Source organism: Mycobacterium sp. MAA66, from assembly GCF_041261665.1.
Lineage (GTDB): Bacteria > Actinomycetota > Actinomycetes > Mycobacteriales > Mycobacteriaceae > Mycobacterium.
Map to the genome: position 1 here is coordinate 907,257 of NZ_JBGCCC010000001.1, position 113,414 is coordinate 1,020,670.

116 protein-coding genes and 3 pseudogenes (2 of these 119 cut by a window edge) are annotated in these 113,414 nt (G+C 64.1%); 54 read left to right on the plus strand and 65 right to left on the minus strand.

What is annotated here, in order from left to right; all coding sequences use genetic code 11:
* Positions 1-441: the 5' portion of a VC0807 family protein gene (locus ABIA30_RS04410; RefSeq protein ID WP_370062422.1), read on the minus strand. Its footprint begins 240 nt before the window's first position; the window shows 441 of its 681 coding nt (coding positions 1-441); its start codon is at positions 439-441; its stop codon lies beyond the left edge, outside the window.
* Positions 442-706: 265 nt separating this feature from the next.
* Between ABIA30_RS04410 and ABIA30_RS04415 the strand changes: the two genes are divergently transcribed.
* The 7 genes from ABIA30_RS04415 to ABIA30_RS04445 all read left to right on the plus strand — a co-directional run bounded on the left by ABIA30_RS04415 (position 707) and on the right by ABIA30_RS04445 (position 7,552).
* Positions 707-1,891 (plus strand): lipid-transfer protein, encoded by a 1,185-nt coding sequence (locus ABIA30_RS04415; RefSeq protein WP_370063329.1) that lies wholly within the window; start codon positions 707-709, stop codon positions 1,889-1,891.
* Position 1,892: 1 nt separating this feature from the next.
* Positions 1,893-2,312: a MaoC family dehydratase N-terminal domain-containing protein gene (locus ABIA30_RS04420; protein ID WP_370062424.1), complete on the plus strand. Its 420-nt coding sequence runs from the start codon at positions 1,893-1,895 to the stop codon at positions 2,310-2,312.
* A complete protein-coding gene (locus ABIA30_RS04425; protein ID WP_370062425.1) occupies positions 2,309-2,707 on the plus strand; it encodes a MaoC/PaaZ C-terminal domain-containing protein in 399 nt (132 codons plus the stop codon). The genes ABIA30_RS04420 and ABIA30_RS04425 overlap by 4 nt, the downstream gene beginning before the upstream one ends.
* 15 nt (positions 2,708-2,722) lie before the next feature.
* A complete protein-coding gene (locus tag ABIA30_RS04430) occupies positions 2,723-3,553 on the plus strand; it encodes an SDR family NAD(P)-dependent oxidoreductase (RefSeq protein WP_370062426.1) in 831 nt (276 codons plus the stop codon).
* A 13-nt stretch (positions 3,554-3,566) separates the two neighbouring features.
* Positions 3,567-4,724 carry an acyl-CoA dehydrogenase family protein gene (locus tag ABIA30_RS04435; protein ID WP_370062427.1) on the plus strand — a complete coding sequence of 386 codons (1,158 nt, stop codon included), beginning with the start codon at positions 3,567-3,569 and terminating at the stop codon, positions 4,722-4,724.
* Between the two features lie 97 nt (positions 4,725-4,821).
* Complete coding sequence (locus ABIA30_RS04440) at positions 4,822-6,369, plus strand: long-chain-fatty-acid--CoA ligase (RefSeq protein WP_370062429.1); 1,548 nt, start codon at positions 4,822-4,824, stop codon at positions 6,367-6,369.
* Between the two features lie 19 nt (positions 6,370-6,388).
* Complete coding sequence (locus ABIA30_RS04445) at positions 6,389-7,552, plus strand: TetR/AcrR family transcriptional regulator (protein ID WP_370062431.1); 1,164 nt, start codon at positions 6,389-6,391, stop codon at positions 7,550-7,552.
* Here ABIA30_RS04445 and ABIA30_RS04450 read toward each other — a convergent pair.
* The 7 genes from ABIA30_RS04450 to ABIA30_RS04480 all read right to left on the minus strand — a co-directional run bounded on the left by ABIA30_RS04450 (position 7,549) and on the right by ABIA30_RS04480 (position 17,526).
* Positions 7,549-8,727 (minus strand): glycosyltransferase 87 family protein, encoded by a 1,179-nt coding sequence (locus tag ABIA30_RS04450; protein ID WP_370062433.1) that lies wholly within the window; start codon positions 8,725-8,727, stop codon positions 7,549-7,551. The genes ABIA30_RS04445 and ABIA30_RS04450 overlap by 4 nt on opposite strands.
* A 176-nt stretch (positions 8,728-8,903) precedes the next feature.
* On the minus strand, positions 8,904-10,427 hold the full coding sequence (locus ABIA30_RS04455) for an amidohydrolase (RefSeq protein ID WP_370063331.1): 1,524 nt from the start codon (positions 10,425-10,427) through the stop codon (positions 8,904-8,906).
* Positions 10,428-10,571: 144 nt separating this feature from the next.
* Positions 10,572-12,101, minus strand: a complete 1,530-nt coding sequence (locus ABIA30_RS04460; RefSeq protein WP_370063332.1) for a GMC family oxidoreductase — start codon at positions 12,099-12,101, stop codon at positions 10,572-10,574.
* 1 nt (position 12,102) lies between these two features.
* On the minus strand, positions 12,103-13,497 hold the full coding sequence (locus ABIA30_RS04465; RefSeq protein ID WP_370062435.1) for a cytosine permease: 1,395 nt from the start codon (positions 13,495-13,497) through the stop codon (positions 12,103-12,105).
* A 19-nt stretch (positions 13,498-13,516) separates the two neighbouring features.
* Positions 13,517-14,998, minus strand: a complete 1,482-nt coding sequence (locus tag ABIA30_RS04470; RefSeq protein WP_370062437.1) for an aldehyde dehydrogenase — start codon at positions 14,996-14,998, stop codon at positions 13,517-13,519.
* A gap of 11 nt (positions 14,999-15,009) precedes the next feature.
* A complete protein-coding gene (locus ABIA30_RS04475) occupies positions 15,010-15,399 on the minus strand; it encodes a cupin domain-containing protein (RefSeq protein WP_370062439.1) in 390 nt (129 codons plus the stop codon).
* Between the two features lie 9 nt (positions 15,400-15,408).
* Positions 15,409-17,526: an FAD-dependent oxidoreductase gene (locus tag ABIA30_RS04480; RefSeq protein WP_370062441.1), complete on the minus strand. Its 2,118-nt coding sequence runs from the start codon at positions 17,524-17,526 to the stop codon at positions 15,409-15,411.
* A 287-nt stretch (positions 17,527-17,813) separates the two neighbouring features.
* Here ABIA30_RS04480 and ABIA30_RS04485 point away from each other — a divergent pair, with 287 nt between their 5' ends.
* On the plus strand, positions 17,814-19,367 hold the full coding sequence (locus ABIA30_RS04485; RefSeq protein WP_370062443.1) for an APC family permease: 1,554 nt from the start codon (positions 17,814-17,816) through the stop codon (positions 19,365-19,367).
* Positions 19,368-19,402: 35 nt separating this feature from the next.
* Positions 19,403-20,332, plus strand: a complete 930-nt coding sequence (locus ABIA30_RS04490; protein ID WP_370062445.1) for a LysR family transcriptional regulator — start codon at positions 19,403-19,405, stop codon at positions 20,330-20,332.
* Positions 20,333-20,352: 20 nt separating this feature from the next.
* Here the strand turns inward: ABIA30_RS04490 and ABIA30_RS04495 are convergent, their stop codons facing one another.
* Genes ABIA30_RS04495 through ABIA30_RS04515 form a run of 5 tightly spaced genes read right to left on the minus strand, consistent with a single transcriptional unit; the run spans position 20,353 to position 25,317 of the window.
* Positions 20,353-21,765 (minus strand): aspartate ammonia-lyase, encoded by a 1,413-nt coding sequence (locus tag ABIA30_RS04495; protein WP_370062447.1) that lies wholly within the window; start codon positions 21,763-21,765, stop codon positions 20,353-20,355.
* A 3-nt stretch (positions 21,766-21,768) separates the two neighbouring features.
* Positions 21,769-22,926 (minus strand): M20 family metallopeptidase, encoded by a 1,158-nt coding sequence (locus ABIA30_RS04500; RefSeq protein ID WP_370062449.1) that lies wholly within the window; start codon positions 22,924-22,926, stop codon positions 21,769-21,771.
* Positions 22,923-23,597, minus strand: coding sequence for a DUF1028 domain-containing protein (locus ABIA30_RS04505; protein WP_370062451.1), 675 nt, complete (start codon positions 23,595-23,597; stop codon positions 22,923-22,925). Before ABIA30_RS04505 ends, ABIA30_RS04500 begins: the two co-directional genes overlap by 4 nt.
* Positions 23,594-24,034, minus strand: coding sequence for a RidA family protein (locus tag ABIA30_RS04510; protein ID WP_370062453.1), 441 nt, complete (start codon positions 24,032-24,034; stop codon positions 23,594-23,596). Before ABIA30_RS04510 ends, ABIA30_RS04505 begins: the two co-directional genes overlap by 4 nt.
* Positions 24,035-24,066: 32 nt before the next feature.
* Positions 24,067-25,317, minus strand: coding sequence for a flavin-containing monooxygenase (locus ABIA30_RS04515; protein WP_370062455.1), 1,251 nt, complete (start codon positions 25,315-25,317; stop codon positions 24,067-24,069).
* Positions 25,318-25,909: 592 nt separating this feature from the next.
* Here ABIA30_RS04515 and ABIA30_RS04520 point away from each other — a divergent pair.
* Positions 25,910-26,623 (plus strand): cutinase family protein, encoded by a 714-nt coding sequence (locus ABIA30_RS04520; protein ID WP_370062457.1) that lies wholly within the window; start codon positions 25,910-25,912, stop codon positions 26,621-26,623.
* A gap of 638 nt (positions 26,624-27,261) precedes the next feature.
* On the opposite strand, the gene ABIA30_RS04525 is transcribed toward ABIA30_RS04520, so the two are convergent.
* The 4 genes from ABIA30_RS04525 to ABIA30_RS04540 all read right to left on the minus strand — a co-directional run bounded on the left by ABIA30_RS04525 (position 27,262) and on the right by ABIA30_RS04540 (position 29,680).
* On the minus strand, positions 27,262-28,011 hold the full coding sequence (locus ABIA30_RS04525) for an SDR family NAD(P)-dependent oxidoreductase (RefSeq protein WP_370062459.1): 750 nt from the start codon (positions 28,009-28,011) through the stop codon (positions 27,262-27,264).
* A gap of 103 nt (positions 28,012-28,114) precedes the next feature.
* Positions 28,115-28,519, minus strand: coding sequence for a nuclear transport factor 2 family protein (locus tag ABIA30_RS04530; RefSeq protein WP_370062461.1), 405 nt, complete (start codon positions 28,517-28,519; stop codon positions 28,115-28,117).
* 34 nt (positions 28,520-28,553) lie between these two features.
* Entirely contained in the window at positions 28,554-28,913 is a 360-nt protein-coding gene (locus ABIA30_RS04535; RefSeq protein ID WP_370062463.1) for a VOC family protein, read from the minus strand.
* Complete coding sequence (locus tag ABIA30_RS04540) at positions 28,910-29,680, minus strand: SDR family NAD(P)-dependent oxidoreductase (RefSeq protein ID WP_370062465.1); 771 nt, start codon at positions 29,678-29,680, stop codon at positions 28,910-28,912. The genes ABIA30_RS04535 and ABIA30_RS04540 overlap by 4 nt, the downstream gene beginning before the upstream one ends.
* A 286-nt stretch (positions 29,681-29,966) precedes the next feature.
* Between ABIA30_RS04540 and ABIA30_RS04545 the strand changes: the two genes are divergently transcribed.
* Positions 29,967-30,545, plus strand: a complete 579-nt coding sequence (locus tag ABIA30_RS04545) for a TetR/AcrR family transcriptional regulator (RefSeq protein ID WP_370062467.1) — start codon at positions 29,967-29,969, stop codon at positions 30,543-30,545.
* A 101-nt stretch (positions 30,546-30,646) separates the two neighbouring features.
* Positions 30,647-31,105, plus strand: coding sequence for a nitroreductase/quinone reductase family protein (locus ABIA30_RS04550; RefSeq protein WP_370062469.1), 459 nt, complete (start codon positions 30,647-30,649; stop codon positions 31,103-31,105).
* A 106-nt stretch (positions 31,106-31,211) separates the two neighbouring features.
* On the opposite strand, the gene ABIA30_RS04555 is transcribed toward ABIA30_RS04550, so the two are convergent.
* Positions 31,212-31,787 (minus strand): zeta toxin family protein, encoded by a 576-nt coding sequence (locus tag ABIA30_RS04555; RefSeq protein WP_370062471.1) that lies wholly within the window; start codon positions 31,785-31,787, stop codon positions 31,212-31,214.
* Positions 31,788-31,795: 8 nt separating this feature from the next.
* Complete coding sequence (locus ABIA30_RS04560; protein WP_370062473.1) at positions 31,796-32,185, minus strand: hypothetical protein; 390 nt, start codon at positions 32,183-32,185, stop codon at positions 31,796-31,798.
* Between the two features lie 102 nt (positions 32,186-32,287).
* On the opposite strand from ABIA30_RS04560, the gene ABIA30_RS04565 reads away from it, so the two are divergent.
* Complete coding sequence (locus ABIA30_RS04565; protein ID WP_370062475.1) at positions 32,288-32,959, plus strand: class I SAM-dependent methyltransferase; 672 nt, start codon at positions 32,288-32,290, stop codon at positions 32,957-32,959.
* 341 nt (positions 32,960-33,300) lie between these two features.
* Here ABIA30_RS04565 and ABIA30_RS04570 read toward each other — a convergent pair whose 3' ends face one another.
* The gene (locus ABIA30_RS04570; RefSeq protein WP_370062477.1) at positions 33,301-33,804 is read right to left on the minus strand and encodes a DinB family protein; all 504 of its coding nucleotides are present in this window, start codon (positions 33,802-33,804) and stop codon (positions 33,301-33,303) included.
* A 200-nt stretch (positions 33,805-34,004) separates the two neighbouring features.
* On the opposite strand from ABIA30_RS04570, the gene ABIA30_RS04575 reads away from it, so the two are divergent.
* A complete protein-coding gene (locus tag ABIA30_RS04575; protein ID WP_370062479.1) occupies positions 34,005-34,874 on the plus strand; it encodes a bifunctional 5,10-methylenetetrahydrofolate dehydrogenase/5,10-methenyltetrahydrofolate cyclohydrolase in 870 nt (289 codons plus the stop codon).
* A gap of 3 nt (positions 34,875-34,877) precedes the next feature.
* Here the strand turns inward: ABIA30_RS04575 and ABIA30_RS04580 are convergent, their stop codons facing one another.
* The 4 genes from ABIA30_RS04580 to ABIA30_RS04595 all read right to left on the minus strand — a co-directional run bounded on the left by ABIA30_RS04580 (position 34,878) and on the right by ABIA30_RS04595 (position 37,728).
* Positions 34,878-35,465, minus strand: coding sequence for an isoprenylcysteine carboxylmethyltransferase family protein (locus ABIA30_RS04580; RefSeq protein WP_370062481.1), 588 nt, complete (start codon positions 35,463-35,465; stop codon positions 34,878-34,880).
* A gap of 296 nt (positions 35,466-35,761) precedes the next feature.
* Positions 35,762-36,115, minus strand: a complete 354-nt coding sequence (locus ABIA30_RS04585; protein WP_370062483.1) for a VOC family protein — start codon at positions 36,113-36,115, stop codon at positions 35,762-35,764.
* A 151-nt stretch (positions 36,116-36,266) separates the two neighbouring features.
* Positions 36,267-36,794: a DinB family protein gene (locus tag ABIA30_RS04590; RefSeq protein WP_370062485.1), complete on the minus strand. Its 528-nt coding sequence runs from the start codon at positions 36,792-36,794 to the stop codon at positions 36,267-36,269.
* 64 nt (positions 36,795-36,858) lie between these two features.
* Positions 36,859-37,728 carry a class I SAM-dependent methyltransferase gene (locus ABIA30_RS04595; protein ID WP_370062487.1) on the minus strand — a complete coding sequence of 290 codons (870 nt, stop codon included), beginning with the start codon at positions 37,726-37,728 and terminating at the stop codon, positions 36,859-36,861.
* 196 nt (positions 37,729-37,924) lie between these two features.
* On the opposite strand from ABIA30_RS04595, the gene ABIA30_RS04600 reads away from it, so the two are divergent.
* On the plus strand, positions 37,925-38,632 hold the full coding sequence (locus ABIA30_RS04600) for a dienelactone hydrolase family protein (RefSeq protein ID WP_370062489.1): 708 nt from the start codon (positions 37,925-37,927) through the stop codon (positions 38,630-38,632).
* 47 nt (positions 38,633-38,679) lie between these two features.
* The gene (locus ABIA30_RS04605; protein WP_370062491.1) at positions 38,680-40,050 is read left to right on the plus strand and encodes a cytochrome P450; all 1,371 of its coding nucleotides are present in this window, start codon (positions 38,680-38,682) and stop codon (positions 40,048-40,050) included.
* 188 nt (positions 40,051-40,238) lie between these two features.
* Here the strand turns inward: ABIA30_RS04605 and ABIA30_RS04610 are convergent.
* A pseudogene (locus ABIA30_RS04610) lies at positions 40,239-40,514 on the minus strand (cytochrome P450); the annotation flags it as partial.
* 290 nt (positions 40,515-40,804) lie between these two features.
* Positions 40,805-41,437 (minus strand): TetR/AcrR family transcriptional regulator, encoded by a 633-nt coding sequence (locus ABIA30_RS04615; RefSeq protein ID WP_370062493.1) that lies wholly within the window; start codon positions 41,435-41,437, stop codon positions 40,805-40,807.
* Positions 41,438-41,919: 482 nt separating this feature from the next.
* Between ABIA30_RS04615 and ABIA30_RS04620 the strand changes: the two genes are divergently transcribed.
* Positions 41,920-44,400, plus strand: a complete 2,481-nt coding sequence (locus ABIA30_RS04620) for a glycogen/starch/alpha-glucan phosphorylase (RefSeq protein WP_370062495.1) — start codon at positions 41,920-41,922, stop codon at positions 44,398-44,400.
* A gap of 103 nt (positions 44,401-44,503) precedes the next feature.
* Here the strand turns inward: ABIA30_RS04620 and ABIA30_RS04625 are convergent, their stop codons facing one another.
* The gene (locus tag ABIA30_RS04625) at positions 44,504-45,364 is read right to left on the minus strand and encodes an LLM class F420-dependent oxidoreductase (protein ID WP_370062497.1); all 861 of its coding nucleotides are present in this window, start codon (positions 45,362-45,364) and stop codon (positions 44,504-44,506) included.
* Between the two features lie 1,166 nt (positions 45,365-46,530).
* Here ABIA30_RS04625 and ABIA30_RS04630 point away from each other — a divergent pair.
* The 7 genes and pseudogenes from ABIA30_RS04630 to ABIA30_RS04660 form a co-directional block, all read left to right on the plus strand.
* Positions 46,531-46,756: pseudogene (locus ABIA30_RS04630) on the plus strand (IS256 family transposase); the annotation flags it as partial.
* A gap of 250 nt (positions 46,757-47,006) precedes the next feature.
* Positions 47,007-47,303: a putative quinol monooxygenase gene (locus tag ABIA30_RS04635; protein WP_370062499.1), complete on the plus strand. Its 297-nt coding sequence runs from the start codon at positions 47,007-47,009 to the stop codon at positions 47,301-47,303.
* A 205-nt stretch (positions 47,304-47,508) separates the two neighbouring features.
* On the plus strand, positions 47,509-47,718 hold the full coding sequence (locus ABIA30_RS04640) for a hypothetical protein (protein WP_370062501.1): 210 nt from the start codon (positions 47,509-47,511) through the stop codon (positions 47,716-47,718).
* Between the two features lie 292 nt (positions 47,719-48,010).
* Complete coding sequence (locus ABIA30_RS04645; protein ID WP_370062503.1) at positions 48,011-48,562, plus strand: YaeQ family protein; 552 nt, start codon at positions 48,011-48,013, stop codon at positions 48,560-48,562.
* A gap of 39 nt (positions 48,563-48,601) precedes the next feature.
* Complete coding sequence (locus ABIA30_RS04650; protein ID WP_370062505.1) at positions 48,602-48,739, plus strand: hypothetical protein; 138 nt, start codon at positions 48,602-48,604, stop codon at positions 48,737-48,739.
* Positions 48,740-48,928: 189 nt separating this feature from the next.
* A complete protein-coding gene (locus tag ABIA30_RS04655) occupies positions 48,929-49,738 on the plus strand; it encodes an LLM class F420-dependent oxidoreductase (protein ID WP_370062507.1) in 810 nt (269 codons plus the stop codon).
* Positions 49,739-49,862: 124 nt separating this feature from the next.
* Positions 49,863-50,459 (plus strand): class I SAM-dependent methyltransferase, encoded by a 597-nt coding sequence (locus tag ABIA30_RS04660; protein ID WP_370062509.1) that lies wholly within the window; start codon positions 49,863-49,865, stop codon positions 50,457-50,459.
* Between the two features lie 7 nt (positions 50,460-50,466).
* Here the strand turns inward: ABIA30_RS04660 and ABIA30_RS04665 are convergent, their stop codons facing one another.
* Positions 50,467-51,063 carry a TetR/AcrR family transcriptional regulator gene (locus ABIA30_RS04665; RefSeq protein ID WP_370062511.1) on the minus strand — a complete coding sequence of 199 codons (597 nt, stop codon included), beginning with the start codon at positions 51,061-51,063 and terminating at the stop codon, positions 50,467-50,469.
* Positions 51,064-51,133: 70 nt separating this feature from the next.
* Here ABIA30_RS04665 and ABIA30_RS04670 point away from each other — a divergent pair, with 70 nt between their 5' ends.
* Positions 51,134-51,979, plus strand: a complete 846-nt coding sequence (locus tag ABIA30_RS04670; protein ID WP_370062513.1) for an alpha/beta hydrolase — start codon at positions 51,134-51,136, stop codon at positions 51,977-51,979.
* An 87-nt stretch (positions 51,980-52,066) separates the two neighbouring features.
* On the opposite strand, the gene ABIA30_RS04675 is transcribed toward ABIA30_RS04670, so the two are convergent.
* The 3 genes from ABIA30_RS04675 to ABIA30_RS04685 form a co-directional block, all read right to left on the minus strand.
* A complete protein-coding gene (locus ABIA30_RS04675) occupies positions 52,067-52,339 on the minus strand; it encodes a hypothetical protein (RefSeq protein WP_370062515.1) in 273 nt (90 codons plus the stop codon).
* A gap of 413 nt (positions 52,340-52,752) precedes the next feature.
* The gene (locus tag ABIA30_RS04680; protein ID WP_370062517.1) at positions 52,753-53,523 is read right to left on the minus strand and encodes a phytanoyl-CoA dioxygenase family protein; all 771 of its coding nucleotides are present in this window, start codon (positions 53,521-53,523) and stop codon (positions 52,753-52,755) included.
* Positions 53,520-54,455 (minus strand): hypothetical protein, encoded by a 936-nt coding sequence (locus ABIA30_RS04685; protein ID WP_370062519.1) that lies wholly within the window; start codon positions 54,453-54,455, stop codon positions 53,520-53,522. The genes ABIA30_RS04680 and ABIA30_RS04685 overlap by 4 nt, the downstream gene beginning before the upstream one ends.
* 108 nt (positions 54,456-54,563) lie before the next feature.
* Between ABIA30_RS04685 and ABIA30_RS04690 the strand changes: the two genes are divergently transcribed.
* Positions 54,564-55,157 carry a TetR/AcrR family transcriptional regulator gene (locus ABIA30_RS04690; RefSeq protein ID WP_370062521.1) on the plus strand — a complete coding sequence of 198 codons (594 nt, stop codon included), beginning with the start codon at positions 54,564-54,566 and terminating at the stop codon, positions 55,155-55,157.
* A gap of 150 nt (positions 55,158-55,307) precedes the next feature.
* Here ABIA30_RS04690 and ABIA30_RS04695 read toward each other — a convergent pair whose 3' ends face one another.
* Positions 55,308-56,054 (minus strand): SGNH/GDSL hydrolase family protein, encoded by a 747-nt coding sequence (locus tag ABIA30_RS04695; RefSeq protein ID WP_370062523.1) that lies wholly within the window; start codon positions 56,052-56,054, stop codon positions 55,308-55,310.
* Positions 56,051-56,167 carry a hypothetical protein gene (locus tag ABIA30_RS04700; RefSeq protein WP_370062524.1) on the minus strand — a complete coding sequence of 39 codons (117 nt, stop codon included), beginning with the start codon at positions 56,165-56,167 and terminating at the stop codon, positions 56,051-56,053. The genes ABIA30_RS04695 and ABIA30_RS04700 overlap by 4 nt, the downstream gene beginning before the upstream one ends.
* 441 nt (positions 56,168-56,608) lie before the next feature.
* Between ABIA30_RS04700 and ABIA30_RS04705 the strand changes: the two genes are divergently transcribed.
* From ABIA30_RS04705 to ABIA30_RS04715, 3 genes are all read left to right on the plus strand, one after another.
* Positions 56,609-57,262 carry a TetR/AcrR family transcriptional regulator gene (locus ABIA30_RS04705; RefSeq protein WP_370062526.1) on the plus strand — a complete coding sequence of 218 codons (654 nt, stop codon included), beginning with the start codon at positions 56,609-56,611 and terminating at the stop codon, positions 57,260-57,262.
* A complete protein-coding gene (locus tag ABIA30_RS04710; RefSeq protein WP_370062528.1) occupies positions 57,255-58,103 on the plus strand; it encodes a metal-dependent hydrolase in 849 nt (282 codons plus the stop codon). Before ABIA30_RS04705 ends, ABIA30_RS04710 begins: the two co-directional genes overlap by 8 nt.
* A 140-nt stretch (positions 58,104-58,243) precedes the next feature.
* Positions 58,244-58,888, plus strand: a complete 645-nt coding sequence (locus tag ABIA30_RS04715; protein WP_370063334.1) for a DJ-1/PfpI family protein — start codon at positions 58,244-58,246, stop codon at positions 58,886-58,888.
* A gap of 8 nt (positions 58,889-58,896) precedes the next feature.
* On the opposite strand, the gene ABIA30_RS04720 is transcribed toward ABIA30_RS04715, so the two are convergent.
* A complete protein-coding gene (locus tag ABIA30_RS04720) occupies positions 58,897-60,171 on the minus strand; it encodes a cytochrome P450 (protein WP_370062530.1) in 1,275 nt (424 codons plus the stop codon).
* Between the two features lie 222 nt (positions 60,172-60,393).
* On the opposite strand from ABIA30_RS04720, the gene ABIA30_RS04725 reads away from it, so the two are divergent.
* Positions 60,394-63,663, plus strand: a complete 3,270-nt coding sequence (locus ABIA30_RS04725) for a LuxR C-terminal-related transcriptional regulator (RefSeq protein ID WP_370063336.1) — start codon at positions 60,394-60,396, stop codon at positions 63,661-63,663.
* Positions 63,664-63,902: 239 nt separating this feature from the next.
* On the plus strand, positions 63,903-64,121 hold the full coding sequence (locus ABIA30_RS04730; protein ID WP_370062532.1) for a hypothetical protein: 219 nt from the start codon (positions 63,903-63,905) through the stop codon (positions 64,119-64,121).
* A 3-nt stretch (positions 64,122-64,124) separates the two neighbouring features.
* On the opposite strand, the gene ABIA30_RS04735 is transcribed toward ABIA30_RS04730, so the two are convergent.
* Positions 64,125-64,970 carry an SDR family oxidoreductase gene (locus ABIA30_RS04735; RefSeq protein WP_370062534.1) on the minus strand — a complete coding sequence of 282 codons (846 nt, stop codon included), beginning with the start codon at positions 64,968-64,970 and terminating at the stop codon, positions 64,125-64,127.
* A 230-nt stretch (positions 64,971-65,200) separates the two neighbouring features.
* On the minus strand, positions 65,201-65,629 hold the full coding sequence (locus tag ABIA30_RS04740; protein WP_370062536.1) for a cellulose-binding domain-containing protein: 429 nt from the start codon (positions 65,627-65,629) through the stop codon (positions 65,201-65,203).
* Positions 65,630-65,902: 273 nt separating this feature from the next.
* Here ABIA30_RS04740 and ABIA30_RS04745 point away from each other — a divergent pair, with 273 nt between their 5' ends.
* Positions 65,903-66,358, plus strand: coding sequence for a DUF1942 domain-containing protein (locus ABIA30_RS04745; RefSeq protein WP_370062538.1), 456 nt, complete (start codon positions 65,903-65,905; stop codon positions 66,356-66,358).
* Positions 66,359-66,404: 46 nt separating this feature from the next.
* Here the strand turns inward: ABIA30_RS04745 and ABIA30_RS04750 are convergent, their stop codons facing one another.
* A complete protein-coding gene (locus ABIA30_RS04750; RefSeq protein WP_370062540.1) occupies positions 66,405-66,734 on the minus strand; it encodes a hypothetical protein in 330 nt (109 codons plus the stop codon).
* A 329-nt stretch (positions 66,735-67,063) separates the two neighbouring features.
* Between ABIA30_RS04750 and ABIA30_RS04755 the strand changes: the two genes are divergently transcribed.
* Together ABIA30_RS04755 and ABIA30_RS04760 are read left to right on the plus strand one after the other, a co-directional pair.
* Positions 67,064-67,420, plus strand: coding sequence for a YciI family protein (locus ABIA30_RS04755; protein ID WP_370062542.1), 357 nt, complete (start codon positions 67,064-67,066; stop codon positions 67,418-67,420).
* A 17-nt stretch (positions 67,421-67,437) separates the two neighbouring features.
* A complete protein-coding gene (locus ABIA30_RS04760) occupies positions 67,438-68,664 on the plus strand; it encodes an RNA polymerase sigma factor (RefSeq protein ID WP_370062544.1) in 1,227 nt (408 codons plus the stop codon).
* A 29-nt stretch (positions 68,665-68,693) separates the two neighbouring features.
* Here ABIA30_RS04760 and ABIA30_RS04765 read toward each other — a convergent pair whose 3' ends face one another.
* Positions 68,694-69,428, minus strand: coding sequence for a cutinase family protein (locus tag ABIA30_RS04765; RefSeq protein WP_370062546.1), 735 nt, complete (start codon positions 69,426-69,428; stop codon positions 68,694-68,696).
* Between the two features lie 130 nt (positions 69,429-69,558).
* Entirely contained in the window at positions 69,559-70,830 is a 1,272-nt protein-coding gene (locus ABIA30_RS04770; RefSeq protein WP_370063338.1) for an MFS transporter, read from the minus strand.
* Between the two features lie 149 nt (positions 70,831-70,979).
* Between ABIA30_RS04770 and ABIA30_RS04775 the strand changes: the two genes are divergently transcribed.
* Positions 70,980-71,363: a hypothetical protein gene (locus ABIA30_RS04775; protein ID WP_370062548.1), complete on the plus strand. Its 384-nt coding sequence runs from the start codon at positions 70,980-70,982 to the stop codon at positions 71,361-71,363.
* 77 nt (positions 71,364-71,440) lie between these two features.
* Here the strand turns inward: ABIA30_RS04775 and ABIA30_RS04780 are convergent, their stop codons facing one another.
* Together ABIA30_RS04780 and ABIA30_RS04785 are read right to left on the minus strand one after the other, a co-directional pair.
* The gene (locus ABIA30_RS04780; protein WP_370062550.1) at positions 71,441-71,851 is read right to left on the minus strand and encodes a VOC family protein; all 411 of its coding nucleotides are present in this window, start codon (positions 71,849-71,851) and stop codon (positions 71,441-71,443) included.
* Positions 71,852-71,856: 5 nt separating this feature from the next.
* On the minus strand, positions 71,857-72,306 hold the full coding sequence (locus ABIA30_RS04785) for a helix-turn-helix transcriptional regulator (protein WP_370062552.1): 450 nt from the start codon (positions 72,304-72,306) through the stop codon (positions 71,857-71,859).
* 326 nt (positions 72,307-72,632) lie between these two features.
* Between ABIA30_RS04785 and ABIA30_RS04790 the strand changes: the two genes are divergently transcribed.
* Entirely contained in the window at positions 72,633-74,114 is a 1,482-nt protein-coding gene (locus ABIA30_RS04790; RefSeq protein WP_370062554.1) for an amino acid permease, read from the plus strand.
* Here ABIA30_RS04790 and ABIA30_RS04795 read toward each other — a convergent pair.
* Entirely contained in the window at positions 74,101-74,604 is a 504-nt protein-coding gene (locus ABIA30_RS04795; protein WP_370062556.1) for a lipoprotein LpqH, read from the minus strand. The two genes, ABIA30_RS04790 and ABIA30_RS04795, sit on opposite strands and share 14 nt — an antisense overlap.
* Before the next feature lie 113 nt (positions 74,605-74,717).
* Complete coding sequence (locus ABIA30_RS04800; RefSeq protein WP_370063340.1) at positions 74,718-75,473, minus strand: polysaccharide deacetylase family protein; 756 nt, start codon at positions 75,471-75,473, stop codon at positions 74,718-74,720.
* A gap of 391 nt (positions 75,474-75,864) precedes the next feature.
* Here ABIA30_RS04800 and ABIA30_RS04805 point away from each other — a divergent pair, with 391 nt between their 5' ends.
* Positions 75,865-76,695, plus strand: a complete 831-nt coding sequence (locus tag ABIA30_RS04805) for a DUF4436 domain-containing protein (RefSeq protein WP_370062558.1) — start codon at positions 75,865-75,867, stop codon at positions 76,693-76,695.
* A 25-nt stretch (positions 76,696-76,720) separates the two neighbouring features.
* On the opposite strand, the gene ABIA30_RS04810 is transcribed toward ABIA30_RS04805, so the two are convergent.
* The 5 genes and pseudogenes from ABIA30_RS04810 to ABIA30_RS04830 all read right to left on the minus strand — a co-directional run bounded on the left by ABIA30_RS04810 (position 76,721) and on the right by ABIA30_RS04830 (position 80,995).
* Complete coding sequence (locus tag ABIA30_RS04810; RefSeq protein WP_370062560.1) at positions 76,721-77,509, minus strand: maleylpyruvate isomerase N-terminal domain-containing protein; 789 nt, start codon at positions 77,507-77,509, stop codon at positions 76,721-76,723.
* Positions 77,510-77,559: 50 nt separating this feature from the next.
* Positions 77,560-78,546 carry an NAD-dependent epimerase/dehydratase family protein gene (locus ABIA30_RS04815; protein ID WP_370062561.1) on the minus strand — a complete coding sequence of 329 codons (987 nt, stop codon included), beginning with the start codon at positions 78,544-78,546 and terminating at the stop codon, positions 77,560-77,562.
* Between the two features lie 127 nt (positions 78,547-78,673).
* Positions 78,674-79,006 (minus strand): YnfA family protein, encoded by a 333-nt coding sequence (locus ABIA30_RS04820; protein WP_370062563.1) that lies wholly within the window; start codon positions 79,004-79,006, stop codon positions 78,674-78,676.
* Positions 79,007-79,030: 24 nt separating this feature from the next.
* Positions 79,031-80,537: pseudogene (gene arsB / locus ABIA30_RS04825) on the minus strand (ACR3 family arsenite efflux transporter).
* Complete coding sequence (locus ABIA30_RS04830) at positions 80,534-80,995, minus strand: ArsI/CadI family heavy metal resistance metalloenzyme (protein ID WP_370062565.1); 462 nt, start codon at positions 80,993-80,995, stop codon at positions 80,534-80,536. Before ABIA30_RS04830 ends, arsB begins: the two are co-directional and overlap by 4 nt.
* 103 nt (positions 80,996-81,098) lie before the next feature.
* Between ABIA30_RS04830 and ABIA30_RS04835 the strand changes: the two genes are divergently transcribed.
* On the plus strand, positions 81,099-81,458 hold the full coding sequence (locus ABIA30_RS04835; protein ID WP_370062567.1) for an Rv2640c family ArsR-like transcriptional regulator: 360 nt from the start codon (positions 81,099-81,101) through the stop codon (positions 81,456-81,458).
* Positions 81,459-81,466: 8 nt separating this feature from the next.
* Here ABIA30_RS04835 and ABIA30_RS04840 read toward each other — a convergent pair whose 3' ends face one another.
* Positions 81,467-82,876 carry an aldehyde dehydrogenase family protein gene (locus ABIA30_RS04840; protein ID WP_370062569.1) on the minus strand — a complete coding sequence of 470 codons (1,410 nt, stop codon included), beginning with the start codon at positions 82,874-82,876 and terminating at the stop codon, positions 81,467-81,469.
* Positions 82,877-82,979: 103 nt separating this feature from the next.
* Positions 82,980-83,816 (minus strand): MerR family transcriptional regulator, encoded by an 837-nt coding sequence (locus ABIA30_RS04845; protein WP_370062571.1) that lies wholly within the window; start codon positions 83,814-83,816, stop codon positions 82,980-82,982.
* Between the two features lie 310 nt (positions 83,817-84,126).
* On the opposite strand from ABIA30_RS04845, the gene ABIA30_RS04850 reads away from it, so the two are divergent.
* The 5 genes from ABIA30_RS04850 to ABIA30_RS04870 all read left to right on the plus strand — a co-directional run bounded on the left by ABIA30_RS04850 (position 84,127) and on the right by ABIA30_RS04870 (position 87,292).
* A complete protein-coding gene (locus tag ABIA30_RS04850; RefSeq protein WP_370062573.1) occupies positions 84,127-84,564 on the plus strand; it encodes an SDR family oxidoreductase in 438 nt (145 codons plus the stop codon).
* A 55-nt stretch (positions 84,565-84,619) separates the two neighbouring features.
* The gene (locus tag ABIA30_RS04855) at positions 84,620-85,045 is read left to right on the plus strand and encodes a nuclear transport factor 2 family protein (RefSeq protein WP_370062575.1); all 426 of its coding nucleotides are present in this window, start codon (positions 84,620-84,622) and stop codon (positions 85,043-85,045) included.
* 82 nt (positions 85,046-85,127) lie between these two features.
* Complete coding sequence (locus ABIA30_RS04860) at positions 85,128-85,745, plus strand: class I SAM-dependent methyltransferase (RefSeq protein WP_370062577.1); 618 nt, start codon at positions 85,128-85,130, stop codon at positions 85,743-85,745.
* Between the two features lie 37 nt (positions 85,746-85,782).
* Positions 85,783-86,403: an FKBP-type peptidyl-prolyl cis-trans isomerase gene (locus tag ABIA30_RS04865; RefSeq protein WP_370063341.1), complete on the plus strand. Its 621-nt coding sequence runs from the start codon at positions 85,783-85,785 to the stop codon at positions 86,401-86,403.
* A gap of 223 nt (positions 86,404-86,626) precedes the next feature.
* Positions 86,627-87,292 (plus strand): sensor domain-containing protein, encoded by a 666-nt coding sequence (locus tag ABIA30_RS04870; protein ID WP_370062579.1) that lies wholly within the window; start codon positions 86,627-86,629, stop codon positions 87,290-87,292.
* 181 nt (positions 87,293-87,473) lie between these two features.
* Here the strand turns inward: ABIA30_RS04870 and ABIA30_RS04875 are convergent, their stop codons facing one another.
* Together ABIA30_RS04875 and ABIA30_RS04880 are read right to left on the minus strand one after the other, a co-directional pair.
* On the minus strand, positions 87,474-87,935 hold the full coding sequence (locus tag ABIA30_RS04875; protein WP_370062581.1) for a DUF4334 domain-containing protein: 462 nt from the start codon (positions 87,933-87,935) through the stop codon (positions 87,474-87,476).
* Between the two features lie 33 nt (positions 87,936-87,968).
* The gene (locus ABIA30_RS04880; protein WP_370062583.1) at positions 87,969-89,843 is read right to left on the minus strand and encodes a long-chain fatty acid--CoA ligase; all 1,875 of its coding nucleotides are present in this window, start codon (positions 89,841-89,843) and stop codon (positions 87,969-87,971) included.
* A gap of 104 nt (positions 89,844-89,947) precedes the next feature.
* Between ABIA30_RS04880 and ABIA30_RS04885 the strand changes: the two genes are divergently transcribed.
* Complete coding sequence (locus ABIA30_RS04885) at positions 89,948-90,598, plus strand: TetR/AcrR family transcriptional regulator (protein ID WP_370062585.1); 651 nt, start codon at positions 89,948-89,950, stop codon at positions 90,596-90,598.
* A 9-nt stretch (positions 90,599-90,607) separates the two neighbouring features.
* Here ABIA30_RS04885 and ABIA30_RS04890 read toward each other — a convergent pair whose 3' ends face one another.
* The 3 genes from ABIA30_RS04890 to ABIA30_RS04900 all read right to left on the minus strand — a co-directional run bounded on the left by ABIA30_RS04890 (position 90,608) and on the right by ABIA30_RS04900 (position 92,880).
* Entirely contained in the window at positions 90,608-90,883 is a 276-nt protein-coding gene (locus ABIA30_RS04890) for a hypothetical protein (protein WP_370062587.1), read from the minus strand.
* 58 nt (positions 90,884-90,941) lie between these two features.
* A complete protein-coding gene (locus tag ABIA30_RS04895) occupies positions 90,942-91,601 on the minus strand; it encodes a hypothetical protein (RefSeq protein WP_370062589.1) in 660 nt (219 codons plus the stop codon).
* A 103-nt stretch (positions 91,602-91,704) separates the two neighbouring features.
* Positions 91,705-92,880 (minus strand): acyltransferase family protein, encoded by a 1,176-nt coding sequence (locus ABIA30_RS04900; RefSeq protein ID WP_370062591.1) that lies wholly within the window; start codon positions 92,878-92,880, stop codon positions 91,705-91,707.
* A gap of 161 nt (positions 92,881-93,041) precedes the next feature.
* Between ABIA30_RS04900 and ABIA30_RS04905 the strand changes: the two genes are divergently transcribed.
* Genes ABIA30_RS04905 through ABIA30_RS04915 form a run of 3 tightly spaced genes read left to right on the plus strand, consistent with a single transcriptional unit; the run spans position 93,042 to position 96,249 of the window.
* Positions 93,042-94,307, plus strand: coding sequence for an alanine racemase (locus tag ABIA30_RS04905; protein WP_370062593.1), 1,266 nt, complete (start codon positions 93,042-93,044; stop codon positions 94,305-94,307).
* Entirely contained in the window at positions 94,304-95,587 is a 1,284-nt protein-coding gene (locus tag ABIA30_RS04910) for a D-arabinono-1,4-lactone oxidase (RefSeq protein WP_370062595.1), read from the plus strand. The genes ABIA30_RS04905 and ABIA30_RS04910 overlap by 4 nt, the downstream gene beginning before the upstream one ends.
* Before the next feature lie 8 nt (positions 95,588-95,595).
* A complete protein-coding gene (locus ABIA30_RS04915) occupies positions 95,596-96,249 on the plus strand; it encodes a GAP family protein (protein WP_370062597.1) in 654 nt (217 codons plus the stop codon).
* Here ABIA30_RS04915 and ABIA30_RS04920 read toward each other — a convergent pair whose 3' ends face one another.
* On the minus strand, positions 96,250-97,224 hold the full coding sequence (locus ABIA30_RS04920) for a quinone oxidoreductase (protein ID WP_370062599.1): 975 nt from the start codon (positions 97,222-97,224) through the stop codon (positions 96,250-96,252).
* 117 nt (positions 97,225-97,341) lie between these two features.
* Between ABIA30_RS04920 and ABIA30_RS04925 the strand changes: the two genes are divergently transcribed.
* The 5 genes from ABIA30_RS04925 (at position 97,342) to ABIA30_RS04945 (ending at position 103,375) form a co-directional block, all read left to right on the plus strand.
* The gene (locus tag ABIA30_RS04925; protein WP_370062601.1) at positions 97,342-98,346 is read left to right on the plus strand and encodes an AraC family transcriptional regulator; all 1,005 of its coding nucleotides are present in this window, start codon (positions 97,342-97,344) and stop codon (positions 98,344-98,346) included.
* Between the two features lie 50 nt (positions 98,347-98,396).
* Positions 98,397-99,197, plus strand: coding sequence for a glutaminyl-peptide cyclotransferase (locus tag ABIA30_RS04930; RefSeq protein WP_370062603.1), 801 nt, complete (start codon positions 98,397-98,399; stop codon positions 99,195-99,197).
* Positions 99,198-99,253: 56 nt separating this feature from the next.
* Positions 99,254-99,649 carry a tautomerase family protein gene (locus ABIA30_RS04935; protein ID WP_370062605.1) on the plus strand — a complete coding sequence of 132 codons (396 nt, stop codon included), beginning with the start codon at positions 99,254-99,256 and terminating at the stop codon, positions 99,647-99,649.
* Between the two features lie 88 nt (positions 99,650-99,737).
* Positions 99,738-102,026, plus strand: a complete 2,289-nt coding sequence (gene aceA / locus ABIA30_RS04940) for an isocitrate lyase ICL2 (RefSeq protein ID WP_370062607.1) — start codon at positions 99,738-99,740, stop codon at positions 102,024-102,026.
* Between the two features lie 35 nt (positions 102,027-102,061).
* Positions 102,062-103,375, plus strand: a complete 1,314-nt coding sequence (locus ABIA30_RS04945; RefSeq protein ID WP_370062609.1) for an acyltransferase — start codon at positions 102,062-102,064, stop codon at positions 103,373-103,375.
* On the opposite strand, the gene ABIA30_RS04950 is transcribed toward ABIA30_RS04945, so the two are convergent.
* The gene (locus ABIA30_RS04950) at positions 103,335-104,384 is read right to left on the minus strand and encodes a ketopantoate reductase family protein (RefSeq protein WP_370062611.1); all 1,050 of its coding nucleotides are present in this window, start codon (positions 104,382-104,384) and stop codon (positions 103,335-103,337) included. The genes ABIA30_RS04945 and ABIA30_RS04950 overlap by 41 nt on opposite strands.
* Before the next feature lie 6 nt (positions 104,385-104,390).
* Positions 104,391-105,278, minus strand: a complete 888-nt coding sequence (locus tag ABIA30_RS04955; RefSeq protein ID WP_370062613.1) for a hypothetical protein — start codon at positions 105,276-105,278, stop codon at positions 104,391-104,393.
* Positions 105,279-105,547: 269 nt separating this feature from the next.
* Here ABIA30_RS04955 and ABIA30_RS04960 point away from each other — a divergent pair, with 269 nt between their 5' ends.
* The gene (locus tag ABIA30_RS04960; RefSeq protein WP_370062615.1) at positions 105,548-106,117 is read left to right on the plus strand and encodes a YdcF family protein; all 570 of its coding nucleotides are present in this window, start codon (positions 105,548-105,550) and stop codon (positions 106,115-106,117) included.
* 9 nt (positions 106,118-106,126) lie between these two features.
* Here the strand turns inward: ABIA30_RS04960 and ABIA30_RS04965 are convergent, their stop codons facing one another.
* The 4 genes from ABIA30_RS04965 to ripD form a co-directional block, all read right to left on the minus strand.
* On the minus strand, positions 106,127-107,464 hold the full coding sequence (locus tag ABIA30_RS04965; protein WP_370063343.1) for a sensor histidine kinase: 1,338 nt from the start codon (positions 107,462-107,464) through the stop codon (positions 106,127-106,129).
* A gap of 102 nt (positions 107,465-107,566) precedes the next feature.
* Complete coding sequence (gene tpx, locus ABIA30_RS04970) at positions 107,567-108,061, minus strand: thiol peroxidase (protein WP_370062617.1); 495 nt, start codon at positions 108,059-108,061, stop codon at positions 107,567-107,569.
* 57 nt (positions 108,062-108,118) lie between these two features.
* The gene (locus tag ABIA30_RS04975) at positions 108,119-108,886 is read right to left on the minus strand and encodes a hypothetical protein (protein ID WP_370062619.1); all 768 of its coding nucleotides are present in this window, start codon (positions 108,884-108,886) and stop codon (positions 108,119-108,121) included.
* A 71-nt stretch (positions 108,887-108,957) separates the two neighbouring features.
* Positions 108,958-109,623, minus strand: a complete 666-nt coding sequence (ripD, locus tag ABIA30_RS04980) for an NlpC/P60 family peptidoglycan-binding protein RipD (protein WP_370063345.1) — start codon at positions 109,621-109,623, stop codon at positions 108,958-108,960.
* A 317-nt stretch (positions 109,624-109,940) separates the two neighbouring features.
* Here ripD and ABIA30_RS04985 point away from each other — a divergent pair, with 317 nt between their 5' ends.
* Positions 109,941-110,597, plus strand: a complete 657-nt coding sequence (locus ABIA30_RS04985; protein ID WP_370062621.1) for an MOSC domain-containing protein — start codon at positions 109,941-109,943, stop codon at positions 110,595-110,597.
* 7 nt (positions 110,598-110,604) lie between these two features.
* Here ABIA30_RS04985 and ABIA30_RS04990 read toward each other — a convergent pair whose 3' ends face one another.
* The 3 genes from ABIA30_RS04990 to katG form a co-directional block, all read right to left on the minus strand.
* Entirely contained in the window at positions 110,605-111,822 is a 1,218-nt protein-coding gene (locus tag ABIA30_RS04990) for an MFS transporter (protein WP_370062623.1), read from the minus strand.
* A gap of 90 nt (positions 111,823-111,912) precedes the next feature.
* Positions 111,913-112,794 (minus strand): LysR family transcriptional regulator, encoded by an 882-nt coding sequence (locus tag ABIA30_RS04995; RefSeq protein ID WP_370062625.1) that lies wholly within the window; start codon positions 112,792-112,794, stop codon positions 111,913-111,915.
* Between the two features lie 80 nt (positions 112,795-112,874).
* On the minus strand, positions 112,875-113,414 hold the end of the coding sequence (katG, locus tag ABIA30_RS05000) for a catalase/peroxidase HPI (RefSeq protein ID WP_370062627.1). Its footprint extends 1,650 nt past the window's final position; the window shows 540 of its 2,190 coding nt (coding positions 1,651-2,190); its start codon lies beyond the right edge, outside the window — the gene reads right to left on this strand; its stop codon occupies positions 112,875-112,877.

Consider the following 113,414-nt stretch of genomic DNA (forward strand, 5'->3'; position numbering starts at 1 on the left):
CACATCGGGCATGAACCTCGCGGCGACGAACTGGGTCATCGGCTTGCCGGCCATGCAGCTGGCCAGGAAGATCACCGCTGCGGCCGCCCCGACGAGTGTCTGTCCGGCGAGGATCAGCCGCGCATCGGTGGTGATCATCGCGACCGCCAGAGTCAGCCCGAACATCAACATCAGATAGCCGGCATACGGATCGAGCCGGCGTGTTGTGGTCAGGCCATACACAACCGGAATACCCGCGACGACCGTCGCGGTCAGCAGGGCGAAGTACTCCGAGCCTCCCGCGGCGCGCAGGCCATAGAACGCAACCAGCGGTGCCGCGACCTCGACCACTGTGCGGATGATGGCACGCCGTTTGGCGGCTGCGCGACCGGATTCAGTGCGGTCGACATCGGCGGACGGAATCGACGTCGCTGACTCGATGACGTCTGTGCGGTTGGTCATTGCGTTGGCCTTTCGAGACGGGGCAGTGCTGCGAGTCCAGCGTCCCCTGCACCCACGCGCGTGTATGTCCGGCGACCGGGTGATGTTTCGGGGGAGAAGGCGGTCAACTGATCGGGGGACAGGGTCGATCCGCGATACCCCCGGACTCGCCTTCGACGCCCGCCTCGACCTCGGGCCGAACCGGCTTCGGCAATATCCGCTCTTGCCGAAGGAACAATCTCATGCTGTACTAAGTGAATCATCAATAGTTAGGTGGTTGGAAAAAATGAAACGACGGGTCATCGTCGCCGGAGTCGGAATGATTCCCTTTACGACGCCGAGAAACAGCGAGTCATACGACGTCATGGGGGAGAAAGCTGCTCGAGCAGCGCTCGCCGACGCGGGCGTCGACTACGCCGATGTGAATCAGGCCTATGTCGGCTATGTGTACGGAGACTCCACCTGCGGGCAGGCTGCCGTCTACGGCATCGGCCAGAGCGGCATACCCGTGATCAACGTCAACAACAACTGCTCGACGGGTTCGTCGGCCTTGTTTCTCGCTCGTCAGGCTGTCGAATCCGGCGCAGCTGAGTGCGTTCTCGCTCTCGGGTTCGAACAGATGCAACGCGGCGCCCTCGGGTCGATGTGGAGCGACCGCCCAACTCCGTTCCGGCGCTTCGACGAAGTCGCCCACGCGATCCAAGGTGCAGATGACTCGCCGTTTGCCGCACAGTATTTCGGCGGCGCGGGACGCCAGTATGCCGAGAAGTACGGCACCGCACCCGAAACGTTCGCCAGGATTTCGGTGAAGGCGCGCCAGCATGCAGCGAACAACCCCTATGCCGTGTTCCGCGATGCAGTAACGGTCGACGAAGTCATGGCATCGCCTCAGATCTACGGACCCCTCACCCGACTGCAGTGCTGCCCACCGACCTGCGGTGCCGCAGCAGCGATCGTGTGCAGCGAGGAATTCGCGCGTAAGCACAATCTCGACGCGTCGGTCGCGATCAAGGCTCAGGCCATGACAACCGACTCCCCGTCGACCTTCGAATCCAACGACATGATGCGGGTCGTCGGCTACGACATGGCCAAGGCTGCGGCCGACGCAGTGTACGAAGCGTCGGGCGTCTCGCCCACAGACATTCGCGTCGTCGAGCTGCACGACTGCTTCACCGCGAACGAGCTGATCACCTACGAAGGCCTCGGCCTCACGCCCGAAGGTACCGCCGAAAAGTTCATCCTTGATGGAGACAACACCTACGGCGGTCGCGTCGTCACCAACCCATCCGGCGGGCTGCTGTCCAAGGGACACCCGCTCGGCGCAACCGGTCTGGCCCAGTGCACGGAACTCGTCTGGCAGCTGCGGGGCACCGCCGGGGCGCGTCAGGTCGACGGCGTGAAGGTTGCGCTCCAGCACAACATCGGGCTCGGCGGCGCAGCCGTCGTCACTCTGTACGAGAAGGTGAACTGACATGGCCGTCGATACCGCGGCAATCGGAACCGAGCTTCCCGCAACCACATTGACCGTCGACGCCGGACGACTACGGTTCTTCGCCAAGGCGATCGGCGACGCAGCCGACGACCACCTGCGCGTGCCACCGACGTTCCTGTTCTCGATCGAGTTGGAGAACCCGAATCCGTTCGGCTGGGCCGATCAGCTCGGCATCGACCTGCGGTTCGTGCTGCACGGCGAGCAGTCGTTCACCTATCACTCGCTCGCGCACGCCGGCGACGTCCTGACCGCGACGCCCCGGATCACCGACGTCTACAGCAAGAAGGGCGGCGCGCTCGACTTCATCGTCAAGGAAACGACCGTCACGCGGGCCGACGGCTCGTTGGTTGCGGAACTGAAAACCGTGATCGTGGTCAGGAATCCAGGAGCAGGAAAATGACTACACCCGAAACACTCTCGGTCGGAACCGAGCTGGCACCCTTGAAGATTCGCCCGATCTCGCGGACCACCCTGGCATTGTTCGCCGGTGCCTCGGGCGATCACAACCCCATGCACATCGACATCGACGTTGCGAAGTCCGCAGGCCTGGACGACGTGTTCGCGCACGGCATGCTGTCGATGGCCTATCTGGGTCGGTTACTCACCGACAACTTCGATCCGGCGAATATCCGCTCCTACCAGGTGCGATTCGCATCCATCACACCGGTCCACGGCAAGCCGACCGCCACAGGCACCATCACGTCAATCGAAAATGGCCTGGCCACAATCGAACTCACTGTCACGCTCGAAGACGGCACCGTCACGCTCACCGGCGACGCCACCGTCGCACTCTGAAAGGCACTGAAAATCATGGGAACTCTTGAAAGCAAAGTCGCCATCGTCTCCGGCTCGGGCCGTGGCATCGGCCGCGAGATCGCGTTGAAGCTCGCCTCCGAGGGCGCGAAGGTCGTCGTCAACGATCTCGACGCCGAACCGGCCAAAGAAACGGTAGCCGCTATCGAAGCGGCTGGTGGTCAGGCTGTTTCGTGTGTGGGCAGCGTCACCGACGCCGATTTCGGCGAGCGATTCGTCCAGGCCGCTGTCGACAATTTCGGTGGTCTCGACATCATCATCAACAACGCCGGCTACACCTGGGACTCGGTCATCCAGAAAATGACCGACGACCAGTGGGACGCGATCCTCGACGTACACCTCAAGGCGCCGTTCCGGATTCTGCGCGCGGCTCAACCGGTGATCGCCGCCCAGGTGAAGAAAGCCAAGGAAGCCGGCGAGCCGATCCCGTGCCGCAAGGTCGTCAACATCTCATCGATGGCCGGCACGGGCGGCAATGCGGGACAGGCCAACTACTCTGCAGCGAAAGCCGGAATCACCGGTCTGACAAAGACGCTCGCCAAGGAATGGGGGCGCTACAACGTCACCGTCAACACGGTCGCATTCGGATTGATCAAGACGCGGTTGACCTCAGCACCGGCCGACGGTGACGGCACGATCGACATCGACGGTAAAGAGATCAAGGTCGGGGTCAACCCGAGCCTGCTCGCCGCAATGGAACAGATGATCCCGCTCGGCCGCGGCGGCGAACCCTCCGAAGCGGCGGGAGCGGTGTACCTGTTCTGCATCCCCGAATCAAACTATGTCAGCGCACAGACACTGCTCTGTGGCGGCGGCTTCAACTTCTAAGGACGTGGGTGACGTGACCACCCCCAGATATCGATCGGCCTGGGCCGACGACGAAGTCGTCGCACTCAAGGAAATGGCAACCAAGTTCTTTGTGAGCGAAGCACTCCCGCATCGCGAACGGTGGATCGAACAGAAGCGTGTCGATCGCGAATTCTGGCTAGAGGCGGGCAAAGTCGGCCTGCTGTGTGCCTCGATCCCTGAGGAATACGGTGGCGGCGGTGGCACGATCGCCCACGATCTGGTGATTTACCAGGCCGCGCTCGAACTGACCGAGATGGGCTTCGGCGTCGGCGCCGGGGTGCACGGCAGTCTCGTCGCGAACTACATCAACACATACGGAACCGAAGAGCAGAAGCATCGTTGGCTTCCGAAGATGGCCAGCGGTGAGTTCATCGGCGCCATTGCGATGACCGAGCCTGGTGGTGGGTCCGACCTGAAAGCAGTGCGCACCACCGCAATCCGAGACGGTGACGAGTACATTGTCAACGGTTCCAAAACGTTCATCTCGAACGGCGTCAACGCTGACATCGTCATCCTCGTCCTCAAGACAGATCCCTCCGCCGGGGTGAAGGGCGTGTCGCTACTCGTCGTTGAGACCCGTGGCCTGCCTGGATACCGCGTCGGTCGGGTGCTCGACAAGGTCGGTATGAAGGCGCAGGACACTGCGGAACTGTTCTTCGACGACATGCGAGTTCCGGTCGGAAATCTCCTGGGCGAAGAGGGCAAAGGGTACGCGTACGCGATGAAGCAACTCGCGCACGAACGTGTCTTGATTTCCGACATGGCCGCCACGATGGCGGAGGCCGCCGTTGCGGAGACCGTCAGGTACACCAAGGAACGCCACGCGTTCGGTGCGCCGCTGTTCGAGTTGCAGAACACGCGTTTCGAACTCGCGCACTGCGCAACACTCGCCCAGGTGACGCGGGTGTACGTCGACAGCTGCATCGAACGCCACCTCCGTGGCGAGCTCGACGCCGCCGGCGCATCGATGGCCAAGGCGTACGCGACCGAGGTGCAGTGCGAGGTCATCGACCGGTGCGTCCAGCTCTTCGGCGGTTATGGGTACATGCTCGAATACCCCATCGCGCGGATGTATGCGGATTCCCGTGCGCAGAAGATCTACGCCGGCGCAAATGAAGTCATGAAGGAACTGATCGCGCGCTCGTTGTAGTCGGGCTCGATCCCCGATAGCAGGTTGATGAAACGCCGTATCCGGCAGCGATACCTCGATACCGTGACCAAAAGCAGCACTGGCTAGGAGTACACAGATGTACCTCACCCAATCGCTTCATCGCGCCCTTCAGCAGCGCCCCGGTTCAATTGCGACGATTTTCAACGACCGCGTTCGGACTGTCGCCGAATCGGCTGACCGCATAGCACGGTTTGCGGGCGCGTTACGCGAACTTGGCGTCGAGGAGGGTCACCGGGTAGGAATTCTCAGCCTCAACTCCGATCGATATCACGAGTACCTCTATGCGGTGCCGTGGCTCGGCGCGGTGGTGAACCCGGTGAACATTCGTTGGAGTCCCGCGGAGATCGTGTATTCGCTGGAAGAGTCCCGCACCAAGATTCTGCTCGTGGACGACGCGTTCGCTCCTGCGATCGAGCCGATCCGAGCTGCTTTTCCTGGACTCGCGACCGTCATCTTCATCGGCGATGGTGCGCAGCCGGCAGATACCCTTTCGTACGAAACTCTTGTCGCGCAAAGTGATCCCGTCGAAGACAGCTACGCCGGTGGCGACGATCTCCTCGGCGTGTTCTACACCGGCGGGACGACTGGGCACCCCAAAGGAGTGATGCTCAGCCACGACAACATCGTGACGTCGGCGCTCGGCGGTCAGGCGACGGTGCAATTGGTCGCGCCGGGGGGCAAGCTGCTCCACGCAGCGCCGATGTTCCATCTCGCTGACTTCGCGGCATGGACAATCGGCAACATCGTCGGGGTGACACACGTCATCGTGCCGATGTTTACCTCAGCTGGCGTCTTGAAAGCCATTGGGGAGCACCAGATCGACTCAGCACTGCTGGTCCCGACGATGATCCAGATGCTGGTCGACGATCCGGCACTGACCGATCACGACCTCGGCAGCGTCCAAAGTGTCATTTACGGCGCATCGCCGATCGCCGAGGCGGTGCTGAGTCGCGCGAGAGCGGCTTTCCCTGCCGCACAATTCACCCAGGCCTACGGCATGACGGAAGTGTCCGCGGTGGCCACCGTGTTGACTCCCGAAGATCACGACAGACCCGAATTGGGCCGTTCAGCCGGACGCGCCTGCGCGCATGTCCAAGTACGGATCGTCGATCAGGACGACAACGAGGTGCCGCGTTGCGAGGTCGGTGAGGTTGTCGTCAAGGGTGACAACGTCATGCTCGGCTATTGGAATCGGCCCGAGGACACCGAAGCTGCGATCGTCGACGGCTGGATGCACACCGGTGACGGTGGCCGGATGGATGAGAGCGGTTACGTATTCATCGTCGACCGGATCAAGGACATGATCATCACCGGCGGCGAGAACGTGTACAGCGCCGAAGTCGAGAATGCTTTGGCGAAGCACCCGGCTGTCGCATCGTGCGCGGTCATCGGAGTTCCGGATCCGCAATGGGGCGAGCGCGTTCACGCGGTTGTGGTGTTGCTCCCCGGTCACTCGACAACCGAGGATGAGCTCCGCGGACATTGCAAAACGCTGATCGCGAACTACAAGGTTCCGCGCAGCGCCGAGTTCGTCGATGCATTGCCGTTGTCCGGTGCTGGCAAGATTCTCAAGCGCGAGCTCCGGAAGAAATTCTGGGAGGGAACGGCAACACAAGTTTCGTAAGCAATCGGGGAGGACCGGGATGAGTGACAAGCCGGCACGTGGTACTAGGCCGTCGAACCGTCGGGAACTCATCCTGATAGCTGCCGAAGACCTGTTCTATCGCAACGGATTTGCGAACGTCGGTGTCGGCGATATTGCAGACGCCGTCGCGATCGGACCTTCGGCGCTGTACCGCCACTTTGGCAGCAAACAAGAGTTGCTTGCGCAGGTAGTGACCGATGGGCTGGACGCGACTGACAAGATGCTGGCCGAATCGAGCCCGGCGACGCACGCACTCGCTGCCAATGTCGCGGCCAGCATGATCGAACACCGTTCCGTTGGGATCCTGTGGCACAGGGAGTCGCGAAACCTCCCGCCAGATAGCCGAGCGGCGATTCGCTCACAGGTGCGTGACATCGGGGCGCGGCTCGCGGCGATGATCGTCGGCGAACGACCGAACATCGGAGCCGCCGAGGCCGACCTGCTGGCGTGGTGCGTACTCGGAGCCGGAACAAGTATCTCGTACCACAATCTCGAACTCCCAGAGCCCGATTTCAGTCGGCTTTTGACAGCGTTGATTGTTGCGGTACTTGAGGCAGACGTGCCGACGCTGCTCGAGCGGACGGTTGAACCGGCAATCACTGAGATCCTGGAGCGTTCGCGTCGCGATACGATCATCACCCGATCCGTGAAATTATTTGTCGAACAAGGCTATTCGAACGTCGGGATCGAAGACATCGGTGCTGCTGTCGGCATCGCCGGCCCAAGTGTTTACAACCATTTCGACACCAAAGCCGACATTCTGGTCGCTGCGATGGAGCGCGGAGACGAATGGCTGCGGGTCGACATGAACCGCACGCTTGCCCGAGCCACCGACAGCTCGGATGGCCTCCGCCGCCTGGTGACGAGCTACTGCGAATTCGTCTTCGAATACCCGCAATTGGTGCAGCTCTTGATCACCGAGATCGTGCAGCTTCCTCCAGAGGAACAACATCGGATGCGGACCGCTCAGTACCAGTATGTTGCCGAGTGGGTTCGGTTGGTGCGATCGGCGTACCCGGGTTGCGACGCGACGAGCGCGAGGATTCGCGTCCAGGCGGTCATCAACATGATCAACGACATCGCGTTGACCGGGCACCTGCGCTGCTATGACAATTCCAGCGACGCTTTGGTCGGTATCGGTATGAACCTGCTGACGGCCTAGCTGGGCTGTAATACCTTCGGTCGTTCCCGCGCGCTGATAGGGGTCCTCTTCGAGAGGACGATCCAGGTAAGGGTGGCGATCGCGCCGGCGAGATACACGGTGGCACCCCAGGCCAGGTACCACGGTCGGCCGATCTGCGTGATATCGGTCTGCAGAACCTCCAGCCCATTGGGTATCTGTATCAGCATCAGTGCTATCCAGGCCGCGCCGACAATCTTCGAGCCGCTTCGCTCGGTGCCGTTGAACAACCACATCACCAACGGCACCAACCACACCCAGTGATTGGTCCATGAGATGGGGGAGATCAGCAGCCCGCACAGCTGAATAACGAGAAGCCGACCGAGGGCGTCACTGGTGCGCCGCCATGCCAAGATGCTCAGAATCACCGTGGCCGCGAGCGCAGAGTTGAGTACCAATGTGCCGCCGGCGGAATGTCCGAGGATGCGACTCAACACCCCGAGCCATGACTGGTTGATTGCTCCGGCATAGTCGACCCGGGTGGCATCCCCGAATCGGGCGTACGACAGATAATGCACCGTGAGGTCGTGGAATGCCACGAAGCCAATCCCGAGAGTGGCCGCGAAAACCGCCATGGACACGGCTAGGGCCTTGTAGCGCTGCTGCCCGAGAAAGTAGAACCACGTCATCGCGGGGGTGAGTTTGAAGCCCGCAGCAATGCCGATCAGCGTTCCGGACACCGCGTCGCGCGTGGTGTACGCGGCGTACAGCACCGCCAGGGCGAGGAACACCCCGACTTGACCGAGGCAGAGAACGTTGACCACCGGCTCGAACCAAAGGCTCGCGGCGGTCCACAGCATCGCCGACCGCTGATCACCTTTGCCGATAAGTTTCTGTGTGACCCGGATGCAGCCGTACCACGCCGCGACCGTCGCGGCGAACCACATTGATTCGATGATGCACATGGGCAAGAAGTGCAGCGGGTAGAGGACCATAGCCGCGAACGGCGGGTACATGAACGTGCCAACGACGTTGCTTGCGGCGATGACATCGCCGCTACCTCGGTTGATGTCGTAAAGGTGTCCGGTGGTGAGGCGCGCCGACTGAATGACCAACGTGTGTAGGTCGCAGAAGTGCGGACCCATCATGGTGTTGCCGACCGCACTGATGGTGATACTCAGGGCCAGGATGTAGGGCGCCAAGCTTTTCCGTCGCATGTTTCCCCCTATTAATAGCGACGTCAGTTATTTATCAGTTGCGGCCCAGGCGCGGGCGGTAACGCAGAAGTCGGCACCGCACTCTCACGTAGCACACAGGAAACACCAAGATGGCGTTAATCAATCCGGGGGACAACCGTCATCGTGACGAAACCATGCACGTTGACGGGCTGCGGTTAGGAGGCGTGGTAGACGGTCTTGCCGCCGACGACGGTCTGAGTGACTTGTACCGCCCCAATGTCCTCTGCGGTGAAGACGTCCTGATCAAGGATCACCAGATCGGCCAGCATGCCTTCGGCAACATGGCCGGTTCTGCCCTGGCCGTTCGCACGCGCCGAGCCCGCGGTGTATGCGTGTATTGCCGATTGCAGCGTGATCGCCTCTTGTGCTTGCAGCGGGATATCAAAGACGCCATCGCCGATCGCATGGGGATCGGCACGCGTGCCGGTGCGATGCACCGCAGTGTGGATGGCCCACAGCGGGTTCGGGTCAGTCACGGGCCAGTCGCTGCCCATGGCCAGGACCGCGCCGTGCCGCTGGATGGATGCAAACGGGAAATGCCATGGCTCACGTTCCGGCCCGAGCAGCGGGAGCTTGCGCTCGACGATCTCCTTGTCCCGCCTAGCCCACAGCGCTTGGATGTTAGCGATGATGCCGAGCTGTCCGAAGCGCGGAATATCCTGTGGATCAACCACATCCAGGTGGGCGATCTGATGACGGCCACCGAATTGCGGATGCTCGGTGATGGCATGTTCGAGCGCGTCAAGGCATTCCCGCACCGCGCGGTCGCCGACCGCGTGCATGTGGATGCCGAAGCGCTCGCCAGCCAGTAGCGCAGTGACCTTCTGCAGATCTTCGGGGGCGATAAATGACTGACCCGTATCGTGACCGGCGACGGCACGGTAGGGCGCCAGCATCGCTGCGGTGCAGTTCTCGCAGATGCCGTCCTGCATGACCTTGACCATGTTCGCAGTGAAACGCGAATAGCCCGCGCGATTTCGGCGATCGATCAGCCCCTCAATTTGCTCGACGCCGTGGTCGGCCTCCCACCACAGTGCCCCGACCACCCGCGCAGTGAGTTCGCCGGACTCGTCTGCATCGACGTAGGTCGCGAAATTATCTTTTAGCCCGAAGAATTCGGCGCCCACGGCGGCGTCTTGCCAGCCCGTGACGCCGACTGCGTGCAGTCGACGTTGCGCCTCGCTCAACGCACGACGCATGAACTCCGGTGTCACCTCCGGGATGAGGGCGTTGACCGCGTCGCCGCCACGATCCAGCAATACCCCGGTCGGTTCGCCGGCGTGGTCCCTGATGATCCGGCCGCCAACCGGATCAACCGTGTCGGCGCTGATTCCAGCCAGTTCCAAGGCGCGGGTGTTCACCCATGCGCCGTGATAATCGTGGCTGGTCAGGATGACGGGCCGGTCGAAGACCACGGAGTCGATGTCGTGGCGGGTGGGAAACCCGTTGGGAAAGGCATCTCCGTACCAGCCGGCACCGGCGATCACGGTGTCGTCGGGATTGCGTGCTGCGTAGTCGGCAATGGCCGCGACATAGGTCGCGCGGTCGTGGCCCAGACCGGAGAAATCGCACCGCAGCGCCACCATGCCCGCGGCGACCGGATGTGCATGCGCGTCAATGAATCCGGGCAGCAGGCTCGCACCGCCGAGATCTGTAGTGTCGGTGTGCTTTCCGACCATGTCGCGGTCGACGCCGCGGCCGACGCCGACGATGGTGTCGCCGTGGATTGCGACGGTATCGGCGGGTTCGGCATCGGCGCTCCGGAACACAGCGGCGTTGGTGAAGATGCGGTCGGCGAACACGATGGTGCCTTCAGTTCAGGTTCAGGGGCGGTCGGCGAGCAGCAGTACACTGGCGTGCTCGGCGAGAGCCATGATCGTGCCCACCGGGTTGACCGACGGGATGGTGGGGAACACCGATGCGTCGACGACCCGCAGACCGTCCACACCGTGTACCCGTAGCCGGGAATCGCACACCGCCAACGGATCGTCGTCCGCGCCCATCCGGCAGGTTCCGGAGACGTGATACACCGTCTGGTGGGTGGCGCGCAAGGCTTCGGACAGCTCCTCGTCGGACTGCGCTTCGGGACCCGGAAATACCTCGCGGACAATCCAATTGGACATCGGTTCGGCGGCGGCGATGCGGCGGGCCAGCCGGATTCCGGCGACCAGGACCGCCTCGTCATGTCCGTCCTGATCGGTGAAGTACCGATAGTCGATCAACGGACGTTCGGCAGGATCTGACGAGGTGATCCACACCCGTCCACGACTGCTCGGCTTGGCCACGTTCGGGGCGATCGACACAATGCGCTCGGGCATCACCACGCCGCGCGCGATGGCGTGGTCGGCAACGGCCTCGACGGGAAAGTGCATCAGCACCTCGGGCCGCGCGGGGCTGTCATCCGACAAGCGCACTGCGGCACCAGCATCCCAGCCCGTGGCGCAGGTGTCGGGAATATCGGCCCCGGCCTCCCAGACGATGAGCCCTTCGGCATGATCCATCAGGTTCTCGCCGACGCCCGGGGCCGCCACCACGGTCTCAATACCGGCAGCAGCTAGCACCTCGACAGGACCGATCCCAGAGAGCTGCAACAACTTTGGCGAATCAATGGCGCCGCAGCACACGATGACCTCACGATCGGACCGAAACTCGCGGCGGTTGCCGTCGTTGTCACGGGTGATCACGCCAACGGTCCTACCGTCCTCGATGAGCAGCCGTTCGGCGTGCTGGCCGTACTCGACCACGAGATTGTCGCGGTGATCGATGGCGTCGTGCAGGTAGTGCACCGAGGTCGAGGATCGGAGGTGAGTGGCTGGGGTGTAACCGATTTCGAAGAACCCCGCACCGACACCGGTGGCGGCGAAGTCGGGATCGGAGTTCCAGGCCCGGCGGGCGGGCAGGGCCAACGCCCGCCGGGCGGAGCTCACGACGTCGTTGACGTACGGGTTGCGGTCCTTGTCGGCGACCGGTTCCACCGGCGCCAGGATGCGGTCGAATGCGGCATGCACTGCGGGGGTGTCCCAGCCCGTGACACCGAGCGCGGCCCATTCTTCGAGATCAGCGGCCAGTGGCCGCCAGGTGATCATGGTGTTCGCCGTCGAGCAACCACCGAGGATCTGCATCCGGGCCTGCCGGATATCAGAGTTGCCCCGCACCTGCGGGACACTGCGGTAATCGAGGTCGTATTCGCTTTCCAGCATCTGCGGCCAGCGCCGGATGTCCCGAGCGCGGGGCTCGGATCTGTCCGTGGGACCGGCTTCAAGGACCGTGACGGTGATGTTCGGATCCTCGGAAAGTCGTGACGCGACGATACATCCAGCGGTTCCGCCGCCGATAACCAGATAGTCAGCCATGTCACGCAACAGCCGGCTCCATCGTGGACAGGGATGCCTTCGGACGCATCAGCAAGTAATACATCGGGCAGATGATGGCCAGGCCGACGATCCACGAGATGTCCACGCCACCGAGGGCCTTGGCGGCGAATCCGGTGAACAGTGTGGTCGACAGGAACGGGATCTGCACGGCGATGCCGACGAAGTAGCAGGCGATGGCGACCCAGTTGAACTTCCCGTACTGTCCGCCGTCACGCTCGAACAACGAGTCGATGTCGTAGACGCCGTGGCGCAGCAAGTAGTAGTCGACGAGGTTGACTGCGGTCCAGGGGATCAGCACGCACAGCAGCAGGGACAGGAAGTTCGCGTAGTTGGCCAGGAAGTCATCGGCGCTGACCAAGGCCGGGATCATCGCGATGACGAACAACACGACGGCCGTCGCGGCGCGGCTGCCGGCCCCGGGACGCCACCGCGGAAAGATGTTCTGCCCCACCGTGATCGTGGACAGTGCACCGCAGTAGAGGTTCATGGCGTTGGTGGCGGTGATGCCGATTGCGAAGATGCCGAACACTCCGGTACTTACTCCGCGGGTGAGCGTCGAGAGCCCTTCGAGGGTTTCGTCGGTCGGCAACGCGGCACCGACCAGCACACCGAGCAGCATGGGCAGCACGGAGCCCAGGACACAACCGGCGTAGGTGCCCCAGAACGCGGCACGCTGCCCGGTGTCCTTGGGCATATACCGCGTGTAATCGGAAACATAAGGGGCATAAGCAATCTGCCACAGTGCAGCTACCGACAGAGACGCCATGAAGCCGGCCCAGGTGGATCCGCTGGTGTGCCAGGCTTCCGTCGGCAGCCCGTTGACCCCGACCATCCAGACGAACGCGACAATCAGCGCGCCACCGGCGACCACCGACAGCAGTGCGGTGACTTTGTGGATGAGCTGGTAGCCAACCACGGTGGCCACCACGCTGATCAGGCCGATGATCGTGATCGCCCAGTTGGTGGGCAGCCCGGTCACCTTGGCCAGTGCCTGGCCGCCGAGCACCGCGTTCGACGCAAAGAAGCCGAGGTACATGAAGACCACCAGGATGACCACGAGAAGGCTGCCGTACGAACCGAACTGGGCTCGGGTCTGCAGCATCTGGGGCACGCCCATCTGCGGTCCTTGGGCTGCGTGCAGTGCCATCACCACACCGCCGATGACGTTGCCCAGCACGATCGCGCATGCGCCGGCCCATAACGGAAGGTGGAACACCGTGGTCGCAAGAGCGCCGGTGATAATGGTCAGCAACATAATGTTGGAGCCGAACCAGACGGTGAACAAGTCTCGGGCACGCCCATGGCGTTCGTCGACCGGGACGTGTTCGATGGTCCGCTGTTCAACGGGTGCGGACACCGGCGCTTTGTCGTTCATGGTCTCCCTATCTGGAGGATTAGAGCGCAATCCAGGTGGTTTTCAGCCCGGTGAACTTGTCCAGGGCGTGCAGCGACAGGTCGCGGCCGAACCCGGATTGTTTGAAACCACCGAACGGAGTCTGCGGGCTGAGTGCGTCGACCGTGTTCACCGAGACGGTGCCGGCGCGCAGTGCGGCCGAAACCCGGTGGGCCCGGGACAGATCCCGCGTCCATAGCGACGCCGCCAACCCGTAGATGGTGTCGTTGGCCATCGAAACCGCTTGTGCCTCGTCGCGGAACGTCTGCACCGCGAGCACGGGACCGAACACCTCGTCGGTGATCAGTTCGGCCGTCGAGGACAGGTTGGCCACGATCGTCGGCGCGACAAAACAACCACGGCCATCAACGGTTTCACGGGTTCCGCCGACGAGGATCTCGCCGTCGGCGCGGGCCCGGTCAATGAACCCCATGACGCGCTGTGTGTGGTGCTCGTCGACCAATGCGCCCATGGTGGAGGAGGGATCGAGCGGGTCTCCGGGCCGTACGCTGGCGGTACGCTTCACCAGTTCGACGATGAATTCGTCCGCGATCGACTCGTCCAGCAGCAGGCGGGAATTCGACGAACACACTGCGCCCTGGTTGTAGAACGCACCGAAGATCGCCTTGTCGACGGCGGCGTCGAGATCGGCATCGGCGAACACCACGTTCGGACTCTTGCCGCCCATCTCAAGCCAGACCTGCTTGGCGTTGGACTCCGCCGCATACCGCAGGAATCGCTTGCCGGTTTCGGTCGATCCGGTGAACGCGATCACGTCCACATCGAGGTGCCGTCCCAGCGCTTCACCCGCGGTGGGGCCGAGCCCCGGAACGACGTTGAGCACGCCTTCAGGTAGTCCAGCTTCCAGCGCGAGTTCGGCGAGGCGCAAAGACGACAGGGGCGCCTGCTCGGCCGGCTTGAGCACAACGCTGTTGCCAGCGGCCAGCGCCGGCGCCGACTTCCAGACCGCAAGGTCCAACGGAAAATTCCACGGCGTCACGGCTCCGATGACGCCGAGCGGTTCACGCGTGACGAGGGCGAGATTGCCGGGGTCAGTCGGCGCGATCTCGCCACTCTGCTTGTCGATGGCCTCGCCGTAGAACGCGAAAAGATCTGCGGCAGAGGGAACATCGACGGTGTGTGCCTCGACCACAAGCTTGCCCATGTCCAGGGAATCCAGCAACGCCAGTTCCGCGCTGTGCGTCATCATCAGCTCAGACAGCTTCTGCAGGACACGCTTACGGTGCGACGCCGAGGTCCGCGACCACACGCCCGATTCGAAGGACGCTCGCGCCGATGCCACCGCCGCATCAACGTCGACGGCATCAGCCGATGCCACCGCCGCGATGAGCTGACCGGTGGCGGGATTGATCGAGTCGAACGTTGCACCGGAGGCTGCGGCGCGAAAGTCACCGTCGATGAAAACCTCAGTACACGGGGTGATTTCACCTGCGAGGCGAGCCCAGTGGTCAAGCGTGGTCATGTGTCAACCTTTCAGGGAATGTAGATCGCGAACTGCTTGACCAAAGTCGCGGTCACCCGGTACTCGCCGGTCCACCCCTTGCGCAGGGTGTAGGCGTCGCCGGGGCCGAAGGTATGGGCGATGCCATCCTCGCCGGTGAGGGTGAGCGAGCCCTCCAGCACGCGGGTGTATTCGTCGCCGGGGTAGTCCTCGATGTACTCGGTGTATGGCTCGGCGCGCCACGAACCGACGGTGAACTTCTCGTCGGCGCTGGACAGGTGCACAGTCTCGGTTTCCGCCGGGTTGCCCGCGCGCAGGGTCTCCGGGGTGACGTAGCCGCTCGGGGTCATGGCCGCGACGGCTTCGGGGCCGGTCGGGATGAGAGCGACGAAACTTGTTGCCGTGGACATTTCAGTGGACATTCATCTCTCCTAGACGCGAGCAGGTTGAACAGGGGTGATAGGCAGGTAGCTGACGGGCTCGACGGCGAGTTCGGACACCTCACGCAGGTAGGGCACCGGTTCCCGCAGCAGCGGTTCGTCGAGTTCTTCGGCGTAGCGGTGACCGGACCACACGGCCGCCGCGATGGTCGCGGGCGCCCAGGCATCGCCGATCGCCCGCACGCTCAGCAGATCCGCGGCGGCCCAATCGCTTTCGCGGCTCATCAGCTCGTGATAGAGGCCGTCGTGGGGCAGTCGAGCGGTCACCATGACGACCGAGTCGGCACTGAGCGAACCGGCGTCGCCGGTGTACACACATGCGGTCTGCACGCCGTCAGCGGTAACCGCCGTCACGGTGGTGTTTGTCCGCACGTCGATGCCGGCACGGATGACGCGCTTACGCACCCGGGCGACCTCGAGGGTGTTCGTGGTCCACTGCGAGACGTGGGCCGCGGGCGTGACCAAGGTGACGTCAAGGCCCTCTTTGGCGAGGAGTTCGGCGACGACGCTGCCCATGTAGTAGTGGTCGTCGTCGAACACCACGACCCGCTGACCACGCGGCCGGGTACCGGCCATGATGTCGTCGGGACTCAAAACCTCTGCGCCTTCGGCGATTTCGAGTGGCTTGGTGTGCCAGCGGCCGACGCCGTCGTGCCGCCAGCCGGCGCCCGTGGCGACGACGACGTGGTTGAAGTCGTTCTCGATGATGTCGTCGGCGGTCATCTCGCTCTGCATGAAGACATCGACGTTGTCGAGCTTGCGAAGCTGCTGTTCGCGGTAGTCGACGACCCGGATCCAGGCCGACAGGCTCGGCAGCTTCGATTCACGGGCCACGCGCCCACCCAGCGTCCGAGTGGCCTCGGCAAGGCTCACGGTGTAGCCGCGGTTGCCCAGGGAGCGAGCGGCTTCCAGACCTGCCGGGCCCGCGCCGACCACAAGTATCGAAGAGTCGCTGGCCTTCGAACGGATCTTCTCGGGGTGCCAGCCGCGGCGGAATTCCTCACCCATGGTGGGGTTTTGGGTGCAGCGGATAGGGGACATGGTGAAGTCGCCCGACACACAGATGTTGCAGCCGATGCATTCACGGATGTCTTCGAGGTTGCCGGACTCGATCTTGCTGGGCAGGAACGGGTCGGCGATGGAGGGGCGGGCGGCACCGATCAGGTCGAGCACACCGGTCTTGATCTGGTGCACCATCATGTCCGGTGAGGTGAAACGGCCCACGCCCACAACGGGTTTGGTGGTTAGCGCCTTGAGTCCGCGCACGTAGGGCTCCTGCTCGGCCTCGGGACCGAAGCGCGAGGTGACCGAATCGTCCTCCCAGCTGCCCAGCACGAAGTCCCACAAGTCAGGGTGCTCGCCGAGCAAGCCGATCACATCTTCGATCTCGGGGCGCGTGATGCCCTCGTCGCCGAGCAGCTCGTCGACCGAGATCCGGCAGGCCACTGCGGCCTTGCCGTCGCAGATCTCTCGGGTGTCCTCGAGGATCTCGCGCAGCAGCCGAGCCCGGTTCTCGATGCTGCCGCCGTATTCGTCGGTGCGGTTGTTGTAGCGCCGCGACAGGAAATGGTGCAGACCGCCGATGGCGTGACCGGCGTAGACATAGATGATGTCGTATTCGGCCTGCAGCGACCGACGGACCGCCTCACGATGCCAGTAGCGCATGTCGGCGATGTCGGACTTGGTCATCTCGCGGGCCTGCACCGGGTCGTAGTTCCACGACACCACCGGCAGGTTCTGCGGTCCGAGCGGTGTTTCCCGGCTGATCAGGTTCGGTGAGTTCAGTCCGTTGTGTGCCAGCTCGATACCGGCCAGCGCGCCGCCTTCGTGGATCTTTTCCGCGATCCGGGCTACGGCAGGTAGATCCTGGTCGTCCCACAACCGGAGTTCGATGAACGGACCGATGTCGGACGTCGGGTGGATCTCGACCTGTTCGGTGCACACGACGGCCCAGCCGCCTTCGGCCTTGATGCGGCGCATGTATGCCTCACCCGATGGGTCGCGGTAGCCCATGCCGTTGCAATGCGGCACCTGGTAGAAGCGGTTTTTCGCAGTGACCGGGCCGATCTGTACGGACTCGAACAAGATGTCGTACCGGGGGTCTCGCACGGAGCTGCTCCTTGGTTTTCGTGGCGGGTAACCGCGTCGGGATGACGACTGGGGCGTGAGCTGGGTCACGCCGGTAATAGTCATCGTTGTGTCATCCATAACGGAGGTCAACTAGGGGTTTCAGCGGTTTTGCATCTGTTTACGTGATGCACCGCACGTGCCGTCGAGAGACCGAAGTTCTGCATCGGAGATTTCGATCTGAATTCACGGAAAACAATGTTTTACAGCTGATCGTGTCGCAGGTCACTGTGGGAGCGATCACATTCCCGACAGAACGAAGGACCATCGTGGAATCGGAACCAACAGCGCGGGTTGGCGACCAGGAGACAGCCCAGGCTGATCGCGAGGTCAAGAATCTCAAGAAGACCCTCGGCCGGCTCGACATCATCTTCCTGATCGTCGCCGCAGTGGTGTCCATCGAGACGCTCGGGCAGGTCTCCGGATTCGGGGCCGAAACGTTCACCTGGGCGTTGGTGCTCGCGGTGTTCTTCCTACTGCCGTACGGCCTGATCTTCGCGGAGACCGGCGGTGCGTTCATCGGGGAGGGCGGGGTGTACGTCTGGTGCCGAAAGGCCTTCGGTCGTCCGCTCGCCGCGATCGCCTCGCTGTTGACCTGGGTCACCCAGCCCGTCTGGGTCGGCGGATCGATGGCATTCATCGCCTCGGAGACCTGGAACGGTTACATCACCAAGATCGAGCCGGGTTCGGTCACCGACTACGCCTTCAAGCTGGTGTTCATCTGGTTGACCGTGCTGGCCGCCATCATCAGCCTGCGCCGCGGCAAGTGGATCCCGAACCTCGGCGCCATCCTCAAGATCGTCTTCCTGGGCGTCTTCCTGGTCACCACTGCGATCTACGCCGTACGCCACGGGGTGTCCGGGCTGTCGATCGGCGACTTCAACCCGACGCTGGCGGGCCTGCTCGGCGCAACCCCACTACTTCTGTTCTGCTACCTGGGATTTGAGTCGGGGAACAGCGCAGCCGGCGAGATGAAGAATCCTGCCCGCGACGTGCCCATCTCGATCGCCCGTTCGGCCGCCATCGCCGCGGCCTCGTACCTGCTGCCGATCTTCGCCATCCTGGTGGTGGTCCCCAAAGACGAGATCAACGGAATCAGCGGACTGATGCAGGCCGTCGCCAAAGTGTTCAGCGTGTACGGGAGCGCGGCACCTGCGATGCTGACCATCACCGGCATCATCTTCGCCCTCATCCTGATGACTCAGGGATCGGCATGGATGATCATCAGCGACCGCATGCAGGCCATGGCCGCTGCCGACGGTTCGTTCTTCGGTGGGTATTTCGGGCGCTTCCATCCGGAACTGGGCACGCCGGTACGGGTCAATCTGCTCTCCGGGACGGTGGCCACGGTCTTCTGCCTGGTTGCCATGCAGGTCACCGGATCAGCGGCGTCCATCTTCGCGGTGGTGTTGAGCATCTCGATCTCCACGTTCCTGCTCAGCTACTCCATCGCGATCCCCGCTGCGGTGCGGTTGCGTACCCGGTTCCCCGACGTGCACCGGCCCTTCCGGGTGCCCACCGGTAACGCGGGCTTCCGAATCCTCGGCGCGGTGTCACTGGCGTGGGTGGCGCTTGGCTCCTGGGTGGCCGTCTTCCCCGGAACGCTGGAGGCACTCTTCGGCATCGACTACGACTTCGCCAAGACGTGGGGTGTCAGCAGGTTGGCATTCGAGCTGTTCACCCTGGGCACGCTGGCAGTGCTGGGCATCCTCGGTGCGGTGGGGTACCTGCGCGGCCGGCCGGTACGTGCCGAGCGGCCCGAGACCACGCCGGTGGAGGACGCCGTTCCCGGAACTCCTCGAGAGCACGCTGCACAGCTGTAATGCTGGTACTCCCCGAACGATAGGAAGTACCACCCATGCGCCGACGTCCCGACGTCACGCTGACCCAGCTGCGGTACTTCGTGAAAGCCGCCACCTATTCGTCCATGACCAAGGCCGCCGACGAGTTGCACATCGCTCAGTCGGCGGTCTCGGCCGCGATCAGCCAGCTCGAGCAGCAGATCGGCACTCAGTTGTTCATCCGGCACCGGGCCCGGGGCCTGGCGCTCACCGCCGCCGGTGAGGAGATGTTGCGTGACACCCGGGGCCTGCTGGCCCACCTCGACGAGGTGCTCGACAACGCGAGCGGCCGAGTCGACCAGGTTCACGGGACCGTCCGCTTGGCGTGCTTTGTCACGCTGACCCCGTTCGTGCTGCCACGTCTACTGTCCGACCTCGGGGTCCGGCACCCCGAGTTGGAGGTCGAGGTGGTGGAGACGTCGGCCGATGCGATCAGGACCGTGCTGCGCAACGGCACGGCTGAGCTGGCGCTGACCTACGACCTCGCTCTCGGAACCGGGGTAAACGTCGAGTCCCTTGGCGTCGCTGCCCCCTACGTGGCACTGCCCGCCGAACATCGCTTGGCGAAGCGGAAATCCATCCGGCTGACCGAGCTGGCCGATGAGCCGATGATCTTGCTCGACCTCCCCGACAGCCGGGACTACTTCGAGTCGATACTCGCCAAAGCTGGTGTGACGCCGAGGATTCGGTACCGCTCGGCCAGTTATGAGGCGGTCCGCGGTCTCGTCGCTCGCGGACACGGGTTTTCGATCCTGAACCAGATTCCGGCGCATCGCGGCACCTATGACGGGGGAGAGGTGAACACCGTCGCCATTCGTGACGATCTCCCCGGGTTGCCCATCGTGCTGGCCCGCATGGAATCGGTCCGGAGCACCGCACGCGCGCGCGCGGTCGCCGAGGCCGCCCGCGCGATCTTCGCCGATCGTGGTGCCGGGGGAGACGGGTAGCTACGACTCAGTCGCCGGCGTCACGTTCGGATCGTCGGTCCACAGAGGTTCTCCGGGCTCAGCACCCGTGCCAGCACTGTTTCGTCGAGCAGCGCCGAGCGCCGCACGAGTTCCGGAATGGACGCACCGGTAGCGAGCGCCTCAGCGACGAGCGCGGTAGCCACCTCGTACCCAAGCACCGGATTGAGCGCGGTGGCGATACTGGCCGACTGCAGCACGGCATTGCGCATGTGGTCGACATTCGCGGTGATGCCTTGGATGCAACGATCGCCCAGAACGCGCACGGCGGCCGTGAGGTGTGTGATCGAGGACAACAGGGCCCGCGCGATGATCGGCTCAAATGCGTTGAGCTGCAATTGGCCGGCCTCGGCTGCCATGGTGACGGTGAGGTCGTTGCCAATGACCTCGAACGCGACCTGGTTGACGACCTCGGGAATCACGGGGTTCACCTTGCCCGGCATGATGCTCGAACCGGCTTGGACCGCAGGCAGATTGATCTCACCGAGGCCGGCGCGCGGACCCGACGACAGCAGACGTAAGTCGTTGCAGATCTTCGAGAGTTTCACCGCGGCGCGCTTGGTGACGCCGGATAGTTGAACGAAGGCGCCGACGTCCGAGGTGGCCTCGACGAGGTTTCCAGCAGTGCTCAACGGCAGGCCGGTGATCAGGCGCAGCCGCTCGCACACCAGCGCCGCGTACTCCGGGTGCGTGTTGAGCCCGGTGCCAATAGCGGTGCCGCCCAGGTTGATTTCGGCGATCAGGGCCGAAGCCTCGTCGAGCCGGTCGGCGTCTTCACCTATGGTGATCGCGAACGCGCCGAACTCCTGGCCGAGCGTCATCGGAACGGCATCCTGCAGCTGGGTTCGGCCGAGCTTGAGCATGTCGGCGAACTCGATGGATTTGGCGGCGCAGTGCTCGGCGAGGTCACGAAGGGCTTGCGCCAGGGAACGCGCCGCCATCCCGAGCGCCACTTTGACAGCGGTGGGGTAGACGTCGTTGGTGCTCTGCCCGACGTTGACATGTTCGAGCGGGTGAACGATGCGATAGTCGCCGCGCTGGTGGCCGAGGACCTCCAGCGCACGGTTGGCTATGACCTCGTTGGCATTCATGTTGGTCGAGGTGCCAGCGCCGCCCTGGATCTGGTCGACGACAAACTGCTCGTGCAGGGCACCGCCACGGATCTCGACGCAGGCCTCGATGATCGCGTCGGCGATCTGTTCGTCAAGTTGCCCGAGTTGCCGGTTTGCTTCTGCCGCAGCCTGTTTCACCGATGCCAGCGCAACAACCAGATCACGGTACCTTGAGATGGGGACGCCGCTGATCGGGAAGTTCTCCAGCGCGCGCGCCGTATGCACGCCGTAGTACGCGTCGGCGGGAACATCGTGGTTGCCCAGCAGATCGTGCTCAGTTCGGGTCAGGGTCTGGCCGGACATCATTCATTCCCCAGCCAATAGGCGGTGGCGGATGTGAGGTTGCAACGCAGCGTCGACGACGGTGCCCGCCAGCGCGAGTGCACCCTGCCCGATGGCCGTTTCTGCCGCGGAAGTGATTGTGGCAGCGGCGAACTCGGGTTGATGGTTGACCGCAGGCAGTGAGTCGATGCCGATGTACGGGTGGATGGCAGGCAGCGTCTGCGAGACGTTGCCCATGTCGGTCGACGCGCGCGCCATCATGCTGTCCGGGCCCGAGTTGAAGTGCCGGCCGGCCGCGATGGCGCGCTGCTCGTAGCACGCCAGCAGCTCGTCGTCGGTACGGAACTCCGCGTAGGGCTCGGATTCCGGAGTCACAGTGAGCTTGGCCCCGGACGCCAAGGCACCCGCCTCGAAGCACCTCATCACCTTCGGCTCGACCTCCGCAAGCTGGGCGAGCGTCTCGGCGCGAACGTACCAGCGGCCTTCAGTGCGTTCGGCGATGGCATTGGGTGCCTCACCGCCGCGGGTCATCATGCCGTGCACCCGCACCGACGACGGCAGCTGCTGGCGCAGTAGCCCGATTGCGACCTGGGCAATGGTGAACGCGTCGGCGGCGTTGACGCCGCGTTCGGGATAGGCGGCGGCGTGAGCTGACTTGCCGTGGTACTCGATATGGCTGTGCGACACGGCGAATGGCCGAGCACGGGCCACGTCGACCGGTCCGGGATGGACCATCGCGGCCGCGTGCTGTCCGGCAAAACCGTTGCGTTGCAGCAGCTCGATCTTGCCGCCGCCACCTTCCTCGGCAGGAGTGCCGATCACCGATAGTGTCAGACCCAGATCGTCGGCGACCGGGGCCAGGGCAAGCGCCGTTCCGACGGTGATCGCGGAGATCAGGTTGTGGCCACAGGCGTGGCCGAGTCCGGGCAGTGCGTCGTATTCCGCGCACAGCGCGATGTGCAGATCACCGGAGCCGATGCGCGCGGCGAACGCCGTGTCGAGGCCGCAGTACTGTTCGGTGACGTCAAATCCATTGTCCGACAGCAGTCCGGCCACCCGTCGCGCGGATCGGACCTCTTCCCAGGCGATTTCGGGGTGGTCGTACAGGTCGCGGGACAGTGCGATCAATTGCGGGTGAGCAGCTCTCACGCCGTTGGCGATAGCCACGTCGACGGTGGTCATCGGTCGCCTGGAACTCCGTAGGACGGCGCCTGGGTCGGGTCGACTCCACGCACGCGGTAGTCGTTCTTCTGAGGCTGCCAGAGCTGCCACAACGCGGCGAGGTCGCCGATCGGGTTGTCGGAGTAGTCGACCCGCAGGTCGGTTACCGGCCACGGAACATCTTCCACCACAAGCATTCCCGCGGAATGTACCGGACCGGCCTCACCGCCGGCGGCCAGGGCCGCGCGCAAACCGTCGAGGAGCCGCTCTTCGAAGGCGGCAGCGCCGCTGCCGGCATAGCCGTTCAGTAGTTCCGTGATCACCTTTTCATCGGCGAGCAGATTGCCTGCGGCTACTGCCTGCTCGCCCTCGAGATGGGTGTGGACGCCAAGGCTGTTCGGCCCGGAATGCACGGCGGTATTGCCGTTGCCGTCGACGACCGTCACCTGCCTGTAGTCGGGGAACTTCTCTTGCGCCAGTGCCGTGTTGAGCGCGGAGTCGGCGTCGGCACCGCCGGCGAGCGAATCAAGCACGTGCGAGCCGAGCGCAGGGTTGGTGACGTTCTGCGACGCGACCACCCCCACGGCCGCGCGGGTGTGTGCGCAGCGTGAGGCGACCGCGGGACTGGACGAACAGATCACGATCCCGAAGGCACCCGTGCCGGGATCGCGAGCGACGAGGGAGAACGTCATTTGTTCGTACTCCCGGAAAGCACTGCGGTAGCGTCGATTTCGACCAACCATTCGGGGCGGGCGAGCGCCTCGACGACCAGGCCTGTCGACACCGGGAACACGCCCTTGAGCCAGCGGCCCATCACGCGGTACACGGTCTCGCGGTAACGGATATCGGTGAGGTAGACGGTGACCTTGACGATGTCACGCACGGAACTGCCGGCTTCGTCGAGCAGCATTGCGATATTGCTCATCGCCTTCTCGGTCTGCGCCTCGACGTCGCCGATGCCCACCGATTCCCGCGTCTCCAGATCCTGGCCGATCTGGCCGCGCAGGTAGACCACGCCGCCGGCTACGACCGCCTGACACAGGTCGTTGTCGAGGTTCTGCTCGGGATAGGTGTCCTTGGTATTGAACGGTCGGATCCGCGTGTGGGTCGGCGCTGCGATATCGGTCATGACCAACGTTTCCTTTTCTGGTTGGCGGCTGGCTATTTGGCGGCGTCGTAGGCGAGATAGCCGCGCTGGATCGAGATCTGGTCAGCGACGTATTTGGCGTCGTGCCACACACCCCAGATGAAACTCGATCCGCGTCGGGACTGCCACGGAAGCCCCAGAAAATACACGCCGGGCTCCCTGGACACACCACGCTGATGCACCGGCTTGCCGTTCTCGTCGAACGCATCGACCTGCAGCCAGCCGTAGTCGAAGGCGAAACCGACCGCCCACACGATGGTGGTGATGCCGGCAGCGGCGAAATCCAGCTCCAGGACGGGATTTTTCATGCAGTCCGGGTCAGGGCGCAGGACGCGGGCCTGCGGCTCTTCGGGGAGGTCCAGTCCATTGCGGGCGACGTAGGCGTCGGCCTCATCGAGCATGGACAGGTAGTTCGCGTCGCCGACTTCGATGTTTTCGCGCAAGTCCGAAGCGAAGCGCATGACGCCGTGGTCGAATGCACCGGCCATCCCGAGCAAGGTGATGCCGCTGGCGGCCAGTGACCGAAAGTCGACCGTGTGTCCACCGTGCGCACCACTGACGGCGATGGTCACGTGCTCAGCGCCACGCGGCGGGGCCGCCATGTCCCATTTGCCGAGAACGCCGAGCCACCAACAGAAGTCGCGGTCACGGTAGCTACGGGGTGGCCGGTCGTGCGGGCCGACAGCAAGGTAGACCGGGCGGCCCGACTGCTGAAGTTCGTCCGCGATCTGCACACCGGACGATCCGGCTCCGACCACCAGTACGGCGCCCTCCGGCAATTCCTGCGGGTTGCGGTAGGAACTGGAGTGGATCTGGTGGATGCCTGAGGTCTGCGGCACGACGGGTGGGATGACCGGCTTCTGGAAGGCGCCCGTGGCGGCCACGACATACCCGGCCTCGATGGTGCCGTCGGAGGTCTCCACGGTGAAGCCCGGGCGGCCGTCGTTCTTGCGGACCGAGGTCACCTCGACGCCGGTTTGGATCGGGGCATCGATCTTCTCTGCGTAGGCAGCGAGGTAATCGGCTACCTGTTCCTTGCCTGCGAATCCGTCGGGATCGATGCTGAACTCCAGACCGGGAAAGCGGTCATGCCAGGCGGGTCCATTGGCGACCAAGGAGTCCCACCGCCAGGACCGCCAGCGTTCGGCCACCCGGTCGCGTTCGACGACGAGGTGTGGCACGCCCTGCAAACCGAGATGCTCACTCATCGCGATACCGGCTTGCCCCGCACCGACGACAAGAACCTCGGTCTCTCGGCTCGACATCCCAACCTCCACTGCTCAGACACACACTCGCTGGTTGGGATCCATGATTCAGTCGTGCGCTGTATCTGTACAGCGCATATATTCGATCTAATTCATCTGAAAATTTGATCTCAATTTTCCTCATTGGCGCGAGTGCGAGCCCTGACGCACCGTCACTCGGGCGACTCCAGTGTCGGCGGGAAGTTTGTCGGTATGACAGCGACGAAACCGGTGTGTCCGACCTGTCGGCGCGAGTTGACTCCGGCACGATCTGCGTTGCGTGGACCTGCGCCGCCTGATTAACTGTGTGATGTATCACGAAAAATTGGAGGCAGGCGCAGCTGATCGGCTCCTGGCCGAACCCGCGGCGACGATGACACCCGCGGCGCAGATCTTACTTGGATGCGCCCCAACCCGAGAGACTTCTCAGGACTTTGAAGGTCAGTCGCCAACGTGAGAAAGGTTGGGAATTCATGGCTTTCGTTGTACTGACTGGTCTTCAGGCAGGCGTGGCCACGCCACCCAGGGGCGACCGCCACAGGAGCGGCTTCATCTGCACGCAATACGTCAAGCTCGGCCCACGCGAATCAGGCATCATCGAAAGGTCCACCAAATGACGTTCCGGTATTGGGCTGACTTCGGTCGGCGCCTTGGACTCGGGCTGGCTGCGCTCATCGCGGGTCTCACAGCGACGGTCGGCACCCCGACCGCTTCTCCCGCAACGGCCGCAGGGAACCCAAGCTGCACCGACGTTGAGGTGATATTTGCGCGAGGCACCAACGAAGCGCCCGGGGTTGGTGTGATCGGCCAAGCATTCGTCGACGCGCTCAACGCGCGTCTGCAGGGCCGGACTGTCGACGTCTATGCCGTGAATTACCCGGCTTCCTACGATTTCTCGACCGGCGTCCAAGGAGTCATCGATGCCAGCCACCAAATCGAATCCATCGTCGCGAGATGTCCAGGTACCAAGATCGTCTTGGGCGGCTACTCTCAAGGAGCAGCCGTGGCCGGTTACACCATCATCGACTCGCTACCGCCCGGATTCGTTCCGCCTGATGGCATCACCGGTCCCATGCCAGCTGCCATCGCCTCTCACATCGCGGCTGTCGTAATGTTCGGCACTCCGCAACCCTGGGTGGTCAACGTCGCCGACCGTGACGCGCCGCCAATGAGCATAGGTCCCATCTACACCGCCAAGATGCTTCAGCTGTGTGCGCCCGGTGATCCCATCTGCGCCTCCGGAGGTCTGGATCGCTCCGCTCACCATGCCTACGTGGACAACGGGATGACCGATCAAGCCGCCGATTTTGCCGCCCGCGCCGTGTGACGGGACCTTTGGTGCCAGGACGACGCAACTCTCGGTAGTTCGCGAACAGGGCAACTTCGGCAGCGCACATTTCGTCGGGGATTGTTCTCAACTAGTTCCGGATCTCTGTCCGATCCAGGAATAGTTGAGAGTAGGGCAGTGTCCTGACCTGGTCACTGTCACGTAGTCGTGGATTGAGGCGTGGCTATTTGTCCATAACAATCTGAGAGTGCCGGACGGAATCCAGAACCATGTGAGAGTGCCAGACAATCCGGCGGCAGAAGACTAGCGTGCGCGAGCATCCGTCACGTGCCCCGATCACGGTGATGGTCTCGCCCATGCCGGCAGAGGCCAACTGGAAGGCTCTGCTTATCTGTAATTGGTTATAGGTGTGTAGGACTGTTCCCTTTAAGGGCTGCAGTGGTTCTCAGCGTCTAACGGTGCACAGCGTTGGTCGGGGGTGGTGAGATCGGCTTCGATGATCGGCAGACCGAGTTGCTCGCCCAGATGTTGCAGGCGCGGATTACCAGCCTGATGCACACGGACTGAGAGAGCGCACCAGCGGACGCGGCCGATGGCCGGGCCCAGCGACAGGGCAGGCGGTGCAACCATGATGGACCCCATCAACCTCGCCTACCGGGCAGCGGTGGGCACTGCGCTCAGACCTGTGCCATGCCGCCGTCAACGCTGAGTTCGGCGCCGGCCACGAAGCTGCTGTCGTCGGACGCCAAAAACAATGCGGCGGCGGCAATCTCCTCGGGCCGACCCATGCGGTTCAGTGGTATCGCCGCGGCGAACGCCGCCCGGATGGCGTCCGCGCCTTCGGGTGAGTCGGCCTGACCGTCCATGATCGGGGTGTCGACGGGACCGGGGCTCAGCGTGTTGAACCGGATGCCGCGGTCGTTGAATTCCCTTGTCCAGGTGCGGGTGTACGACCGGAGGGCGGCCTTGGTGGCGCTGTAGGTGGTATAGCCGGGAACACCGACGTAGCCCGCGATGGAGCCGACCAGAATGACCGAGGCGCCGGCGCGCAGCAACGGCAGCGCCTTCTGCACGGTGAACAGTGTTCCCCGGGCGTTCAGGTCGAAGGTGGCGTCGAAGTTCTCCTCGGTGATCGCGCCCAACTCCTCGGGTTCCACCCGACCCGAGTTGGCCACCAGGATGTCCAGCCCGCCCTTCTCCCTCAGGACCGTCGCGAACAGCGTGTCCAGATCCGCGGTGTTCGAAGCATCGCCGGCGACGGTCCGCACGCCGTCGCCGATCAGGGCCTTGGCATTATCCAACTCGCTCTGGCGGCGCCCGGTGATGAAGACATACGCGCCTTCCTGCACGAACCGCTGCGCGGTGGCCAGCCCGATGCCGCTGCTGCCGCCGGTGATCACGGCGACCTTGCCATTCAGTCGTGCCATCAGTTCATCCTCAATGTCGGTGTGGTGTGGTTCGGGTGGGCGTGTGGGACCGTTGCGCCGACGGCCGTGTCGGTGCGCGGAAGTCGTTGTGGCGTGGACGGTGTCACGTCCGGGTGGGGAAGACGTCGCCGAACATCGGCAGCCCACTCTTGGAGTCTTGCGGTGCCGCCTCGTCCTGGATGACGTCCCAATGTTCGGCGAGCAGACCATTGTCGAGCCGCACGATGTCTGCCACGATCCAGTCGGCTGGTTGCCCGACGTTGCAGAATCGGCCGTGCAGCATCACGTAGTCGCCGTCGGCGACGATCAGCCCGTTTTCGTAGTGCATGTCGGCCGGTGCGGCGTTGACGAGCGCGAACAGACCCTCGCGTCCCGGTGCGATGTGTGCGCTGTGCTGAATATAGTCCGGCGACCAAAACCGTTCGGCCGCTGTGTAGTCCCGCTTGTTGAAGAGGGTATCGAAGGCGTTGAGCACGAATGCCTTGTGTTGATCCTCGATGGTTGTCATGGTCGGTGCCTCCAGTGATGTACTGCGTTGTCGATCAGCCGGCGACGACGAGATCGAACTCGTTGCCTTCAGGGTCGGTGAACCCGATCCAGCGGTTGTCGTTCTGTGCCAGTGAGCGGATCTGCTTGGCGCCCAGGCTGATCAGCCGTTCGGCTTCGGTGTCGAAGTCGGTGGCCTGCAGGTCGAAATGCACCCGGTTCTTCACGGTTTTACCCTCGGGAACCTTATGGAACAACAGCAGGGCGCCGAGCCCGCCGGAGGTGTCGGCCGCGATCGACGCGGAGTCCTCGGTGGCGCCGTCGTTGACGGTCCGTTGCAAGGCCGCGGCCCAGAAGTGTGCGAGCCGGGCGGCGTCGTGGGCGTCGAAGCTGATGGCCAGTACCGAGATACTCATGACACCCGGTCCAACGTGCGCTGCTGTCGGGCGGCGGGGCCGCCGTCGACGGCGATGTTGGCCCCGGTGAGATAGGACGCCCGGGGTGATGCCAGGAATGCGATGACCTCGGCGATCTCCGGTGCCTCGGCGGCGCGGCCCAGTGCGGTGGTCGCCGCCGAGGCGTCGAACAGTTCCCGGCCGGCGGCGTTGGTGTACACCGGTCCCGGGGAGACGGCATTGACTCGAACGCCGGCGGGTCCGTACTCCGCGGCCCAGGAGCGGGCCAGGGACGCCAGGGCGGCCTTGGTGGCGCCATAGGCGGCGCTGTCGGGCTGGCCGATGCTGCCGGCTCGGCTGGCGATGTTGATGACGGCGCCGTCACCGCGGGCCACCATTTTCGGGGCCAGCGCCGACACCAGCAGGTAAACGGCTTGCACGTTGGCGGCGAAAAGCCGATCCAGGGTGGTGACATCCAACTTCTCTGACGGTCCGAAGCAGGCGAACCCGGCGTTGTTGATCAGGATGTCGATGTCGCCGACCTCGCCCGCCAGGCGCAGTGCTTCGGTCGGCTCGCTGAGGTCGGCGCCCACGAATCGCGCTGAGCCTCCGGTGTTTTCGATCTCGGTGACCACGTCGGCGCCGCGGGCCGCGTCGCGGCCGTGCACGATGACGATGGCCCCGTGCGCGGCCAGCTGCAGCGCGGTGGCCCGGCCGATTCCCGACGTCGCACCGGTCACCAGAGCGACCTTGCCTTCCAGATCTCGAACCGCAATGGGGTTTGTCACGAGCACTCCTCAGATGTTTGGACCGATCTGTCCAACCCGCTGAGTTGAAATCAGACCGACCTGACTAAAGACGCACGTGTCGTCACAATCATTCCCGCCCTCCCATGGGCCGGACGGGGTCGGGCACCGCCCCGGAGAAATACGAATTGCCTAGTGCGGCTTATAAACTAGTCGGATCCGCGGTAACGGCTCTCCACTGCGTCGCCGATGTTTCAGGTTCCCGACCGAGGTGCCGACGCGGCACGTAACGGCAGATTCAGACCGATCTGTCTGATAGTCTGCGGTGGTGGTGACCAGACCAGCCAAACGGCTCCCGGTGCGGGACCGACTGCTCGCCGCGTCCGATGAACTGTTCTACCGCGACGGAGTTCGATCCACCGGGATCGACGCCATCATCGAAAAAGCGGGCGTGGCCAAGGCTTCGCTGTACTACATCTTCGGCGGGAAGGATGAACTGGTCGCCGCCTATCTGCGTGGCCGCCACGACAGGTGGCGACGAGATATCGAGGCGCGACAGGCGGGTATCGGCGACCCGGTGGTCAAGATTCTGGTGATCTTCGATGCGATCGCCGACTATGTGTCGCTACCGAATTTCCGGGGCTGCCCCTTCGAGCTGGCCGATGCCGAAGCACCGGTAGGAGAGTGTCAGGGCGTGGCCACCAAGGAACATCGCGACTGGATGGAACAGTACTTCCGCGAACTCGCCGCAGGCACCGGTGCAGCGGACTCACGCGCGCTGGCTGATGCGCTGATCGTCCTGTACAACGGGGCGCTCGCCACCGCGACCACCTCCGTGCCCCCGCGAGCCGCGGCGATGACTGCCAAACGCATCGCGCGGCTGACCTTGGCGGCGGCCGATGCCTAGTGCCTGTCGCGTGATCGTTTGGGCCGGGCCATGTTTCGCGTTGACGACACCCGGATCGATCGGATCCGACAATAGGACGCTGGCGTATGCGACGTGACTCGGTGAGCACCTTTCAGCGATGGCAGTTCCGCGGCGGGCGTCCCCATGGCTCGGCACGCATGGTGAACCGGTTGCTCGGCATCGCCTTCGCGGCGGGCATCGGACCAAGGCACGCTGCCACCATCGAGGTTCGGGGCCGCAAGACCGGGCGGGCCATCGCGTTCCCAGTCGTTGTCGTCCCGTACGGCGGCGAGCGCTATCTGGTCGCGATGCTCGGCGACCGGACGAACTGGGTGCGAAACCTGCGTGCCGACAACCATGCGGTTCTGCTGCAGCGAGCGCGGGAAGACGTGTCCTTGGTGGAGGACTTCTCCGATGATCGTGCGGCGATCTTGCGCCGGTACCTCGAGCTCGCTCCCGGGGCCCGCCCATTCTTTTCCATCGACCGGCGGGCACCGGTGGGCGACTTCGAACCGATCGTGGATCAATATCCGGTGTTCCGGTTCGTCACCGCTTCCTGAGCCGTCGTCCAGTCCAGTGCCTCGGACCGCCGATTCGGCCCGGAACGTTCAGGCCACGTGGGTGATTCCTTCGCCAGACGTCGTAGCCGGTGCGACATCGGGCGGGTTACGCCCACCTAGTGCGCAGCGTTTCGGGCGCCCAGGTGGGCCAGGCCGTTGCGCCGATGACCAGCCCGCCGCTCAGTTGCGCCACGATCCGCGGACCGCGGCGGCCGGAGTTGTCGTAAACCGTTGTGCTGTCGGCGGATTCGATGGCGGTGGCCACCACCGTCCACAGCCTGCGGTGCCGTTCGCGGATCTTGCCCTCGGGCACGTCGTGGCCGCCGGCGGCTACCCGGTGCCGCACACGCTGCACGGCCAGGTCCTCGGGGATCAGCACCACATGCAACACCACGGTGTAACCGGCGCGGCGGGCCGAGGCGATCAGGTCGAGCTTGGAGGGGTGGGAGAACACCGTCTCGGCGATGAAGGAGCGGCCCTGCTCGATGAGGGTGTCGCGGGTGGCCGCGGCGATCCGCGCCGCCTCGTAGGCATGCCCCAACGGGTCGGCGGGCCAGCGCTGTTTGGCGATCTCGTCGGCGTTGACGAACACGCTGCCTGGCAGCAGCGGGGCCAGGGTCAGAGCGACGAACGTCGATTTGCCGGCGCCGTTGGGTCCGACGACCAGGTCGAGCCGTTTCACCGATCCGGTCAGCGCTGCTCAGGCAGCACGGTGGCGGTGCCGTCGGGTCGGTATTGCACAATCTGGCCGTCCGCGTCGAGCGCCACGGTGGTGATCCCGCGGGCGGCGAGCACTTCGCCGTAGTCGGTGCGGGCCAGGTTTTCCTCGATCGCCGCGGCGATCTCGGCGTTGAACACCACCCCTTCCTCGGTGCTCAGGGCTCCGACGTCGAGCCGGCCGGCCAGGGCGGCTTCGACGCGGCGGCGCGAGGCGGTGTGTTGCGTGGATACGGCCCGGCCCACCCGGGCCCAGTGGTCGAGTTGTTGTTTCGCCGAGCGGCTCTGCCGCACGCCTTCGGCGGCCGCGGCATCGAACAGGTCGGCGGCGACCCGGGTCACCCGATCGGCAACTTCGGACATCACACACCTCCGTGTAGCAGATTGCTACCAGTGTAGCGGATTGATACGAAAGTCTGCCGTTGACGCTGCCGCAAGTTCTTGGCGGAGGTTACGCTCTGGATCATGAGCGAAGTGATGGATTGGGATCGGGCGTATCAAGGCGAATTGTTCCTGGGCCCGCCGCCGTGGAATATCGGCGCGCCACAGCCGGAAATCCTGACATTGATCGACGCGGGCAAGATCCATAGCCCGGTCTTGGACGCCGGTTGCGGTGTCGGCGATGTCGCGTTGGCGCTCGGCGAACACGGATTCGACGTCGTCGGCGTGGACATCTCCGGCATTGCGATCGAGGCCGCCACGGCGGCCGCGGCAGAGCGCGGACTGACGGCCGTCCGATTCCTTCAGGGAGACGTGCGGCGCCTCAACGAGTTGGGGTTGACCGAGCAATTCCAGACAATCATCGACTGCACGCTTTTTCACTCCCTGCCGGTCGACGCCCGCGACGACTATCTGCGCGGTGCTCACGACCTCGCGGCGACCGGTGCCACGCTGTACCTCCTGGTATTCACCACAGAAGCCCTGCCACCGGATTCACCGTTTCCGATCCCGAACCTAGTGACAGAGGCCGAGGTCTCTGCGGCGGTCGCGAAGCACTGGACCAACGTGACGCTGCAGCCGGCTGTTGTGGCGGTCAAGCCGCCCGAGTTCCCGGGACAGCCGGAGCGCAATTTCCCGACAGACGACCTAGGCCTGGCGCGACTGCCGGCGCTACTACTCACCGCTCGAAAGGCGTAACCACCCGAGGATTCCGTCGCGTCCCGGTTCGGCAATCGCCTGCGCAACCGACACATCTAGGAGCGTCGCCGACGGCGCCGACCAATTCGGCGACCGACGGGCAACACGCAATGACGTTCCCGGCCACGCCACACCCGCACTATCTGCGATTGCGAAGTGCCTCTGAGGCCGTTCTGCCAACAGAGGTCTCACCATGTGCACTTTCTGGGTGCGCTACGTAAATCGCGGTGCACGCGTGTACGACGTGAATGCGAGTCGATACCCCGCCCGATGCTTTTGTGGCCACCGACGCGCGCACCCGGCCGAGCGCCTGGCGTCCTGAACATGGCGTTCGCCAGCTGCTATTGGCTGGTGGCAAGTATCTGTTCGGCCAGGATGTCGGCGTGACCGGCATGTCGGGCGAGTTCGGCGATCATCCCGAGGTAGATGAACCGAAGGTTCACGGTGCCCACCAGCCGATGGTCCGCAGTGTCGTCCAGTTGGTATCGCGCGGCGATTTCGTTCGACCGTGCCCGTGCGGCAGCGTATTCGGCGAGCACATCGGCCAGAGCCTCGTCGTCGCTGACGTGGAAGCTCGGGTCGCCACCAGTTGCCGCATAACCGTCGCAGTCCTCGACCTTCATACCGGCGAGCGTTCTTTGGAACCAGATGCGTTCGGCCGCCGCGCAATGCTTGATCAGGGAGATCGGCGTGGTCAGCGACGGCACCAGCTTCTGACGGACCTGGATCTCTGACAGCTGCTCGACAGCCCGGACAAGCTCGTCGCGGTTGAGTTCGAGGGTGTTCTCCAGCAGCTCACGTTCGTTTCCCGTAAACGGGCGGCCGGGGTCGAGCGCTGCGGTCATGGTGAACTCCTTTGTGTCAGTAGTACTCCGGCGCCACCCGGAGCGGTGATCGATGACGGCTTCGCGATCACGGGGACAGCGGCGATGGTCGGCGAGTCGCCAGGATGACAAAGTCGCGACTGGCGCAGGTGGGGCACCACCGGGAAGCAGAACTGGGAAGCATCGAACGCCTGGGTGCTCCTCACGTGTGAGGAGCTGCTGTGAGCGCGACGCTAATAGATGGCGCTGCCGTTGCCAAGACAATCTTTTCCGATACCGCTGAGCGAGCCACGCGTTTCGAACGCGCCCACGGGCGCAAACCGCTGCTGGCGACGGTCCTGGTCGGCAACGACCCGGCCTCTGAAACCTACGTGCGCATGAAGGTCAACCGCTGCCGATCGACCGGCCTGGCTTCCCGTCAGCACCGGCTCCCGGCTACGGCCACCACCGACGATGCAGTACGACTCGTTGCCATGCTGTCCGCTGATGACACCGTCGATGGCATCCTCGTGCAGCACCCAATGCCCGCTGAGGTCGACGAGCGTCGGGTGTTCGAAATGATCACGCCGGCCAAGGATGTCGATGGCGTCACTGCGGCATCTTTTGCTGCAATGGCCTTAGGTATCAAGGGATTTACATCCTGCACCCCGGGCGGCATCATGCGCTTGCTCGATGCCCACAATGTCGATCCCACTGGCCAACGTGCCGTCGTCATCGGCCGCAGCTCCATCCTGGGCAAGCCAGTCGGAATGCTGCTGCTGGCCAGGGATGCCACTGTCACGTACTGCCATTCCAAAACGCAAGACCTCGCCGCCACCATAGGCGAGGCGGATATTCTCATCGCCGCGGTTGGCCGACCTGAACTCATCAAAGGCGACTGGATCAAACCCGGCGCGGTTGTCATCGATGCGGGCTACAACCCGGGAAACGTCGGCGACGTGGAATACACCACAGCCGCTCAACGCGCCCGACTCATCACACCCGTGCCCGGCGGTGTCGGCCCCACCACGATCGCCGTGCTCCTTGCTCAAACCGTCGACGCGGCAGAGGCTAGATTCACCTCAAATGTACGGCCAGTTGGTCCACGATAGTGCTCACCAGACATGGGGAATGAGCATCTTCGTTCGTTCGAGGTAAGCGCCGTAGTCCGGCAGATTTCGTTGCAGGAGAAGCTCTTCGGCGACTATGCGTCGCCGGTAGACACGCCCCATCAGTGCTGTGACCAGGACTGCCGCCGGTGCGCTGCGAGAAGTCAGCGCCAAGCCGGTCCATACCAGGAGTGCGCCGGCATATCCGGGGTGGCGGATCAGTCGATACGGGCCTGTGTCGACGACAGTCTGGTCCTCGATGGTGCGCAAGGTCCGACTGTAGAAACTGCCCAGTGTGTTCATGGACCACACACGCAGAGCGAATCCACAGGCCTGCAAGACCAACCCGGCGGCGGCGGCCGTCGATGGCATGCGGGCCAGCGGGAGTCGAGATAGCAGCAAGGGCAGGCCGTAGGCGGCGCCGGATGAGGCTAACAGCGCGCGGGTCGTGCCCCTGTCGTCGTCTGACGCGTTCAAGCTGGCCGCAGTTCCGGGTCGGCGTAAGACCATCTCTTGAACGAAAAATCCTGCAGCACCAATGTATCCGGCCAGAAGCCATCTAGCGCTGTGGGTCGAATCAAACACTGCCCGCATCGTCGCCTCCGCTCATTTCATTGCATTTGCAAAATGTATTGGGCGCTGAACGACAGTCACCCGGCGGCCCCGCGCCACGCTAATTCCGAAGACCGAGCGCACGAGCGAGGTCCGGAGGCGCGGCGAGGAATCTCCGCCACAACGTCACAGTGCCACAGCGGCTGGTCGAATTTAGGACGAACACAATCCTCCGCAACTGGAGTGCAGACTGATCGAGGTCATTGCTGTTTCGTTTCTAGAGATCTGAGATCGATCAGATTCTGTCTCCTGACGAGTCGACGGTGGCCAGAAGCGCATCAGTATTGGACTCGGAAGCCGCCAATGAGTCGGATCGTGTTTCCGTCAGGGTCCACAATCGTTGACAACCGCACACCCTTATTGGCCTCGACGACCGCACCCGGCTCAAGAGCGCGCTGTTTCAGCTCATCGATATAGGCAGCCAGATCCTCGACAGCGAAGTTGACCAACGTCGAGCCAGCACGTTGATCGTCGATGAAGACCTGTACCCATCCTCCCGTAACCAACTGCCATTCAACAAGATTCGGCATCGGATTGTTATCGGCGGCTCGCCCGAACAGCGATTCGTACCAGCGTTGACTCCTCTCCAAGTCGGCCACAGGAATAACCGCCAAGACATGCTCGATCGACATGGACACATCCCTTCAATTAGGTCTGCAAGGAGAGACCTGCCAGTCGGGCAAAACTCATCGCGGACGACCCGCCGCCGGACTGCTCACCAGCCGTCAGTCTCAGATCTAGAGATTTGGGAGCGATCAGTTCCGGTCTCGAATTCGCGGGTGGCTACCGTGGTGCGGGTTCATCCCGCTGAGCAGTGACTTGGCGACGAATGTCGAGCAGGTGGTGTTGGACATCGTGGACTGTATGGACAGCGAGCCATCGCAACGACCGTTCGTGAATCTCGGGGTAGTTGTAGACCACTGTGCGGTCCCAATCGTCAGCAGCTAGGCGCACGAGGACATTACCGAATAGCATTGCAGCGTCAGCGAGTTGGCGCGCCACAGCCGTAGGTTCCTGCCCTGCGTAGCCGTCGTGTTCGACGCGTTCTTCACGACCCATAGGCGGACAGTCTGCCCCGTTAACCCGCCGCGCCGATAGCACTCGCTCGCGCTGGACCAGCAGCACGTCGCGCATATGGCATCCGTACTCAAGTGGCGACCACACTTCGGGCTGTGTGCGTGATCGCACGTCAACGTCCTCAGCAAGCAAGATCGCGACGACCTCTGCAATCTGTTCCCGTATGTCGTGCCCGGCCGTCGAGGCCTGGCGGAGGTCGTAGATGAAATTGCATTCGGCACAGGGATCCGTCATCGCGCCATCATTTCAGGGTCACCTGCCGATCAAGCGGAAAAAGGGTTACCCGCCGCCGCATCGACTAACTGCGGTGACCCCATGCAGAAATCAGGGAGGCAGTGGTCATCACCGTAGATGGATGGTTCCAAATAGCTTGCGCGGCAGCGTGATCGGCCTCCGTGAAAATGCCGGCGGAGATCATGAACGGTCCCGCTGCCTCGAGCGTCTGTCGCTCAAATTCGAACGCGGGCTCTCCGGGGAGCGCAACGGAAGTGAAAACATGACCACCTTCGACCGATACCCCGACCGTCGTCAGCATGCCTGGCAGACTGCGTCCGAGATACGGGTTCGATAACCGCCGGGCTGCAAGCGCCGCGAACATTTCATTGCACTTATCGGTGAGCCACGCCGCATCCGGATGACCACCGAATGCGTAGAGGCCATAGTCGGCCTCTTCAACAAGTAACAGGCCGCCAGGCTTCAACGCCGTGGCCATGCGTTGCAAAGCATCACGCGGATCGGGAACATGAATCAGGACCGTCCGACAATGAACCAGGTCATACAAACCGCACTCCGGTGTGTCAGTGCGAATATCGAGCGTACGAACCTCGACGTTCTCGGGCATATCCGTCAGATACCGGCAGTCGATATCCGATGCCACCACGTGCCCCTCGGGCCCTACCTGGCCGGCCAGCCAACGCGCGATCGAGCCGCGGCCGGAGCCCACTTCTAGACACTGCGAGCCGGACGCAACGCCCAAATCCACGAGTCGCCCGATCGTCAACGGGTCGGCTCGCTGTTCAATCAGCCGAAGCCGAATGTCCTCCACTTCCATGGCTGCATCGGTGAAGATGTAGTTCGGCTCACGCACGGATTTCGCCCCTGCGGAGCCGTCCGCCGAGGAGAAGATCCTCAGTGCTGCACTGGCTGGCTGGACCCCTTGCGCGGACATAGCGGCGCCTGCACCACCCTTCGACCACACGGCTGTATCGCCGCAGAATATAGCTATACCGCAGACCGATATGAAACTAATCTACGCGTTAAATACGGTTATCTCGATAATGGAGGAGCCTCAGTCAATGACGTCCCGGCAATCATCGGCCAACCAGACCACCGCCCACCTGCTGCCGTAGCCGCGATAGCCGACAATGCCGAAAATCACCTACGTCAACGACTTCGACGAGCAGGTTCCCACCTACCTCGCGGTCCCCTCCAGAAGCGGCCCCTGGCCTGGCGCTGTGGTCGTCCAAGACGTCCTGGGCATGACCGCCGACCTGCGCAGAACAACAGACCGGCTCGCCGAAAACGGCTACCTCGCCCTGGCCCCCGACCTCTATGGCCGCGGCCCGAAGATCACCTGCATGATCAGCACCATCAAAGCCGCCGCGGTCGGCCGTGGCAGCGCCCACGGCGCCCTGATCGCCGCCCGTGATCACCTGCTCGCCGACGAACGCTGCACCGGCAAAGTGGGACTGGTGGGCTTCTGCATGGGCGCGCAATTCGTAGTCCAACTCTCACCGGGCGGATTGTTCGATGCCAGCTCGCCGAATTACGGCGTTCTGCCGCGCGATCTCGAACCGCTGAAAGATTCGTGCCCTGTGGTGGCCAGCTTCGGAGCCAAAGACCGGCTCGTGGGCCGCGGTAGCGCGGCCAGGCTTGAATCAGCCCTGGCCAGCGGTGATGTGCCGCGGGATATCAAGGAATACCCCAACGTCGGTCAGAGCTTCATGAACGATTGGCAATTGCCCCCGGCGATGCGCATGATCGAACGTGCTGTCGGCCTGTCGTACTTCGCCGAGGAATCCGAAGACGCCTGGAAGCGCATGATCAACTTCCTCGAAGCACACCTGTCTTAACTCCGCCAGCTGGCCGTCACCTGCGACAGAAGGGCACATTCCGCGCCATGACCGACCTCGACGACTCCCTGCCCGACGTCAACCTCTTGCCACTGGTTCCCATGAACCCGCTGCCAGTGGGGGAGCGGATGAAGTGGGCCCGCGAATACCACCACGGTCAAGTCGCACTTCGCGAAGCCGGCGGCCCCGTCACCCGCGTCGGGCTCGGACCGAAATGGCTCGGCCCCAGCATCGTGTTCGTCATGTCACCCGCGGGGGCTCGGGATGCACTGGCGCGCAACAACGACGCATGTGACCGCACGTTGGTCCATCAGGAAATGCAGCGGCTGCTCGGCGACAACCTGGCGGACCTACCGAACCTGCCCTGGCTCTCACGCAAGAGGACTCTGCAACCCGTCTTCACGCGCCACCAGGTCGCCGCGTTCGGAGCCCACATGGCCGAAGCGGCCGACACGATCAGCCAAAACTGGCCCGATGGCGGTCAGATAGACCTCGACGCCGAGGCGCGTCGGCTCACGATGAGAGTGCTGGGACGCTCCGTACTCGGACTGGACCTCGACGATCGTGCCGAAGGCCTGGCCGAACCACTCAACACCGCCCTGGCCTACGTCGCCGACCGCGGCATGCGACCCTTCCGCGCACCCTGGTGGCTGCCCACCCCGGCGCGGCGCCGCGCGCGGGCCGCCACCGCAACGTTGCGCCAGCTCGCTGCCGAAGTCCTCGCATCCTGCCGGGCCGACCCCACCCGTGACGCGCCCTTGGTTCAAGCACTGATCGCCGCCACCGACCCCGAAACCGGTCGCGCCCTGTCGGACCTCGACATCTGCAACGACCTCATCGCGTTCATGGTCGCCGGCCACGACACCACCGCCACCACCATCGCCTACGCGCTGTGGGCCTTAGGCCGTCACCCCGACGTCCAGACCAAAGTCGCTCAGGAAGTCCGTGCCGTCGGCGACCACGACCTCACCCACGAGGACGTGCCCAAACTCGAATACACCGTCCAAGTCCTGCGCGAAGCCCTGCGACTGTGCCCACCGGTCGTCGTTGCCGGACGCACCGCCTTGCGCGACATCGCCGTCGACGGATACAAGATCGAAGCCGGCAGCATGGTCCTCGTCGGCGTCTTCGGCATGCATCGCGACCCAGCGCTGTGGACCGACCCCCTCGAGTTCAACCCCGACCGATTCACCCCGGAGAACATCGCCAGCAGGGACCGCTGGCAATACGTGCCCTTCGGCGCCGGGCCAAGAACCTGCATCGGCGATCACTTCGCGATGCTCGAAGCCACGCTTGCTCTGGCGACCATTGTCCGCGACATCGACATCGAATCCGTGGAGCCCGACTTCCCGCTCGCGGTCCCGTTCACCATGGTCGCCGGCGCGCCGATCCCCGCGATTACACGCCGTCGGCCCTGAGCAGGCCTGCTCTCGGTGTCGATGTACCAGCGGTAGCTGTACCACCGGAACCACGCCAGGTAGCAGTCCATGCACAGCTGGAACGGCCGAGGAAAGAACGGGCATGGTTCACGCCCGGGGGTGCGCAGTGTCGCCGGGTCATGCCCGGTGAAGCGGCGTCTGGCCGGGTTGGCGCATCGTGGGGTGACTTAGCGCAGTTTGATTCTGGCGGGGATGGGGCCACCGGCGACCAGGGTGAAGGGTGCGGCCAGCGGGTAGTCGTCGTCGAGCGAGTCGATCTCGGCCAGGCCGACGATAGCCGCCAGGGCGAGGGTGGCCTCGAGCATCGCGAAATGGTCGCCTATGCACCCGCGGGGTCCGCCGCCGAAGGGGACGTACTGCCAGCGGTCACGGCCTTTGGCGGCGTCCTCGGTGAAGCGGGACACCGCGTCGCGGATTCCTTGTGGTGAGGTCACCACGACCATCGGCGGCAGGAGCCATTTCGGTGCCAGGGTGAAGCGGGTTACCGGGCCGCCGGCATCGCGCAGGATGTCGTTCCGGTGTGGAAGCTGCGGACGGCGGCCAGGCGCTCTCTGCGTGGCAATGGGTTCAGTGGCGGTAGGGGCAGTGACGCGATGTCTCGGTTCTCAGATTGATCGTTCACGCTGCATTCTTCCCCCGGGACCGGTAGCGCCGATGGTGAAGGGCCATAGGCGCCGAGCGATGACCCCTCGTGCATCGCTCGGCGCCTGGTGGCCCGTGTGGTCTGTTTCTTCTAGAGGGCCTCGGGTGTGGCTTTTTCGTTGAGTTGACCGTGGCGGATGAGGTCGGCGAAGGCTTTTTCCCAGCGGTGTATTTGCGTTGGTGTGGTGAACGGTTCGGGGAGGAACTGGCCGATGTGCTCGGCGAGGATGAATGTTCCGACGCGCAGGATCACGGGGTTGAGGGCGCCCCAGACTCGATCGAGGTCGGGGGCGAGCATGCCTTCGGCGGCGAAGGTGTCACCTTGGGTGCAGGACAGTTCGTAGAGCCAGCGGAACATGACGTGTCCGACTTCGCCGCCGTCGGCGAGGGAGCGGCTGATGTACTTCATGAGGTGGGGCGCTGAGGTGACCATGGAGACAAAGCGGCGGCCGGCTTCGGTCAGTGGGTCGCGCTCGGGTAGCGGGGTGGCTTCCAGCATGGCGCTGACCTGCTTGAGCACGTGTTGGCCGGTGGCGTCGAGCAGGTCTTTTTTCGTCTTGAAATAGTGCTGCACCAGCCCGGTGGACACGCCTGCGGCATCGCCGACCTTTTTGAAGGTGGTGCCGTCGTCTCCGTGGGCGGCAACAACCCGCGTCGAAGCTTCGAGGATCTTGTCGATGCTCGTCAGCTCAGGCTCGGTCTTTTGGTACAGCGTTGTCGCCATGCAGCCAGACAATACATTTAACTCATGCCACAATACAATCGTATTGCGGCAGTACGGGCATCGTGGATCGCGTGGCAGAGGTATTGCCGCGCTTGCGCTGAGACGCCAACACCTCACCTGGGACGTCGCAGGCAACCCACGAACGGTCAGCGGTACCGCTCTAGTGGAATGTTGGCGTTCGTCGCGGCCACCCGGGCCCGCCGTCAGCTTGATCGCGGTGGCTTGTCGTGGACCGACGACTAAAAATGTCCAACCCGCGAACTGATGCTCGGGACGGAAACCCTTACCTGTTTGAGCGCCAACTTGCGACTGGTACCTCCACGACGACTACAACATTCGTGGCGGCGGGGTAGACGACGCCTACGCGCAATACTCCTGGTAGGCAACCATGGTGAATGAAGCGAAGCCTGCAGGTCGAACATCTGTGAGGCCCGTAACTTGTTGGACGCGCATTAGGAACCGGTTGCTGCGAGACTGCCGCTATGACTGATCTGGTCGGGCCCGCGTCCGCTTACGAACACAGCCGTACGGGGCTGTCCGCTGATGCATTGCGCCGGGCGATCGTCGACCACGTCCGCTATTCGATCGGACGGCCCTCCGCGGCATTGCGACCTGGGCATTACTACCGGGCGCTGGCGCTGGCGGTGCGGGATCGCATGCAGGACAACCGGGTGGCTTCCACGCAGACCTCGCTGGATCTGGGCAAGAAGGTCACCTGTTACCTGTCGGCGGAGTTCTTGATGGGCCCTCAGCTGGGCGCGAACCTGCTCAACCTGCAGATCGAGGAGGCGGCCCGCGCCGCGCTGGCCGAACTCGGCCAGGACTTCGACGAGGTTCTGTCTTGTGAGGAGGAGCCCGGCCTGGGCAATGGCGGTCTGGGCCGTCTGGCGGCCTGCTACCTGGACTCGCTGGCCACCCTGGAGCGCCCGGCGATCGGCTACGGCATCCGCTATGAGTTCGGCATCTTCGACCAGGAGATCCACGACGGCTGGCAGGTGGAGAAGACCGACAACTGGCTGGACAGCGGAAACCCCTGGGAGATCGCCAAACCCGATGTCTACTACTTGGTGAACTGGGAGGGTCACACCGAGCACTACACCGATGACGCCGGTACTGCCAGGATCCGCTGGGTGCCGGGCCGGGTGATCAAGGGCGTCGCCTACGACACTCCGATTCAGGGCTACGGGGTCAAGACCTGCAATGTGTTGACGCTGTGGAGCGCGCGGGCCGTGCGGTCGTTTGCGCTGGATGCCTTTCACACCGGCGACTACTACAAGGCCGTGGAAGAGGAAGTCACTTCCGAGACCGTCACCAAGGTGCTCTACCCCAATGATGAGCCCGACGCAGGCAAGCGACTGCGGCTGCTGCAGCAGTTCTTCTTCGTCTCCTGCTCGCTGCAGCATGTCGTGCACATCATGGACGACCTCGCCGACGCGTCACTGCACGATCTCCCCGAACGGTTTGCGTTGCAGCTCAACGATACCCACCCCTCGATCGGGGTCGCCGAGCTGATGCGAATCCTGGTCGACGAACGGCGGATGGACTGGAACGCGGCCTGGGGGATCACGGTAGCCACCTTCGGCTACACCAACCACACGTTGCTACCCGAGGCGTTGGAGAAGTGGTCGCTGGAACTGTTCGGTCAGTGCCTGCCGCGACATCTGGAGATCATCTATGAGATCAACAGCCGTTTCCTCGACGAGGTTCGCGCGAAGTTCCCCGGCGACGACGATCGGGTGCGCCGGATGTCGATCATCGGTGAGGACGGCGGCAAGACCGTCAAGATGGCGTACCTGGCCACCGTTGGCAGCCACGCCATCAACGGTGTCGCGGCGCTGCACTCCGAACTACTCATGGACAGCGTCCTGAAGGATTTCTACGAGATGTGGCCGGAACGCTTCTCGAACAAGACGAACGGGGTCACCCCGCGCCGCTTCCTGGCGTTATCCAACCCAGGTCTGCGCGCCCTGATCGACCGGTCCATCGGGGACGGCTGGCTGACCCACCTGGACCGGCTACGCGGCTTGGAGGCTTTCATCGAAGATCCGGCGTTCCGGCAGGAGTGGCGAAATGTCAAGCGCGCCAACAAGGCCCGGCTCGCTGAGCTGGTGTACACCCAGACCGGGGTGGAGCTGGACCCGTCCTGGCTATTCGACATCCAAGTCAAGCGCATCCACGAGTACAAACGTCAGCACCTCAACGTGCTCAACATCATCACCCAGTACCTCCGGGTCAAGCAGAACCCCGGCCTGGAGCTGGCGCCGCGGGCCTACGTGTTCGGTGGCAAGGCCGCCCCGGGCTATTTCCTGGCCAAGCGGATCATCAAGCTGATCACCGCGGTCGGGGACATGGTCAACGTCGATCCCGCGGTCAACAAGTTCATGAAGGTGGTGTTCCTGCCGAACTTCAACGTGCAGAACGCGCACCTGATCTACCCGGCGGCCAACCTGTCCGAGCAGATCTCCACCGCCGGTAAAGAAGCCTCCGGCACCGGCAACATGAAGTTCATGCTCAACGGCGCCCTGACCATCGGCACCCTCGACGGCGCCAACGTCGAGATCCGCGAGGAGGCCGGGCCGGAGAACTTCTTCCTGTTCGGGTTGACGGTCGATGAGGTGGAAGCCCTGCAACGTGACGGCTACCGGCCTGCGGACTACATTGCGGCCAACCCTGAGCTGGCCGCCGTGCTGGACTTGATCTCCCACGGTCACTTCTCGCACGGCGACCCCGAGGTGTTCAAGCCGCTGGTAGACAACCTGCGCTATGACGACCCGTTCCTGGTGCTTGCCGACTACGCGTCGTATGTGCAGTGCCAGGACCGGGTGTCGGCGGCGTGGCTGGACCGCGACGCGTGGTCGCGGATGTCGATCCTCAACTGTGCTCGGGGCGGTAAGTTTTCGTCCGACCGGGCCATCGAGGAGTATTGCACCGATATCTGGGGTGTCGGGCCAGTCCACGTGTAGCTGCGACGACATTTCGTTAGCTGACATAGCTCAGATATCGCTGACCCAAACACGGTGCACGAGACCGCCAACAAGCTCGACGCCGCCGGGCGGCGGTGGAGTCCTACTGCAAGGCCGCCGCGATGCGTCGCCACTGCTCGCGCGGAAACCCCGAGAGGTCGGCGCTGAGCACCTGGACGCATACATGATCCGCTCCAGCGGCACGGTGCTCATTGATCCGACCCACCACTGCGTCCTCATCACCCCAGGCAATGAGCGCATCGAAAAGACGGTCACTGACATTAGTCACGTCCTCGGACGAGAAACCAGAACGCAGCACGCTGTTGGCGTAGTTCGGCATCGCGAGATAGCTACGCAACCAGTCGGTTCCGATTGCCCGTGCTTCATCTGAGCTCTCACAAAGGATTACCGTCTGCTCGGGCAGCAGCAGCGGACCCGCACCCAAGGCCTCCCTGGCCCGACGTGTGTGATCGGGCGTCACCAGGTAGGGATGGGCACCGCCGGCACGAGTCGATGCAAGTTCGAGCATCTTGGGTCCCAGGGCCGCCAGTACTCGTTGCCCCACTGGCACGGGAGACGTCGCCTCATCGAGCCCATCGAGAAACGCGCGCATCGCCGAAAGCGGCTTGCGATACCTGCCAGGCTCGGCAACATCGACGAATGGTGCGTGACTCACGCCAATGCCCAACAGGATTCGGTCACCGTGGGCCCCGGACAGTGTCGTGTACGCGGCGGCGGTTTCGGCCGGGGTATGCATCCAAAGGTTCAGAATGCCGGTAGCAATCACCGACCGCTGGGTCGACTCCAAGAGGTGGTTGAGCGAGTCGAAAACCGGACCACCGACATCGGGTATCCATAGCGCCGAGAAGCCAAGCTCTTCCAGCTCTGCGGCCGCTTCGGCGGCCGCCCCGGGATCGCCGTATCGCAGCTGCATACTCCACACGCCCACACCTGACAGTTTCATCGTGCCACCCGTCCATCTCGCACTGCTTGAGCAGTTCTGCGGTCCGTCGCAGATCGACGTGCCGAAATCAACCATTTCCCGAAAGCTGCGATGCGCGCCCAGAAGCTCTGTCCACCTAGATAATTGGCCCCGCAGGTTCGAGTTCGCCCGTCCAGAACGACCTGGTCTGCGCCCGCAGTACCTTTCGCCACCTCAGACCCGCGCTCTGCAGCGAAAACAGATGAAATGTCGGGTTCACCGTCGGCAACACAGAATCAGCGTGACATTTTTGGCATTTTTTGTAAAGGTCCGCAATGAAGTCGGTAGAGCTTCATTGCGGCAATCGTGCAATGGCGGTGAGGCGTGGCCAAGCGTCGAACAGAGGGCCCTCGACCGCGCCGGCCACGTTGCGGTACGACACGCGGCCCACGCGTCACGGCGTTCCTCGCGTGCGCCAGTGCGCGGTGTACGACGCGATCGTCAGCAGCATGATCGAGGGGACACACCTGATCGAGAGTCGGTGTTACGACTTATCGAATTCGCAGCGGGACGCATCGACGGCGACGAATACAGAAGGCAAGTCATGAACGCGTACACGCGCCAACGCAAGGACAACACCAACAAGCCATCCGACGACCCTGACCGTGGACCGTAGTTAGCAACCAGCCAACCAAGCGGGAGCCAAACCAAAAGCGCGAGAGGGCAATTCGATCTCGTTTGAACGTCCAGCCACACCCCGTGTCAATCGTCACGTGACGTATAACGGCGCCTAATCGCGGAGGCGGCAAGGTCATCAGCTCAATCGCCACGAGGAAATCTGGCAGTCTCAGATAGTTCTGGACGTCCGAACAGAGGCCATCCGACACTGTCAGATAGTCGTGGAATCGACCAGGTTTAGGCAGCCTGGCCAGCAATTGCATCAGAAAAACGTGCGCAGACGTGGGCCTACGCAACTCTCAAATGGATCTGGAAAACAGGGCAACTTCGGCAGCTCGCATTTCGTCGGGGATTGCTCTCAACGAATCCTGGATTGGACATCTAGATCGGACAGCCGGACACACCGCCTCTTCGCCCAGTTCAGCGCAACGCCGATAAGGGACATTATGTCAAGTAAACGATTGCATTTTCATCAGATGAATCACGCAGTGTTCGTGTGACTCTCACCTACCGCTTCGGCGAGGATTGGTGAGATCCTGGGCAAGATGGTGATGCAGAAGATGCTTGCCGGGCTCTCCACGCGGCGCTACCCGGTCGGGCTGGAGCCGGTCGGGGTGCAGGTCACCCAAACATCCTCGGCGACAACCAAGTCGGCGGCGTCGCGGCGGTTCGTGGCGATGACTGAAACCGCTCTGGCCGAGTTGCTCACGGCGGAGCTGTCCGGGCTGGAATCTGGTCGCGTTGATGATCGACGGGCGTCAACGGTCACCTGCACCTACCGACCCTGCGTGCCGCGCTCGAACGCGAGACCGCCAAATCTGTCGTACCCGTGGTGCACCATGGCGAGATGAACGCGGCCTGATGCTCACCGGGCCGCCACCGAAGTTCCAGGAACTCGGGACATCCTCTCGTCGCAGTGGGCGCTGTGATAGTGCGGCTCCTTCCCTTCACCCGGTCGATGGTGTGATGCTGGACCATGTCCACCACCTCGAACAGGAGACCCGACATGGCCACCAAGGCGCTGCTGGTCCGACTCGAAGCCAAACCTGGCAAGGAAGACGCTATCGAGGAATTCCTACGATCGGCGCTGCCACTCGTCGAGCAGGAGCCCGGCACGAAGCCATGGTTCGCGGTACGGTTCGGTCCCTCGACGTTCGGCATCATCGATGCATTCCCAGACCAGGCCGCCCGCGAAACACATCTCAATGGGCCGGTCGGCAAGGCCCTCGGCGAACGCGCCGACGAACTGTTCGCTGCTCCGCCCGAAATCAGCTACCTCGACGTGCTCGCCAACAAGCTCTGAACCACCGACTGGAAAAGCCTGCCTGCCCGCTGGACCTCTCCCGCGCTACCCCTCAATCGATTGGACATTCCGCATCGGTGCGAATACGGCGGGTACGCCGTTTTCGACGTCAGATTGACTTGATCAAAGCGCCTCGACGCCAGTGATTTATGGCGCATCTAACCAGGTTCGTACGACCTGCCCGTTTGCGCCTTAGGCTCACGGCGTGCACAACCTGACCCTGGCCAGCGCCGCGTCAACGGCGGCGATGACGGTGGGGCTGGCGACCTATGCAGCGTTGATCTTCGCCGGCATCGCGGTGGCGATCTACGACGTACGCCGGGAGCGACGGGGCCGGGCAATCGTCGCCGCGGTGATGGTCGGGGCGCTGACCCTGGGCGGGCTGGTTATCGCGATCGTCAGCAGTGTCGCTTGAACCGTCACAACGCGGCGGGCGTAAACACCGGATGGTTGGCGGCGTCCGGCAACTCCCGGAAGCCGGTCGCGACCTAGCCAGCAGTCAGCGCCTCTCCCCTGCCGCGTTCCTCCCGAATCGCTGCTTCATATCGTGACGGATACGGCGGGATCGAATATGGCGGGTTACCAGTAAACGTCGCCGTTTTCATCTGATGAATTATCACTCGCCCTGTTGCCCGGCCGGCGCGGCCGCCTGACCAGTCGAAGCGGCCTGACTACTCGGGAAACACCACCAGGGTGGACACTATGACGTGGCCCTTTCTGCAACAGTATTCAAAGTCGAACTTGGCGTCTCCGATGTCGATCACGGTTACTACGCCGATCACGCGCTGACCGTGGCCCGTCATCCCAGTGAGACCGATGAGCGGATGGTGGTGCGGTTGTTGGCTTTTGGGCTTCGCGCACACCGACTCAGCGACGTCGACGGTGAGTTGGCGTTCGGGGCAGGTCTGTCCACCCCTGGTGTACCGGACTTGCGGCTCGCCGACTACACCGGCCGGATCCTGGAGTGGATCACCGTCGGCCAGCCCGACGAACGCGCCTTGGGCAAGGCGGCCAGCCAGGCCGACCAGGTGCTGCTCTTCCCGTTCGCCGCCGGCGTGTCCACCTGGTGGCGCACCGTCGGCCCCAAAGTGGCGGGGCTGCCAAACCTGTCGGTGGTGCAGATACCGCACGCATCGGTGCGGCAACTGGCCCAGACTGTCGATCGACGGGTCTCGGCGCAGGTGATGGTGATGGAAGGTCAGGTGACGATGACCGTGGGCGCTGTCGACGTCACCTTCACGCCCGAGCCATTGGAGTGAACGCCTGAGCCCGAGGTGCTAGTCGATGGCGCTAGCGCCATGGACGCTGTCGTCGTCGTTGTCGGGCGGGGCCTGGCCGGAATGGTCGCCGCCATCGAGCTCGAAGAGCGGGCAAGACTGCCCATGCCCGGACTCAGCAGCACGCTCGGCGACGGCACCGGGCCACGCTTTTCTTGAGCTGACCCGGGATGGATTATGCAGAAATCAAATATTCAGAGTTACCAGTAACCCGCATCAGGCTGAAACCCGTTGCGTCTCTTCGGTGTTGTGCGAACGCTCTACCGACATCGAACTGCCGATCCGGAATAAAACCCGACCCGGTGAACTTGGCTCAATAGTCGCCCGTTCCCCGACCCAGGAGCATCCATGACCCGTCCTGTCCGCGTCGCCGTGCAGATCCAGCCCGGCGGCACGCCCGATTACCCCACGTGGCGCGACGCCGTCCTGGCCGCTGACGACCTCGGTGTCGACGTAATCTTCGGCTACGACCACTTCCACCGCCCGGCGATGGAAGCCATCGTCGATGGCAAGCCCGTCCTCTCGGACGACCAGCCCGACGTCGCCAACTTTGAGGGCTGGACAGCGCTCGCGTCATGGGGCGAGATCACCTCCCACGCCGAGATCGGACTCCTCGTCACCGGCGTCGGTTACCGCAACGCGGATCTGCTCGCCGACATGGCGCGCACCGTCGACCACATCAGCGGCGGCCGGCTCATTCTCGGCCTCGGTGCAGGGTGGTACGAAAAGGACTACACCACTTACGGTTACGACTTCGGCACCTTCGGCTCTCGCTTCGATCTGTTCGACGAGAGCCTGATCCGCATCGAAGACCGGCTCGCCGCACTGATTCCGCCTCCCGTGCGCAAGCTACCGATCCTCATCGGCGGCACGGGGCCCAAGCGCTCGCTGCCCGCCGTTGCCAGGCACGCCGACATCTGGCACGCGTTCCAGGACCTCGATGCGTTCCGCAAGTCCAGCGACCGCGTCGACGAGCTAGCAGCGACGTTCGGCCGCAACGGCGCCGATATCGAACGCTCGACGCTCTGGGAGAACGCCCGAAGCGCCGACGCCTTCCGCGAAACAGGCGTCACGCTGTTCCAGACCGAACTCACCTCCGACGACGGTTACGACCTCACATCTCTCAAGCAGGTGGTCGCATGGCGGGACAACGGGTGATCCACGACCAAAAACGTGCGCTTCACGGCGCCATCGGCCAGATGACCGCGCCACGCCCACGGTCGTCGCCCTTCCCGCAGGGAACCGCCCACAACCGCCAGAAGTAAGGGTACCCTTACTCTGCATGACGACCACCAAAGCCGACGACCTGCTGCGCGTTCTCCGCGGGATTGTCGGCAACTTTCCATATCCGCATCAAGCCGCGTTCTTCCTCGACAATCCGGTACGCCGGATGCTGGAGAACCCGGCCGACGCCATCGAAGCGATCGGATTGACCGGCCACGAGCGGGTCCTTGAACTCGGGCCGGGCCCTGGATTCTTCAGCGTAGAGATCGCCCGGCGGCTCACTGACGGACACCTAGATCTGTTCGATCTGCAACCGGAGATGCTCGGCAAGGCACAGCGGAAGCTGGCGCGGGCCGGCTACCCCGACATCGGTACTCATGCCGGAGACGCCGGCGCTCCCCTGCCCTTCAACGACGCCAGCTTCGACGTCGCGTTTCTGGCTGAGGTGATCGGCGAGGTGCCCGATAAAGCAGCCTGCCTCGGCTCGCTCAAGCGCGTCCTCAAACCCGGTGGGCTGCTGATATTCCACGAGGAATTCCCCGACCCAGACCGGCTGAGCGTCGCCGAGTTACGAGACTTGGCCGAACCTGCCGGTTTCACATTCGTCGATGTCACGGGCAATCGATGGCGGGACACTGTGCGCTTCCGCGCCTAGCGGTTGCTCAAGGCCCCGGACATGCGCGAGGGGCGCATCGGCCCTTGCGCATGCACAGGAGCAAGGCGACCGCGCCCTCCGAGTGGACTGCTGGAGTCAGAACTTCTTGCAAGAGCAGGCCACGAATCGCCGCAATGGCGACGGTGGCCATGCTCAGCGCTTCCTTGGTGTCGTGCCCTTCGCGTTCCGCGAGCGAGGCCAGCATCGTGGTCAGGTCACCGAGCGAGTCGATGAACTCACGAAAGTCCCCTGGGCGGTACGCGGCGAGTCCTACGACGTGAAAGAAGCCGCGGACACGCGACAACTGCTCCGGGCGGGCGTAGGCCCGCCAGATCGCCACGACGAGGTCGTCAAAGGTGCCCTGCTGGGCGATCTTGAAAAGCACCTCGTTGTCACGAGATCGCTGCACGGTAAGCATGGCGGCCAAGACGCCGGAGAGTGACCCGAAGTGATATCGCAGAAGGGCGTGGCTGGTCTCGATCCGGGCAGCGATCTCACGGAGCGAGACCTCCGGTGCAGGAAGGCTCCCATCGAAGGCGTCGAGAAGCCGAGTAAGGAGACGCTCGCGAGCATCACCCTTTCGTTCCGTGCTTGACAGGATCACGCCCGCAGTTTATCCATTGGAAAAGAATGATTGCAGGCAAACGGCGGAGGGAAGACCTGCGATGGGCGCCATGTGGCAAGGCTGTCTCGCTGACACCGACTACTTCGAGATCCGTTCCAGCGGTGGGCATGACTACGGCGTCTGGGTTACCACCCCACCGGGCTACGACCGCGCCACGACGCAAGCGCCTGTCGTATATGTGCTCGATGGCAACTGGGCCGTGGGCATGACGGCTCCGCTCATCGTCACCCAGATGGACCCCATGCAACGGATCCAGCCCTACATCCAAGTCAGCGTCGGCTACGCGGGCGAGGAAGCACAGGACTGGGATCGGCTGCGCAACAGAGACTTAGTGCCACCCGGCGAGCCGATCGCCAAGGAACTCGTCGATGCCGTGGAGATCGGATTGCAAGCGGGCGCGAGGACACGCGAGGAAGCCGACGCCTACCTCGCCGAACTACGCGACACCCACGCCGATGTATTCCTGAGCTTCCTAACCGCGGAACTGCACCCGCGGATCGCTCGCGACTACGGCACAGCCGCGAGCGGTCACGGCCTATTCGGCTATTCCTACGGCGGACTGTTCAGCCTCTACGCGTGGCTCACCGGCAGCACCCTCTTCGAGAGCATCGGAGCGGGCAGCCCCGGCGTCGTCTCTGAAGACAGTCAGGTCTTCGCCCAGCTCCAAGAGATGGGTGACAGCCGGCCTGCCGGCAAGCTTCACGTGACCTTCAACGACCGAGAGCTTCTCGGAGAACTGGCCATCTACCAAATCCTCGCGAAGAACACGGCCACCGTCCTTCACCGCCTCACCTCACGCAGCGGAGCGGTCACCAGCGAGGTCCTCCGCGAAACGCACGTGACTGGCCTGCAGGCCTCGTTCCTGAGTTACCTCAGAACCTGCCGTCCCCGGTAAGCCATCCCGTCTTCATGCCGCGCATGCCGACTGACTCCGCTCCGGCGCAACACCTTTGGCCCAGGTAGAACTAGCCGGCCCGTGCGGCTAGACGCACCACTGGCCCAGGCAGACGGCACCTGGCGGCTGCCAGCCACCGTTCCAGCCGGCCGGCCCCCAGGGACCTTCGTTCGGGTTCCAGCCGCCTCCATCCCAGCCATGGTCGTGATGCCCCCAACCTGGTCCCCCAGGGCCCCAGGCCGGGACCGGACCCGTTGCCGGGCCGGGTGCCGCCGCAGCCGTACCCGCACCGACGCCAACCGCTGCCGCCGCCAACCCACCGGCAATCGCCATGGCGGCCATCATTTTGCGTGCTCTCATGTCGAAAACTCCCTTTCGCGTGCCCGGCACGCTTCTGTTGTCGTCAAAACCGGCCACTCTTTGCGGCGGTGAAGCGTCAGCCTCTGCGACTGCCCCACGTCCCAACTGAGCAACTGTGGTCCAGTTTGATTAGCTAGTTTAATTACCAGCTATGTGCGACCTCTGAATTACCTATACAGCGCACAGCGATACGTCACCGATCCCAGCCTGAGGCACGGCCCACTACGGACGCGACGGCAGCTTGCCTTCTACGCCGAGGATACGACGGAATCGAATACGGCGATCACGAGGAAAAGTCGACCTATTGCGAATTGCACTGCTGCCAAACATCATTCAGCAGACGTGTCTGTTACCGAGCACACCGTCGCTTTATTTCCCTGCGCGACAGGATATGCCAATGTTCGCTGGTGCGATCAGTGGGCCGTGGGCTCAACCAGACGACGAGGATCGCGCCCATCGACGTAGCCGATGAAGGGCGGGTAAAGTCCGTAACCGAGCATGGCCTGTACACGTGGCGAGTACTGGCCGGCGACCTCAGGAGGCACGGCCAGCGTCATCGTCTCGATCGGTCGTACCCACGGCTCGCAGAACTGCGTCGTGATGCCCAACCGGGTCGTGTCACCGAGGTTGGCACCGCCACGGTGATAGGTGGTGCCCAGAAATACCACGACCGAGCCGGCGCTCATTTCGATCTTGCGAATTCGCGGGTCGGACTCGGCAGGAGTCTCGCCTCCCCAAAGATGGCTACCCGGAAGGATCTCGGTGGCACCGTTCGCGGATGTGAAGTCGTCCAGCGCCCACACGGCAGACACACCAAGGTGCTGTCGCGGGCGTGGCAGGGCGCAATGCCCGTCGTCTGGATGAAGCATTTGCGCCGTCTCCCCCGGATGGACATTTATCGCAATGTGCGCCGAGAGTAGGTACGCCGGGCGCAGGAGCTGATCCAGCAATGCCGCCAAATGACGATGTGTCGCGAGAACGGCAGTCGACGGAGCTTTGGCGAGTAATGCGTAGACCCGTTGGGACCGCAGGCCCTCGAAGTCGTTGCGGCCGAATGGTGCCGACATCAGCAACGGTGCCATCTCGGCGCGAATGAGGTCCACTTCACGGGCGCCCAGTACCTCCTGAAGCACGACGTACCCCTCGGCGCGGAGCTGCGCCAGCGAGGAACTCGCCGTAGTCATCGGGAACCGTGCACCGATGCCTTGAGCGTCGCGCTGGAACCGTTCTGCTCCAACATGATTGCCACAAAGCGGTACAGGGCCAACAGCGAGATGAACCCGAACATGAAAAGAATGACGCTGCCGACGGACTGGTTCACCGGGTTGAGGAACAGCGCGAAGGCGTAGGACCCGATGACCACGATGGGCGCAGCGTCAACCCAGCTGAGTCGGCGGGTCGCAGACCAGGCGAGCGCATCCTTTCCCAGTACGGGGATGAGCACGAATGAGATGACAAGGGTGACGACGAAGCCCCAGACCGTCCACCCCAACGGCAGCGCCGGATCGCCGAAGAAGGAGTCCTGCGGCGATAAGGCCTTGGATTTGCCGACCCACTCATACACACCGAACTTCGTGCAGAAACCGTTGGCAAGAAAGGCAATCCAGGCATGCAACATCCCGTAGAGCACGCAATGCCACACCACTTGCCACGGCCGCAACGTCCGCGGATTGACCACGATCTTTCCGTCGAGCACCACGTTGATGATCACGTAGACCGGCCACAGTAGTGCCGTCATCGCGACCGGAACGAGCAGGGGGACGCTTCCGATGTGGGGACCCAACATCGACAAGTGGCCATAGCGCAGATCGCCCCAGATGAACCCGCCGAAACTGATGTTGGCCTGCTCGAATGCCCACTCCACCATCGTCGCCATCACAAAGTACGCAGAGGCAAGTTTGACGCCCAGATGCTTGAGCATGTGCCCGAACACCGCTACCACAAGCGCCAGTGACGTGATGGTCTGCGGGACAAGCGGCAGCCCTGCGCCGCCAGTCTGGATCCCCGACCATGTGGTCATCACGACCCAGGTCACGCAGGCGATACCGAGGACCACATCGATCGGATTCGCCCGCCGGACTTGACTACTCGTGCCCTCGTCGGTGCTAGCGATCATTGACTCAGCCTTCCGATCATCGATCCACCGGGTACTGGCAGCTCGTTGAGCCGAACATTATTCTAGAATAAATTACTAGTCAACGTCCGACTCCGGTATGGTGCGGTGATGCCCACCGCCACGCAGACTGGCGCTCCGCGCCGGCGTGCCATCCTCGACGCAGCGCTGACGGTTTTTCTCAAGAACGGGGTGGCGGGTACCACCATCGAGGCTCTCCACCGCGAATCGGGGGCCAGCGTGGGCAGCATCTACCACTTCTTCGGCAGTAAAGAAGGTGTCGCTGCCGAGCTGTACATCGCCACACTCCGCGACTATTTCGACGCCTATCTCGTTGCCCTGCAGGGCAGTACGAGCGCACGCGGCGGGATCGAAGCGTCCGTGCGCACCCACCTGGAGTGGGTCGTGTCCAACGAGGCGCGGGCGCGCTATCTATTTCATTGCCGCGAATACGAGGTAATCGAGGAGTCTCGGAAGGCGATCTGCGTCCTCAATGAACAGTTCTACAGCGAGGCCAGCGCTTGGCTGCAACCGCACGTGCAGGGGCGCCGCATCAAACCCTTACCGCCCCGGTTGTGCCAAGCGCTCTGGATGGGACCCTGCGTCGAGTACGCCAGGCTGTGGCTTGCGCGGCCGACGGATTTCGACGTCCTCGGCGCAGCACCGGTCCTCGCCAGGTCGGCATGGAACGCTGTCAAGGTTTGATCGCACACGCCCACAGTTGTGCCGACACTGTTGATCCCACTGGCGTTACACCACAACGCAATTCATCCGCCGCGACTACCATCATCGGCCAATGCCATTGGGCTGACCGTTCAATGATTTTGTCGAAGTCCGGCACGACGACGTCGTAGATCAGGAATCCAAGAACTGCTGCACCGTCTCGGTGAGTACGCGGCCGCCGTTGGTGTTGAGGTGAATGCCGTCGATGTGAAATTGCCAACCGTTGCGTCGAGCGATCTCATCGAAGTTCTGCCGCAGGATCATTTCCCGAAACAGGTAGTCGCGGTAGAACGAGGCGAACGAGAAACGGGTGAATGGCTGTGTCGTCGCCGCACGTGAGAGTTGCTCCTGGAAGGCCTCATTGAACGGGATGTAGTCCGTGGACCCGATCACGGCGGCGTCGCGGATGATGCCGTTGTAGGTGTTGATGAGGTCGTTGAGCTGCGCCTGGATCGGCTGGCCCGAACTTGGATCTTCTCCGACCGGAGCAAGGGAAATCAGCCCGACTCGGGCGTGGGCCTCTGTCTGCAATCTGCGCACGATGATGGCGAGGTTCTCTTCGAACCGCGCGGGCGACGGTTCTTCGGTGATCCCCTTACTGACCCGTACGAATCGCCGGAAATTTGGAAAGACACTCGCCATGATGTCGTTCGTCCCGATGAGCACGATAACCCGGTCGGGCCGCAGTGCGATCACTCGGTCAAGGTGCCGAACGGTATTGAACGAAAGATCCCCGCCCACACCGAGGTTGACGAATCGAAAGTGGCCATTTTCGGGCCGTTCTTCCAGCTCGTCAATCCATTTGTAAGTTCCTTTGGATGCGGTGGTACTCGAGCCGAGACAGGCCACCGTTTCAACGTCCCGCCGCGGATCAGTCATTGCGTGCGTCCGAGGATCTGACGCAGCACCCGGCAGAGGTCATTTTCCGGCGAGCGCGAAAGCTCGTCGGCGCGCCACGCGACGAAGTCGTCGGGGCGCGCCAGCAGCGTCACCGCTTTCGAGTTCCATGCACGTTCCCTACCGATACGAATTAGTTCCGTTTCATGCTATCCGTCGCCGCAATCGCTCGATTCACTTCAGCCGGGACGGCCTACAACGTCTCACTTCAGCCGGGACGGCCTACAGCGTCGAATCACGATCCACCGACGCCGCACAAATCCACTGCGAGCGCACCTCAAAGACGACAGCGACGTCAGGCTGGCCATCGCCACCGACCTGGGCTGCGAATTGCGTTTCGCCGCAACACTGGAACGCATCCTGCGCACCCTCAATATCGGCAACCCGCACAACGGCGCCGGCCTCATCGCGCGCGTCGCCACCAAAAACCGCCTCAAATCGGGGGGCTACTACTCGTCAGGAGACTACAGGCGGACCCGCCGTCGTCTTTTACAGGCAGGGTTGCCTGCCTGTTAAAAACGGTCTACTTTTGCGGCATGGTGTCAGCCAGAACCCGGACGCGACGCTCCGACGAACGGATTCGCATCCCTCGCGCCGAGCGCGTCGAGGCCATGCGGTTGCGGCTGCTGGAGGCCACCCTGTGGTGCATCGTCGACAAGGGCTACTCAGGCACCTCCACCAATGACGTCGTCCGTCGGGCCAAGGTGTCCCGTGGAGCACTAGCTCACCACTTTCCAACCAAGGCAGCACTGGTCAATGCGGCCGCCAGTCACTTGGTGGCCAAGCGCGCCCTAGATTTCGAGTCGCGGATGGCGCGACTCGACGCGGACAAGCGCACACCAACGGCTGCACTCGACATCTTGTGGTCGTTCTACGAACAACCCGAATGTCGGGCATTGATGGAACTGTCGATCGCAGCTCGGCATGACTCCGAACTGCGCGCATTGATGTCGACTTGGGACGACACATACATCGAGCTACTGCGCACGTCGGCAACAGAATTCGTCCCCGACATCGCCACCAGTCCGCACGCCAGTGTGCTCCTGCGCACCATCACCGCGCTCTACGACGGGCTCGGTCTATACGACATGACCCAGGCGGACCACCGCGACAAGGTCGCCGCGGTCCGCACTTTCTTTCTCGCAATGCTGACCCAACTGGAACCAACCTTCGGAGACACTCGTGACTGAAAACTCTAGTCAGCTCGTCCGTGCGCGGCGCATCCACTTCGACTATCCCGAAGGCGGCTTGCGTCGCCACTACGTCCAGGGCGACCTGGTGATGAGCCACATCGTCGCCTACCTGTCCGCTACCTTCCCCGAAGGCGAGGACTTCTTCGTCCGGTCGGTGCGCAACTACGCCGATCAGGTCACTCACCCGGTACTGAGGGAACAGGTGAAAGGCTTTATCGGACAGGAGGTGACGCATAGCCGCGAGCACGTAGCCCTCAACGAGCGGCTGCAACAGATGGGCTACCCCACCAGGTTCAACGACCGGCTTACCGGACAGTCGCTGCGACGGGACGAACGTATATTCTCGCCGATCACGTGCCTGGCCATAACAGCCGCGCTTGAACACTTCACCGCCGTGTTCGCCGAAACGCTACTTGGAGACGAGGACGCGCGAGCCCTGCTGGGGTCCACCGAGGTGCGAAAGATGTTGTTATGGCATGCCTATGAGGAATCCGAGCATCGCGCAGTCGCCTTCGACGTGTACCGGGCCGTCGGTGGCACCGAGCGACGCCGCATCTGGACCATGCGAATGATCACGTTTACCTTCTTCGGCAGCGTCGTGCTGTTCACCACGCTGTCACTGCTGACAGACCCGGCCACCTACAACCCGGTGCGGCTGATTCGTAGCCTCTGGGCCCTGCGCCGTTCACCGTTCACCAAACGGTCCGTGCGCCAACGATTTCGGCAGTACAACAAGGTGGGGTTCCACCCGAATGACGTGGACAACACCGCCCTGCTCGAACGCTGGAAGCCTGAGCTATTCGGCGCGGACGGACAACTCGCCGCCAACATGACCTGACCGCGAACGGATCGCCAACGGTCACTACTGAGGCGAACTCGGCCCCCACGCTCGCCATAACCCTCGGGCGCGGCAACACAATTCGGTGGCATTGTGCACTCGGTGTTGGCTAGCGTGTGAGTCTCATCAGCAGCGTGAGCATGGGAGTGAAGGCTGTGACCAGTGTTCGTCGCGAAGTGTCGATAGTGTTGTTCGACCAGTTCGAACTTCTTGATGTGTGCGGCCCAGTGGAGTTCTTCGGATCGTTACCTGACTTGTTCACTGTCACGATGGTCGGTCCCGAGGTGGGCCCTGTCCGAAGTAAGCAAGGCGTTGACGTCCTAGCAACACAAAGCTATCTGACCGCTCACGCCGGGGACATTGTGATGGTTCCTGGCGGGCAAGGCACTCGTACACTGGTCAACGATGACGAATTCCTTTCCTGGCTAGCGGGTTTCGCCAGGTCAGTGGAGTTGGTGACATCGGTATGCACCGGATCGGCGCTGCTTGCGGCGGCCGGTTTACTCGATGGATACCGGGCCACATCCAACAAATTCGCGTTCGGCTGGGCGTCACGTCACGGGCAAACGGTGACCTGGATTCCGCAAGCTCGGTGGGTTGAAGATCGGAACCGCTGGACATCCTCGGGAGTCACCGCCGGCATGGATATGACCGCCGCCCTGATCCGGTCTCTGCATGGAGACGACACGGCTGACCGCGTCGCGAACCATATTGAGTACTCGGCACACCGCGATCCCACGTGGGACCCATTCGCCGAGTTGTACGGCCTCACCGACACCAACTAGTCAACCGATCAGCCGATCGTCGCCAAGTCGCTTGCCGGAGTGCGCGAATGTCCGGGGTCGAATTCGATGGGCAGGATTGTCGGCCCAGTGATTCCGACGAGGGGCTTCCAGGGTGCCGGGCCGGCGCGGTGGGGGTTGGGCAAACGGCGCGTGATGACGGTGAGGGCTTCGGCGAGTTCGAGTCTGGCGAGGTGTGCGCCAAGGCAGTGGTGAACGCCGCCGCCGAAGCTGAGCAGGGCCGGCGGACTCGTGCGGGTGATGTCTAGTCGGTCGGGGTCGTCGTACACGGCGCGGTCACGGTTGGCCGAGGCGATGTTGGGCAGCACGAAGGTGCCTGCGGGAATGGTGACCTCCCCGAGTTGGACGTCTTCGGTGGCAATACGGAATGGGGCGAAGATGACGGGGCTGTGGCGCATCAGCTCATCGACTGCCCGCGGCGCGAGCTCTGGATGCTCAGCGAGCAGGGCCCACTGCTGGGGGTGATCGCACAGAGTGCCTACGGCGGCGGCCAGTTGATTGCGGGTGGTGTCGGTGCCTGCCATCAGCAGGGTCGCCGCGAGCGTGGTGAGCTCGTGGCTGGTGAGTCGATCACCGTCGTCCTCGGCACGGATCAGCTCAGAAATCAGGTCGTCGGTGAGGTTGCGGCGCCGCTCGGCGACCATGTCGTTGATGTAGGCGTCGAGTTGGTCGGAGGCCGCCATGATGACCGGCTCGTCGTTGGCAGCGTTCCAGTTGAAGATCTTGAAGATGTCCTCGGCCCAGTCGGAGAACAATTGCCAGTCGCAGCGAGGAGTGCCGAGCAGTCCGCAGATGATCGGAATCGGATACCGGCGGGTGATGTCGGCGACGACGTCGCAGTGCCCCTCGGCGGTCAGTGGGTCGACCAATTCACTGATGACGTCGACGATCGTGGTCTGCAACCGTGCAGTTGACCGTGGTGTGAATGCCTTGCAGACGAGTCGGCGCAGCCGGTGGTGTTCGGCGCCGTCCAGACTCAACATTCCCGTGGTGGCCCTGTCCCACATCCGCCCCGAGGTGATTCCTTGTGCCGCAAGCACAACTCCCTTGGGTACGCGGAACCGGGGATCGCGCAAGACGGTGCGCACCAGCTCGTAGCTCAACACCTCGGGCCCGTGTGGCCCCAGCGCAATCGGCCCCTGCATGCGGGCTTGCCGAATGTGCCGGTGCGCCTCCGCGGGGTCGTGGTCCTGCTCATAAGCGATCGTCGGCAACCCAGCATCAAAGACAGTGGGACTGTTGGTGCCGACAGCGTGCAAGGTCACGGTGGTCTCCCTCGGGTTCGATTGGATCGACTATGTGTCGGGCGAGGCAGCAAGACCATCGGCCAGTACGCGTAGATCTGCCAGGCCGGCGGTCGTATATCCGGGGGTCGTATACGTGCCCGACGGCTGCAATCTGCGCGTTTGCGCTGATGTATTGCACTACGCGCCGCGCGCACGCTGGCTAACATGAGCGACATTGAGCCGTGCGCACGGACGCCGGTAATGAACTGGAGCGAGCTGGGCGTGAGCGACCTGCCGACCGGAACGGTGACGCTGCTACTGGCTGACGTCGAAGGCTCCACTCGGCTGTGGGAGACCCAACCCGAGGAGATGACCGCAGCAATCGCGCGGCTGAATCAGTCGGCGCCGGAGATCATCGCCGCCCACGACGGGGTGCGCCCCGTCGAGCAGGGTGAGGGCGACAGTTTCGTGGCGGCTTTCGCCCGCGCGTCTGATGCAGTGGCGACGGCTCTGCAGTTGCAGCGCGCACCACTCGCGCCGATCCGGTTGCGCATCGGCATCCATACCGGCGAGATCCAGTTGCGCGATGAAGGCAACTACGCGGGTCCGACGATCAACCGGACCGCGCGGCTGCGCGATCTGGGCCACGGCGGCCAGACGGTGCTGTCGGGAGCGACCGCACCGCTGGTGGTCGACCGACTACCTGAGGGCGTCTGGCTGACCGATCTGGGCACCCACCCGTTGCGCGATCTGCCCCGTCCCGAACAAGTCGTGCAACTGTGTCATCCCGACCTCGTCAACGAGTTCCCACCGTTACGGACATCGAAAGCTGTTGTCAAAAACAATCTTCCGGCGCAGCTGACCAGTTTTGTGGGCCGCCACGCGGAGTTGAGCCAGCTACGGGAACTGATGGCCGACAACCGGGTGGTGACGTTGACCGGTGCGGGCGGGGTAGGCAAAACCCGGCTGGCGATCCAGGTCGCCTCCGTGCTGGCCGATGGGTTCATCGACGGTGTCTGGTACGTAGATCTGGCGCCCATCGCTGACCCCAGGCTCGCTCCAGTTGCGGCGGCCCGCGCATTGGGGGTATCGGACCAGCCGGGCCGCTCCACCATCGACACCTTGCTGGGCTTCATCGCCGGTCGTCAGATGCTGGTCGTGCTGGACAACTGCGAGCATCTGCTAGATGCCTGCGCCGCGCTGGTCGTCGCCTTGCTCGCGGCGTGCTCGGGCCTGACGCTCTTGGCAACCAGCCGTGAGGCGATCGGCGTGGCCGGTGAGATGAGCTGGCGCGTGCCGTCACTGTCGCTGGCCGACGAAGCGATCGAACTGTTCGCCGACCGGGCCCGCCACGCTCGGCCCGACTTCACTCTCAGCGCCGACCATGCCGCAGTGGCAGGCGAGATCTGCGCGCGTCTGGATGGGCTGCCGCTGGCGATCGAGCTGGCCGCGGCTCGGGTGCGCGCCTTGTCGCTGTCCGAGATACTCGACAGCCTGCATGACCGGTTCCGGCTGCTGACCGGTGGGACACGCACCGCGGTGCGCCGCCAGCAGACACTGCGTGCCTCTGTGGACTGGTCACACGCCCTGTTGACCGAACCCGAACGAGTGCTCTTTCGCCGGCTGGCAGTGTTTGTGGGCGGCTTCAACTTCGAGGCCGCCCAAGCGATCGTCGGGCAGGACACGGTGGAGCGCTTCCAGGTGTTGGATCTGCTCACCCTGCTCGTGGACAAGTCACTGGTCGTGGCCCACGACAGTGGGGAACGGACTCGCTACCGGCTGTTGGAGACGGTGCGTCAATACGCGTTGGAAAAACTCGGCGAATCCGGCGAGGCCGACACCGTACGTTCACGTCACCGGGATCACTACACAGCGCTGGCGGCGCTGCTCGACGCGCCGGCAGGCGGAAACCACGAGCAGCATCTCGAGCAGGCCAACATCGAGATTGACAACTTGCGCGCCGCATTCGCGTGGAGCTTCGACAACTCCGACGTCGAGTTGGCATTGACGCTCGCCTCGTCCCTGCAGCCACTGTGGCATGCGCGGGGCCGCCTCAGGGAGGGGCTGACCTGGTTCGACAACGCCCTGGCCGGCGACGACGCCCGGCGCCCCGAAGCGACGGGCGCGGTGCGCGCCCGGGCGCTCGCCGACAGAGCCGTGCTTGCCACCTGGGCCCAAGGCGCCGACAGCCTCGATCAGGCCCAACAAGCCCTGGCAATCGCCCGCGGACTCGACAACCCGGACTTGCTGGCTCACACGCTCACCGCTTGTGGATACACCGCTGCCTACACCAATTCTGAGATGGCTCGCGGGTATTTTGCCGAGGCGCTCGGCCCGGCCCGGGCCTCAGGCGATCGCTGGCGGCTCAGTCAGATCCTCGCCTCGCAGGCAGCTGCGGCAATCCTGGCGGGTTACCCGATCGAGGCGCGGGCGGCCGCCGAACAAGGACGCGACCTGGCCGAGGCGACTGGTGACCGGTTCACGTCGCGCCGGTGCCGCATGAGCCTCGGACTGGCGCAGGCGGTTACGGGAGAGGTGGCCGGAGCCGTCGCACAATTTCGTGAGCTCGCCGCCGAGGCCGAGGCAGCCCACGATCAAATCTGCAGGGCAGACAGCCTGACGTTCCAGGGCGTCGCACTCGCATATCAGGGCGACACGGGCGGGGCCCGGGACGCCGCCGACGCGGCCATCGAGGCCGCCGCCGAGCTGGGTGGGCTCAAAGCGGGCGGCGGCTACATTGCGTTGGCTGCCGCCGCCCTGGCTGCCGGAGACGCTGCGACTGCGCAGGATGCGACCGATGCCGCGCCGTACCTGAATGCCCTGCCAAAGGTGATGGGGCGGCGCGCGATTGGTGTGGAGGTCGCACAGGCGGGCGGGAATCTGATCGCGGCCCGCCGGTGCGCCGACGACGTGATCGCGACGGCGACCGGCTCGTGGCTGGCGTGGGCGCTGACCACGCGCGCCCGGGTGGCTATCGCGCAGGGTGAGCCGGAGCAGGCCGGACACGACGCTCACGACGCGCTAGCGATCGCCGCCGAAGTCGAGGCATACCAGTGCATCCCCGACATTCTGGAACACCTCGGCACCCTCGCCGGCCAGCGCGGCAGTCACCGCGAAGCGGCCCGGCTTTTCGGCGCGACCTCCGCCATCCGGCAGCGGATGGGCGCGGTGCGGTTCAAGGTTTGGGATGGCGATTATGAAGCCTCGGTCGCTGCGTTGCGAGACGCCTTGGGCAAGAATGACTTTGACGCCGCATGGGCCGAGGGCACCGCTCTGTCAACCCAGGAAGCGATGGCATACGCCCAGCGTGGCCGCGGCCGACGCAAACGCCCGGCCTGCGGCTGGGAATCGCTCACCCCCGCCGAACGCGACGTCGTGGGGCTGGTAAGTGAAGGACTCGGCAACAAGGACATCGCCACGAGGCTTTTCGTATCACCGCGCACCGTGCAAACCCACCTGACGCACGTCTACACCAAACTCGGACTCACCGGCCGTGTGCAACTAGCCCAAGAAGCAGCCCGCCACACCTAACCCCCTGCCGTTCGCTGCGTTACTACACCCAGAACGTGCCAATGGCCAAGGCATCTCCCCTGGCACATCCGAACTGGTTCGATGCCTGACAGCAGGAGGGATGATGCCTGACAGCAGGAGCGATACGGTGGGCGGGCTACCAGCAACACAAATCCGACTCCCCCTGTGCACCAACGACATTGGGCTCATATTGTCGTAGCGTAGGGCAGGAAGCGCGGCGGACAGGCTATGGTGAATGAATGGCCAGCTCGGATCACGCGTACCGGCATTCCCTACCCGAGCGGATTTCACGAGGTTTGACGATGGTTCGTACCAGGCGTGTGCTGCTCGCGTTCATTGCCGCGTGGCTCGCCTTCGCACCCCTGGCGAGCGCGAAGCCGATCGGTGAATGCCGGTCGATCTGCGAGCATCACCGTGGCGATTTCCAGTTCTGCTACGACGATTGCCTTCGGCGCTGATCCCTACGAAACGGGAGTTTCCGGCTCCATGTCGAGTGAGTGCTGGATCTGGTCAGGGCGACTGCCGAGCCCGTCCGTCGTCTTCTTGTGCCATGGGGCCTCGATGAGACTCTTCGTCTCTTCGATCATCACCGTCGGTACGAGGTTGCGATAGGTGTCGATCTCACCGGCGGCAACGGCCGTCATGGTGGCGTACACCTCCTCCGGGTCGAATTGCGCCCGCGGGAACGCAAGCTTCGAGTAGTCGAAAAGCCGCTCGGAGGCATCGTCCTCCCAACTCTCGTACGTCTGGAACATGCGGTCGTTGAAACCGGTCAGAAAAGGCCCAGGATTGACCGTGGCAACTTCGATCCCGAACTCCTGCAGTTCGAGCTTCATCGTTTCGGCGATCGCCTCGACGGCGTGCTTGGAGGCGGCATAGATGCCGGTGAACGGGTTGACATTCAGGCCCTCACGGGACGAAACCCAGACTATGCGGCCCTTGCCGCGCTTCGCCATCTGCTTCGCGATCCCCTGGGTCAGCAACAGCGGCCCCGTGACGTTCACCTCCCATTGGTTGCGGATGTTCGCCGCCGGAATGTCGATGACCGATCCCCCCTCGCCCAGGCCGGCGTTGTTGACAAGGACCTCCACGCCCCAACCCAGTGCTTTGCGCCGGTCGCCGTCGTTGGTGACATCGAGCTTCTCGACCCGCAGTGTGACGCCCCGGTCCGCCGCCTGTCGCTTCAGCGTCTGGACTTGCGCATAGATCTCCACCGCCGCGATCACGTCAAAGTTCTTCTCAGCAAGCCGCATCGCAACTTCGTGACCGAAGCCCGTGCCGGCTCCCGTGATCAAAACCGTCGTCATTCCGCTCTCCCGGGTCGATGCAATGTGCCATCAACACCCTGGCACGGATTCGGCAATGCTGCGCCAAGATTGCCATCTCCGCTACCGATGCGCCGCTCCGGAGGCGACGATACCCATGAACCACGCGACGTTCCGTAACTTCCTACACAACAACGGCTTTCGTGATGCCATGTACCACGAGTGCGTGGCCGAACTGGTGGGTCTCGGAGTGGTCGAGCCTGAATGCGCAGTTAGCTCGAGGCGCAAGGATATTGACCGTTGAGCACACAATTCAACGGCGGTGTGTAGGAGCCGCTCAGCACACCCCTGAGGCCACCCGTGGCTGAACCACCGGGCGCAATGACGCGATTCCAGTTCGCAGGGGTGAGCACGTAGTGCGTCCCATATTGGGTCAGGGTGCTGTTCCACGTGTGTGAGACGGATTCCCCAACCGGCAAGTCGAATTCGATCCGCCAGTCGCTCATCGGTACAGCAGTCGAGTTGACCACGGCGAAGTGGGCGATGAAACCCGTCTGCCACGCATGTGACACCGACAATGTCGCCGCGGCTGCATGAGCTGCGGGCGCGCCGACGAATGCGAAGATGGCAACCATCAATGCCGACACCGCTACGTGAAGCGCTGTGCGGCAGCGCTTCACGTAATTGTTCAGTCCGGCCATAGCAGCCAACACTAGAGGCAAGATAGCGATGTCAGCATTCGCGCCGCGGGTAAGCTGCCGTACCTTTGCCCAACCGAAACCGTTGCGAAACCTTGGCCGCGATCCCGCCCGAACCCGGTATTGGCGACGCCATGAGCGACGCCGAATTGACCGAGCCGGACTGAGCTTTCCGGCACGCCGAGCAGGTTTGGATACCCGAGTTCTGGATACCCCTGAGTTGAAACAGTAACCAACCACTCCTGGACAGCAGGAGTACGGCAGAAGGAGTTTCCCGTGGTGTTCTCGCAGATCGCGTTGAAAACGATCGCAGTTACGGCTGGGATCGCGACGGCCGGAATCCTGGCGGCGACGCCGGCGATCGCCGACCCGACAACGACGCAGTTTGGCCAAACCGAAGAGATTCCCAGTCCCGGCGGGGCCATCGCCTACACCGTCAGCAACTTGCAACCAAGCGGCCACAATGACGGCGTGTGGTTCTCCGATGTAACCGCCCAAGCTGTGAGCGGCTCCCCGACCCCGAACATTTCCGATTTCAACGCACGGGCTGTCAACAGCTCGACCTATGCGGACATGAAGGGCGGCGAGGCGGACGGCCTGCCCAACCAACCGCTTGCGCCGGGTGCCCAGACAACCGGGAGGATCTACTTCGACGTAAGAAGTGGCACCGCGCCCGACAGCGTCATCTATCGGGACGCCGTGGGCACCGACAAGGTGGTCTGGACGAGCTGACCACCCGCGCCTATCACGGCCGAATACCGCTGGGGCTCAACAAAATCTAGATGCAGAAGTCGCCGACGCAGACTCCGCCCGGCGGCTGCCAGCCGCCAGCCCATCCGGCCGGTCCCCAGGGGCCCTCGCCGCCCCAGCCCGGACCGCCGCCGCCCCAACCGGGTCCACCGCGACCCCAGCCCGGTCCACCGCCGCCCCAACCGGGTCCGCCACCCCATCCGTGGTCGTGGTGTCCCCACCCGGGATCGCCCCAGGCCGGTAGCGGACCAACCGCAGGACCGGGCGAAGCCTCAGCGAAACCGGCGCCGACAGTGACCGCTGCTGCCGCGAGTCCGCCCGCAATGACCATGCCGGCCAGCAGTTTTTGTGTTCTCATGTCGAAACAACTCCTCTCGCGCACCGGGGCGCGCATCCGTCGTTGAATAGTCGCCAGCCACGTTGTCGAGGCATCCGACCTTCTGGACGAGACGTCCCAGGCACGAAGTTGGCGGCAGACACCTGACATTACTTAGCGAAGTTAAGTACCCGCTATGTGACCGCTCAGAATCACTTAGCAGCCGCAGCAGGTACACGCCAGGTGGTAGGCCTGACCTGCACCTTCACCACCGCGAGAACTTGCCGTGGCATGACTGTCGATAACGGTGGTTGCCATTCGTGTAGAAGGTGAGGGGTGGCATCTGGTCGCCCCCTGATCGAGGAGTGTCGGTGACGTACTACTTGCTTGCCATGCATCAGCCCGTCGGTGATCCGCCGCCACCGGAGGTGCTGGAGCCGATCATGAAGGCTCTGGCCGTGGTCGAGAACGACATGAGGGCGGCCGGCGTCTGGGTGTTCTCCGGAGGGCTGCACGGCCCAGAGGCATCGACAGTCGTCCGGGTCCGCGATGGGGCACCGTTGACGACGGACGGCCCGTACATAGAAGGTAAAGAGCACCTGGGCGGGTTCACCGTCATCAATGCGCCGGATTTGGACTCCGCGCTTGAGTGGGCGCGCAAACAGGCACAGGCCGTGCAACTTCTACCCATCGAGGTACGCCCGTTCCGGGGCGATGTGAAGAGCTGAGCGCTACCGTGCGGCAGATGCCGCCCGCTGAAATTGCCGGTGTATTCCGACGCGAGTACGCGCGGGCTGTGGCTGTCCTGGTCCGTCGATTCGGCGACATCGATCTCGCCGAGGAAGCGGTCCAGGACGCCTTCACCAAGGCCCTGGACCGCTGGCCGCACGTCGGGCCACCGCCAAGCCCGGCCGGATGGATCATCACCACCGCCGCAAACTCGATCGTCGACCGGTTCCGCAGGGAATCCGTCCGGGGTGACCGGCAGACCCAAGCAGCGTTGCTGTACCCGGCGGCCGAACACGATCTGATCGAAGAGAGCCCCGTGCACGACGACCGCCTGCGCCTGATCTTCATCTGCTGTCACCCAGCACTCGCCCTCGAAGCCCGGGTCGCGCTGACACTGCGATTGCTCGGTGGGCTCTCCACCGACGAGATCGCCCGCGCGTTTCTGATCGCGGAAACGACTGTCGCGCAACGGCTTGTGCGCGCCAAACGCAAGATCCGCGACGCACATATCCCCTACCAGGTACCGCGCGATACCGACCTGCCCGACCGCGTGCCCGGGGTGCTGGCCGTCGTGTACCTGATCTTCAACGAGGGGCATACCGCCACCGCCGGGGTGGACCTCGTGCGTGCCGATCTCACCGACGAGGCGATACGTCTCGGCCGGCTGCTTGCCGAGTTGATGCCGGATGAACCAGAGGTGTTGGGGCTGCTCGCGCTGATGCTGATGACGGACGCGCGACGTGCTGCCCGCACGGATGCGAAGGGAAATCTGGTCCTACTCGCCGACCAGGACCGGGGCCGGTGGGACCACGGCCTCATCGCCGAAGGCCAGGCGCTCGTCCGCCAGTGCCTGCTCCGGAATCGGCCGGGCCCGTACCAGATTCAAGCTGCTATCAATGCCGTGCACAGCGATGCGCCGACCGCATCCGCTACCGACTGGTCGCAGATTCTCGTACTGTACGACCAGCTGATGGCCGTCGCTCCAACCCCCGTCGTCGCCCTCAATCGCGCCGTGGCGGTCGCCGAAACGCAGGACCCGCAGACGGCGCTGGATCTGGTGGAAGCACTCGATCTGACGGACTACCACGTCTATCAGGTGGTCCGCGCCTCTCTTCTGTCGCGACTCGGTCGAAGCTCCGAAGCTGCCGACGCCTACGACCAGGCCGCCGCCCTAGCCACCAACTCCGTCGAAAAGGCCCACCTGCGCCGTGCTTGCGACGCCCTCCGCGGCCAAACGCGGTGAATATGATTCGCGGGCAATAAGATTGGTGGCTACAGCTTTCCCACGGCAAATGCCGCGCCTTGTTCAGCCATCCCGTTCGCCGCGTAAGTGATGTGCGCGAAGGTGGGACCACCACCGGGTGCGCCATTGCAGATGGTGTCGTCGGGAACGCACATTTCGACCGTCTTGGCCGCATACGCCGGCCCGATCGGTATCGGCGGGGCGCCGATTTCCCCCATGAACTGAGCCGACGGTTTTCCGAACAAAACGAGTGCCGCGACGTGGTTCGCGACCGATGGCGGCATCGGCTTGGGGGCATACCACGCGTAAGGCGCGAGATCGGCAGGGATGTCTTTCGGTATGGCGTTCGCGGTCGTGAATCCCGACACGACAGCACCTTGGGAATAGCCACCGAGCACGATCCTGGTGTTCGGGCAGTTCGTCGCGGTGGCCTCAACATGGGCGGCTGCGTCCTTGACTCCGTCGACAACGCTTTGGACGAACTCCAGGCGGTTACCGAAATCGCTGCTCGCCGCGTAGTTGACCGGATACACCGCCACCGACCTGCCACCCACCTGCGACTGCACGGCATCGACGAATGACTGTCCAACCATGCCGACGCCGGGTGCCTCGCTGGTCCCACGGGCGAACACGACCTCCACATCGGGGCACGGCTGGGCGGACACGGACGGAGCAGGTGCGTACAGCAACCCCGAGGCGATGATCGTCGCAACCCCGGCGAGGTGGGGCATTCGCATGCCCCGGATCAATTTGATGACGTCCATATCGGCTCCAGCGTCTCGCTCCAGCTAACCGCTACCGGCCATGTCAATGCTGACATACACAGCATGCGCGGCGATACCCTCGGCTCCGAGTTGTTTGCAATCGAGCCTGTCGGTCGCCGCTCGGCCCTTCCTACGGCAAAGGCTTTCCGGCAACTTCGGGCATGAATCGAAGAGTCAGCGTCCCCACCAGGCCTGCGCCGATCAACATGTATGCCGGCGCCAAGGCATTGCCGCTGACCGACGTCAACGCTTGAGCGATCAACGGGGTGGTTCCGCCCACCACCGATAGCGCGATGTTGTAGGAGATGGCCAGAGCCCCGTTGCGCACTTCGGTCGGGAACAGAGCCGGCAGCGCCGAGGGCGTGGTGCTGTCGAAACACAGTTCCATCAGTCCGACCAGCAGCACCCCGACGAAGACGACGAGGAAGATCCCGCCCGAGCTCATCAGCAGAAATGCCGGGATCGACGCCACCACAAGGAGCCCGCAGCCCGTCCACATGATCGGCTTGACGCCGATCCGGTCGGACAACATCGCAACGAGCACCACGGTCGCCATCAGGATCGCCAATGTCGCGACGATCATCACCAACGAAGCCGTGTTACCAACGTGCACAACCACTTTGAGATATGTCGGCAAATACCCGGTGAGCATGAAGTCAGGCACCTGCGAAGCGACCACAAGCGCCGCACAGATGATCATCGGCCTCCACTGCCCCACCACCGTGCGCCGAAACTGCTGCCAGCCGCGGTCGAACGGCGCATCGGTGTGAGTGCCCAGCTGTTCGTAGGCGGGTGACTCCTCGATCCGCAATCGCAGATAGAGAGCGAGCACGCCGACGGGTGCGCCCAGTAACAACGGAATCCGCCAGCCCCAGGCCAGCATCTCGCTGGTTGGCAGCGTGGCCTGCAATGCCGTCACCAACAACCCGGCGATCACGAACCCGACCAGATTGCCCAAGGGCAGGAACCCGACCATCATTCCGCGCTTGTGAGTAGGCGCGCGCTCGACGAGATAGGTCATCGCACCGACGAACTCGCCGCCGGTCGACAGGCCCTGGAATATCCGGGCAACCAGAAGCAGGATCGGCGCCCAGACGCCGATGGTGCCGTAGCCCGGCAGCAAGCCGGTCATGGTGGTCCCCAACGCCATCAGCACGATCGTGATCACCAACACCCGCTTGCGCCCGACGCGGTCACCGAGCGGACCTAGGACGAACCCGCCGAGCGGCCGAACCACGTACGCTGCGGCCAGCGTGCTGAACGTGGCGACGAGATGGACTGCACTGGCGCTGTTGCCTGGGTAGAACACCTGCGCGATGGTGGTGGCGATGTATCCGTAGACACCGAAGTCGTACCACTCCATGAAATTGCCGATGGCCGTACCCACAGTGTCGCGGCGCATCGCCGAATCGGCGTCCCGAGTCTCGGCGGGTGCACCGCCATACCGACGGGTTCGGGTGCTCATCGAAATGACGTTTACCCGTTGCGATGCTTCCCGAAACCTGCCTGATTCCGGTCTTGTCGACTTCGTGCCGCGGTTACTGTCCGAACATGGCTAACAATCGGGTCCGCGCACCAGGGGTACTCGCTGTGGTGGCAGCAGCCCGCGTCGGCGTCGGTATCGCGATGGTCGCTGCACCGCGCCTGCTCTTCCGTACGGAGACCGGAGCTGAGACGCTCCTCATGCGCACGATCGGAATCCGCGATATGGCAATCGGATTGGGCGGCTGCGTCGCGATGGCCAAGGGTGATGCCGAGGCGGCCCGGCTGTGGGCGGGCGCCGGTGCGTTCAGCGACACCGCCGATACCGTCACCGGACTGTTCAGCCGGGAGCTCGTCGGTTCACGGGGTGCCGCCATCGCGACGATCACCCCGCTCCCCTTCGTACTGGCAGGGATCTTCGGGCTCACCCGTGGACGGCGTAACGCCCAATAGCCCTGCTGTTCAGGTGATTTCGGCTCGCCAGGGAGCCTGGTCGACAGCGAGGAGGATCGTGCCGCGCGATGGCTTCCTCAGCGGATTTCCTGGATGCGGATCATGTTGCCGGCGGGATCGCGGAGCGCGCAATCGCGGACACCGTACGGCTGCTCGGTCGGTTCCTGGACGATCTCGGCACTGCCCGCCTGCACCCGCTCGAAGGTGCCGTCGAGGTCCTTGGTGGCCAGCAGCAGTGTGCCGTAACTGCCCTTGGCCATCATCTCGTGGATGACGCGTCGTTCCTCATCGGTCAATCCGGGTGTGGCATCGGGCGGGTACAGGACGATATTCGTATCGGTCTGGTTGGGCGGTCCGACGGTTAGCCAGCGCATGTTGCCCCCACCGACATCCAACCGGACCTCGAATCCGAGAACGTCGCGGTAGAAGGCCAGGGACTCTTCCGGGTCTTCGTGCGGCAGGAAGCTTGAGTGAATGTTGATTTCCATGCGGATCACGTTAGGTGCAGTCGGACGATCGGTGCTTCTTGATTCCTGATCGGTCTGGTCACCTGCTTCTCGACACATGAAGGCATCCCCTCTGCCACACCGGCTGTCCGTTCCCGGTACACGCTCGGCGGCATTCCGACCAGCTCGGTGAAGCGAGTACTGAAGGTGCCCAACGACGAACATCCGACGGCGAAACACACCTCGGTGACACTCAGGTCACCGCGACGCAGCAGAGCCATCGCCCGCTCGATGCGTCGCGTCATCAGATAGGAGTACGGCGACTCGCCGTAGGCCAATTTGAACTGCCGGGACAAGTGGCCTGCCGACATGTTGACACCGCGCGCGAGAGCCTCGACATCCAATGGCTGTGCGTACTCGCGATCCATTCGGTCGCGGACGCGCCGCAACAATTTGAGGTCGCGCAGACGCTGTTGTTCAGCGGGCGTGCCGGTCACAGTCGCAATCCTACTTCAGCGCTCAGCCAAACCGGTCTCGCGCCATGCTGCGCCGCCGTGCCGCGCTTCTGTGAATAGTGTTGTACTACACAGCCTTTCCGTACCATCCACGGACATCAGGTCCACGACATGCTGGGGCGTCAGACAATTTTCGGGCTTGCGCATCGTTGCACCGAAGTCGCCGAGCATGAGTGCCTCGAATCACTTTGTGGCCTAATTGATTTCGCGGCAAGTCTTGATCGGCAAACATCGGCCGGCGACACGGTCACTTCGACGACGGGCCGATTCAGGCAGCCGCATGATTGGCGCGGGCTACTCTGACGCCTATGAGCGCTGAAACCGGTGGCTGGTTCCGCACCAAGTCGGTCGAGCAGTCGATCCTGGACACCGACGAACCGGACTCGAAGCTACGCAAAGACCTGACAGCCAAGGACCTCACCGTTTTCGGCGTCGCTGTCGTGATCGGTGCCGGCATCTTCACTCTCACCGCGCAGACCGCGGGCACCATGGCGGGGCCGTCGGTGTCGCTGGCCTTCGTTCTGGCCGCTGTCGCCTGCGGGCTGACCGCACTCTGTTACGCCGAGTTCGCCTCAACCGTCCCCGTCGCGGGCAGCGCATACACGTTCGCCTACGCCACCTTTGGTGAGACGGTCGCCTGGATCATCGGCTGGGATCTGATTCTCGAATTCGCACTTGCGGTGTCCGTCATCGCCAAGGGCTGGTCGCAGTACCTCGGCACGGTACTCGGCGGATCGGTGACGCCGATTGTGCACATAGGATCGGTCAAGTTCGACTGGGGCGCGCTGGTGATCATCGCCATCGTCGGGATCCTGCTCGCGACCGGCACCAAGCTGTCCTCGCGGGTATCTGCCGTCGCAGTGGCGATCAAACTCAGTGTGATCGTCCTGATCCTGGTGGTCGGCGCCACCTACTTCAAGGCATCCAACCTGACGCCCTACATCCCGCCGGCGCAGCCGTCGGCCAAAGCCGAAGGCGTGCACCAATCGCTGCTCGCCTGGCTCACCGGATCCGGCGGCACGAGCTTCGGGTGGCTCGGCCTGCTGTCGGCGGCCAGCATCGCGTTCTTCGCCTTCGTCGGTTTCGACGTGGTCGCCACCGCCGCAGAGGAGACCCGGAATCCGCAGCGCGACGTGCCGCGCGGAATCTTCGGAGCGCTGGCCATCGTCACCGTGTGCTACGTCTCGGTGTCGATCGTACTCACCGGGATGGTGCCCTACACCCAGCTTCAGGACGAAAATGCCACCCTGGCAACGGCGTTCGCACTACACGGCGACACGTGGGTAAAGAACATCGTCTCGATCGGGGCGCTCGCGGGCCTGTCGACCGTCGTCATGGTCATGTTCCTCGGTCAAACGCGGGTCCTGTTCGCGATGGCCCGAGACGGCCTGATCCCCCGTGGTCTCGCACGCACCGGCAAGCACGGCACACCCGTACGGCTCACCGCCGTCGTGGGCGCGGTCTGCGCGGTACTGGCCGCGTTCGTCGACTTCGGCACGCTCGCCGGAATGGTCAACATCGGCACGCTGGTGGCGTTCGTTCTGGTCGCGACCGGCATCCCGATCCTGCGCAGAACCCGCCCCGATCTCAAGCGCGGCTTCCGCGTTCCGTTTGTCCCGGCGATACCGATCCTGGCCGCGATCTCCTGCGTGTGGTTGATGGTCAACCTCGCGGTGGAGACCTGGCTGCGCTTCGTGATCTGGATGGCGATCGGCGCGGTGATCTACCTCGCGTACGGACGGTCCCATTCCATGCTCGCGCCGGAACGACGGCTGCTCACGGGCAAGTGACTCTGATTTCGAAGGGCTTACTGACCACCACAGGGGGCAGTGCCGCAGTGATGCCCGTGGCCGTACCACTGATGGTGTAGACGTTGCCGTCTTTGGTGACCTTCGCTTGACCTCCGGAAATGCCTTGCTGGAAGCCCAAAATGGTGCCGCTGATGTTGCCAAGACCTACCGAGTGCACGGTGCCGGCATCCGCGGAGAGCACTACCACCACGCCCGAAACCCCTTGGCCGATAGCGATATTGAAGTTTCCGACGGCGTTGGTGCAGACGGCGTTGCCGGCAATGTTTTGTTTGGCACCGTCGACGGTGACCTCAGCTTGAGCGGGCGGTGGGCTGCCGTTGGCGGTTTCGGTGGCTGAGGTCGCCGATGACTGTGTGGTGGTGGCGGTACTGCTGGTCGCCGAGGGTGTCTTTTCGCTGGAGCATCCGGCGCCGGCGATCCCGATGGCGATTGCGGCGACCGCCGCACCAACCGCGATCTCTTGCCTCACCGCGGACTCCTCTCGTTGCCGGAGACCAGCGTATCGGTCATCGAGTCATGATTGGACGAAAATGATTACGCGACAATCACTTATCTGCCAGATTTGGGACGCCTTCGCCGGGTTCAGGCAAATACGTCGTTGAGCGTCACCGTACGCAGCTTCCGATGACGGACGATGTCGACGAGACGGTCGAACACATGCGTCACCGGGGCATGGTTGAGATGACCGAGGACGATGTTCTGGGGACGGAAATGCGTATCGGCCATCTTCACGATGTAGTCCTCGGTGATCACCGTGGAGTCGGCCAACGAACCCGACCACATGGTGGTGATCGGGTAACCCAGGTCGGCCGCAACTGCACGGACCGCGGAATTGTGATGGCCATAGGGCGGCCGAAAGTATGGACGCGCGTCAACGCCGAAAGCGTTGGACAAGAACGTGTGGTTGCGCTCGATCTGTTCGGCGATCTGCCCCCGCGACAGCGTGGTGAGGTCGGGGTGTGACCAGGTGTGGTTACCCAGCTGAATCTGACCCGACTCGACCATCGGCCGCAACAACGGCGCATTGTCCGTCCAAGACCGGTAGTAACCGTTGACGAAGAAGGTCAGCCGGATGCCGGTGTCTTTGGCCAGCTGGGCGTAGGAGCGCACGACATTGCTGTCCACGCCGTCGTCGACGGTGAGCGCCAGTAGATCGCCCTGGCCGGGCAGCACTCTCAGCACGCCGGCACCGGGCATCGCAAACCGCGCAGACGCGGGCGGTGGCGGTAGCAGCGGCGCCGGTCTATCCGTGCCCATCAGCGCCGGACCCGATACCACTGCGGCCGGGGCCGCGGCAGCGGGCGCAGGTAGCGGCGGGTTCATCACCGAGCGCAGCACCGAAATCGTCGCAATCGACGGCGGAATGGTGATCGCTGCGCCGATGCCAGTCAGGAAAGCCCGTCGGCTCAGGGCAGACACGGCAACTCACCGAGCGAGGAGCAGCCGACCGGTTCCCCTTGCCGATCACCGCGGCAGAGGTCGCATCGCGCGTGAGCAGGAGAGAACATCGGCGAGAAACCTATCAGGAGTTCCTGGTGGCGGCAGCGCTGAAGTCGGCAAATGACATCGATCGACAACCTGGCCGAACTCGCTCACCGAGAATCATCACACGCCAAATACGGCGCCGATGAATGCCGATTGATCACCGTCATATCCATTTACCCGGCTGATGTCACCGCGGTGCCATGGTATAGATATTTCGAGTGAAAGTTCGTCGGGGAGATCATTTATGAAAATCCGGGTCATCGTTGGTGTGATTGTCCTCCTTGCGGCATACGCCATAACGATTGCCTTATATGCCAGCACCGGCCTCGGGCACCCCAGTCAACTTATCCAAAGTAGGCCCACAGCCGACGGCACGATCGTCACCATTGACTTCAACGAGGTGCATTCAGTAAAGGGCGAGATGGTTGCCAACATCACCGTGGCGCCAGGGTCCAAGCTCTTGGATCCCACCACCGGCGGTCTCACCGAAGACCTAGGTATCGCAGTGCATTCCGCGGTGACACCGACCAGACGCAACTGGTCAAAGGGAATGGTGCCCGGGGTTTTCCCGGTGGCACTGACATTATCCGGCGACCCGGGTGATTACCCCTTCGACCGCTACGAATCCGGCCCGATCACGGTCGATTTGTTCCACGGTGGTTCGCCAATACCGGAACGTGTTGCACCGGCGATTTTCGACCTCACCGCGGGCTGGATGTTCAACATTCCGATTGAGGACAAAAGCACCGGGCCCGAAGTTTATCGAGTGCATGTGTTGCGGTCACCCAGCACCGGCGCGTTTGCCACCGTCATTCTCGGTGCGTTGATCACCATCGCAAGCTTAGGTGTCGTTGTTGCTATTCAGACCGCACGCAAGGCACGGAAGTTCCAACCACCGATGATGACGTGGTTTGCCGCACTCGTTTTTGCGGTGGTACCGCTGCGCAACGCACTTCCCGATGCGCCCCCGATGGGCACCTGGATCGACATCACCATCGTCTTGTGGGTCATCGTTGCATTGGTGGCCTCGATGGGCATCTACATCGCCTGCTGGTGGCGGGATACTGCGCAGTGAGCAATCCCTGCGCCATTGATCACCGTCAGTAGCCACTCAGCAGCGTGCGTAGCCGCCCCAACGCTACGGGGCCGGCGTTGCTGCGGATCCGGCTCGGATCGGCGGGGCGTCTCCCCCACAGCAGCAAAACCCTTGCAGCCGCATCGGTCTCGATCGTCGCGGGTCCCTCGGGTGGAGCCAGAGAGATCGTTGTCTCGTCGGCAGTCGCACCGACGACCACGTCATCGCGGCCGCCGACCCTCAGGCGTGAGTCGATACGCTCGTCGCTCCGCAGGCCAAGCGCTGAGTATCCGCGACGAAGCAGTGGCCGCCCCACGGCTCGCACACTGTGGTCGGTCATCCATTGCTGTCCCAACTGCTCCTGCGCAACGGCATCGTCACCGGTGATATCCCACCGGTGCAGTACCAATTCCTCGCGCATGTGCTCGGCGAACCAGCACACCTTCATCGTGCGACCGGTCCACGCCACATCGGTGTCGGCACCGAGCTCGCTCTCGGCTGCAGCCGTGATGCTGCCGAGCTGCGCCATTCGGTCGCACAAAGCCGACCACAGATCTGCGTCGTTCATGTTCCGGTACGGAGCTTCTCGCTCCTCGAAACCTCGTGTCGGCACGCGCTCATCGGTCAGGTGACCTGCCAAGACCCGGCCGAGTTCCTCGGCATTTCCGGTCTGGTGAACGACGATGTCGCGCACGGTCCACGCCGCGCACCACGTTCCCGCATCGGGTCGTCGGCGCTGCAGTGCCTGAGCGAACGACGCCCACTCGGGAAAAAGCCCGCCGTCGACAGATTCTGGGTTTTCAGCAGTGACCATGACTCCAGAACTACCCCATCCGCGCCGCGAGAACCATCGAGCGACCCGCGTCAACGAGCAACGTCGCGGAAACCTCTTACGGTGTCGGCCAGGGTGATTCGCGGGTCGCGGTAGTTGATCCCCAGGTCGCGTTCGCTCGGCGAGTCGTCGGACGCCGGCATCTGCGTGTAGTACTGCATTCCGGCCTCGGTGAAGGGAGTCTGGAACGGCAGGAACGGACCGAGGCGATCGAGCACCTGTCCGGCGACGCGCAGCACCGTGTCCGGAACCGGGACGGCGAACATGGTCTTGTTGCCGACCTCGGTGAGCAGCTTCGCCAACTGGTCCACCGGAACTCGATGGCCGCCGGCCATGTACCGCCGCGGACCGCGACCGGGTTCGAGCAGCGCGGCGTGCAGGGCGGCCAGGTCGCGACCATCGACGATCATCCAGGCCGCGCCGCGGCCCGGGATGGCACCGAGTTGTAGCGCCGCAGCAACCCCTTCGCCGGCTTCACCGAACTGATCCCCGACCGGCGGCCCCATCACCATGCCGGGATAGGTGATGTTCACCGGTGCGCCGGCATCCTGCATTCCGCGTGCGTAGATCTCGACCTGCGCTTTGGACCGCCCGTACCCGTCGGTCCCGCCGAACACCGGCAGGTCCGCCGCCAGCGTTTCCACATCTGGATTGAACAGCGCAGTAATGCTCGACACGTGAATGATCGGATCGAGTCCGAGTTCTGCGGCACCGCCGAGTACGTTCCGCGCGCCGTCCATGTTGGTGCTCATCATTTGTGCGGTCTGGCTCTGATCGGTGGCGACCAGCGCCGCAGCGTGCAATACGGCGTCGCAGCCCTGAAGGGCCCGCAATACCGAGCTACGATCGGTGATGTCGCCGACCGCGTGGTCGGAAACGTCGACGCCCAACTTGGCCACGCTGGTGTGCAGCCGGTCCGGGTTTCGCACCAGGAACCTGACCGAATGTCCAGCATCCGCAATTGCTTTCGCGCTCCAGCCGCCGACAAAACCCGTACCACCAGTGACCAGGACACGCATGACGCCAACCTCCTGAGAAGTGAACAACTGCCGCCACGACGCTACTAGCCGATACCCGAGAGGTAGCGAAGATCAGTCATTCCGATGATGCGCCCAACAGGTAGATCGACCAGACGATAGGTGAAACCTATTGCGCCCGAGGCACATACATGATGATCGACACTCCGATCAGGCAGATGAGTGCGCCGGTGACATCCCAGCGGTCGGGCCGGAATCCATCCAGCGCCATACCCCAGGCCAGCGACCCAGCGACGAAGACCCCGCCGTACGCGGCCAGGATACGGCCGAACTGCGCGTCCGGCTGCAGCGTCGCCACGAACCCGTACAAGCCCAACGCCACCACCCCGGCGCCGATCCACACCCAACCCCGGTGTTCACGCACCCCCTGCCAGACCAGCCAGGCACCACCGATTTCGGCGATCGCCGCCAGGACGAACAACAGTATTGAACGCACCACCATGGTGATCGACCCTACGAGAAATGGTCAGCCGATGGTGCCGGCCGGCGGAACCAATTCCGCTATGAGCGACCGCACGTGCCCGGCGATCGTGTCACGAATACCGCGCACAACGTCCAGCGGCTGACCGGCCGGGTCATCGAGCTCCCAGTTGCGGTACGACACACCGGGAAAATATGGGCAGGTATCCCCACAGCCCATGGTGATCACCACGTCGCTGGTACTCACCGAATCTGCAGTGAGCACTTTTGGAACCTCGGTGGTGATATCGACGCCCAGCTCTGCCATGGCCGCGATGGCAAGCGGGTTGATCTGGTCGGCGGGTTCGGTTCCCGCTGAACGTACCGCGATACGACCTTCGGACAGACGCTGCAGGAGAGCCGCGGCCATCTGCGAACGGCCGGCGTTGTGCACGCAGACGAACAAGACCGTCGGCTTAGCGTTCATCAGTGGATACCCTTCGGGCACTTCGGCTTTGGTCATATTCCGGGAACAGGCGTGGCTTCAGGGCCAGGGACAGATACACCAGCGCGATCAACACCGGCACTTCGATCAGTGGTCCGACGACGCCCGCGAGCGCTTGTCCGGACGTCGCACCCCAGGTCGCGATGGCCACCGCGATGGCCAACTCGAAGTTGTTTCCCGCTGCGGTGAACGCCAGCGTCGCGGTCCGTGGGTAACCGAGCTTGAGGGCGGCCCCGAGCAGGTAGCCGCCGCCCCACATGATGGCGAAATAGGCCAGCAACGGCAGCGCGATCCGTGCGACGTCCCACGGGTGCGTGGTGATCTGATGGCCCTGCAACGCAAAGAGAATCACGATGGTGAACAACAGCCCATAGAGGGCCCACGGTCCGATTCGCGGCAGGAACGTCGATTCGTACCAGCGACGGCCTCTCGACTGTTCGCCGAGGCGCCGGGACAGATATCCGGCCGCCAAGGGCGCACCCAGAAAGATCAGTACGGACTTGGCAATTTGCCACGGCGACACCGTGAGTGCGGTCTGTGGCAAGTGCAGCCAACCGGGCAGAACGGACAGGTAGAACCAGCCCAACGTCGCGAACATCAGCACCTGGAAGATCGAATTGAGTGCGACCAGTACCGCAGCGGCCTCCCTATCGCCACATGCCAGATCGTTCCAGATGATCACCATGGCAATACAGCGCGCCAGTCCGACCACGATCAGGCCGGTTCGGTATTCAGGCAGGTCCGCCAACATGGCCCATGCCAACGCGAACATCAATGCCGGGCCGAAAACCCAGTTCAGCAACAGCGATGCGACGAGCAGCCTGCGATCGGATGTGACGGTGCCGAGGTGGTCGTAACGCACCTTGGCCAGCACCGGGTACATCATGACCAGCAACCCCAAAGCGATGGGCAACGAAATCCCGTCAACCTCAACACTTTCCAGTACGAGGTTCAGCCCGGATATCCCGCGCCCCAGGAGAAGCCCGACTACCATCGCCAGCCCGATCCAGGCCGGCAGAAACCGGTCCAGGGTGGACAGCCGTGTCGTGCCGGACATTTCGAGGTTCATCTGGTCGTGCAGCACGACGGTGCCACATCGCCGGCGGCTCCGCATCCACCCTCCGACTCAGCGGCGGGCAGGCCGGGTCTGCTGCCGAAGACCTCTGAGTCCGCCAGCACGGTGTAGATCTCCCACCTCTCCCCACCCGGACCGGTCACCCAGACCTTGTCCTGCGTGGCGAAGCAACAGGTGGTGCCGATCTCTTCCTCGGTGAACATCTCGGCCTCGGCGAGTCGGGCGATCTCGGCGTGCACCACCTCGCTGGCGCCGACCTCGACCCCGAGGTGATTGAGGCTACCGCCATGTCCGGGGTTCTCCAGCAGCACCAGTTTCAGCGGCGGATCGGCGATGGCGAAGTTGGCGTAGCCAGGTTTGCGTTTGGCCGGCTCGGCGTTGAACAGTTTGGAGTAGAACGCGATTGCCTCGTCGAGGTCATCGACGTTGAGGGCCAGTTGCACACGCGACATGTCGAGCCACACTCCCAGTAATGAGACATATATCGAATCAGTTGGACGCCCTCAGCATGTCCACCTTTTCGATATATGTCAATAACTATGGCATGATCGGTTGATGCCCAAAGCGCTGCCGGTGATCGATACCACCGCACCCGTGTGCTGCGCGCCGGTGGCCGCTGGACCGATGAGCGATACCGATGCCCTGGAAATCGCCTTGCGCCTCAAGGCCCTCGCCGACCCCGTACGCGTCAGGATCGTGTCATATCTGTTCAGTTCGCCTGGTGGAGAACAGATTTCCGGAGATCTGGCCGTGGTCCTCGACCTCGCCGAGTCCACCGTCAGTCACCATCTGGGCCAGCTTCGCAAGGCCGGGATCGTGACCTCTGAGCGCCGCGGAATGAATGTGTTCCATCGAGTACGACCGGATGCACTGCAAGCACTCTGCGCGGCGCTGGACCCCAACTGCTGTACGTGAGCAGATAGTCAGGACAGACCGATGTACACCGACTTGGTGTTGAAGTAGGCCTCCAGACCCTTCTTGCCCCGCTCACCGCCCCAGCCGGACTGCTTGTGACCGCAGATCGGCATGGACGGGTCCGCCGCCAACGCGGAGTTCACCCAAATCTGGCCGCCGCGAAGGGCATTCGCGACGCGATGAGCTCGGCTGAGGTTTTCCGTCCAAATGGCCCCGGCAAGACCGTACTCGGTGTCGTTGGCGGCGGCGATCGCCTCGTCCTCGTCGTCGAACGGGATCACCGAGCCGACCGGTCCGAAGATCTCCTCCGTGATCAGCCGCATGTCGGGTGTGGTGCTGGTGATGATCGTCGCCTCGTAGAAGTAACCCTTGCGGTCCATCGGCTTGCCACCGGTGATCACCTCCGCGCCGGCTGCCACCCCGTCGTTCACGATGCCTTCGACCCGGGCCCGCTGCTTCTGACTGATCAGCGGACCCAGCACCGAAGTGGGATCCTCGTATCCGCCCATCGGCAGCATCTGCGCGAACCCGGCCAACCCCTCGACAACCTGGTCATAGATCTTGCGCTGCACATAGATTCGCGACGTACACGAACAGTTCTGCCCCGACCCGGCGAGCAGTCCCATACCGGCACCCATGATGGCCTTGTCCAGGTTGGCGTCGTCGAACATGATGAGTGGCGACTTCCCGCCGAGCTCGAGAGTCAGGCGCTTGAGGTTGCCTGCCGCAGCCTTGACGATCAGCCGACCCACCTCCGTCGACCCGGTGAACGCGATCTTGTCGACATCCGGGTGCGCGGTGAGCGCCGCGCCGGTGGTCTCGCCGTAGCCGGTGATGACGTTGAGGACACCGTCGGGCAGGCCGGCCTCGCGGAAGATCTCCTCCAGCTTGAGCGCCGACAGCGGCGTCTCCTCGGCCGGCTTGAGCACCGCGCTACAACCGGCCGCGAGCGCAGGGGCGACCTTGAGCATCGCGACGAAGAACGGTCCGTTCCACGGGATGATCAGGCCGACGACGCCGACCGGCTCCAGCTGGGTGAACGTGTGGTACTCCTCGAAATGGCCGAGCAGACCATCGGAGATGAGATTGGCCGATTCGCCGTGGATCTTGCCGACCCAGCCGGCGTAGTAGATCAGCATCTCGTTGGCCACCTTGATGATCTGCTGCGCAGCCATGGCGTTCATGCCGTTGTCGCGCGCCTCGATCTCGGCAAGCTCTTCGGTCCGCGCCTTGATGATCTCCGCGGCCCTGAACAGAACATCCGCACGATGCGCAGCGGGCAGCTTGCGCCACACGCCCGACTCGAAGGTGTCGCGGGCGCGCGCCACCGCGGCGTCAACGGCTGCCCGATCTGAATCGGGGACCTCCGCGATCTGCTCCTCGTTGGAGGGATTGAAGACCGCAATCGCGTCGCTCAATGTCCTTCATCCTCTCGCCGTGCCGCGACGTGATCGCGGTCACCGTGCGGGTGAGGTTACGCGCATAACCATATGCCGTCCAGTATCTGAGCGGAACCCATCCCTAACTCGATTCGTCGCCTGCGGACCGATCGATGCCGAATATCGGCCAGCAGATCTCCGTGCGATCGAAGGGTATGAATCGCCCTGTTTCGGCGCCGAGGTAGCGTTCCCGAATCGGCCCCTCTGCGCTGATCAGATGCTCGCCGACATAACTGCCGAGTCGTCCGTAGCTGCGGTCGATATCGCAGTGCGTCGTTCCTTGATGCGTCAACACCGCGTACTGACCGGCGGGAAGCACCAGCCGGCGGGCCGGAGACAACGGCTCCGACTCGGCCATCGGCAGGTAGACGGTCGCCTCACCACGAGACTCGGCGAACAGATCACGGTGATAGACCCCGCCGGCTGGACCGGTGGACTGGCAACCCGATCGTCGGACGGCGTCGCTCAACCCGGCCGAAGCATCAGCGAACCACGGACCGATGTCGTCGATGTCGATGGTGGAAGTGATGGCCCAGACCGCCATCTGCGGATCTGACCGAAGCTCGACGGCCGCATCACGCGTTGCCGGAGCAAGGATTTCACCAAGCTGACGAACAACTTCCCGGGTCTGCTCAAGCTGCTCTTCCATGCGCTGCAGGTGTGCGGCGACGATGTCGTTCCGCTCACCCGGATCGTCAGCACTGAGCAGAGCCTTGAGGTCGGGGATGGACATGCCCAGAGACCGGAAACGCCGAACAAGGTGGGCATGATCGACCTGGCCGGTGTCGTAGAACCGATAGCCGGTGAACCGATCGACGTGCGCGGGCTCTAGCAGGCCCACGTCGTGGTAGTGCCGAAGTGCCTTCTTACTCAACCTGGTCATCACGGAGAAATCGCCGATCGACACTCGTGAACCCATGGACCACCTCCTTCGGGTCGTGGCAACCGCACATCAGGCCCGTCACATGATCCTGCGCGTTACCGCTGGGGGAAAGTCAATCCGGTCCGAACGCCCGCCTTGACCTTCCCCTTGCGGCAAGGCAGACGCTGCCTGAGATCACCCAGACATCACCGATCTGCAGAGAGAACCTTCATGCCTACTCATCCCGATTCGCTCGCCGGACAGCGCGCACTCGTCACCGGTGGGACCAAGGGCATCGGCGCGGCCATCGTCGAGCGGCTGAGCTCGGCGGGGGCTGCAGGTTCTCAACCTCAATCTGCTGGCGCCCGTGCGCATCGACCGCGCACTGATCCCCGGCCTCATCCGGCAAGGAACGGGAACGATCGTGCATATCACCTCGATCGCCGCCGTCATGCCAACCACCGGTCCCCTGCCCTATGCCGCAGCCAAGAGCGCCCTGCGCGCCTACAGCAAGGGACTGTCGGCAGAGTTGGGCCCCGCGGGAATCCGCGTCAACTCGGTCATGCCCGGCTTCATCCGGACAGCCGGCGCGCTACAAGTGCTCGCGACCATGTCCGCCCGGACCGGCGGCGATGTCGAGTCGGCCAGCAACGAACTGATCCAGCAGCTAGGCGGTGTCGACCTCGGCCGCGCCGGGCGACCCGAGGAAGTCGCCGAACTCGTGGCGTTTCTCGTCTCCGATCGAGCAAGCTATCTCACCGGAGCTGATCTCCATGTCGACGGCGGCACCATACCGAGTGTGTGACTGATCGACACCGGATCCAAAGTAATTGAATACCAACCTATTTCAGGAGTCAACCATGATCGACAACCTAGACGACTTCCGGGCACTCGATCCGTTCTTCCGGATCATCGAACAAGGACTTGCCGAATACGCCGACGGTGAGCACTTCTTCGACCTGCTCGCCGACGACGTCGTGTTCGACTTCATCATCACGGTCCCCGACTACCCACGTCACGTAGTTGGCCGGGACAACCTCATCGAGCTGTATCGCGGCTACGGATCCACCTTTTTCCTGGACCACTGCGACGACCTTCAGGTACATCGGAGTCGGTCGACATCGACTGTGGTACTGGAGTATTCCTCGACAGGCAAGGTCGTCGCCACCGGAAAGCCCTATGGCAACAGGTACATCTCCGTGGTCACCATCGAGAATCGCAAAGTCACCCACTGGCGCGACTATCTCGACCCGCTGCTGGTTCTGGCGGCCCTGAACGAACGCTGATCCCGCGGCGACGAGCTCGCCGGTTCTCAACTCGTTCGGACTGCCTCGCCGATGTGCCAGCTCGGATTGCAACAATGCACATATGGTCGAACAGAGTCTCTGGATGCAAAAAGTCGCCGCCGATCCCGGGCATTCGGCCTGGTACATCGAACGCTTTCGGGCTATGGCGCAGGCCGGAGACGACCTCGTCGGCGAGGCACGCCTCATCGACGCGATGGCACCGCGTGGCGCGCACATCCTCGACGCCGGCTGCGGACCCGGCCGGATCGGCGGCTACCTGGCCACGGTCGGGCACCGGGTGGTCGGCGTCGACGTCGACCCAGCCCTCATCGAGGCCGCCGAGCAGGACCATCCCGGACCGCGCTGGCTCGTTGCCGATCTCGCGGAACTCGACCTACCCACCCGTGGCATCGGCGAACCGTTCGACCTCATCGTGTGCGCCGGCAACGTGATGACCTTCGTCGCGCCGAGCACCCGCGCGCAGGTGCTGTCTCGGCTTCGCGCCCACCTCGCCGAAAATGGCCGTGCGGTAATCGGTTTCGGCGCGGGCCGCGACTACGGCTTCGACCGGTTCCTCGGCGACGCGGCGGAGGCCGGCCTCAAACCCGAGGTCCTGCTGTCCACCTGGGACCTGCGACCGTTCACCGACGGCTCCGACTTCCTCGTCGCAGTTCTCGGGCCGGTTCCGCGCACCCTGTAGCGTGGCAAACGTGAATTTTTCGCGCCTGCCGTCCGCCATGGCCATTACCGCCTGTGCCGCTTCGCTCGTCGTGACGCTCGCCGCGTGCGGGTCCGATACGAAGACGCCGGCAGCAAGCACGTCCCATAAGGGCGGTCTGGCGGACCTCTCGCTGCCCAACGCCGTCACTCCGGTGTCGACCGACACTCCCACCGCACCCAACTCGTGCCCGACGGCCGCGCCTGTCAACGCCGCACCCGAGTGGTCGCTGAGTGGGGGCGGCGGCAACATCGCCGTCACCGGTTCCACCGATAGCGCGGCTCCGGCGGTCACGGTCAATGGGCCGTTCAGTGTGCCCGAGACCCAGGTCCACACGCTCCAAGCCGGTACCGGACCAGTTGTCTCCCCGACCGCCACCGTCCTGGTCTGCTACGCGGGTTTCGACGGACGCGACGGACACAAATTCGACAGTGCCTACGACCGCGGTGAGCCTGCCACGTTCCCGCTCACCGGCGTCGTGCCCGGCTTCCAGAAGGCCATCGCCGGACAGAAGGTCGGTTCGACCGTTGCCGTCGCGATGGCTCCGGCCGACGGCTACCCGGAGGGTCAGCCGAGCGCCGGTATCCAGGCGGGCGATTCGCTGGTGTTCGCAATCAAGATCCTCGACGCGCAGGGCTGAGCAGCCGCCCGGGTTTCGGCTCAGCCGTCCGAGCTGCGCCAACCGAAATCGTTACCGAGAACTGCGACTCATCGTTATCAAGAAACACCGCACGGTTACGCCGACATGCATGCGTGTTAGCGCACCATTAGTCTGCACGTGCCGAGCTGTGGAGGACAGCGCGGCGGAGTAGCTGGTGGGAAGCTTCCCGCCAACGGGAGGACACATGCGTGGAACAACAGCAATGGTTGCTGTTGCAGTCGCCTGCATCCTGATCAGCGGGTGCGGCCACACCAAGGGCACCGCCAAACCGGCACCGACCCCCGCTCTGATTCCGCGTCCGCTGGTGGAGCGTGAGTTGCCGGGCTTGCTGTTGAACCCCGATCAGATCAACGCGGCAATGGGCTCCAACGCCATGTCCGTGGTGAAAGATCAGGCCACCATGTCCGACAACAGCACCACCTTGGCCCCACCGGAGTGCCTGCAACTGGACGACGCAGGCGAGGTCTCCATCTACGCCAACAGCGGTTCGTGGGCCGAGCACGAGCAGACCCTCAACGACGGCGACAAACTCGCGCACTATCTCAAGCAGGTGGTGGTGCTCTTTCCCACCACGGACAAGGCCAAAGAGTTCTTCGACGCCTCAGCTCAGCAGTGGGCGACGTGTACCCAGTTCACTCACGTACAGAGCCAGACCCAGTGGTCGGTGGCACCGATATCGAACGCACACGATGTATTGAGCACCACGGTCACCGAGTTGAACGCCGCGGCGCCCGGCCGGGGCTGCGGGCGTGCACTGGCCCTGAAGAACAATGTGATCATCGACGTCAACACCTGTGCCGCAGACCCCGGGGATTCCGCGATCAAGATCGCCAGCCAGATCGCGGACAATATCGCCGCTCGCTGGTAGCGGCCCGCAACAGTCCAGGCGCGAAACGCCGGACCCCCGGTGGAGGCCATCGCGAAACTACGGCAGGCTCCCGCGCCACCCCTCCGGGCGCGGGAGCCTGCAGTAGTTCGACCCAGGACGGCTCATCGTCGGATCAGATTGCCGAATCCCAGTGCGTGGTCATCGAATTCGATGCCTGTGGCTACACCCGCCTCAGATAGAAGTAGCCGTAACGCCCGTCGAACACACCGGCCTTGCCGTTCATGATGCCCATCACGGTGTTTGCATCGACCTTCTTGAAGTGGTCGTGGATAGCTTGGCCGTCATAAACCATGGTGGCTGTCACCTCACCGCGGAACTCCTCCATCCACAAGCTCGCCCCGCCCTTGGACAGCTGCTCATTGCTGAACTTGTTGCCGTCGGCATCCAGGCACACGATCGGCTGCACGTCGAACGCCGACGTCATGGTTTTGCCATACCAGTTCGCCTTGGCCAGTGCGCGGCTCACCGGATGCCCGGTCGCGAAAGCCCCACCCCGCCACTCCCCGATCATTTCGGGAATGGTCATGACGGGCAGGCCCGCCCAGAACTCGTCGAGTTCGGCGTCGGCGATCTGAGCGTCCCGCCCGGCAAGTTCGGCGAATGCTGCATATGCGTCGGTCACTGTGCTCCTTTGATGAACTTGCTCGCCCTGCAATTACCCTCGGTCCCGTTGATACAGCGCATCGATCACCTCTGCGTAGCGCTCGGCAACCACCCGACGCTTGAGTTTGAGCGTCGGGGTCAGCTCTGCCGATTCGGCGGTCCACTCCACCGGCAGCAGCTCGAACGCCTTGATCTGTTCGGGCCGAGACACCCGGCCGTTGGTTGCTTCGACCGCGGCCCGCACCTGAGCCAGAATCCGCTCATCCGCGGCCAGGGCCGCGATACTCACATCGCCGATGCCCAGGCGCGCCGCCAGCAGCGGGGCGATCTCGGCGTCGAGCGTCAACAACGCAACCAGGTACGAACGCCCGTCACCCACCACCATCGCGTGCCCGATCAGCGGACTTTCCTTGAGCCGGTTCTCAATCGCCGACGGCGCGATGTTCTTGCCGGACGAGGTGATGATCATTTCCTTCTTGCGATCCACCACCTGCAGATAGCCCTCAGCGTCGAAGCTGCCGATGTCTCCGGTATGCACCCAGCCGTCGGCATCGACCAATCCTGCTGTGGCATCCGGATTTCGGTAATAGCCGGGGGTCGTCACCGGACCTCGGGTGAGGATTTCGCCGTCCTCGGCCAGGACGACCTCGACGCCCGGCAGCGCCTTGCCCACGGTGCCCAGCCGGAAGTCTGCGTTGGTGCCCGCCGCGACGGCCGAGGTGGTCTCACTCATCCCGTACACATCGAGCATCCGAAGGCCAAGCCCGGCAAAGAAATTGGCTACCTCAGGGGGCATCGGTGCGGCGGCACTCACGGTCCATTCGGCCCGATCCAAGCCAAGCAGTGCGCGCATCGGCCGCAGTACCAGCGAGTCGGCCCGGGCGAACTGTTCGGCCAGTTCGGCCGACGGTCGCCCGCTGTTCTGCAGTGACTCGACGTACCGACGACCGACGGTCATCGCGTCGGCCACCGCGGCCTTGCGAGCTTCGTCGGTCTCCGCGGCAAGGCGGGCCGACACCGCGGTCATGATCTTTTCCCACACTCGTGGCACTCCGAAGAACCTGGTGGGCCGCACCTGCACCAACGACCCCACCAACTGACCGGGGTCGCCGATCAGATGCACATGCCCGCCTTGCACCTGCGGCACGTACAGGCCGAGCATGCGTTCGGCAATATGCGCAAACGGCAAGTACGACAACGTGATTCCCGGCTCGTCGAACTTCGCTGCGTGCGCTGAAGCCGCCGCTTCGTACAGCACATTGGCGTGCGTGAGCACCACGCCTTTGGGGTCACCGGTGGTGCCGGAGGTGAACAAGATGGTCACTGGATCATCGGGCTGCACTCCGGCAACCCGCTCGTCCAGCTCGGCGGGACTGGTCTCGCGGCGCAGCCGACCGGATGCGACCAGGCTCGACCAGCTGATCTGGTCCCCGTCGCCGCGATCGTCGATCACCACCACCTGCCGAAGTGATTGCAGCACTATGTCGTCGGCGAGCGCTTCGGTCCACCGTTGCAGCTCCGCGGCCCCCTCCAGCACGACGACGGTAGGCGCCGCCTGGCGGGCGTACCAGGTGATCTGGCTGGGCGCCAAGGTCGCGTAGATCGACACCGGAATCGCTCCGGCGTGCAGTGCGGCACTGTCGGCCAGCACATATTCGATCCGGTTCGAACCCATGATGCACACCCGGTCACCAGGGTTCACACCCAACTCGATCAGCCCAGCCGCAACGTCTAATGTGTTGTCCCGCATGTCCTTCCACGTCAAGGTGCGCCACCCCGTGGGATCAGCATCATGACGGTCCGAATACGCGGGCGCGTCGGACTGGTCGGCAGCCGTGCGTGCCAGCATGGCCGGCATCGTCTGTGCGGCGATCTCCTGTTGGATGCGGGCACGATCGGCAAGAACCGTGGCGGCGCGATCGGTCATCATCGACATGTTCGGGCGGGCCTTTCCGGGTCGACGCGGAAGATATCGGGTGCGGCATTGGATCCCGCTATCTGAATGCAGATGAATCCAGATAGTATCTCAGGGTGTCCGCCCCTGACCAGAGCCGTCAAGCAACGGTGGAATACCCGCAATCGGACCGGCCGTACAACGGACTGGCCGCGGCCGAGCGGGCCAGTCAACGCCGTCGGCGACTGCTCGAGGTAGGACTGGACATGCTGGGCGATCCAGACGGCCCACAGGACCTGACCCTTCGAACCGTCTGTCGCCGTTCAGGTTTGGCACAGCGCTACTTCTACGAGAGCTTCGCCGACAAGGACGAATTCGCCGCCGCGATTTACGACTGGGCGCTGGAGGGACTGGTTGCCGGCGCGCAGTTCGCGGTGGCCGGGGTACCACCGAGCGACCAGGCTCGCGCCGGAATCACCAGCCTCGTTCGAGCGATCAGCGCGGACCGGCGCATCGGCCAATTGCTGTTCAGCCCCAACCAGATCAGCCTCGTATTGGTACGGAAGCGATTCGAGTCGACCGCGATGTTCGTGTCGCTGTTCGCCCAACACCTACGCGATACGTTCCACCCGAACAACGAACGCGGTCTGCCAGTGCTGGCTCAATTCCTGGTGGGCGGCATGGGACAGACCCTTGCCGCCTGGCTCAACAACGAGATGAGCATTGCTGAGGACGAACTGATCGAACAACTGATCGCGATCTTCACCCTGCACGGACCCAGGATCTGAGCGGAGCGATCAGCCGCCGCTCGAGACCGGGTTCGACGACAGCGGGATGAACCCGTCGTTGATCCACACGCCCCAACGTCCGCCCCAGCCCGTCGTCCAGACCACCGGCTGACCTTCCCAGGTCTCCGCCGGCTTGCGCGGAGCCCAGTCCGGCGGGATGTCGCCCGCGGCAGGCGGCGGGGGCGGCGGATCGGCACTTGCCGGCCCGGCGGCGAAACCCAGGATTGCGGCGGCCAGTCCGCCCGCGATGGCGAGCTTCGGCAGTGTGGTCTTGACCAGGTTCATTGAGCGTGCCTCCCGCGTTGAGACGACCTACAAATACTTAGCGTACATAATCATATCGCTACGGGGACGGTGGCGAGGCAGCCGCGGGTCCACCGGGCGGCAGCGCATCCGGAGCCGGAGCAACCGGCGCAGCACCCGGCCCGACCGCTCCCGAGGATGGCGCTCCGGGCACCGGCCCGGTCCAACCGGGAGGCGGCGGGCCGTTGAGCGGGTAGTAGCCGGGAGGTAGCGCCGGTCCCCCGGTCTTGGGCCCGGTATCGGTGGCCGGGGTCGATGACGCCGGATCGGTCAACGAGGTGTAGCCGGGCGGCAGCTTCGGCGCGGGCCCCGCGTTCGGGGGCGGCCCCGGGGCCTGCTCGGGCGGCATGGTGAGGGCTTCAATCGGATTGCCGCTGTGGAAGGTGTGCCAGATGTCCCGCAGGTAGCCGAGCTGACCAGGCGTCGAGCCCGCACCGTACTGCGGATCCTGGATCTCCGGCACCGGCGGCGCACCGTTCGGCGGCGGAGGCGGTGGACCGACCGGACCATCAGCGGCGTTCAGCACCGGCTGCCCGGGTGGCGGCGCGACAGCGCCAGGGCCTGACGGCGCCGGGTTCGGCTGCGGCGGATCCGCCAAAGCCTGGCCGGCCCCCATCAGTGCACCACCGGTGATGGCGATACCGGCCATCGCAGCGCACGCGGCACCGACAAATGAGGTGGCTCGCTGTCGTTCGGTCATGAACACCGTCGTCCTCTCACGTGACGTCCGCCGGCACCGTGCACGCAGGCTGACTACCTGGGAAGGCTATCGCTTACCGTGCCGCAGCGTTAGTTCATCGACGTCAGGCCGCCCTGGGCCCGACGGGTGCCACGGCTGAACCGTCATCGGTTTGCTCGACTGCTCTACGCAGCTCCCACCGGCGTAACGCGAGCCGGCCCGGCTCTTCGATCAGCGCGTAACTGACTGCCGCCATGACCAGACCGAACGCGAGCGTCAGTACCAACACGATCACAAAACCGCCCGTCGAGGCCTGCCGATCCAACATCGCCAACGCCATGTCCAAGGCGGCCAGATGCCACAGAAACAACCCGTAGGACCACCGGCCCACCGTCGTCATCGCCGTGCTGCTGAGCAACCGGTGCCGGGCATCCGGCCGATCAAGCACCAGCGGAGCCAACAGGCAGCCCGCGATGACCGCACCCAGCAGCGTGCGAATGATGAACTGGTCGACCGTCGCATGCTTGAAACTCGGCGGCACCACCAACGACGATGCCGCGACGAGGTAGGCCGCACCCCCGACACCGGCCAGGATCAGCGGCCGGCGCGCCAGCCAGTGTGTCCAGCTGTACGGACGATACAAACACTCCGCCAACAACATTCCAACGGCGAACCATGCGGCGTACGCGGGCGCCCAGTTCAACGGATTGGCACCGTTATGGGTGGGGATCGGTAGGTATCCCCAGCCGAAACTGAGGAGCGCGACCAAGCTGATCACCGGCACCCGCGCGCGCACCGGCAGTCGCGCGGCCGCCATCGCCAACAGCGGTAGCGCCAAGTAGAAGCTCATCTCGACCGACAGGCTCCACATCTGGCTGAGCCCGGCATAGAGGGTCCGCGGCACGTACACCTGCATCAGCGTCAAGTTCGCGATCCACACCGATGGGCCGGCCCTACGCGCGTCGGGCAGCAGGGTCAACACCACCAACACCGTCGCCAGATAGGCCGGCATGATCCGGACCAGACGGGAACGCAGATAGGGAGCCGGCTGTGGTTTGGGGCGCAGACCCCGCGCCGCCGCCGCATGCGACCGCCACAGCAAGAAACCCGACAGCGCAAAGAACACTGCCACCGCGAGATCGAGACGGATCAACAGCCGGCCACCCCAACCGTGCGTGGTTCCGGTCTGCAGCGCCACATGGGTGATGACCACTCCGATCGCCGCGCACGCGCGCAACCCCTCCACCGCCGGCAGGTAGCTGCGGGTCCCGCCGACGGGCTCCGGCCTCGGTTGGGTCACAAACGATAAGTGTGCCCGACTCCCCTGTTCGCGACGGTGCAGAGCCGCACAACCGATATCAGCTCGACGGATGCCACCGGGCACTGGCGCGCCAGCACAACCCGCCACCTACGCTGGCAACCGAACATAAGTCGTCTCATCCTCGCCGAGAGAGGAGCGTGATGGTCGACCTGGACCAGCTGCTCGCCGCCGATGCGCCGCCGGACGAGCTGTGGCGCACCGACCCCGACCAGTACTGGCGCAAGCTCGATCAAGCCGTCGGCGACCGTGACAGCCCGGTGGCAGCAATCAGCCTGCCGGCGCTGCGGCACAACGTCGACGACCTGCGCGACCGGGCCGCCGGCGTGCCCCTGCGGATCGCGTCCAAGTCGCTGCGGGTGCGCTCGATCATCGACGCCCTGGTCCGGCTCGACCATGTCGTCGGTGTGCTCGCCTACGACCTGGCCGAAGCAACCTGGCTGGCCACCGATCACGCCGGCCGCCCCGGCATCACCGACGTGCTGATGGGCTATCCGTCGACCAATCGTCGGGCCATTGCCGAGCTCTGCACCAATTCACCAGCTCTGCAACGGGTTACCGTCCTGGTCGATTCGGTCGAGCAACTCGACCTGATGGACGCAACGTGCGCCCCCGGCCGGCGTGAGCCGATACGAGTGGCCATCGACCTCGACGCGTCGCTGCGACTGCCGGTGATCGGTGACGTCGGAGTACTTCGGTCGCCGGTGCACACCACGGGTCAGGCGGTACGACTCGCTCGGACGATCGTCGACCGACCGGGGTTCGCACTGGTCGGTGTGATGTCCTACGAGGCACAGGTGGCCGGCGTCGGTAACGACGTGCCGGGAAAAGCCTTGGAGAACAATCTGATCCGAACCATGCAGCGATTCTCGATGAGCGAACTGCTGGCGCGACGCGCCCGGGCGATCACCGCGATCAGAGAGCTGGCCGATCTGGAGATGGTCAACGCCGGCGGGACCGGATCGATCGAGGCCACTGCCAAAGACCCGATGGTCACCGATATCGCCGTCGGAAGTGGGTTCTTCGGCGGTCATCTGTTCGACAACTACCACCACTTCTCGCCGGCACCCGCACTGGCTTTCGGCCTGGCAGTGGTGCGCAAGCCCCGGCCCGACGTGGTGACCTGTCATGGCGGCGGCTGGATCGCCTCGGGTCCTCCCGGCATCGACCGACTGCCCAAGGTGGCCTGGCCCGCCGGACTGGAGTACCAGCCCCGGGAAGGCGCCGGCGAGGTGCAGACCCCGCTGCGCGGCGAGGCGGCCACCCGACTGCACATCGGTGACCGCGTGTGGTTCCGGCACACCAAATCCGGCGAACTGGCCGAACACGTCAATACCATCGCCCTGGTCGACCAAGGACTTGTCGGCGAGGTCGAAACCTATCGCGGCGAAGGGAAGGCGTTTCTATGACATGGCAGAACTGGGGCCACACCTACAGCGCCAACCCGACTCGGGAGTTGGCCCCGGCCGACGTCGATCAGATCAGCGAAATCGTCTCCGCAACAAGGAAATCCGGCGGTACCGTGAAGACGGTCGGCGCCGGGCACAGCTTTTCGGCGATCGCGGTCCCCGGTGACACCCTGCTGCGTCTGACCAACCTGCGCGGCCTGGTCGCCGTCGACGGCGACCGGGTCACCTTGCGGGCAGGCACCCATCTGCACGAGATTCCCGCGCTGCTCGCGCCCCATGGTCTGGCCATGACCAACCTCGGCGACATCAACAAGCAGACCGTGGCCGGGGCAACGTCCACCGGGACACACGGCACGGGCCTGAATTTCGGCGGGATCAGCACCCAGATCACCGGTATGGAACTGGTGGACGGCACCGGAGAGCATCGCTCGATCACCGATGAGTCCGAGTTGCAGGCCGCGGCACTGGGTTTGGGCGCGCTCGGGGTGATCACGGCCATCACGCTGCAGTGTGTACCCGCCTTTTCCATCGAGGCGGTCGAGGGGCCGGCCCGCATCGACGACGTGCTGGCCGATTTCACCCGGTCGGTGCACCAGACCGACCATTTCGAGTTCTACTGGTTCCCGCATACCGATGCGGCACTGACCAAACACAACCGCCGCATCGCCGGGCTCGCCACGGCGTCCGGTCCCGGCCCGCTGCGCCGCTACATCGATGATGAACTGTTGAGCAACAAGGTGTTCGGCGCGCTGTGCCGACTCGGTGCCACAGCCCCCGCAGTGGTTCCGCTGGTCAACAAGATCTCCGGAAACGTGCTGTCGGGCCGGAGGATCGTCGACTCCTCCGCGTCGGTGTTCACCAGCGATCGCAACGTGCGGTTCCGCGAAATGGAATACGCGGTGCCGCTGGACCGTCTGCCCGAGGCATTCGACGGGGTGCGAAAGGTCATCACCGACAAGGGCTATCGAGTCAGCTTCCCCATCGAGGTACGGGTAGCAGCCGCCGACGACCTGATGTTGTCGACGGCATCGGGCCGCCAGAGCGGGTACATCGCGGTGCATCGGTACCTCCGGGACCAACCCGACGACTACTTCCGCGACGTCGAGGCCGTGATGACGGGACTGGGCGGGCGGCCGCACTGGGGCAAGATGCACACCCGCGAAGCGGGCTATCTACGCACGGTGTACCCGCGGTTCGACGAGTTCCTCTCAGTCCGAAACCGATTCGACCCGGACCGGGTGTTCGCCAACGACTACCTGCGCCAGGTGCTGGGCGACTGAACCTGCCGATGTACAGCCACATCTTCCCGGCCGCGCTGATCGTCGCGCTGTCACCGATGTCGATACTGCCGCCGATTCTGGTGCTGCTCTACTCGGACCGGCCGCGCACGGCGGGCGCGACGTACCTGATGGGCTGGCTCGTCGGCATCACTCTGGTGCTCAGCGTCGTGGTGACGATCGGGGCGCACGGGCAGCAGAGTCATGCCGCGGCGGCCGGCACACAAAGCCGATTACAGATCGGCATCGGGGTGGCACTGATCGCCCTGGCCGTCCTGACCTGGTGGCGACGTGACAAGCACGCCAACGCACTGAGCGCACTGGATCGATTGCAGAACGCATCACCGTGGGTCACCGCCCTGATCGGTTTCGTTCTGACGGTGGCAAATCCGAAGTTCATCCTCGCGTGCGTCGCCGGCGGCGTGGCCATCAACGCCAATGCCAGTAGCCCACTGGAAACAGCCGCCGGCATCGGATGCTTCGTCGTCGTGGCCGGATCCACCACGGCCGCACCGATTCTGCTCCAACTCGTGTCGGCTCGCTATGCCGACAGCTGGCTCGAGGGGATGCGCCACTGGGTGCACCGACACACGGCGGCGTTGACGGCCGGGACCTTGTTGTTCGTGGGCATAGTCCTCATGCTGGTTTCGCTGGGCACGCACTAGTCACGGGATGAGCACCGAAGATCCCACGCTGCGCCCCGATTCCAGGGCCCGGTGTGCAGCCACCGCGTCGGCCAATTCGTAACGCTGGTTGATCTCCACCTTGATCCGACCCGCGGCGACATGGCCGAAGAACTCATCGGCCAACTCGGCGCGCTCCGCAGGGTCGTGAATGTAGTCGGCGAGCGCGGGCCGGGTGACGAAAAGTGAACCCTTGGAAGCCAGTTGCATCGCATCGATGGGCGGTATCGGTCCCGATGCGGTGCCGAAACAGACCAACAGACCCCGACGGGCCAGGCAGTCCAGCGATGTCTGGTAGGTATCGGCACCCACACTGTCGAAGACCACCGGAACGCCCGTGCCGTTCGTCACTTCGCGAACACGGTCGACCAGGCTCTCGCGGGTGTGAATCACCACCTCATCGCAGCCGTGGGCACGCGCGGCGGCGGCCTTCTCCGGCGTCGACACACTGCCGATCACCTTGATTCCCAACAGGCGTGCCCACTGACAGAAGATCTGCCCAACACCACCGGCCGCCGCGTGCAGAACCACGGTATCGCCGGCCTTCAATGGGTAGATGCGTCTCAGCAGGTACGCCGCGGTCAGCCCACGCATGGTCGACGCGGCGGCGGTATCGAACTCCACATCGGGGCGCAGGCCGATCAGATGCTCGGCCGGCATGACCCGTGCGGTGCTGTAGGCGCCCAACGGGCTGCCGGTGTACGTGACACGGTCGCCGACGCCCAAACCCGCGACGGCGGGACCGACGGCGTCGATGACCCCGGCGGCCTCGACCCCGATACCCGAGGGCAGCGGCGCCGGGTAGATCCCGGTTCGGAAATAGATGTCGGCGAAATTCAAGCCGACCGCCTCGTGCCGGATCCGTACCTGACCCGGACCCGGCTCGCCCACGTCCACCTGCTGCCAGCGCAGCACCTCTGGGCCGCCCGTCTGCTGAAATCGCACGGCATGCGCCATAGCCCACTCCCTGAAATCGATCGACCGACGTCTCGTCGGTTCTAGCTCGACGATAGGCGAGTCTCGGGTGGCATACTTATCCTGAGGGGACAGATTTCTAATCATTTGGGGACACATATGGGGCATCAACCGCTGGCTCGGTATGCCGCGTTGAGCGGTATCGGTCCAGTAGCCGAAGCCTTCGGCATCGAACTCGATGACCTGTTCCTTCCGTCGGGCCTCGATCCGGCTGACCTGGCCCATCCCGACCGCTGGATACCGGCCGCGGCGGTCGCAGAGGTGCTCGAACGCGCCGCATCGATATCCGAACAGCAGGACTTCGGATTGCACCTCGCCGAGCACCGTCGACTGGGTCATCTCGGACCGCTGGCCATGGTGATCCGGGAGGAACCCGATCTGCGCGCCGCCCTGCAAACCCTCGGCCGACACAACCACATGTACAACGAAGCGCTCCACATGAAGGTGCTCGAAACCGGCGACACGGCAACGATCCGCGTCGCCTTTCAGTTCGGGCAGCCCCAGCCGGCCCGGCAATCGGTCGAACTCGCCACCGCGACCCTGGCCGTCACACTGGCCGAGCTGGCCGGTGACCGCTGGCGACCTTTGGCCGTCGACTTCTGCCACCCGTCACCGACAGATACCGGTCTGCACGAAGAGGTTTTCCGCACCCAAGTCCGGTTCGGCCAGGAATCCAACGGCATCGTGGTGCGGTCGACCGATCTCGATGCACCCAACATGCTGGCCGACCCGCTGCTGCTCTCGTACGCGCAGCGGCTCCTCGACAGCCAAGGGAGCGACACCGAAACCGTCCGGCACACCAGGGAACTCATCGAGCTGCTGCTGCCGGCCGGGCGATGCACCATCGACCAGGTAGCCCGCAGCCTGGGGCTGAGCCGCCGCACCCTGCACCGCAGACTCCGGGCGGCAGACACCACGTTCACCGACATCCTGGACGACACCCGCCGAGACCTCGCCCAACGGCTGGTGAGCAATCCGGACAATTCGCTGACCGACGTGTCGATGCTGCTGATGTTCTCGACACCAGGCAATTTCACTCGGTGGTTCACCCAACGGTTCGGCGTTGCCCCGCGCAGCTGGCGACAATCACTGGCCGGATCCTGAGACTCGGACTCATGCTGCCCTGTTCCGCGCGCCACATTAGGGTGTCGGCAATGAAGCTCACGTGTTCGAAGGCAGGTGCGCGCGCGGTCCGGGCGCTGTCCCTGGTGCACGTCGCAGCCCTGATCGTTGTGCCGATCGCCGACGCCGACGCCGGTACCCCGGTCGTCCAATTGCGGCCGACGGTGATCGCTCAACTGCCCCACGACGACACCGCGTTCACCGAAGGCCTTTCGCTGGACGGCGCAAGCCTTTTCGAGAGCACCGGGCTGGAGGGACAGTCCCAGCTGCGTGAACTCGACCCGACGACCGGAGCGCTACGACGCTCCGCGACCTTGCCGCCGTCCTACTTCGGCGAAGGCATCGCCGCGGTCGGTGACCGGATCTGGCAACTGACGTATCGCAACGGCGTCGCCATCGAATGGGACCGGGCCACCCTGTCCCGGCGACGCGAAGTCCCCCTGACCGGCGAAGGCTGGGGCCTGTGCCTGGCCGGTGACCACCTGGTCCGCAGTGATGGCACCGCGCACCTGCATCTGCATGACCCGAGCGACATGCATGAGACCGGAATGATCACCGCGACGCTCAACGGCACCGAACTTTCCGGGCTCAACGGCCTCGACTGCGTAGGCAATCAGATCTGGGCCAATGTGTTCCCCACCAACCGGATCGTCAGGATCGACGCACCCACCGGCGCCGTCACCGGGGTGGTCGACGTCGAAGGATTGCTGGATCCGAAACTGGCCGACAACATCCACATTCTCAACGGCATCACCCACGTCGACGACACTCAGTTCCTGATCACCGGCAAGGACTGGCCGAACATGTACCGGGTGACCTTCGACCCGGCGTGATCGCCGCGCCGAAAACTCGGGTGCACCCAAGCGCACCCCGTGTCACGATCCTCGGTATGCCCAGCTCCTTGATCGAGGTTAGACGGAACTACACCGCCGCGCAGGAAGTCGCCATCATCGACGCCGTCCACCACGCGCTCGTGGCCGCGTTCCAGATTCCGGCGGTGGACAAGCATGTTCGGCTGGTCGTGCATGAACCGCACCGGTTTTCGCACAATCCCGGGCTCACCCACCCGGACCGGTACACGCTGGTCACCGTCGACTGCTTTGCCGGTCGGTCGACCGAGGCAAAGCGTGAGCTGTACCGGAACATCACCAACAACCTTGCTGCCCTTGATATCCCGGCCGACCATGTGACCATCCTGGTGCGAGACAGTGCCACCGAGAACTGGGGCGTCCGAGGCGGCCACGCCGCATGCGACGTCGATCTGGGCTTCGACATCAACGTCTGAGGCACCGCCACCAGCCGGCGTGGGCCGACCTCACGGTCGGCGATCGAGCGGCCTGGTTTACCGTGGCCGCCGGCGGTAGCGTGAGTCCATGGCTACCAACACCGACGTCCGTACCCAGTCCGTGTTCGACCAACAGATCTCCGCCACCCAGGCGTATTTCGACAGTCCCCGTTTCGATGGCATCGTCCGGCTGTACAGCGCCCGGCAGGTCGTCGAGCAGCGCGGCACCATCGCGTCGGACTATCCGATCGCCCGGGAGGCCGCGGCAGCGTTCTATCCACGGCTGCGTGAATTGTTCGGGCAACGCAAGTCCATCACCACCTTCGGCCCGTACTCCCCCGGCCAGGCGGTGGTGATGAAACGTATGGGAATCGAAGGGATTTACCTCGGCGGCTGGGCCACCTCGGCCAAGGGCTCGATCAGTGAGGACCCGGGGCCAGACCTGGCCAGCTACCCACTCAGCCAGGTCCCCGATGAAGCGGCCGGGCTGGTGCGGGCCCTGCTGACCGCGGATCGCAATCAGCAGTATCTGCGCCTGCAGATGACGCCGGCGCAACGTGCGGCCACACCCGCCGTCGACTACCGGCCCTTCATCGTCGCCGATGCCGACACCGGCCACGGTGGAGACCCGCACGTACGCAACCTGATTCGACGTTTCGTGGAATCCGGGGTGCCCGGATATCACATCGAAGACCAACGACCCGGCACCAAAAAATGCGGTCACCAAGGCGGCAAGGTGCTGGTGCCCTCCGACGAACAGCTCAAACGCCTCAACACCGCACGGTTCCAGCTCGACATCATGGGGGTGCCGGGAATCATCGTGGCCCGTACCGACGCCGAGGCGGCCAACCTGATCGACAGCCGCGCCGACGAGCGTGACCAGCCGTTCCTGCTCGGGGTGACCAACCTACGGATCCCTTCCTACAAGTCATGTTTCCTGGCCATGATGCGACGCTTCCACGACCGCGGGGTCACCGACCTGCGCGGCCACCTGCTCTACGCGCTGCCCGACGGTGAGTACGCCACCGCTGATGCGTGGTTGGACAGCCACGGCATCGCAGGCTTGGTCGACGATGCGGCCAATACCTGGCTGGATCAGCCGGACCAATCCGTGGACGGCCTGTTCGACACGGTCGAGTCCAAGTTCGTCGAGGCCTGGCAGGCGGACTCAGGGCTCAACACCTACGCCGAAGCCGTCGCAGAACTGTTGGAGTACCGGGCCAAAGAAGGCGAGGAAGCGCCGGCCATGACGGCCGCGGACTGGCGAAAGTTCGCCGCCCGGGCCTCGCTGTACACGGCCAGGGAGAAGGCACGGGAGCTCGGCGCCGACGTCGCCTGGGATTGCGAGCGCGCCAAGACACCAGAGGGCTACTACCAGGTGCGCGGCGGCATTCCCTACGCGATCGCCAAGTCGCTGGCCGCTGCGCCGTTCGCCGACATCCTCTGGATGGAGACCAAGACCGCGGATCTGGCCGACGCCAAGGAATTCGCCGATGCGATCCACGCCGAGTTCCCCGACCAGATGCTGGCGTACAACCTTTCTCCGTCCTTCAACTGGGACACCACCGGTATGAGCGACGACGAAATGCGGGCCTTCCCAGAAGAACTCGGCAAGATGGGGTTCGTCTTCAACTTCATCACCTACGGCGGCCATCAGGTCGACGGGGTGGCCTGCGAGGAATTCGCCACCTCGCTCCGCCAGGAGGGCATGCTCGCCCTGGCCCGGTTGCAACGCAAGATGCGCCTGGTCGAATCCCCTTACCGCACACCGCAAACCCTCGTCGGCGGCCCACGCAGCGATGCCGCGCTGGCCGCCTCCTCCGGCCGCACCGCCACCACCAAGGCGATGGGCGCCGGCTCCACCCAGCATCAGCACCTGGTGCAGACCGAGGTGCCGAAGAAGCTCCTCGAGGACTGGCTGGCGGTGTGGGGCGATCACTATCAGATCGGTGAGAAGCTCCGGGTGCAGTTGCGTCCGCGCCGCGCTGGTTCGGACGTGCTGGACCTGGGCATCTACGGCGACGGCGAAGATCCACTGGCCAACGTCGTCGTCGACCCGATCAAGGATCGGCACGGCCGCAACATCTTGACAGTGCGCGACCAGAACACCTTCGCCGAGAAGATGCGCCAGAAGCGACTGATGGATCTGATCCACCTGTGGCTGATCCACCGGTTCAAAGCCGAGATCGTCTACTACGTCACCCCGACCGAGGACAACATCTATCAGACCGAGAAGATGAAGTCCCACGGCATCTTCAGCAATGTCTACCAGGAGGTCGGCGAGATCATCGTCGGCGATGTGAACCAGCCACGCATCGAGGAATTGCTCGCGCCCGATGGTGCGGCGCTGGGACGGTTGATCCGCAAGGAGGATTAGCCTCACCCCGGCGGACCGGGATAACAATGGAAGCCATGAGTGAGGCGAAGACCGGCCGCCCGACAAGGGATCTCGCGGTCGACTACTACCGCGTCTCCGGTGTCGTACTGATCGTCCTGGGGCACTGGCTACTGTCGTGTGTCACCTTCACCGGCGGCTCGTTCGGGCTGCAGGACCCGCTGGCGGACCTGCCGTGGACGCAGTGGATCACCTGGCCGCTGCAGGCGGTACCGGTGTTCTTCCTGGCCGCCGGATACGCCAGTGCGGTGTCGTGGTCGCATTGGTGCGACGACGCCGGGATGTCCCGGCAGGCCTGGGTGCGCAACCGGTTGTCCCGCGCCCTCGGCCCCACCGGCGCCTACCTGGCGTTCATCTCTACGCTCGTCGTCGCCGCCGGCTTGTTGGGCGCGCCCGCTCGGGTGCTCGAGTACGCCGGCTGGGCGGTGGCGATGCAGCTGTGGTTCCTGGCCGTGTACGTCATCGTCGTCTACCTGACGCCGATCGCCATTGCCACCCACCGACATTGGGGACTGTGGGTGCCCGCCGCACTGGGGCTCGGCGTGATCGGCACCGACGTCTTGTCGATCGGCGCCCAAGTGCCCTACCTCGGCTGGCTGAACTACCTGTTCTGCTGGTGTGCGATGTACCAACTTGGTATCGCCTGGCACGCGGGGATGCTGGCCGGTCGTCGCGCCGTGGCGCTCGCCGTCGGTTCCGCCGTCGCACTCGGATTACTGGTCGGCGTAGGCCCGTTCCCGGTGTCCATGATCAGCGTCACCGGTCAGACAGTGCAGAACTCGTCGCCGCCGTCGGTGGCGATGCTGGCGCTGGGGTGCCTGGAAACCGGCTTGGCGGTGGCGCTCGGACCGGCGCTCAACCGCGCACTACGGGGTCGGCGAGTGCAGCAGATCCTGTCGGTGGCCAACACCAACGTGATGGCGTTGTACCTGTGGCACATGGTGCCGGTGGTCGTGGTCGCGGCAGCGCTCTACCCCGCCGGGTTGATGCCGCAGCCCGACGAGGGCAGCATCGCGTGGTGGGCGGTGCGGCTCCTGTGGCTGAGCATCCTGGCGGTGGTGACCGCGGTGGAGATGGTGATCCTGTACCGGCTTCGGGGATTCTTCGCCGCGCCGCTACTGGCGATCCGGGTGCCCGGCGGGCCAGTGCTGACCGACATCGCGATGCTGGTCGGCATGGCCATGACCGCCTACGGCATCGGATTCGTATCGGCCCGGGGGTTCGCACCGGGCGGACACTTCCCCTGGCACGCAATGCTGATCTTCGCCGCCGGGGCGGTGTTGGTGGCGCTCACTCCCGCACCGAAACCTGTTGCAGCGCAGCCTCAATGAGGGCGGTCAGCTCGTCGGCGCGGTAGCGGCCCGGTCCGGTCCGTCCGCGGACCGCACGCCGCCCGAGCGCGGCGAGCGCGGAGTTGACCGGCGCGGGGATGCCGCAGCGGTGGGCTATCCGGACGATCTCGCCGTTGAGGTAGTCGGTCTCGGCATCGCCGGTCTGACGCTGTAGTGACTGCCACGTCGAGTTGGTGGCACCGGCCGCCAGTCCGGGAACGTCGCGCGGATGCGGCCCGTCCACACGCGCGGCGCCCGAGACCTCGAACGAGATGGCGTCAATTCCCGCACGCCGCAGCACCTCTTGGCCCTCGGATCTGGCCGACACGGCTATGGAGGCAACGGCACCGTCATCGCCGAGCAATGCTCCGACGACGTTGCCGAGGTTGCTGAGCAGCTTGTTGTATTTCCATGGCGCCACATCGTCGGGGACAGTGACCCGAATACCCGCACCCGTCCAACTGCGCGCAACCTCGTTCAGCAGAGCACCGTCCTGCGCGTCGGTCAGGGATGCGGGCCACCGCGCCACATGGAACTGGCCGACGACCGGCCACGAACGAACGATCACCTCGCCGGGCTCCAGGTGCAGGGCCGGCAGCCAGACGCAGACCCCGTATACCCGGCGGAAGTACCGCAAAGCCAACTCTTCGGCGGTCACCCCGTTCAGTGCGGTCAGCACCGGCAATGTCTGTGCCGCCGTTGATGTTCCGCCGGTCGACAACGTGACCGGCCGATCGACCCACTCGCGCAGCGCGGCATCGAGTTGCTGGGTCTTGGTCGCGAAGACCAGCACGTCCTGATCGGTCAGTGCCACCTGTTCCGCGTCGGAAGCAACCTGCACCGGCACTTGAACCACGCCGTCGGGGGTGCGCAGAGTCAATCCTCGTTGTGCCAGCACCTCACCGTGCCGGCCGCGAGCGACCAGCAGCACGGCAATGCCGGCCCGGGCCAGCACCGCGCCTACGGTGCCACCGATTGCGCCGGCGCCGATCACCACATAGCGGCGCACCACGACCTACTTGCTCCGGACCGGAACCGGCGTCGAATCCGGCTCGGCGGCCCCGAAAATGGAGACCGCAACCGCGCCGGCCACCGCTGTGGCGAAGGCCAGCATGACCAGCCAGCCGTATCCGGGTCTCGACGAATCGCCCAGCAGCACAACGCCAACGACGCCGGGCACCACCGTCTCGCCGACCACCAACGCGGCGGCCACACCGTTCACCGAACCGATCTGCAGCGCCACCGTGAACAGATAAAACCCGCCGCCTCCGGCCACCAGGATCGCCCACAGCGCCGGATCGGCCAGCAGCGCATCGACCTTCAACGGGTCCAGTCCGTGCACGATGCGCACCGCCACCGCCATGGCCCCGTACAGCACCCCGGCAATCAGACCCGCGCCGACCGCGGCCCAGCTGCCGAGCGCTCGCACGAGCACCACGCCTACGGCCAGGATGATCAGCGATACCAGCAGAACACCCCAGTGCATGCCCACGTGCGGATGAGATTCCCCGAGGCGACCCGTGGTGAATCCCAAGACGCACAGCGCCGCCAGGACCATAGCGATGGCTACCCAGTCCCGGGACTTCAGCCGTACCCGCAGCACCACCGTGCTGAGCACCGCGGTCACCACGAGGTTTGCGCTCATGATGGTCTGCGACAGGAACAGCGGTATCAGCCGCGCCGAGACCAGCGTTCCGACAAAACCGAGGCCATCCAGAGCCATGCCCGCCACGAACGTGGGAGTCATCATGGCCGCAGCGGTCGAGTGCAAGGTGGGCCCACCGCCCGCGGTGACCGTGTGGTCAGGCGCTATCGCCGATTTTCGTGCACCGTAGGACTGCAGAACCGATGCAGTGCCATAGCTGAAGCAGGCCAGTAGCGCCGCGGCTATGCCGATCAGCACCGGCAATCCTCGTGCTGGACACTTCCGAATTTCAGCCGATGCGTCATGGGCCAATTGTAGGGAGCCGTCCTGTCCGGCCGCTCGGACCACCGTCCCGCCAAGGCTGAGCCGGTCCGCGGGTTTGGGATGCGAGTTCTCCGGCGGCCTCACTGATCGCCTTGAAGCGTTTACCCGTCAACGTGATCCAACGCGGGGCTCGATAGCCCCGCCCCGCCCCAATACCATCAGTAACATGGTCCTCATCTGTCACACGACAAATGAGGCTGGGCATGCACGCTAAATGGCGTTCTGCGGCGGCGCTGACCGCCGCCATCGCGCTGAACTGGGCGTCTGCCGACCTGACCCAGGCGGCTCCGCCGCCGGCGGCCAAGGACTTCTCCCGGCCGGCAATCGTGATCCTCGGCTACGGGTTGCAGCCCAACGGTCTGATGCGCCCAATTCTGCGTCGACGTGTACTGACCGGTCTGGCCGTGGCCCAGCGGTACCCACAGTCGCCGGTCATCGTCACCGGCGGCAACCCCCAGAACGGTCGCACCGAGGCCGACGCCATGCGAAACATGTTGGTTCTGCTGGGTTTCCCGGCATCGCGGATCATCATGGAACCGCGCGCCAACAGCACCGTGCAGAACGCACAGTTCTCGGTGCCGCTGGCCAAGCAGGCCGGCGCCTCGGGCATCATACTGGTCACCTCATCGACCCACCAGGACCGCGCCGACGGCGATTTCGTCGATGCCGGCGCCAATCTGCTTGCCACCGTGAGTTTTCCGGATGGCAATCCGAGCCAGGACATCAACCAATTCGTGCGGGACGCCATGAGTCCCTACGTGAACCTGAGCTGAACCGAGCCGTCAGGAACTTTCGGCAGACGCGGCCCGCGGACCGGGCAGGCGCAACATCAGTCGGGCTCCGCCGAGCGGGCTCTGCTCCAAAGCCGCAGTGCCACCATGCAACTCGGCCTGCTGCGCGACCAGCGCCAGACCCAGCCCCGAACCCGAATGCGACGCCGTCGATCCCCGGGAGAACCGCTGGAACACCAGGTTGCGCTCATGCTCGGGAACGCCCGCACCGTTGTCGTCGATGGCTATCTCGACGCCGTCGTGAGAACTGACCGCCGAGAGCAGCACCCGGGTGGCGCCCCCGTGTTTGACCGCATTGGCTATCGCGTTGTCGACCACCAGGCGCAACCCGACGGGCAGCCCCAGCATCAACACCGTCGGCGATGGCGCCAGCGACACGTTCAGGTCCGGATACACGCGGACGGCGTCGTGCGCTGCCCGATCGAGAAGCTCGGTGATGTCGACCGGCACCAGATCATCCGCCGTCGTCAGTTCCCCCTGCGCCAGCCGTTCCAACGCGGTCAGCGTCGCCTCGATGCGGCTCTGGGTGCGGATGACGTCCCCGATGACCTCTTCGCGCTGCTCCGCTCCCAACTCGAGCGTCGACAGCACTTCGAGGTTGGTACGCATGGCGGTCAATGGGGTACGCAACTCGTGCGACGCCACCGAGGCGAAGTCCCGCGCCGTTTCCAGCGCCGCCTTGGTACGCTCCTGCTCCTCCCCGATCCGGGCCAGCATCCCCTCGACCGCCTCCGCGATCTCCACGGCTTCCCAAACCCCGCGCACCTGGACCTCTTCGGGTTTGGACTGCGCGTTGATCTGTCGGGCCTGCTGGGCCAGCAGCCGGAACGGATTGATCATGACGATCCACATCACGACGCCGACCAGAAAGGTACCCACGATGACCGCGCCGCAGATGGCCAGCACCCGCAGGTGCAACGCGTTGATCTGACGCTCGGCCTCGGCCAGTGGTGCACCCAGCGCGATTGAGGCGGAACCGGTGCTGACCGTGCGCACGCGGTACTCGACGCCGTCGATCGTGGTGTTGGCGTAGCCGTTCTCGAATTCCGGCAACACGATGTTCTCGGGCACCGACACCGTCGTCGTACCGATGCGAACGGTGCGCACCAGAGAGCCTTCGGGCAACGGCACGCCGGTGGAACTCTGACGAGCGATGCTCAGCATGGTGTTGACGTCGCCCAGGCTGCTCAACGAATCCAGGCGGCGATCGAGCTGGCTGTACTGGTCGTTGGTGATACCGATCCACACCCAGGTCCCGATGATCAAGACGGTGGCGACGACCGACAATGCGGCGACAACGACGATGGTCCGCAGCGACAAAGCCGGCATCGGTGATCGCAGCACCCTGACATCATGCCCGATGGCAGACGACAAACGGGGCACGTGCTTCCGCACGTGCCCCGCCAGTCGAATGATTGTTATCGGCCGGAGCTACTTGGCCGCGTCCAGCGCCGCGTCGTAGTTCGGCTCCTGAGCGATCTCGGGGACCAGCTCGGTGTACGCGACATTGCCGTCCGCGCCGATCACCACGATGCCACGGGCCAGCAGGCCGGCCATCGGGCCGTCGGCCAATACGATGCCGTAGTCCTCGCCGAAGCTGTCCCGGAAGGCCGACGCCGTGGTGACGTTCTCGATGCCCTCGGCCCCGCAGAAACGCTTCTGCGCGAACGGCAGGTCCTTGGACACGTTCACCACGGTGGCACCGGATGCGGCAGCACGCTCGTTGAAGGTACGGACGCTGGTGGCACATACCGGGGTGTCGACCGACGGAAAGATGTTGAGCACCACGGTCTTACCAGTGAACTGATCGTTGGTGACCGGGCCGAGATCGTTGCCGGTCAACGCAAACGCCGGGGCCGGAGAACCGACAGCGGGCAGCTCGCCGACAGTGTTGATGGGGTTACCACGCAGTGTTATCTGTGCCATGGGGACCAGTCTGTCAATACCGGCCGAGCCCCGCTGCGCGAGGGTCCGATTCGGTGCTCAGCGTCGCTTGTCGCGGACCTTGTACGTCGACGGCCACGACTGCCGGGTGTCGTCGCCGACCAGCGGTGTCCCCTTGGACCCGATGCGCACGTTGTAGGCCTCCTTACCGGGACCGACTTCTTTGTTGGCGTGTTCTTGGGCCAGGTAGAGCAGCTGGTCGATTTCGACTTCGGCGAACGCCACAAACGTGGTGCTCCGGGCCAGGTCGTCGATGCCGATCATCAGCCGGTCGGGCAACGCCTTGGACAGCAGCGCAGCGGCCGCGAACAGCACCGCCGGCACCACCCAGTAACAGACGTACGCCAGAGGCGACTTCACGTCGAAGAGGGTGGAATCCGGATCGATCACCGACGGGATGGCCGCCGACACCGTCATCGCGGCGAACACCATCACCCACATCCAGCTCAGCAGCGCGACGATGCGGCCGAACAGCTCGGTCTTGAGTACGTCCGCGGGCAGCCCAAGCGCGACGTACTCGCGGACGAAAGGCCTGCCGGTCAGCAGACCGACCAGCGTGACGACACAGATTCCGGCGAAACTCAGGGCCAACAGCCAGTGCTGCGAGACGGGAGTGGTGGCGGTCAAGGAGATCCCGGTCAATGCCAAGAACGTTGCCACGGCGCCGATTTCGAGCACGCCGGTCCTGTGAATTCCGTATGCGGCGATGGCCACGGCCAGCGCCAGCACGCCCGAGATTTCGAATGGGACGTCACCGACCAGAATCCAGTAGACGAACCAAGGCGCGAAGCTGGCGAGAATACCCACGATCACACTCTATTTGCGACTTGGGCGCCCTTTGTAACGCACATCGTCACAATGGGCGCCCAGCTCCGCACTTACTGCCACTCGATGATGCGGCTCAGGTAGGGATCCATGCCAGTGGTCCGCACCGGGGACACGGTGACCGACGGCTCGGTGCCCTCTACCATCTGCCCGTTACCGACGAACAGCGCGACACTCTGCGTCCCGGCCGGGCCGTAGAAGATCAGATCACCTGGCAGCGCCTGATCCGCGGTGACCTTGCGCCCAACTTTGTACTGCTCGCCGGAGGACCGCGGCAGCTTGATGCCCACACCGGCGTAGGCGTACTGCACCAATCCGGAGGCGTCGAAGCCCGCGGTGGTCGGCGCCGGGGTCACGGCCCCGGCGGCCGCCGTCGGCGAGAACAGTCCGGCCAGGGCCTGGGTCAGGCTGTTGCTCGGTGCCACCGGCTGCGGTGTGGCCGGCGGCATCGTGCCCGCCGGCTGCGCGCCGACCTGTGGCAGCTGCTGCGCGATCCCCGGAGCGGCGGCATTCACGCCGGCCGGCGGCAGGCTCGGGCCGTTGACCCCACCACCGCCGTAGGAGAACGGGACACCGCGCTGAGACAGCGCGCGCTGGATCACGAAGTTGATCGCCTGCTGATGGGTTCCGCCCGTCCAGGTGCTCGGATCCGCGGTTGCCACAGCGGCTGTGGCCACCGACAGCACCACAGCGAGCACCATCAGGCACATCCGTTTGATCATGTTCCACCTCTCTCAGGCGCGCCGGCTCATCTGTCTGCGCCGCCGCTGTTTCCAACTGCCAACTCCTGCCGGAGTTACGGGCGAAGTGTGGGACTGCGGTTCACGCCACCCACACCAGTCACTACTGTCACTTCTACAACATTCGCGCGCGAATTCCCACAAAAGTGCAGGTCAGCGCAAGATTATTAGCGAAACTGTGACCCAACGGTGATCGGCCACAAGGGTTTTCGCCATTTCATCTGGGGGTATCGGGGGTACCCGCGGACTGCGCCCGTGTCGTCGAAAAACACCGGCACGCGAACTACTCTTGCCAGATGGCAGCCGTTCTGACGGTCAATCTGGCGAGCCCACGGGCGAACCCGGACAAAGACCATTTGCTCACCGGCATCGACAAGCGCCCAACCGCCGACGGTATCCCGGTTCGAGCCCCGGGTCCCATGCACGGCGGGCTCGGCAGCGGCCTGGTGGGCGACACCATCGGGGATCAGCAGGTACACGGCGGTGACGACCAAGCCGTCTACGCATACGCCCGCGAGGACCTGGACGACTGGCAGACTCGACTCGGTCGCGTCATCACGAACGGCTCGTTCGGCGAGAACATGACCACGGGCGGGCTGGAGGTGACCAACGCCCTGATCGGTGAGCGCTGGCAGATCGGCGGCGGCGGTCCCCTTCTGGAAGTCTCCGAACCGCGTATCCCCTGCCGTACCTTTGCCGCCTGGCTGGAGATCGGCGGCTGGATCAAGACCTTCACCGAACAGGCGGTGCCGGGGGCCTACCTGCGCGTCGTTACACCCGGAACGCTGCACGCCGGTGCCCCCATCGAAGTGGTGGAACGACCGGCGCACGACGTGACCGTGAGTCAGGTCTTTCGGGCCCTCACCCTCGAGCCACAGCTGTTGCCGAGTCTGCTTGCGGCAGAAGCGTTGTCGGACAAGATCAAGGAACGCATCCGGCGCAGGACGAGCTGACGCCCCGTCACTCCTTCAGGAGCAGCGCTGCGGCCGCTGCCGCAACAACTGCCAGAACCACGATGGTGGTTGCGACGGCGGCCCAACCTGCCGCGTCGAAGGCGATGCCGCCGATCCAGCCGATGATGCTGGAGCCCGCGTAGTAGGCAAGGTTGTAGAGCGATGAGGCCTGTGCCTTGCCGACCGTAGCCAGCTGCCCGGTCCACCCTGACGCGATTGCATGCGCGCCGAAGAATCCTGCGGTCGCCACCACCAGCCCGACCAAGACCGCGATCACATTGCTACTCAACGTGATCACCACGCCGACCACCATCACCGCGATCGACGTCAACAGCACTGGCCGACGGCCGCTCCGGGTGGCACTCGCTCCGGCCTGGGCCGATGCCCAGGTGCCCGCGAGGTAGGCCAGGAACACCAGGCTGACCACGGTCTGCGGTAGCGAGAACGGCGGCGCGCTGAGCCGGAAGCCCAGAAAGTTGTACATCGCGACGAAGCCGCCCATCAACAGGAACCCCTGCAGATACAGCGCGACCTGGCGTCGCGAGCGCAGGTTGACCAGCAGCCGATGACCGAGCGACCCCTCGGCGCCGTCACCGCCGAGGCCCGGACGGAATCCTCGCGGTGTCGGCGCCAACCGAATGAACCCGACAGCCGCTGCGCTGCACAGCAATCCGACACCGAACATGCCCCAACGCCAGCCCAGCACCTCAGCCACCGGCGCCGACACCAACCGGCCGAGCAGGCCACCGATGGTGGTACCCGCGACGTAGGTCCCGGCCGCCCTTGCGGCGTGGCCCGACTCGACCTCCTCCGTCAGATACGCCACCGCGATGGCCGGCACTCCGCCGAGCGCCAGTCCCTCCAGGAAGCGTCCGGCCAGCAGCATCTGAAACGTCGGAACGAAAGGCACCATCAGACCCAAAACCGTTGCGATGCCCACTGACAGCGACATCGCTTTCACCCGGCCGATGCGATCGGCCAACGTCGACCACCCGATGACACCGACCGCCAGCCCGATGGTCGACGAAGAGACCATCAGCGCGGATGCCGCCGCCCCGGTGTGCAGGCTGCGGGCAATCAGTGGCAAGACCGCCTGGGGCGAGTACAGCTGGGCGAACGTCGCGACCCCGGCGCAGAACAGCGCAGCCAGCAGCCGCCGGTACTCGAGCGACCCGCGTTCGTGCCCGGTCCACAGGCCGGCTTCGGATCGGGATTCGACGGTCACTCAGAGCACGTTAGAAACCACCGAGGTCATGTGTCCAATACATGAAATACCGAAAATCAATGCGCAATGTGCATCGATCCCATCGTGCCGCTAGGGCACGTCCTTGGCGGTGACGAACCCCGCGAAGCGTTCGGCCGCGGGCGGCAGGGTCCGTCCGGCGACCCAGGCCATGCCGATTTCCCGTTTGACCTTGGTATTCGAGATCGGCAGGTAGACCACCGCCGGATCACCACGGCCCGGCCGCGGCACCGGGACGACGGCCACCCCGAACCCCGCGGCAACCAATCCTTCCATCGTCGGAATCTCCATGGCCTCAAAGGAAATGGCCGGTGTGATACCACTCTCAGCCCACAACTGATCGGTCAACTGGCGCAGACCGAAGTCCGCGCCGAGGGCGATGAACGTCTCGTCGGCCACCTCCGCCAACCGCACCCGGGCCCGCCCCGCCAGTCGGTGTTCCGCCGGCACCGCCAGGCACAACCGTTCGATGTAGAGCACCCGCCAGGTACACGGCACCTGATCCGGTCTGGGGGAGGTGATGGCCAGATCAGCCTGACCGGAGTACAGGCGCTCGGCCATCTCGCGTGATGCACCCTGGAACAGCTCGAAGCGCACCGCCGGCGCTTCGACCCGAAAGCGCCGTAGCGCGTCGGGCACAAACCAATTGGCGGTGGAATGCAGAAACGCCAACCGCACCAACCCGCTGTCCGGATCCAGCAGGGCAGCTATCCGCCCCTGGGCCGCAGCCATCTCGGCGATGCATCGGCGGGCATGCTCCAACATGATCCGGCCCACCGAGTTGAGCTGCAGCCGCCGCCCGACACGGTCGAAAAGTGGTGCGCCAACCCGATTTTCGAGCCGCAACAGGGCTCGCGACAAAGTCGGCTGAGTGATCCCCAGATCGGCTGCGGCCTCGGTGACGTGCTCAGTTTCAGCCAGCACCACGAACCATTGCAGCTCGTCCAGATGCACCAAAGCACAGTACCCCGTGGGCCGGATGGCCCACGGGGTACTGAGTCAGGTTTGCCTAGACGATCGGCCGAGCCGACAGATCAGGCATCGAACCGGTCGGCGTCCATCACCTTGGTCCACGCCGCGACGAAGTCCTTGACGAACTTCTCCTTGGCGTCATCCTCGGCGTACACCTCGGCCAGGGCCCGCAGCTGCGAGTTCGAGCCGAACAGCAGGTCGACGCGGCTGGCGGTCCACTTGGGCGCACCGCTGGCGCGGTCGGTGCCCACGTAGGTGCCGTCATCGGCGGGAGACGGCGCCCACTTGGTGGACATGTCGGTCAGGTTGACGAAGTAGTCGTTCGTCAACTGCCCCTTGGTGGTGGTGAGCACGCCGACGTCCGAGCCACCGTGGTTGGCACCCAGTACGCGCAGGCCGCCGATCAGCACGGCCAGCTCGGGAGCCGACAGGCCCAGCAGGTTGGCCCGGTCGATCAGCCGGTACTCGGCGGGCAGGGTGTCCCCCTTGCCCACGTAGTTGCGGAATCCGTCACCCTTGGGCTCCAGGTAGGCGAACGACTCGATGTCGGTCTGATCCTGGGTGGCGTCGCCGCGCCCCGAGGTGAACGGCACCGTGATATC

Bases quoted from the DNA above. Each gene is read 5' to 3' on its own strand.
- ABIA30_RS04415 (WP_370063329.1), top strand. From the start codon at position 707: ATGAAACGACGGGTCATCGTCGCCGGAGTCGGAATGATTCCCTTTACG.
- ABIA30_RS04420 (WP_370062424.1), top strand. From the start codon at position 1,893: ATGGCCGTCGATACCGCGGCAATCGGAACCGAGCTTCCCGCAACCACA.
- ABIA30_RS04425 (WP_370062425.1), top strand. From the start codon at position 2,309: ATGACTACACCCGAAACACTCTCGGTCGGAACCGAGCTGGCACCCTTG.
- ABIA30_RS04430 (WP_370062426.1), top strand. From the start codon at position 2,723: ATGGGAACTCTTGAAAGCAAAGTCGCCATCGTCTCCGGCTCGGGCCGT.
- ABIA30_RS04440 (WP_370062429.1), top strand. From the start codon at position 4,822: ATGTACCTCACCCAATCGCTTCATCGCGCCCTTCAGCAGCGCCCCGGT.
- ABIA30_RS04445 (WP_370062431.1), top strand. From the start codon at position 6,389: ATGAGTGACAAGCCGGCACGTGGTACTAGGCCGTCGAACCGTCGGGAA.
- ABIA30_RS04450 (WP_370062433.1), bottom strand. From the start codon at position 8,727: ATGCGACGGAAAAGCTTGGCGCCCTACATCCTGGCCCTGAGTATCACC.
- ABIA30_RS04455 (WP_370063331.1), bottom strand. From the start codon at position 10,427: ATGGTCGGAAAGCACACCGACACTACAGATCTCGGCGGTGCGAGCCTG.
- ABIA30_RS04460 (WP_370063332.1), bottom strand. From the start codon at position 12,101: ATGGCTGACTATCTGGTTATCGGCGGCGGAACCGCTGGATGTATCGTC.
- ABIA30_RS04465 (WP_370062435.1), bottom strand. From the start codon at position 13,497: ATGAACGACAAAGCGCCGGTGTCCGCACCCGTTGAACAGCGGACCATC.
- ABIA30_RS04470 (WP_370062437.1), bottom strand. From the start codon at position 14,998: ATGACCACGCTTGACCACTGGGCTCGCCTCGCAGGTGAAATCACCCCG.
- ABIA30_RS04475 (WP_370062439.1), bottom strand. From the start codon at position 15,399: ATGTCCACTGAAATGTCCACGGCAACAAGTTTCGTCGCTCTCATCCCG.
- ABIA30_RS04490 (WP_370062445.1), top strand. From the start codon at position 19,403: ATGCGCCGACGTCCCGACGTCACGCTGACCCAGCTGCGGTACTTCGTG.
- ABIA30_RS04495 (WP_370062447.1), bottom strand. From the start codon at position 21,765: ATGTCCGGCCAGACCCTGACCCGAACTGAGCACGATCTGCTGGGCAAC.
- ABIA30_RS04500 (WP_370062449.1), bottom strand. From the start codon at position 22,926: ATGACCACCGTCGACGTGGCTATCGCCAACGGCGTGAGAGCTGCTCAC.
- ABIA30_RS04505 (WP_370062451.1), bottom strand. From the start codon at position 23,597: ATGACGTTCTCCCTCGTCGCTCGCGATCCCGGCACGGGTGCCTTCGGG.
- ABIA30_RS04510 (WP_370062453.1), bottom strand. From the start codon at position 24,034: ATGACCGATATCGCAGCGCCGACCCACACGCGGATCCGACCGTTCAAT.
- ABIA30_RS04515 (WP_370062455.1), bottom strand. From the start codon at position 25,317: ATGTCGAGCCGAGAGACCGAGGTTCTTGTCGTCGGTGCGGGGCAAGCC.
- ABIA30_RS04520 (WP_370062457.1), top strand. From the start codon at position 25,910: ATGACGTTCCGGTATTGGGCTGACTTCGGTCGGCGCCTTGGACTCGGG.
- ABIA30_RS04525 (WP_370062459.1), bottom strand. From the start codon at position 28,011: ATGGCACGACTGAATGGCAAGGTCGCCGTGATCACCGGCGGCAGCAGC.
- ABIA30_RS04530 (WP_370062461.1), bottom strand. From the start codon at position 28,519: ATGACAACCATCGAGGATCAACACAAGGCATTCGTGCTCAACGCCTTC.
- ABIA30_RS04535 (WP_370062463.1), bottom strand. From the start codon at position 28,913: ATGAGTATCTCGGTACTGGCCATCAGCTTCGACGCCCACGACGCCGCC.
- ABIA30_RS04560 (WP_370062473.1), bottom strand. From the start codon at position 32,185: ATGTCCGAAGTTGCCGATCGGGTGACCCGGGTCGCCGCCGACCTGTTC.
- ABIA30_RS04565 (WP_370062475.1), top strand. From the start codon at position 32,288: ATGAGCGAAGTGATGGATTGGGATCGGGCGTATCAAGGCGAATTGTTC.
- ABIA30_RS04570 (WP_370062477.1), bottom strand. From the start codon at position 33,804: ATGACCGCAGCGCTCGACCCCGGCCGCCCGTTTACGGGAAACGAACGT.
- ABIA30_RS04580 (WP_370062481.1), bottom strand. From the start codon at position 35,465: ATGCGGGCAGTGTTTGATTCGACCCACAGCGCTAGATGGCTTCTGGCC.
- ABIA30_RS04585 (WP_370062483.1), bottom strand. From the start codon at position 36,115: ATGTCGATCGAGCATGTCTTGGCGGTTATTCCTGTGGCCGACTTGGAG.
- ABIA30_RS04590 (WP_370062485.1), bottom strand. From the start codon at position 36,794: ATGACGGATCCCTGTGCCGAATGCAATTTCATCTACGACCTCCGCCAG.
- ABIA30_RS04595 (WP_370062487.1), bottom strand. From the start codon at position 37,728: ATGTCCGCGCAAGGGGTCCAGCCAGCCAGTGCAGCACTGAGGATCTTC.
- ABIA30_RS04600 (WP_370062489.1), top strand. From the start codon at position 37,925: ATGCCGAAAATCACCTACGTCAACGACTTCGACGAGCAGGTTCCCACC.
- ABIA30_RS04605 (WP_370062491.1), top strand. From the start codon at position 38,680: ATGACCGACCTCGACGACTCCCTGCCCGACGTCAACCTCTTGCCACTG.
- ABIA30_RS04615 (WP_370062493.1), bottom strand. From the start codon at position 41,437: ATGGCGACAACGCTGTACCAAAAGACCGAGCCTGAGCTGACGAGCATC.
- ABIA30_RS04620 (WP_370062495.1), top strand. From the start codon at position 41,920: ATGACTGATCTGGTCGGGCCCGCGTCCGCTTACGAACACAGCCGTACG.
- ABIA30_RS04625 (WP_370062497.1), bottom strand. From the start codon at position 45,364: ATGAAACTGTCAGGTGTGGGCGTGTGGAGTATGCAGCTGCGATACGGC.
- ABIA30_RS04635 (WP_370062499.1), top strand. From the start codon at position 47,007: ATGGCCACCAAGGCGCTGCTGGTCCGACTCGAAGCCAAACCTGGCAAG.
- ABIA30_RS04650 (WP_370062505.1), top strand. From the start codon at position 48,602: ATGGACGCTGTCGTCGTCGTTGTCGGGCGGGGCCTGGCCGGAATGGTC.
- ABIA30_RS04655 (WP_370062507.1), top strand. From the start codon at position 48,929: ATGACCCGTCCTGTCCGCGTCGCCGTGCAGATCCAGCCCGGCGGCACG.
- ABIA30_RS04660 (WP_370062509.1), top strand. From the start codon at position 49,863: ATGACGACCACCAAAGCCGACGACCTGCTGCGCGTTCTCCGCGGGATT.
- ABIA30_RS04670 (WP_370062513.1), top strand. From the start codon at position 51,134: ATGTGGCAAGGCTGTCTCGCTGACACCGACTACTTCGAGATCCGTTCC.
- ABIA30_RS04675 (WP_370062515.1), bottom strand. From the start codon at position 52,339: ATGAGAGCACGCAAAATGATGGCCGCCATGGCGATTGCCGGTGGGTTG.
- ABIA30_RS04680 (WP_370062517.1), bottom strand. From the start codon at position 53,523: ATGACTACGGCGAGTTCCTCGCTGGCGCAGCTCCGCGCCGAGGGGTAC.
- ABIA30_RS04685 (WP_370062519.1), bottom strand. From the start codon at position 54,455: ATGATCGCTAGCACCGACGAGGGCACGAGTAGTCAAGTCCGGCGGGCG.
- ABIA30_RS04690 (WP_370062521.1), top strand. From the start codon at position 54,564: ATGCCCACCGCCACGCAGACTGGCGCTCCGCGCCGGCGTGCCATCCTC.
- ABIA30_RS04695 (WP_370062523.1), bottom strand. From the start codon at position 56,054: ATGACTGATCCGCGGCGGGACGTTGAAACGGTGGCCTGTCTCGGCTCG.
- ABIA30_RS04705 (WP_370062526.1), top strand. From the start codon at position 56,609: ATGGTGTCAGCCAGAACCCGGACGCGACGCTCCGACGAACGGATTCGC.
- ABIA30_RS04715 (WP_370063334.1), top strand. From the start codon at position 58,244: ATGGGAGTGAAGGCTGTGACCAGTGTTCGTCGCGAAGTGTCGATAGTG.
- ABIA30_RS04725 (WP_370063336.1), top strand. From the start codon at position 60,394: ATGAACTGGAGCGAGCTGGGCGTGAGCGACCTGCCGACCGGAACGGTG.
- ABIA30_RS04730 (WP_370062532.1), top strand. From the start codon at position 63,903: ATGGCCAGCTCGGATCACGCGTACCGGCATTCCCTACCCGAGCGGATT.
- ABIA30_RS04735 (WP_370062534.1), bottom strand. From the start codon at position 64,970: ATGACGACGGTTTTGATCACGGGAGCCGGCACGGGCTTCGGTCACGAA.
- ABIA30_RS04740 (WP_370062536.1), bottom strand. From the start codon at position 65,629: ATGGCCGGACTGAACAATTACGTGAAGCGCTGCCGCACAGCGCTTCAC.
- ABIA30_RS04750 (WP_370062540.1), bottom strand. From the start codon at position 66,734: ATGAGAACACAAAAACTGCTGGCCGGCATGGTCATTGCGGGCGGACTC.
- ABIA30_RS04760 (WP_370062544.1), top strand. From the start codon at position 67,438: ATGCCGCCCGCTGAAATTGCCGGTGTATTCCGACGCGAGTACGCGCGG.
- ABIA30_RS04765 (WP_370062546.1), bottom strand. From the start codon at position 69,428: ATGGACGTCATCAAATTGATCCGGGGCATGCGAATGCCCCACCTCGCC.
- ABIA30_RS04770 (WP_370063338.1), bottom strand. From the start codon at position 70,830: ATGCGCCGCGACACTGTGGGTACGGCCATCGGCAATTTCATGGAGTGG.
- ABIA30_RS04775 (WP_370062548.1), top strand. From the start codon at position 70,980: ATGGCTAACAATCGGGTCCGCGCACCAGGGGTACTCGCTGTGGTGGCA.
- ABIA30_RS04780 (WP_370062550.1), bottom strand. From the start codon at position 71,851: ATGGAAATCAACATTCACTCAAGCTTCCTGCCGCACGAAGACCCGGAA.
- ABIA30_RS04790 (WP_370062554.1), top strand. From the start codon at position 72,633: ATGAGCGCTGAAACCGGTGGCTGGTTCCGCACCAAGTCGGTCGAGCAG.
- ABIA30_RS04805 (WP_370062558.1), top strand. From the start codon at position 75,865: ATGAAAATCCGGGTCATCGTTGGTGTGATTGTCCTCCTTGCGGCATAC.
- ABIA30_RS04810 (WP_370062560.1), bottom strand. From the start codon at position 77,509: ATGGTCACTGCTGAAAACCCAGAATCTGTCGACGGCGGGCTTTTTCCC.
- ABIA30_RS04815 (WP_370062561.1), bottom strand. From the start codon at position 78,546: ATGCGTGTCCTGGTCACTGGTGGTACGGGTTTTGTCGGCGGCTGGAGC.
- ABIA30_RS04820 (WP_370062563.1), bottom strand. From the start codon at position 79,006: ATGGTGGTGCGTTCAATACTGTTGTTCGTCCTGGCGGCGATCGCCGAA.
- ABIA30_RS04830 (WP_370062565.1), bottom strand. From the start codon at position 80,995: ATGTCGCGTGTGCAACTGGCCCTCAACGTCGATGACCTCGACGAGGCA.
- ABIA30_RS04835 (WP_370062567.1), top strand. From the start codon at position 81,099: ATGCCCAAAGCGCTGCCGGTGATCGATACCACCGCACCCGTGTGCTGC.
- ABIA30_RS04845 (WP_370062571.1), bottom strand. From the start codon at position 83,816: ATGGGTTCACGAGTGTCGATCGGCGATTTCTCCGTGATGACCAGGTTG.
- ABIA30_RS04855 (WP_370062575.1), top strand. From the start codon at position 84,620: ATGATCGACAACCTAGACGACTTCCGGGCACTCGATCCGTTCTTCCGG.
- ABIA30_RS04860 (WP_370062577.1), top strand. From the start codon at position 85,128: ATGGTCGAACAGAGTCTCTGGATGCAAAAAGTCGCCGCCGATCCCGGG.
- ABIA30_RS04865 (WP_370063341.1), top strand. From the start codon at position 85,783: ATGGCCATTACCGCCTGTGCCGCTTCGCTCGTCGTGACGCTCGCCGCG.
- ABIA30_RS04870 (WP_370062579.1), top strand. From the start codon at position 86,627: ATGGTTGCTGTTGCAGTCGCCTGCATCCTGATCAGCGGGTGCGGCCAC.
- ABIA30_RS04880 (WP_370062583.1), bottom strand. From the start codon at position 89,843: ATGACCGATCGCGCCGCCACGGTTCTTGCCGATCGTGCCCGCATCCAA.
- ABIA30_RS04890 (WP_370062587.1), bottom strand. From the start codon at position 90,883: ATGAACCTGGTCAAGACCACACTGCCGAAGCTCGCCATCGCGGGCGGA.
- ABIA30_RS04895 (WP_370062589.1), bottom strand. From the start codon at position 91,601: ATGACCGAACGACAGCGAGCCACCTCATTTGTCGGTGCCGCGTGCGCT.
- ABIA30_RS04905 (WP_370062593.1), top strand. From the start codon at position 93,042: ATGGTCGACCTGGACCAGCTGCTCGCCGCCGATGCGCCGCCGGACGAG.
- ABIA30_RS04910 (WP_370062595.1), top strand. From the start codon at position 94,304: ATGACATGGCAGAACTGGGGCCACACCTACAGCGCCAACCCGACTCGG.
- ABIA30_RS04915 (WP_370062597.1), top strand. From the start codon at position 95,596: ATGTACAGCCACATCTTCCCGGCCGCGCTGATCGTCGCGCTGTCACCG.
- ABIA30_RS04920 (WP_370062599.1), bottom strand. From the start codon at position 97,224: ATGGCGCATGCCGTGCGATTTCAGCAGACGGGCGGCCCAGAGGTGCTG.
- ABIA30_RS04925 (WP_370062601.1), top strand. From the start codon at position 97,342: ATGGGGCATCAACCGCTGGCTCGGTATGCCGCGTTGAGCGGTATCGGT.
- ABIA30_RS04930 (WP_370062603.1), top strand. From the start codon at position 98,397: ATGAAGCTCACGTGTTCGAAGGCAGGTGCGCGCGCGGTCCGGGCGCTG.
- ABIA30_RS04935 (WP_370062605.1), top strand. From the start codon at position 99,254: ATGCCCAGCTCCTTGATCGAGGTTAGACGGAACTACACCGCCGCGCAG.
- aceA (WP_370062607.1), top strand. From the start codon at position 99,738: ATGGCTACCAACACCGACGTCCGTACCCAGTCCGTGTTCGACCAACAG.
- ABIA30_RS04945 (WP_370062609.1), top strand. From the start codon at position 102,062: ATGAGTGAGGCGAAGACCGGCCGCCCGACAAGGGATCTCGCGGTCGAC.
- ABIA30_RS04960 (WP_370062615.1), top strand. From the start codon at position 105,548: ATGCACGCTAAATGGCGTTCTGCGGCGGCGCTGACCGCCGCCATCGCG.
- ABIA30_RS04965 (WP_370063343.1), bottom strand. From the start codon at position 107,464: ATGCCGGCTTTGTCGCTGCGGACCATCGTCGTTGTCGCCGCATTGTCG.
- tpx (WP_370062617.1), bottom strand. From the start codon at position 108,061: ATGGCACAGATAACACTGCGTGGTAACCCCATCAACACTGTCGGCGAG.
- ABIA30_RS04985 (WP_370062621.1), top strand. From the start codon at position 109,941: ATGGCAGCCGTTCTGACGGTCAATCTGGCGAGCCCACGGGCGAACCCG.